Annotated in this window: 96 protein-coding genes and 9 pseudogenes; 55 read left to right on the forward strand and 50 right to left on the reverse strand. The window is 69.8% G+C overall.

What is annotated here, in order from left to right:
* A pseudogene (locus tag IEZ15_RS47670) lies at positions 1–89 on the forward strand (transglycosylase SLT domain-containing protein); the annotation flags it as partial.
* Between the two features lie 271 nt (positions 90–360).
* Here the strand turns inward: IEZ15_RS47670 and IEZ15_RS28300 are convergent.
* Positions 361–1155, reverse strand: a complete 795-nt coding sequence (locus IEZ15_RS28300) for an SDR family NAD(P)-dependent oxidoreductase (protein ID WP_189279938.1) — start codon at positions 1153–1155, stop codon at positions 361–363.
* 597 nt (positions 1156–1752) lie between these two features.
* On the opposite strand from IEZ15_RS28300, the gene IEZ15_RS28305 reads away from it, so the two are divergent.
* Together IEZ15_RS28305 and IEZ15_RS28310 are read left to right on the forward strand one after the other, a co-directional pair.
* Entirely contained in the window at positions 1753–5667 is a 3915-nt protein-coding gene (locus IEZ15_RS28305; RefSeq protein WP_189279939.1) for a metallophosphoesterase, read from the forward strand.
* 117 nt (positions 5668–5784) lie between these two features.
* Positions 5785–6981: a HupE/UreJ family protein gene (locus IEZ15_RS28310; protein WP_189279940.1), complete on the forward strand. Its 1197-nt coding sequence runs from the start codon at positions 5785–5787 to the stop codon at positions 6979–6981.
* 77 nt (positions 6982–7058) lie between these two features.
* On the opposite strand, the gene IEZ15_RS28315 is transcribed toward IEZ15_RS28310, so the two are convergent.
* Genes IEZ15_RS28315 through IEZ15_RS28340 form a run of 6 tightly spaced genes read right to left on the reverse strand, consistent with a single transcriptional unit; the run spans position 7059 to position 12711 of the window.
* Positions 7059–7823, reverse strand: coding sequence for an ABC transporter ATP-binding protein (locus tag IEZ15_RS28315; RefSeq protein ID WP_189279941.1), 765 nt, complete (start codon positions 7821–7823; stop codon positions 7059–7061).
* On the reverse strand, positions 7820–8620 hold the full coding sequence (locus tag IEZ15_RS28320) for an ATP-binding cassette domain-containing protein (protein WP_189279942.1): 801 nt from the start codon (positions 8618–8620) through the stop codon (positions 7820–7822). The genes IEZ15_RS28315 and IEZ15_RS28320 overlap by 4 nt, the downstream gene beginning before the upstream one ends.
* Positions 8617–9444, reverse strand: coding sequence for an ABC transporter permease (locus IEZ15_RS28325; RefSeq protein ID WP_189279943.1), 828 nt, complete (start codon positions 9442–9444; stop codon positions 8617–8619). The genes IEZ15_RS28320 and IEZ15_RS28325 overlap by 4 nt, the downstream gene beginning before the upstream one ends.
* Positions 9441–10406: an ABC transporter permease gene (locus IEZ15_RS28330; protein ID WP_114247940.1), complete on the reverse strand. Its 966-nt coding sequence runs from the start codon at positions 10404–10406 to the stop codon at positions 9441–9443. Before IEZ15_RS28330 ends, IEZ15_RS28325 begins: the two co-directional genes overlap by 4 nt.
* Positions 10406–11923 carry an ABC transporter substrate-binding protein gene (locus tag IEZ15_RS28335; RefSeq protein ID WP_189279944.1) on the reverse strand — a complete coding sequence of 506 codons (1518 nt, stop codon included), beginning with the start codon at positions 11921–11923 and terminating at the stop codon, positions 10406–10408. The genes IEZ15_RS28330 and IEZ15_RS28335 overlap by 1 nt, the downstream gene beginning before the upstream one ends.
* 47 nt (positions 11924–11970) lie before the next feature.
* Positions 11971–12711, reverse strand: a complete 741-nt coding sequence (locus tag IEZ15_RS28340; RefSeq protein WP_189279945.1) for a DUF1684 domain-containing protein — start codon at positions 12709–12711, stop codon at positions 11971–11973.
* A gap of 617 nt (positions 12712–13328) precedes the next feature.
* Between IEZ15_RS28340 and IEZ15_RS28345 the strand changes: the two are divergent.
* Positions 13329–14306, forward strand: a pseudogene (locus tag IEZ15_RS28345) (tyrosine-type recombinase/integrase).
* A 132-nt stretch (positions 14307–14438) separates the two neighbouring features.
* Here the strand turns inward: IEZ15_RS28345 and IEZ15_RS28350 are convergent.
* Positions 14439–15374, reverse strand: a complete 936-nt coding sequence (locus tag IEZ15_RS28350) for an alpha/beta hydrolase family protein (protein WP_229846153.1) — start codon at positions 15372–15374, stop codon at positions 14439–14441.
* 109 nt (positions 15375–15483) lie between these two features.
* Between IEZ15_RS28350 and IEZ15_RS28355 the strand changes: the two genes are divergently transcribed.
* Positions 15484–16074, forward strand: coding sequence for a helix-turn-helix domain-containing protein (locus IEZ15_RS28355; protein ID WP_189279947.1), 591 nt, complete (start codon positions 15484–15486; stop codon positions 16072–16074).
* An 89-nt stretch (positions 16075–16163) separates the two neighbouring features.
* Here the strand turns inward: IEZ15_RS28355 and IEZ15_RS28360 are convergent, their stop codons facing one another.
* Positions 16164–19220, reverse strand: a complete 3057-nt coding sequence (locus tag IEZ15_RS28360) for a Tn3 family transposase (RefSeq protein WP_189279948.1) — start codon at positions 19218–19220, stop codon at positions 16164–16166.
* Positions 19221–19520: 300 nt separating this feature from the next.
* Between IEZ15_RS28360 and IEZ15_RS47230 the strand changes: the two genes are divergently transcribed.
* The gene (locus tag IEZ15_RS47230; RefSeq protein ID WP_189279949.1) at positions 19521–20054 is read left to right on the forward strand and encodes a hypothetical protein; all 534 of its coding nucleotides are present in this window, start codon (positions 19521–19523) and stop codon (positions 20052–20054) included.
* A gap of 49 nt (positions 20055–20103) precedes the next feature.
* A complete protein-coding gene (locus IEZ15_RS28370) occupies positions 20104–20256 on the forward strand; it encodes a hypothetical protein (protein WP_189279950.1) in 153 nt (50 codons plus the stop codon).
* A gap of 104 nt (positions 20257–20360) precedes the next feature.
* On the opposite strand, the gene IEZ15_RS28375 is transcribed toward IEZ15_RS28370, so the two are convergent.
* Positions 20361–21059 carry an HAD family hydrolase gene (locus IEZ15_RS28375; protein WP_189279951.1) on the reverse strand — a complete coding sequence of 233 codons (699 nt, stop codon included), beginning with the start codon at positions 21057–21059 and terminating at the stop codon, positions 20361–20363.
* A gap of 549 nt (positions 21060–21608) precedes the next feature.
* Here IEZ15_RS28375 and IEZ15_RS28380 point away from each other — a divergent pair.
* Positions 21609–22283: a ScbR family autoregulator-binding transcription factor gene (locus IEZ15_RS28380; protein ID WP_189279952.1), complete on the forward strand. Its 675-nt coding sequence runs from the start codon at positions 21609–21611 to the stop codon at positions 22281–22283.
* Between the two features lie 256 nt (positions 22284–22539).
* On the opposite strand, the gene IEZ15_RS28385 is transcribed toward IEZ15_RS28380, so the two are convergent.
* A complete protein-coding gene (locus tag IEZ15_RS28385; protein WP_189279953.1) occupies positions 22540–23148 on the reverse strand; it encodes a CBS domain-containing protein in 609 nt (202 codons plus the stop codon).
* 196 nt (positions 23149–23344) lie between these two features.
* Positions 23345–23743 carry a hypothetical protein gene (locus IEZ15_RS28390; RefSeq protein WP_189279954.1) on the reverse strand — a complete coding sequence of 133 codons (399 nt, stop codon included), beginning with the start codon at positions 23741–23743 and terminating at the stop codon, positions 23345–23347.
* A 368-nt stretch (positions 23744–24111) separates the two neighbouring features.
* Here IEZ15_RS28390 and IEZ15_RS28395 point away from each other — a divergent pair, with 368 nt between their 5' ends.
* Together IEZ15_RS28395 and IEZ15_RS28400 are read left to right on the forward strand one after the other, a co-directional pair.
* Positions 24112–24804, forward strand: coding sequence for a response regulator (locus IEZ15_RS28395; RefSeq protein ID WP_189279955.1), 693 nt, complete (start codon positions 24112–24114; stop codon positions 24802–24804).
* Positions 24805–25125: 321 nt separating this feature from the next.
* Positions 25126–25296: pseudogene (locus IEZ15_RS28400) on the forward strand (carbamate kinase); the annotation flags it as partial.
* A 16-nt stretch (positions 25297–25312) separates the two neighbouring features.
* Here the strand turns inward: IEZ15_RS28400 and IEZ15_RS28405 are convergent.
* The gene (locus tag IEZ15_RS28405) at positions 25313–27031 is read right to left on the reverse strand and encodes a SulP family inorganic anion transporter (RefSeq protein ID WP_189279956.1); all 1719 of its coding nucleotides are present in this window, start codon (positions 27029–27031) and stop codon (positions 25313–25315) included.
* A gap of 245 nt (positions 27032–27276) precedes the next feature.
* Between IEZ15_RS28405 and IEZ15_RS28410 the strand changes: the two genes are divergently transcribed.
* From IEZ15_RS28410 to IEZ15_RS28435, 7 genes and pseudogenes are all read left to right on the forward strand, one after another.
* On the forward strand, positions 27277–27897 hold the full coding sequence (locus IEZ15_RS28410) for a hypothetical protein (protein ID WP_189279957.1): 621 nt from the start codon (positions 27277–27279) through the stop codon (positions 27895–27897).
* Between the two features lie 162 nt (positions 27898–28059).
* Positions 28060–28965: a universal stress protein gene (locus IEZ15_RS28415; protein ID WP_189279958.1), complete on the forward strand. Its 906-nt coding sequence runs from the start codon at positions 28060–28062 to the stop codon at positions 28963–28965.
* A 29-nt stretch (positions 28966–28994) separates the two neighbouring features.
* Positions 28995–30017: a zinc-dependent alcohol dehydrogenase gene (locus tag IEZ15_RS28420; protein WP_189279959.1), complete on the forward strand. Its 1023-nt coding sequence runs from the start codon at positions 28995–28997 to the stop codon at positions 30015–30017.
* 107 nt (positions 30018–30124) lie between these two features.
* Positions 30125–30352, forward strand: a pseudogene (locus IEZ15_RS45120) (CoA-binding protein); the annotation flags it as partial.
* Positions 30352–30648 (forward strand): annotated as a pseudogene (locus IEZ15_RS47235) (CBS domain-containing protein); the annotation flags it as partial. The pseudogenes IEZ15_RS45120 and IEZ15_RS47235, both read left to right, overlap by 1 nt.
* Positions 30634–31509, forward strand: a complete 876-nt coding sequence (locus tag IEZ15_RS46810) for a radical SAM protein (protein ID WP_373302630.1) — start codon at positions 30634–30636, stop codon at positions 31507–31509. The pseudogene IEZ15_RS47235 and the gene IEZ15_RS46810, both read left to right, overlap by 15 nt.
* 115 nt (positions 31510–31624) lie before the next feature.
* A complete protein-coding gene (locus IEZ15_RS28435) occupies positions 31625–32644 on the forward strand; it encodes an Acg family FMN-binding oxidoreductase (RefSeq protein WP_189279962.1) in 1020 nt (339 codons plus the stop codon).
* A 512-nt stretch (positions 32645–33156) separates the two neighbouring features.
* Here the strand turns inward: IEZ15_RS28435 and IEZ15_RS28440 are convergent.
* Positions 33157–33576 carry a pyridoxamine 5'-phosphate oxidase family protein gene (locus IEZ15_RS28440; protein ID WP_114247967.1) on the reverse strand — a complete coding sequence of 140 codons (420 nt, stop codon included), beginning with the start codon at positions 33574–33576 and terminating at the stop codon, positions 33157–33159.
* A gap of 392 nt (positions 33577–33968) precedes the next feature.
* Here IEZ15_RS28440 and IEZ15_RS45130 point away from each other — a divergent pair.
* Positions 33969–34124 (forward strand): annotated as a pseudogene (locus IEZ15_RS45130) (MFS transporter); the annotation flags it as partial.
* A gap of 242 nt (positions 34125–34366) precedes the next feature.
* Here the strand turns inward: IEZ15_RS45130 and IEZ15_RS28445 are convergent.
* Positions 34367–36055, reverse strand: a complete 1689-nt coding sequence (locus IEZ15_RS28445; RefSeq protein WP_189279963.1) for a sensor histidine kinase — start codon at positions 36053–36055, stop codon at positions 34367–34369.
* Positions 36056–36830: 775 nt separating this feature from the next.
* On the opposite strand from IEZ15_RS28445, the gene panD reads away from it, so the two are divergent.
* Genes panD through IEZ15_RS28460 form a run of 3 tightly spaced genes read left to right on the forward strand, consistent with a single transcriptional unit; the run spans position 36831 to position 38308 of the window.
* The gene (gene panD, locus IEZ15_RS28450) at positions 36831–37256 is read left to right on the forward strand and encodes an aspartate 1-decarboxylase (RefSeq protein WP_189279964.1); all 426 of its coding nucleotides are present in this window, start codon (positions 36831–36833) and stop codon (positions 37254–37256) included.
* Between the two features lie 30 nt (positions 37257–37286).
* On the forward strand, positions 37287–37646 hold the full coding sequence (locus IEZ15_RS28455) for a GNAT family N-acetyltransferase (RefSeq protein WP_114247970.1): 360 nt from the start codon (positions 37287–37289) through the stop codon (positions 37644–37646).
* Positions 37647–37681: 35 nt separating this feature from the next.
* Positions 37682–38308 carry an aspartate/glutamate racemase family protein gene (locus IEZ15_RS28460; RefSeq protein WP_114247971.1) on the forward strand — a complete coding sequence of 209 codons (627 nt, stop codon included), beginning with the start codon at positions 37682–37684 and terminating at the stop codon, positions 38306–38308.
* A gap of 708 nt (positions 38309–39016) precedes the next feature.
* Here the strand turns inward: IEZ15_RS28460 and IEZ15_RS28465 are convergent.
* Positions 39017–40432: a helix-turn-helix domain-containing protein gene (locus tag IEZ15_RS28465; protein WP_189279965.1), complete on the reverse strand. Its 1416-nt coding sequence runs from the start codon at positions 40430–40432 to the stop codon at positions 39017–39019.
* A 241-nt stretch (positions 40433–40673) separates the two neighbouring features.
* On the opposite strand from IEZ15_RS28465, the gene IEZ15_RS28470 reads away from it, so the two are divergent.
* Positions 40674–42050, forward strand: coding sequence for a M64 family metallopeptidase (locus IEZ15_RS28470; protein WP_229846154.1), 1377 nt, complete (start codon positions 40674–40676; stop codon positions 42048–42050).
* 7 nt (positions 42051–42057) lie between these two features.
* Here the strand turns inward: IEZ15_RS28470 and IEZ15_RS28475 are convergent, their stop codons facing one another.
* The 3 genes from IEZ15_RS28475 to gnd form a co-directional block, all read right to left on the reverse strand.
* Complete coding sequence (locus tag IEZ15_RS28475) at positions 42058–42855, reverse strand: family 1 encapsulin nanocompartment shell protein (RefSeq protein WP_189279967.1); 798 nt, start codon at positions 42853–42855, stop codon at positions 42058–42060.
* Positions 42852–43922 (reverse strand): Dyp-type peroxidase, encoded by a 1071-nt coding sequence (locus IEZ15_RS28480; RefSeq protein ID WP_189279968.1) that lies wholly within the window; start codon positions 43920–43922, stop codon positions 42852–42854. The genes IEZ15_RS28475 and IEZ15_RS28480 overlap by 4 nt, the downstream gene beginning before the upstream one ends.
* A 621-nt stretch (positions 43923–44543) precedes the next feature.
* Entirely contained in the window at positions 44544–45986 is a 1443-nt protein-coding gene (gene gnd / locus IEZ15_RS28485; protein ID WP_189279969.1) for an NADP-dependent phosphogluconate dehydrogenase, read from the reverse strand.
* A gap of 150 nt (positions 45987–46136) precedes the next feature.
* Here gnd and IEZ15_RS28490 point away from each other — a divergent pair, with 150 nt between their 5' ends.
* From IEZ15_RS28490 to IEZ15_RS28505, 4 genes are all read left to right on the forward strand, one after another.
* Complete coding sequence (locus IEZ15_RS28490; RefSeq protein ID WP_189279970.1) at positions 46137–46730, forward strand: TetR/AcrR family transcriptional regulator; 594 nt, start codon at positions 46137–46139, stop codon at positions 46728–46730.
* Positions 46723–47622, forward strand: a complete 900-nt coding sequence (locus IEZ15_RS28495) for an alpha/beta fold hydrolase (RefSeq protein ID WP_189279971.1) — start codon at positions 46723–46725, stop codon at positions 47620–47622. Before IEZ15_RS28490 ends, IEZ15_RS28495 begins: the two co-directional genes overlap by 8 nt.
* A gap of 462 nt (positions 47623–48084) precedes the next feature.
* Positions 48085–48405 carry a hypothetical protein gene (locus IEZ15_RS28500; RefSeq protein WP_229846155.1) on the forward strand — a complete coding sequence of 107 codons (321 nt, stop codon included), beginning with the start codon at positions 48085–48087 and terminating at the stop codon, positions 48403–48405.
* 148 nt (positions 48406–48553) lie between these two features.
* Entirely contained in the window at positions 48554–49912 is a 1359-nt protein-coding gene (locus IEZ15_RS28505; protein WP_189279972.1) for a transglycosylase family protein, read from the forward strand.
* Here IEZ15_RS28505 and IEZ15_RS28510 read toward each other — a convergent pair.
* The 4 genes from IEZ15_RS28510 to IEZ15_RS28525 form a co-directional block, all read right to left on the reverse strand.
* Complete coding sequence (locus IEZ15_RS28510) at positions 49882–51099, reverse strand: DMT family transporter (protein WP_229846156.1); 1218 nt, start codon at positions 51097–51099, stop codon at positions 49882–49884. The two genes, IEZ15_RS28505 and IEZ15_RS28510, sit on opposite strands and share 31 nt — an antisense overlap.
* A 245-nt stretch (positions 51100–51344) precedes the next feature.
* Positions 51345–51800, reverse strand: coding sequence for an ATP-binding protein (locus tag IEZ15_RS28515; RefSeq protein WP_189279974.1), 456 nt, complete (start codon positions 51798–51800; stop codon positions 51345–51347).
* Positions 51801–51899: 99 nt separating this feature from the next.
* The gene (locus IEZ15_RS28520; RefSeq protein ID WP_189279975.1) at positions 51900–53525 is read right to left on the reverse strand and encodes a sensor histidine kinase; all 1626 of its coding nucleotides are present in this window, start codon (positions 53523–53525) and stop codon (positions 51900–51902) included.
* Entirely contained in the window at positions 53525–54727 is a 1203-nt protein-coding gene (locus IEZ15_RS28525; RefSeq protein WP_229846159.1) for a PP2C family protein-serine/threonine phosphatase, read from the reverse strand. The genes IEZ15_RS28520 and IEZ15_RS28525 overlap by 1 nt, the downstream gene beginning before the upstream one ends.
* A gap of 328 nt (positions 54728–55055) precedes the next feature.
* Between IEZ15_RS28525 and IEZ15_RS28530 the strand changes: the two genes are divergently transcribed.
* The 3 genes from IEZ15_RS28530 (at position 55056) to IEZ15_RS28540 (ending at position 57532) form a co-directional block, all read left to right on the forward strand.
* Entirely contained in the window at positions 55056–56540 is a 1485-nt protein-coding gene (locus IEZ15_RS28530; RefSeq protein ID WP_114247986.1) for an SDR family NAD(P)-dependent oxidoreductase, read from the forward strand.
* A gap of 349 nt (positions 56541–56889) precedes the next feature.
* A complete protein-coding gene (locus IEZ15_RS28535) occupies positions 56890–57066 on the forward strand; it encodes a hypothetical protein (RefSeq protein WP_189279976.1) in 177 nt (58 codons plus the stop codon).
* Between the two features lie 310 nt (positions 57067–57376).
* Positions 57377–57532: a hypothetical protein gene (locus tag IEZ15_RS28540; protein WP_189279977.1), complete on the forward strand. Its 156-nt coding sequence runs from the start codon at positions 57377–57379 to the stop codon at positions 57530–57532.
* Here the strand turns inward: IEZ15_RS28540 and IEZ15_RS28545 are convergent.
* From IEZ15_RS28545 to IEZ15_RS28570, 6 genes are all read right to left on the reverse strand, one after another.
* The gene (locus tag IEZ15_RS28545; RefSeq protein WP_189279978.1) at positions 57510–58946 is read right to left on the reverse strand and encodes a lipase maturation factor family protein; all 1437 of its coding nucleotides are present in this window, start codon (positions 58944–58946) and stop codon (positions 57510–57512) included. The two genes, IEZ15_RS28540 and IEZ15_RS28545, sit on opposite strands and share 23 nt — an antisense overlap.
* Before the next feature lie 37 nt (positions 58947–58983).
* Positions 58984–59508: a DUF1990 domain-containing protein gene (locus IEZ15_RS28550; RefSeq protein ID WP_189279979.1), complete on the reverse strand. Its 525-nt coding sequence runs from the start codon at positions 59506–59508 to the stop codon at positions 58984–58986.
* Positions 59505–60359, reverse strand: a complete 855-nt coding sequence (locus IEZ15_RS28555) for a YndJ family protein (protein ID WP_189279980.1) — start codon at positions 60357–60359, stop codon at positions 59505–59507. The genes IEZ15_RS28550 and IEZ15_RS28555 overlap by 4 nt, the downstream gene beginning before the upstream one ends.
* Positions 60360–60653: 294 nt before the next feature.
* Positions 60654–61718 carry a FecCD family ABC transporter permease gene (locus IEZ15_RS28560; protein ID WP_189279981.1) on the reverse strand — a complete coding sequence of 355 codons (1065 nt, stop codon included), beginning with the start codon at positions 61716–61718 and terminating at the stop codon, positions 60654–60656.
* Positions 61715–62752, reverse strand: coding sequence for a FecCD family ABC transporter permease (locus IEZ15_RS28565; protein ID WP_189279982.1), 1038 nt, complete (start codon positions 62750–62752; stop codon positions 61715–61717). The genes IEZ15_RS28560 and IEZ15_RS28565 overlap by 4 nt, the downstream gene beginning before the upstream one ends.
* Positions 62753–62769: 17 nt before the next feature.
* On the reverse strand, positions 62770–63819 hold the full coding sequence (locus tag IEZ15_RS28570) for an iron-siderophore ABC transporter substrate-binding protein (protein WP_114247993.1): 1050 nt from the start codon (positions 63817–63819) through the stop codon (positions 62770–62772).
* 262 nt (positions 63820–64081) lie between these two features.
* On the opposite strand from IEZ15_RS28570, the pseudogene IEZ15_RS28575 reads away from it, so the two are divergent.
* Positions 64082–64672, forward strand: a pseudogene (locus IEZ15_RS28575) (glycoside hydrolase family 18 protein); the annotation flags it as partial.
* Positions 64673–64812: 140 nt separating this feature from the next.
* On the opposite strand, the gene IEZ15_RS28580 reads toward IEZ15_RS28575, so the two are convergent.
* On the reverse strand, positions 64813–66180 hold the full coding sequence (locus IEZ15_RS28580) for an FAD-dependent oxidoreductase (RefSeq protein ID WP_189279983.1): 1368 nt from the start codon (positions 66178–66180) through the stop codon (positions 64813–64815).
* 257 nt (positions 66181–66437) lie between these two features.
* On the opposite strand from IEZ15_RS28580, the gene IEZ15_RS28585 reads away from it, so the two are divergent.
* The 9 genes from IEZ15_RS28585 to IEZ15_RS28625 all read left to right on the forward strand — a co-directional run bounded on the left by IEZ15_RS28585 (position 66438) and on the right by IEZ15_RS28625 (position 76590).
* The gene (locus IEZ15_RS28585; protein WP_189279984.1) at positions 66438–68504 is read left to right on the forward strand and encodes a SpoIIE family protein phosphatase; all 2067 of its coding nucleotides are present in this window, start codon (positions 66438–66440) and stop codon (positions 68502–68504) included.
* A gap of 121 nt (positions 68505–68625) precedes the next feature.
* A complete protein-coding gene (locus IEZ15_RS28590) occupies positions 68626–70017 on the forward strand; it encodes a wax ester/triacylglycerol synthase family O-acyltransferase (protein WP_189279985.1) in 1392 nt (463 codons plus the stop codon).
* Between the two features lie 145 nt (positions 70018–70162).
* Positions 70163–71170 (forward strand): aldo/keto reductase, encoded by a 1008-nt coding sequence (locus IEZ15_RS28595; RefSeq protein WP_189280015.1) that lies wholly within the window; start codon positions 70163–70165, stop codon positions 71168–71170.
* Position 71171: 1 nt separating this feature from the next.
* A complete protein-coding gene (locus tag IEZ15_RS28600; protein ID WP_189279986.1) occupies positions 71172–71483 on the forward strand; it encodes an L-rhamnose mutarotase in 312 nt (103 codons plus the stop codon).
* Between the two features lies 1 nt (position 71484).
* Positions 71485–72339, forward strand: a complete 855-nt coding sequence (locus tag IEZ15_RS28605; RefSeq protein WP_114247998.1) for an amidohydrolase family protein — start codon at positions 71485–71487, stop codon at positions 72337–72339.
* Between the two features lie 173 nt (positions 72340–72512).
* The gene (locus IEZ15_RS28610; protein WP_189279987.1) at positions 72513–73265 is read left to right on the forward strand and encodes a LytR/AlgR family response regulator transcription factor; all 753 of its coding nucleotides are present in this window, start codon (positions 72513–72515) and stop codon (positions 73263–73265) included.
* Positions 73266–73329: 64 nt separating this feature from the next.
* Positions 73330–73692 carry a hypothetical protein gene (locus IEZ15_RS28615; RefSeq protein ID WP_189279988.1) on the forward strand — a complete coding sequence of 121 codons (363 nt, stop codon included), beginning with the start codon at positions 73330–73332 and terminating at the stop codon, positions 73690–73692.
* A complete protein-coding gene (locus IEZ15_RS28620; protein ID WP_189279989.1) occupies positions 73689–75152 on the forward strand; it encodes a sodium/solute symporter in 1464 nt (487 codons plus the stop codon). The genes IEZ15_RS28615 and IEZ15_RS28620 overlap by 4 nt, the downstream gene beginning before the upstream one ends.
* Before the next feature lie 217 nt (positions 75153–75369).
* Entirely contained in the window at positions 75370–76590 is a 1221-nt protein-coding gene (locus IEZ15_RS28625; protein ID WP_189279990.1) for a sensor histidine kinase, read from the forward strand.
* Positions 76591–76609: 19 nt separating this feature from the next.
* On the opposite strand, the gene IEZ15_RS28630 is transcribed toward IEZ15_RS28625, so the two are convergent.
* Positions 76610–77128: a hypothetical protein gene (locus IEZ15_RS28630; RefSeq protein ID WP_114248003.1), complete on the reverse strand. Its 519-nt coding sequence runs from the start codon at positions 77126–77128 to the stop codon at positions 76610–76612.
* Between the two features lie 125 nt (positions 77129–77253).
* Between IEZ15_RS28630 and IEZ15_RS28635 the strand changes: the two genes are divergently transcribed.
* Positions 77254–77451 (forward strand): zf-HC2 domain-containing protein, encoded by a 198-nt coding sequence (locus tag IEZ15_RS28635; RefSeq protein ID WP_114248004.1) that lies wholly within the window; start codon positions 77254–77256, stop codon positions 77449–77451.
* Here the strand turns inward: IEZ15_RS28635 and IEZ15_RS28640 are convergent.
* From IEZ15_RS28640 to IEZ15_RS28670, 7 genes and pseudogenes are all read right to left on the reverse strand, one after another.
* The gene (locus IEZ15_RS28640; RefSeq protein ID WP_189279991.1) at positions 77385–77954 is read right to left on the reverse strand and encodes a sigma-70 family RNA polymerase sigma factor; all 570 of its coding nucleotides are present in this window, start codon (positions 77952–77954) and stop codon (positions 77385–77387) included. The two genes, IEZ15_RS28635 and IEZ15_RS28640, sit on opposite strands and share 67 nt — an antisense overlap.
* 182 nt (positions 77955–78136) lie before the next feature.
* The gene (locus tag IEZ15_RS28645) at positions 78137–79591 is read right to left on the reverse strand and encodes an amino acid permease (RefSeq protein WP_189279992.1); all 1455 of its coding nucleotides are present in this window, start codon (positions 79589–79591) and stop codon (positions 78137–78139) included.
* A gap of 110 nt (positions 79592–79701) precedes the next feature.
* Positions 79702–80163, reverse strand: coding sequence for a universal stress protein (locus IEZ15_RS28650; protein WP_114248007.1), 462 nt, complete (start codon positions 80161–80163; stop codon positions 79702–79704).
* 76 nt (positions 80164–80239) lie between these two features.
* Positions 80240–80419 (reverse strand): annotated as a pseudogene (locus IEZ15_RS28655) (class F sortase); the annotation flags it as partial.
* Positions 80420–80578: 159 nt separating this feature from the next.
* Positions 80579–81112 (reverse strand): hypothetical protein, encoded by a 534-nt coding sequence (locus IEZ15_RS28660; RefSeq protein ID WP_189279993.1) that lies wholly within the window; start codon positions 81110–81112, stop codon positions 80579–80581.
* Between the two features lie 175 nt (positions 81113–81287).
* Positions 81288–82055 carry a bestrophin-like domain gene (locus tag IEZ15_RS28665; RefSeq protein ID WP_189279994.1) on the reverse strand — a complete coding sequence of 256 codons (768 nt, stop codon included), beginning with the start codon at positions 82053–82055 and terminating at the stop codon, positions 81288–81290.
* Positions 82056–82070: 15 nt separating this feature from the next.
* Positions 82071–82262, reverse strand: a complete 192-nt coding sequence (locus IEZ15_RS28670; RefSeq protein WP_189280016.1) for a hypothetical protein — start codon at positions 82260–82262, stop codon at positions 82071–82073.
* 552 nt (positions 82263–82814) lie between these two features.
* Here IEZ15_RS28670 and IEZ15_RS28675 point away from each other — a divergent pair.
* From IEZ15_RS28675 to IEZ15_RS28685, 3 genes and pseudogenes are all read left to right on the forward strand, one after another.
* Positions 82815–83723 (forward strand): annotated as a pseudogene (locus IEZ15_RS28675) (SCO0930 family lipoprotein); the annotation flags it as partial.
* A 204-nt stretch (positions 83724–83927) separates the two neighbouring features.
* On the forward strand, positions 83928–84746 hold the full coding sequence (locus tag IEZ15_RS28680; protein ID WP_114248011.1) for an SAM-dependent methyltransferase: 819 nt from the start codon (positions 83928–83930) through the stop codon (positions 84744–84746).
* Positions 84743–86917, forward strand: a complete 2175-nt coding sequence (locus tag IEZ15_RS28685) for a putative bifunctional diguanylate cyclase/phosphodiesterase (protein WP_189279995.1) — start codon at positions 84743–84745, stop codon at positions 86915–86917. The genes IEZ15_RS28680 and IEZ15_RS28685 overlap by 4 nt, the downstream gene beginning before the upstream one ends.
* A gap of 129 nt (positions 86918–87046) precedes the next feature.
* Here the strand turns inward: IEZ15_RS28685 and IEZ15_RS28690 are convergent, their stop codons facing one another.
* Complete coding sequence (locus IEZ15_RS28690; protein WP_114249443.1) at positions 87047–87937, reverse strand: LysR family transcriptional regulator; 891 nt, start codon at positions 87935–87937, stop codon at positions 87047–87049.
* A gap of 95 nt (positions 87938–88032) precedes the next feature.
* Here IEZ15_RS28690 and IEZ15_RS28695 point away from each other — a divergent pair, with 95 nt between their 5' ends.
* The 3 genes from IEZ15_RS28695 to IEZ15_RS28705 are packed head-to-tail and all read left to right on the forward strand — an operon-like array spanning position 88033 to position 91434.
* Complete coding sequence (locus IEZ15_RS28695) at positions 88033–88740, forward strand: succinate dehydrogenase (RefSeq protein WP_189279996.1); 708 nt, start codon at positions 88033–88035, stop codon at positions 88738–88740.
* A gap of 1 nt (position 88741) precedes the next feature.
* Positions 88742–90691: a fumarate reductase/succinate dehydrogenase flavoprotein subunit gene (locus tag IEZ15_RS28700; protein ID WP_114248014.1), complete on the forward strand. Its 1950-nt coding sequence runs from the start codon at positions 88742–88744 to the stop codon at positions 90689–90691.
* Entirely contained in the window at positions 90688–91434 is a 747-nt protein-coding gene (locus IEZ15_RS28705; RefSeq protein ID WP_189279997.1) for a succinate dehydrogenase/fumarate reductase iron-sulfur subunit, read from the forward strand. The genes IEZ15_RS28700 and IEZ15_RS28705 overlap by 4 nt, the downstream gene beginning before the upstream one ends.
* Before the next feature lie 631 nt (positions 91435–92065).
* Here the strand turns inward: IEZ15_RS28705 and IEZ15_RS28715 are convergent.
* Together IEZ15_RS28715 and IEZ15_RS28720 are read right to left on the reverse strand one after the other, a co-directional pair.
* Positions 92066–94489, reverse strand: coding sequence for an excinuclease ABC subunit UvrA (locus IEZ15_RS28715; protein ID WP_189279998.1), 2424 nt, complete (start codon positions 94487–94489; stop codon positions 92066–92068).
* Positions 94490–94896: 407 nt separating this feature from the next.
* Positions 94897–96285, reverse strand: a complete 1389-nt coding sequence (locus IEZ15_RS28720; RefSeq protein WP_229846157.1) for a polysaccharide pyruvyl transferase family protein — start codon at positions 96283–96285, stop codon at positions 94897–94899.
* Positions 96286–96533: 248 nt separating this feature from the next.
* Between IEZ15_RS28720 and IEZ15_RS28725 the strand changes: the two genes are divergently transcribed.
* Together IEZ15_RS28725 and IEZ15_RS28730 are read left to right on the forward strand one after the other, a co-directional pair.
* Positions 96534–97613, forward strand: a complete 1080-nt coding sequence (locus IEZ15_RS28725; protein WP_189279999.1) for a hypothetical protein — start codon at positions 96534–96536, stop codon at positions 97611–97613.
* A gap of 12 nt (positions 97614–97625) precedes the next feature.
* The gene (locus IEZ15_RS28730) at positions 97626–98114 is read left to right on the forward strand and encodes a phosphatase domain-containing protein (protein WP_189280000.1); all 489 of its coding nucleotides are present in this window, start codon (positions 97626–97628) and stop codon (positions 98112–98114) included.
* A gap of 49 nt (positions 98115–98163) precedes the next feature.
* Here IEZ15_RS28730 and IEZ15_RS28735 read toward each other — a convergent pair whose 3' ends face one another.
* The gene (locus tag IEZ15_RS28735; RefSeq protein ID WP_114248021.1) at positions 98164–98379 is read right to left on the reverse strand and encodes a dodecin; all 216 of its coding nucleotides are present in this window, start codon (positions 98377–98379) and stop codon (positions 98164–98166) included.
* 201 nt (positions 98380–98580) lie between these two features.
* Here IEZ15_RS28735 and IEZ15_RS28740 point away from each other — a divergent pair, with 201 nt between their 5' ends.
* The 3 genes from IEZ15_RS28740 (at position 98581) to IEZ15_RS28750 (ending at position 101659) form a co-directional block, all read left to right on the forward strand.
* A complete protein-coding gene (locus IEZ15_RS28740; RefSeq protein ID WP_189280001.1) occupies positions 98581–99837 on the forward strand; it encodes an extracellular solute-binding protein in 1257 nt (418 codons plus the stop codon).
* 173 nt (positions 99838–100010) lie between these two features.
* Complete coding sequence (locus tag IEZ15_RS28745; protein ID WP_189280002.1) at positions 100011–100826, forward strand: GNAT family N-acetyltransferase; 816 nt, start codon at positions 100011–100013, stop codon at positions 100824–100826.
* Complete coding sequence (locus tag IEZ15_RS28750; RefSeq protein ID WP_189280003.1) at positions 100823–101659, forward strand: lysophospholipid acyltransferase family protein; 837 nt, start codon at positions 100823–100825, stop codon at positions 101657–101659. The genes IEZ15_RS28745 and IEZ15_RS28750 overlap by 4 nt, the downstream gene beginning before the upstream one ends.
* Here IEZ15_RS28750 and egtD read toward each other — a convergent pair.
* The 4 genes from egtD to egtA are packed head-to-tail and all read right to left on the reverse strand — an operon-like array spanning position 101602 to position 106005.
* Positions 101602–102564 carry an L-histidine N(alpha)-methyltransferase gene (gene egtD, locus IEZ15_RS28755; protein ID WP_189280004.1) on the reverse strand — a complete coding sequence of 321 codons (963 nt, stop codon included), beginning with the start codon at positions 102562–102564 and terminating at the stop codon, positions 101602–101604. The genes IEZ15_RS28750 and egtD overlap by 58 nt on opposite strands.
* Complete coding sequence (egtC, locus tag IEZ15_RS28760; RefSeq protein WP_189280005.1) at positions 102561–103316, reverse strand: ergothioneine biosynthesis protein EgtC; 756 nt, start codon at positions 103314–103316, stop codon at positions 102561–102563. The genes egtD and egtC overlap by 4 nt, the downstream gene beginning before the upstream one ends.
* On the reverse strand, positions 103316–104689 hold the full coding sequence (egtB, locus tag IEZ15_RS28765; RefSeq protein WP_189280006.1) for an ergothioneine biosynthesis protein EgtB: 1374 nt from the start codon (positions 104687–104689) through the stop codon (positions 103316–103318). Before egtB ends, egtC begins: the two co-directional genes overlap by 1 nt.
* Complete coding sequence (gene egtA, locus IEZ15_RS28770) at positions 104686–106005, reverse strand: ergothioneine biosynthesis glutamate--cysteine ligase EgtA (protein ID WP_189280007.1); 1320 nt, start codon at positions 106003–106005, stop codon at positions 104686–104688. The genes egtB and egtA overlap by 4 nt, the downstream gene beginning before the upstream one ends.
* A 150-nt stretch (positions 106006–106155) precedes the next feature.
* On the opposite strand from egtA, the gene IEZ15_RS28775 reads away from it, so the two are divergent.
* Positions 106156–106992, forward strand: coding sequence for a TIGR02452 family protein (locus tag IEZ15_RS28775; protein ID WP_114248029.1), 837 nt, complete (start codon positions 106156–106158; stop codon positions 106990–106992).
* On the opposite strand, the gene IEZ15_RS28780 is transcribed toward IEZ15_RS28775, so the two are convergent.
* The 3 genes from IEZ15_RS28780 to IEZ15_RS28790 all read right to left on the reverse strand — a co-directional run bounded on the left by IEZ15_RS28780 (position 106977) and on the right by IEZ15_RS28790 (position 109467).
* Positions 106977–107444 carry a type II toxin-antitoxin system PemK/MazF family toxin gene (locus IEZ15_RS28780; protein WP_114248030.1) on the reverse strand — a complete coding sequence of 156 codons (468 nt, stop codon included), beginning with the start codon at positions 107442–107444 and terminating at the stop codon, positions 106977–106979. The two genes, IEZ15_RS28775 and IEZ15_RS28780, sit on opposite strands and share 16 nt — an antisense overlap.
* Positions 107445–107595: 151 nt before the next feature.
* Entirely contained in the window at positions 107596–109110 is a 1515-nt protein-coding gene (locus IEZ15_RS28785; RefSeq protein ID WP_189280008.1) for a flotillin family protein, read from the reverse strand.
* A 138-nt stretch (positions 109111–109248) separates the two neighbouring features.
* On the reverse strand, positions 109249–109467 hold the full coding sequence (locus tag IEZ15_RS28790; RefSeq protein WP_114249444.1) for an NfeD C-terminal domain-containing protein: 219 nt from the start codon (positions 109465–109467) through the stop codon (positions 109249–109251).
* A gap of 49 nt (positions 109468–109516) precedes the next feature.
* Here IEZ15_RS28790 and IEZ15_RS28795 point away from each other — a divergent pair, with 49 nt between their 5' ends.
* Both IEZ15_RS28795 and IEZ15_RS28800 read left to right on the forward strand, forming a co-directional pair.
* The gene (locus tag IEZ15_RS28795; protein WP_189280009.1) at positions 109517–110539 is read left to right on the forward strand and encodes a LacI family DNA-binding transcriptional regulator; all 1023 of its coding nucleotides are present in this window, start codon (positions 109517–109519) and stop codon (positions 110537–110539) included.
* A gap of 71 nt (positions 110540–110610) precedes the next feature.
* The gene (locus IEZ15_RS28800) at positions 110611–110892 is read left to right on the forward strand and encodes a hypothetical protein (protein ID WP_114249445.1); all 282 of its coding nucleotides are present in this window, start codon (positions 110611–110613) and stop codon (positions 110890–110892) included.
* 130 nt (positions 110893–111022) lie between these two features.
* On the opposite strand, the gene trxA is transcribed toward IEZ15_RS28800, so the two are convergent.
* Positions 111023–111394, reverse strand: a complete 372-nt coding sequence (trxA, locus tag IEZ15_RS28805) for a thioredoxin (protein WP_114248033.1) — start codon at positions 111392–111394, stop codon at positions 111023–111025.
* A 115-nt stretch (positions 111395–111509) separates the two neighbouring features.
* Between trxA and IEZ15_RS28810 the strand changes: the two genes are divergently transcribed.
* Positions 111510–112952: a dihydrolipoyl dehydrogenase family protein gene (locus tag IEZ15_RS28810; RefSeq protein ID WP_189280010.1), complete on the forward strand. Its 1443-nt coding sequence runs from the start codon at positions 111510–111512 to the stop codon at positions 112950–112952.
* Positions 112953–112973 lie beyond the last annotated feature (21 nt).

The following is a 112973-nucleotide window of genomic DNA, read 5'->3' on the forward strand; positions in this document are numbered from 1 at the left end:
TCACCAACCCCGTCGCCAACATCACCGCGGCCGCCAACTACGCCGCCCACCGCTACGGGTCGATCGACAACGTCAACTCCGCCTACTGAGCCACAGACTCAGCATCCCCCTCGCGAGCCAGGACCGGCACAGGCAGCAACACCGCTGCCCATGCCGGTCCTTCCGCAACTGGTGTGGCAGGCCGCCCGGCGGGGCTCGATGCAGCAACCCCCGGTTCCTCCGGCCGCCGACCGCCGGGCGTCGCAAGGACGGCGCTCGGGCCACCGCCGCCCGCTCGGCGACGCCTCGGCGATTCGAGGTACGTCGACGCACCGACGTCAAGGACATGGCTGATATGGAGATCCTGGCGTTCGTGACTTTTCAGGGGAGGATGGAGTCGACGTATCCACCGTCCGTGCGCACGGCCCCGCCGGTCGTGGCGGATGCGAGGTCGGAGCTGAGATATACGGCCATGTTGGCGATCTCCTCCGGCTCGATCAGCCTCTGCAGGAGCGACCGAGGCCGGTACTTGACCATGAACTCCCGCTGCGCTTCGTCCCAGGGAAGACCGGGGTCGACGAGTTCGTACACGAAATCCTCGACACCGCCGGTGTGAGTCGGCCCGGCGATAATCGAGTTGACGGTGACTCCGGTGCCGGCAGCGTCCTTGGCGAAGCCCCGCGTGACGGCGAGCAGGGCAGTTTTCGACACGCCGTAGTGGACCATCTCCACCGGGATGACCACCGCCGAATCGCTTGCGATGTTCAGGACTCGCCCCCAGGAGCGCTCCTTCATGGCCGGGAGGTAGGCGCGGATCATCCTGACGGCGGACAGGACATTCACGTCGAAGTACTGGCGCCACGCCTCGTCGCTGATCTCCAGGGCCGGGGTCGCCCCGAAGATGCCGAGATTGTTGACGAGGACGGCGACGTCCGGGGCCGCTTCGGTGACCTGACGGGCGCCGTCGTCGGTGGTGATGTCGCCGGGTGCGGCGATGAAGGCGTCACGGTCCGTCTCCTGCCGCAGCCTGTCGATGGCATCGTCCACGGACTGCCGGCGGCGTCCGTTGACGGCCACGCGAGCGCCGGCCCCGGCCAGCCCTGCGGCAATGGCAAAACCGATACCTTGCGTGGATCCGGTGACGAGTGCGGTCCTGCCGGTGAGATCGATGAGCACGGTTTCTCCTCAGTCACGTGGTCGGTGCGGATGTGGCCGTCGCCGCCGGCCGGTGCAATGGTGTTCGGACGCCGGGAGTCGGCGAGCGTGCGACGGGTGAACACACCCGACGTTCGGGGTGGGAACGGTCATGGCGTTGATCCTTCCGCGTCGAGGATCACCAGCGGCCGCACGGCGCGTACAGGGGATCGGGAAAGCCCCGAAGGGTGACGGCAGGTCTCCCGCGCGGGACGTCTCAGCGGACCCCCGCACATCGATCGCGCACGCGGTGAACAGCCCGGGCCGGGGCCGGAGATTCAGCCGGCCGAAGTCGTCCCGGCTGCGGACGGCCTCTGGACCCGCCGCGTGGGGTATGCCCTGGGACCGATGCCCGTGCAACTGCTCCGGCCGTGGCCGTGGACGGGGATCCTTCCGCTGATGGTTCACAGGTGATTCAACTCCGTTCACCTGCGCTGCCCAGGATTCGCCATGGGCATGTCGTACGTCTTCACGGCGTGCCCTTCACCTTGCAGCGATCAGGAAGGACGGCTGCTGATGCGGCCAGCAGAGCGGCGAACACGGCCGGGTGGCAGATCGGGCGGACGACGGCTCGCGGGGGTGACCCTCACCGCGCTGCTCCTCGTGAGCGGCAACCTGACGACGGCGTACGCCGATACCGGTGCGGAGCAGCGCACACCAGGGCGGAGCGGGTCGGCGGGCGGCACGAGCCTGCCGGTCCTCACCCCGGGCGACGGGGCGTATCTGGAGGGCACGGAGAAGGTCGCGGCCACGCCGACGCTCGCCGGTGACTCCGTGACGGGGCTCGCGGTCGACGGGAAGGCGATCGACGCCGAGCAGACGGTCGGGGTGTCCCGGCTCAGCTTCGACGTCGGGTCGAACTCGACGGAGGCCCGCTACCACAACTACGTGCTGGTCAACGGTGAGTACCGGGCCGACATCGGCGACCTCGTCAACGAGCGGGGCACGATCGAGATCCCGAACCAGCACCTGGTCAAGGGCGAGAACAAGATCGAGATCCTGGCCGGCGCGGTCGACAGCTCGTGCGGCGCCAACTACGACGACTTCGTGCTGTCCGACATCAGCCTGGACCTGCTCGGCGAGGTCGCGGACGGCGAGGAGAACGAATACACGTACTCCTTCGGCGACGGCAGCTGCGGTTCCAACACCTCGCTGCTGACGAAGGCCACGCTCAGCTTCTTCGTACTGGGCGACCCGCAGGGCACCACCGGACTTCAAGCCGACCTGGACACCGCGGAGTTCGCCAACGGCGAGCACGCCTTCACCGCGAGGACCGTCTCCGGCAAGACCGTCAAGAACACCGTGACGGTGAACAACGCCCCGGCGGGTGCCCCCCGGCTGCTGCCCAAGGACGGCACGCTGGTGAAGGGCCGGCAACCGGTGTTCGCGAACTTCCCGGCGGGTGCCGAGGGCGACGTCGAGTCGCTGACCGTGGACGGTGACACGCCCGTCACCGATCCGCACCTCGGCAACGGCGCGGCGACCTTCTCCTTCGACGTGGGGTCGAACTCGATCGACGACCGGAACGACAACTACCTGCTCGTCAACGGCAAGCGCGTCGACCTGGGCGGCACCTGGGTGAGTCAGCGGGTCGACATAGCCGTCCCGGCGCGCCACCTGGCGCCCGGTGACAACACCATCACGGTCGTCACGAGCTCGTACAAGGAGAGCTGTGGCAACAACCGCGACGACTTCGACATCGCGCGGCTCGCCCTCACCCTCGACGGCGCGACCGTCACGGGCCAGGACATCGCGGACTCGTACGCCATGGGCGACGGCACCTGCGGCAACAGCGACACCCGCCTGCGCGAAGTGGAACTGCACTACACGATCGACGCCCCGGCCGTGCGAGTCTCCGACACCCTCGGATCCGGCAACGCGACCCTCGGCTTCACCGTGGGCAGCAACTCGATCGAGGCCCGTTACCAGAACCACATCCTGGTGAACGGTCAGAAGCACGTGCTCGACAGCGACTTCGTCAGTCAGCACGTCGGCCTGACCTTCCCGAACGAGTGGCTGGTCCCCGGCTGGAACACGGTCGATTTCGTCACCGGTACGTTTCCGACCTCGTGCGGGGACAACCGCGACGACTTCGCCGTCTCCGACATCACCCTCACCCCGGCGAACGGCACCGCCACCGGCCGGATGGTCAAGGGCTCGTACAGCTTCGGCGACGGCAATTGCGGCGACAACGTCAACCCGCTGACCGAGATCGACCTCGAGTTCTTCGTCGAGGGTCCGGCCCAGGGCCTCCGCGCGGACCTCGACACCGCGGAGATCGACGACGGAAAGCACACCCTGGCCGCGACCTCGAAGACCGGCAGGACCGCGACCCGCGTCCTGGTCACCGACAACTCGGCGCCCCAGGTTTCTGCCAGCATCCCCGCCGCCGGCCAGAGGATCACCGCGTCGGTCGTCCTCGACGTCCGGCTGGGGGACCTCTCAGGCGTGGTGGACGGCCCGGACGTGAAGCTCGACGGCAAACCGATCCAGCTCGGCGCCTTTGTGGGTCCCGGTCTGTCCGCCGGCGAGCACACGCTGTCGGTGTCCGGAACCGACGGCGTCGGCAACAGCGGCACCCGCGAGGTGAAGTTCACTTCCGCCGGCATCCCGGACACCCCCGCCGACCTCACTCCGAAGTCCGGCACGACCGACGCGGACAGCAACGTCGAACTGTCGGCGAAGGTTGCCGAGCCCGACGGCGGCACGGTGAGCGCCACCTTCTCCGAGGCCGAGATCCTCACCCCCAACCAGGTGTACGTGGGAACGGCCACGTCCGTTCCCACGACGCTCAAGGTCAACGGCGAGAAGAAGGTGAAGGCCGACGGCCTCGCACCCGCCGACGGCAGGACGCTCGACGCGCCGGCCGCCGAGGACGTCACGTACCAGCGGTTCGACGTCCAGGTGAAGGGCCATGTCGACGCGCCGGTGCTGCGCTGGGAGGGCGTCATCGACCCCGAGCGGCTCGCCGCGCTGCGCGTGTGGAACACCGGGACGAAGCAGTGGGATGTCCTGACCAGCGCCCGCGGAGCCGCCGACGGCGACACCGTCCTGACCGCCGTCGTCGACCGGAAATACATCGACCGGCAGCAGGTCCACACCATGGTGACCGGCGAGGACCCCTTCGCCGACGACATCGACGCCGGTGACCCGAACGGGTTCGCCGACCCCGACTCGTACGACTTCTCGATCGTCCACTACACCGACACGCAGTACCTCTCCGAGGGCGCGGTTGAGCAGGAGACGCCCGAGGAACGCGCGGTCTGGGAGAAGGCGTACGGCGACGTCTCACGCTGGATCGCGGACAACAAGGACAAGCACAAGATCGCGTACGTCGCCCACACCGGCGACATCATCGAGAACAACATCCGCAAGCCCGTCGACGAAGCCATGCGGCGCCAGGTCACCGGAGAGCTGGAGGTGTCCTCGAAGCAGCAGAAGATCCTGGACGACGCGGGTGTGCCGAACGGTGTGATCGCGGGCAACCACGACAACCAGTCAGGCACCGAGAACGGTCCGGACGCGATCTACAACCAGTACTACGGGCCCGAGCGCTACCAGGCGCTCTCGAAGGGCTGGGAGCACGCCGAGTACGGAGGCCCCTGGCGCGCGGGCGACAACCAGAACCACTACGAGCTGTTCTCCGCCGGCGGCCTCGACTTCGTCGTGGTCGGCCTGTCCTACGGGGTGACGCGCGAGGAAGCCGAATGGGCCGACTCCGTCTTCAAACGCTACCCCGACCGCAACGGCATCCTGCTCTCGCACGACTACCTCGCCCCGAGCAGCAACCCCGACGGACGCGGCGCCAAGTTCTCCGCGCCGGACGGCTCGATGCTGTACAAGACGGTGGTCCAGGACAACCCCAACGTGTTCCTGATCCTCGCCGGTCATGAGCACGGCGTCGGCACCAACGTGAAGCCGAGGGTCGGCGAGGTCGGTCACGACGTCGTCGAGCTGCTCGCGGACTACCAGTTCTACACGGTGTCCGCGGACCGGCTCGGGCTCACCGAGATCGGCGGCTACCAGCCCGACGACCAGCTGCGGTTCGGCGCGAGCTTCTTCCGCATGCTCCAGTTCGACGTCGACCGGTCCGAGCTGACCGTCGACACCTACTCCCCGCTGCTCGACGAGTTCGGCGCCACCGAGTACGACACGAACCACCGTTACGACGGCACCGAGGACAACATGGTCCTCCCGATCGACCTCAGCACCCGCAAGACGACCTTCAAGACCGACTCGCTGGCGCTCTACAACCCCGTGAGCGTCATCGGGAGGACCAAGGCCGGCTCCGGTGAGGTCGCCTCGGTGAACTGGAAGGGGCTCAAGCCCGGCACGACCCACGCGTGGTTCGTCACGGCGCGCTCCACCGGCGGCGGCGTGAGCGCCTCCGAGCCGAGCGCCTTCGTGACCAAGGACGCCCATGGCCGGCCCGGCACCTGGGGACCGGACGTGCCCGCCTACCCGTGGTTCACGTCGTCCGCCGACCGGCGGTGACCGGTTGACCCGTAGGTAGCACCTGTTCGGCACCCACGCCCGACGTCCCGGATCCGAGCGGTCCGGGACGTCGGGCCCACCACTGCCCGGCCCTCGACAACGAGAACCGAGAACTCCATGCGCCCAGCCCCCTTGCCCCTGCCGGCGACCCTGCCCTCCTCCTGGCTGTCCCGGCTCCGGCAGCGCCGGCTGCCCGCCGCGCTCCTCACCACCGTCGCGGCCCTGATGGCCGTACTCGTCGCCGGCCTCGCCCACCCGGCCCCCGCCGCCGCGCACGACGCGACCTCGACCGCGTACGTCGAGGTGGAGGGCGCCGGAGCCCGTGCCGAGGCGACCCTCGACCTCGAATACGACCTGCTCATGAAGTCGGCCTGGCTGTACGCCGAGGCGTACGAGGCGAAGGACCGTGCGGAGCAGCTGCACCAGCTCGACACCCATGCCGAAGCGGTGACCGAGTACGTCACCGGACGCTTCGCCGTCACCCGCGACGGCACCTCCTGCACCCCCCGCCGCGTCGGCGACGCGGACGTCCGCACCCGCGGCACCCGGCCGTTCGCCGTCCTCACCCTGGCCTACGACTGCGCGGGTGGCGCCGATGGCACCTACACCGTCTCCAGCGCCCTGTTCCCCGACGCAGAGAGCTTCGTCCACAGCACGGAGACGATCGTCCACTACGACATCGACGGGCAGCGAGGCTCTCAGGTGCTGTCCGCCGCCGAGCCGGCCCTGGAGACCGGCGGACACCACGAGTCGCACCAGATAGTGGAGTTCTTCCTGCTCGGCACCGAACACCTGCTGTTCGGCCTGGACCACATCCTCTTCCTGCTGTCGCTGCTCATCGGCGCTCGCGGCCTGCGCGACATCGTCCTCACGGCGACCGCCTTCACGGCCGCGCACAGCGTCACGTTCCTGCTGGCGACCACGGGCGTGGTGAACGTGCCGGGATCGGTCGTGGAGCCGGTCATCGCGGCCTCCATCGCCGTTGTGGCGCTCGCGGGCGTCGTCCTTCGCGACCGGGAGGGGAGCGGACGCTGGCGGCTTCTGGCCGTCTTCCTGTTCGGCCTCGTCCACGGTCTGGGCTTCGCGGGCGCGCTCGGCATCGACGAGAGCTGGTCCTGGGAGCTGCTGCTGTCGCTGCTGAGCTTCAACGCCGGCATCGAGGCGGTGCAGTTGGGCATCATCGCCGCAGTGTTCCCGCTGCTGGCCCTCCTTCGCCGGACTCCCGCACACCGCTGGGCCCTGCCCGCCATGACCGCGCCCATCGTGATCGTCAGCCTGTACTGGGTCTGGGACCGGGTAGCAGTCGCGGCGTGACCTGGGTGTATTGATCACGGGCGTCGCTGGACCCGGGCATCGAAGAGATCCAGTCGTCGGAGGCACGCATCCACCGGTCAAGCGGGCAGTCGTGGCACGCTTTCGACGAGGCGACGCGTGTACGGGTGCGCGGGAGCGCCCAGCACCTGTGCGGTCCCACCCTGTTCGACGATGTGGCCGCTCTCCAGGACGGCGGTGCGTTCGCACAGCGAGGCGACCACCGACAGGTCGTGGGAGACCATGACGAGAGTCAGGCCCCGCTCCTGCTTCAACTCGTTGAGCAGATCGACGACCTTGACGCGAGTGGTGACATCGAGCGCACTGACGGGCTCGTCGGCGAGCAGCACTCGCGGGTCGCACACGGTCGCGCGGGCAATCGCGATGCGCTGGCGTTGGCCGCCGGAGAACTCGTGCGGATAGCGCTCAGCGGCGTCGGCCGGGAGGCCGACCCGCTCCAGGGCGTCGGCGACCTTGGGCCCGGCCGTGCTCCGGCTGTCGAGGCCGAGGGAGCGCAGTGGTTCGGACACGATGCCGCCGACGCGCTGACGCGGGTCCAGCGACGAGTACGGGTCCTGGAAGACGCACTGCACACTGCGCCTGAAACGCCGCATCTGCTCGCTGTTGCGTGGCTTCAGCTCTTCGCCGTCGAACCGGACGGTGCCGGTGGTTGCCCGGGCGAGCCCGAGGAGCAACCGCAGCAGAGTCGTCTTGCCCGCGCCCGATTCGCCGACGAGGGCGAGGCTCTGCCCGGTCTCGACGGTGAGGGAGATGTCCTCGACGACGGGCGCGGCGTGTCCTCGGTAGCTGAAGGAGGCTTCGTTCAGCTCCAGTACGGGCGTCATCGCGTGCTCCTCAGGTCCAGAGCTGATTCCAGCTGCCGTGCGCTTTCCACCAGCGCCTTGGTGTACTCCTCACGCGGGGTGCGTACGATCTCGCGGACGTCGCCCTCCTCGACGGCGCGGCCGTCCTTCATGACCAGAACGCGTTCGGTGACCCTCGCGACGACCGCGAGGTCGTGGCTGACGAAGAGGACGGCCATGTCCCGTTCCCGTACAAGGGTGTCGAGCAGGTCGAGCATGTCGGACTGCACGGTGACGTCGAGGGCGGTGGTCGGCTCGTCCGCGATGAGCAGCTTCGGCTCGCAGGCCAGTGCCATGGCGAGTGCGACGCGCTGGCGCTGTCCGCCGGAGATCTCGTGCGGGAAGGCGCGGGCGATGCGGTCGGGCTCGGGCAGCCGCACTTGCTCCAGCGCTGCTACGACAGCCCGCTTCAGCTCGGCGCCCTTCAGGCCTCGCCTTCTGCTCAGCGGTTCGGCGATCTGCCTGCCGACGCGCATCAGCGGGTCGAGCGCGGTGAGTGGCTCCTGGAAGACGATGGCGGCGTCCTGGCCGCGCACACCCGTGAGCTGCTTCTCGCTCGCGCCCACGATCTGGGTGCCGGCGAGCTCGGCGCTGCCGGTGACCGTCATCCCGTCGGGCAGCAGGCCGAGCACGGCGAGGGTGGTCAGCGACTTCCCGGAGCCCGACTCTCCGATGAGGCCCAGGCGTTCGCCGGGGGCCATGGCCAGCGAGAGGCGGTCGACGAGGATGCGCCCGTCGGCCGTACGGATCGTGAGGTCGCGTACGTCGAGGATGTTCACGCGCGCCTCCGCCGGGCCGCAGGGTCGAGGGTGTCGCGCAGTCCGTCGGCGATGAGGTTCACACCGATGACGAGCAGGACGAGAAGGATGCCGGGGGCCAGCGCGCCTGCCGGGGCCGTGGTGAAGGTGGCCTGCGCCTCCTGGAGCATGCGGCCCCACGAGGCGTTGGGCGGCGGCGCTCCCAGACCCAGGTAGGACAGGCCGGCCTCGGCCAGCACCGCGAGCCCGAACTGGAGGGCCAGGTTCACCACGAGCGTCGGCCAGATGTTGGGCAGTACGTGCCCGGCCACGATCCGCGGCCACGACGTGCCCGAGGTGCGCGCGGCCGTGATGTAGTCCTGTGCCAGGACCCGCTTGACCAGGATCCGCACCAACCGTGCCACGACCGCGCTCTGCGCGAGGCCGATCGCCAGCACGGCGGACCCCAGCGTGGCCGAGCGGGCGGCGACGATGAGCATGGCCAGCAGCAGCGTCGGGAAGGCGATCAGGATGTCGAGGAACGCGGAGAGCGTGTCGTCTATCCAGCCCTGCGCGAACGCGGCCAGCACACCCAGCGTGCCACCGAGGGCGGCCGCGATGAGGACCGATCCCAGGCCCGCTTCGAAGGCGATACGGGAGCCGGTCATCAGCTGGGTGAACAGATCGCGGCCGAGCTTGTCGGTGCCGAGGAGGTGGCCCGCACCGGGGCCCGTGAGCCGTCCGCCGGACGTGTCGTCGGCGGCGTACGGGAGCCAGAAGAGCGAGACCAGCGCAAGCACGGCGATCAGGCCGGCCAGGACGCATCCGACGGTCAACGTGTACGAGCGCTTCGTCGACCGCTTCATCGGGCACCTCCCGAAAGCCTGCCGCGCAGCCGCGGATCGATGATCCGCTGTGCGAAGTCGGCCGCGAAGCCGATGATCAGCACCGCGAGCGTGGAGACGAACAGCACGCCCTGGATGACCGGATAGTCGTGCTGCGCGATGCCGGTCGCGAGCAGGGAGCCGAGACCCGGGAGCGCATAGACGGACTCCACGACCACCGCGCCCAGCAGTGTGGACGCCAGCTCGATGCCGAGGATCGAGATCACCGGTACGGAGGCGTTGCGCAGCCCGTGCCGCCACATGGCCTGCCCGAACGACGAACCCATGGCTCGCGCGGTGCGCAGGTAGTCGCTGCCCAGTACGTCGAGTGAGGCCGACCTGACGTAGCGGATCAGCGAGGCGCTCATCACGAGCGCGATGGTGATGACGGGCAGGGCGAGTGAGCGGATCGCCTCGGCCGGCTGTGACCAGCCGTCCTGCGGGAAGCCGCCCGCGGGAAGCCAGCCGGCGTTCAGGGCGAAGACGGCTATGAGGATCATGCCGAGCCAGAACACGGGGACGGCGATGCCCAGTTGGGACACTCCGTTGAGCAGCGCGCCGTACCAGGTCCGGCGCCGGTGCGCGGCCACGAAGCCGACCGGAACGGCGATGAGCACCGCCAGGACGAACGCGGCCAGGGTGAGCGGGACGGTGACGTTCAGCCGAGAGGCGATCTCGGGCCCGACCGGCAGCGAGCTCACGAACGACGTACCGAGGTCACCGCTCGCCAACTGCCCGATCCAGTGGACGAACTGCTCGGGCAGCGGCTTGTCGGAGCCGATGGAGTGCCGGGCCGCCGCGATCTGCTCCGGGCCGGCGCCCACCGAGGTGAGCGCGTTGGCGGGGTCGCCCGGCAGCATCCGCAGCAGGGCGAACAGGACCACGCTCGCGAGCGCCAGCGACACCAGCAGGAAGGCGAGACGGCGCAGGAGATACCGGCCCATCAGCCCTTCTTGATGTCGTAGGCGAAGAACTGGGAGTTGAGGCCGTTGACCGGGTAGCCGGACAGCTTGCTGTTGGCCACGACGATCTGCGGGTACAGATACAGCCAGTCGCTGGCCGCGTCCTCGGCGGTCTTGCGGTTGACCTTCTTCAGGAGTTCGGTCTGCTCGGAGGTGCTGGACGCCTGCTCGGCCTCCTCGACCCACTGCGTGACCTGCTTGTTGTCGTAGCCCCAGTAGAAGTCGGGGTTGCCGTACCAGACCAGGTCGCGGTCATTGACGTGTTCCTGGAGCGTCGCCGTGAAGTCGTGGTTCTTGTAGACCTTCGTGTACCACTCGTCCGGCGTGATCGTGTTGATCTCGACGGTGATGCCGACCTTGGCGAGCTGCGACTTGATGAAGGTCGCGGCGGTCGGGTGCGGGTCGTAGTTCGGGGTGTCGAGGGTGAAGCTGAAGCCGTTCTCGTATCCGGCCTCGGCGAGCAGCTTCTTGGCGCGCGCGGTGTCGTACGCGTTGACCTCGGTGAGATCCTCGTACCACGGGTCGGTGGGGGGCACCATGGAGCCGATGGGCTTGCCGTAGCCGCCCCAGACCGACTCCAGCAGCTTCTTGTCGTCGATGGCGGCGGAGACGGCCTGGCGGACCTTGACGTCCGTGAAGGGCTTGGCCTTGTCGTTGAAGGCGAGCAGCAGCTTGGTCGTCGAGTTGCCGTCGTTGACCTTGTAGTTCTGGTTGCTCTTGAACTGGTCGAGGGCGTCGGGCGACTGCTCGCTCGTGACGACATCCACTGCGTTGGTCAGCAGCGCGTTGTTCAGCGCCGTGGCGTCCTTGTAGTAGTGGAAGACGACCTGCTTGTTGGCGGCCGCGTCGCCCCAGTAGCCGGCGAACCGGGCGAGGCTGAGAGCGGAGCCGCGGGTCCACTTGTCCAGCGTGTACGGGCCGGTGCCGTCCTCGTCCGTCTTGAGGCCCTTCGCGTCGGAGTTGATGATCCACACGTAGGAGAGGTTGTAGACGAAGGAGATCGACTTCTTCGACAGCTGGACCTCCACCGTGCGCGGATCAGGCGTCTCGACGGATTTGATGACCTCGAGATTGCTCTTGCGCGCGGACTGCGAGTCCTTCGCGATCACCTTTTCGAGGCTGTACTTGACGTCCTGGCTGGTGAGCTTCTTGCCACTGTGGAACTTCACACCGTCGCGCAGGGTGAAGGTGTACGTGAGTCCGTCGCCGCTGACCTTGTAGTCCTGGGCGAGCAGATTCTCGACCTTGCCGTTGTCGGTGAGCTTGAACAGCCCTTCGTACACGTTGCCGTTGAGTGCCTCGGTGACGCCCTGGCCGCCGCCTGCGGTGTTGTCGAGATTCTGCGGCTCGTAGAGCGAACCGATGTTGATTGTGGCGTTCTTGTCGTGCGCCCCTCCGGCGGCGCCGCCCGCGTTGGAGCCCCCGCCGCAGGCTGTGAGGGTCAGGGCGAGGGCGGCGGCGGTGGCCCCGCCGTACAGGGAAGTCTTCTTGATGCTCATGAGGAGTACGCGCTTTCGTGCTGCGAGGCGGGGGAGTGCGGGGTTGATCAGTGCTGCGCGGGGAAGCCGTCGCGGAAGACGGGCCGCTTCTCTCCGGCCTCTACGGGCAGGTGGAAACGGTTCTGCCGCGGCGGCATCGGACAGTTGTACTGGTCGGAGAATCCGCAGGGCGGCACGAAGGCACGGTTGAAGTCGAGCAGGACGCGGCCTGCGCCGGTGTGGGTGACGAAGAGGAAGCGCCCGGCACCGTAGGTGGTGTCGCCGTTGGTGGGGTCGCCGAAGACGAGCAGTAGGGTGCCGTCGTCGTCGAAGGCGCTCAGTGTGTACTCCCGGCCGTCCAGGGTGAGCTCGATGTCGCCCGGCACGACGAGGTCACGGGTGCCGCCGTTGTCCCGGATGTGCTCGAACCCGACCCGCCTGGCACCCGACACCGGGGTGTACGCGGCCTCCAGTACCCAGGCCGGGTCGTACGGGAAGACATCGGTGCGATCGAAGTTCTGGATCGCGGGGGACTGCGCGTCCCAGAAGCGGAGACCGTACTCGGGCTCGCCGGTGACGAAGTCGGTGCGCTCCACTGTGGTGACGGTCACAGAATCCGGCGCTCCGGCACGGGCCGCATCGAGGTCGGGGCGCTCACCGGCCGGGGCCCAGCGGGTCTCGACGAGGGCGAGATTCCCCACGGCCGAGGTGACAGAGCGCCGCCGCTCGGCGCGCCATGCCTCCCAGTCCCCGGCGGGGTCGGACGGCTGGTCGGGCACTACAGCGGCGTGGGACACGGCATTACTCATTCACGTAGACGTACGTCGGCTGTCACGCCTCGAATGTCACGCTGCGTGAACTTCAACCCAAAGGACCTTCTTTATCTTTCATAAGGCGAGCTAATGTCAAATTTGGCTGAATAGTGAGACCGGGGCGGAGTCGGTGGCCCGAGCCAGCCGCCGGTGGCCAGGCGGCAGCACTCGGCCGAGCCGTGCGAAGCCGAGCCGCGGCTTGTGCCGGAGGAGCCCGCTGGGCGCTCGCCCTCCCTCGTGTGCGGACGGAGCTCAGCTGTTGGAGCGCAGCGCACACACGAGCGACTTCGTGACCTTTTCTACCGGGCTCAGCCCCGGGTGCGCGTGGCGCGAGGTCTTCCAGGACGATGACCCGGCAGCCACTTCGGCGGCCGTGGCGCCAGGGGCAAGGCCGATTCCGACATCGTCGGGGGTCGAGGAACATCGGAACGAGAACCGGCGCTAAGGATCTGTCGGTGCTGGTGGGCGGCTGACGGAGTGTCGGGGGCCGGGCCCATCTGAAGTCGTTCCACGGATAACGCCCTATTATCTGCGGGACGGCTGATCGCGACCTGCGGGAACGGCCGCCAGGCCGTACATGAAGCGGCCCTGTTATCTGCGGCAAGGGGGAAACGGTGCCCGCCGTCATACAGCTGCCCGCCGGGAAGGCGCTGACCGTCCGCGCGGCGGCCGATGTCTTCCTCGACTCGCTCGGCAACCCGAACACGGTCCGCAACTAGGGGATCGGGGTGGGCAAGACCGCCGAGCGGCTCGGCGAGGGCCGGCCACTGGCGTCCGTGGCGGACGACGAGATCGGCGAAGCACTGGAACTGCTGTGGGGCACCTCCGCGGTGAACACCTGGAACGCCCGGCGCGCGTCGGTGCTCTCGTGGCTGGGGTGGTGCGGTGAGCGAGGGTACGACGGCCCGGCGGTCCCGGCCTGGGCGAAGCGGCTTACCCCGCCGGACTCCGAGACGCCGGCCCGCTCGAGAATGGCGATCGACCGGCTGATCGCGCGGCGGGAGGTGCACCTGCGGGAGAAGACGCTGTGGCGGATGCTTTACGAGACCACCGCCCGCGCCGAGGAGATCCTGGGCGTCAACATCGAGGAGTTGGACCTCGCCGGACGCCGGGCCCCGGTGAAGGGCAAGGGCGCCCGCCCTCGTACGCGTCGCCGCGGCGCAGTCCGCGAGGACTTCGTCCTGGAGACGGTCTACTGGGACGCCGGCGCCGCCCGGTTGTTGCCTCGCCTACTCAAGGGGCGTACGCGCGGCCCGGTGTTCGTCACTCATCGCAAGCCCGGCCCCGGCAAGGTCGTCAGCCCGCGCGATATCTGTCCGGACACCGGGCTCGCGCGTCTTTCGTACGGGCAGGCCCGGATGTTGCTGGACGAGCACACCGCCCTCGGTGGTGGGCCGGGCACGGGCTGGGATCTGCATGAGTGGCGGCACTCCGGCCTGACCCACCTCGGCGAGGGAGGGGCGAGCCTGCTGATGCTCATGGCCAAGTCGCGGCACAAGAAGCCGGAGACCGCCCGACGCTATTTCCACCCTTCCGCAGAGGCGATCGCCGAGGTCATGAGTTTGCTCGCGCCCGGCGACGGCAGGCGTTGAGTTCGGCGATACCCGGCCTGTCGGCGCTGTCGCGAGGGCGAGCGGGGCGCATCCCTCGGTGCGCGGTGTCGGCAGTGTGCTGGTGCCCCGCCTGGAGGCTGCCGACCGCTGGTTCACAGGCGGCGCGAACGCTCATCCCTGGCCGTGGCTCAGCCAGTGGGCGATGTCGGCGATGACGGCGGGGTCGACATGCTGCGGAGTTCCATATTCGGCGGGGGTGGATGGTCCTGCGCCGGGGAAGAACAGGTGGTTGTCGGCTTCGTAGACACGGATATCGGCTTCCGGGCGGCCGACCAGGCCCGTCCGCCATCGCACGAGGTCGTTGGCGACGGTGACCTGGTAGTCGCGTCCTCCTTGGAGGATGAGCATCGGCTTGCTGAGTCCGGCCGCGATCGCGACCGGGTCGTAGTCACGCAGTTCGAGCCAGTACGGCGCGGACAGGCCGAACGGCAGATCCGCTGCGGGGGTCGAGGGCGTGAGTTCCGCGCTGTCGACCAGGGCGGCCTGCCGCTGGAAGGTCTCGATGACCTCGGGTGGGACCTGGTCGGGGAGCACGGTGGCGAGGTAGCTGACGACGCGGACAGCGGCGTGGTGCATCGGCTGCGTGTCACCGGCCATGATCACGAGGCCCGCCACCGCGGGTGCGGCGACGGCGACGGCGGGGGCAACCTTGCCGCCCATACTGTGGCCGAGGACGAAGACCCGCTCGGGGTCCACCGAGCGGTGGCCACGGAGCAGGTCGACCGCGTCGACGGCATGCGGCACGTATTCCTGCGTCATCGTCAGGTCCGATGCCGCAGCCACATCGCGGTGGGCGTAGGTCGCCTTGTCGAAGCGCAGCACTGTCGTCCCGCGGCTGGCGAGCCCCCAGGCCAGGTCCTTGAGCGGTTTGTTCGGCCCGCTGGTCTCGTCGCGGTCGAACGGTCCACCACCGGCGAGCAGCACCACGCCGGGGCCGGGAGCCTGCCCGCGGGGGACGCTCACCGTGCCTGACACCGCGAGTGGGCCGGTGCCGACGGTGACCTCGTACTCGCTGAAGCGGCCGGGCTCGGCATAGGGCGGTGGCATCCAAGCGAGTTCTGAGCCGGGCATGGACTCTGTCACAGCGCCGTCAGGCATCCCATCACAACCTTTCTCAATGAATGCGAACGGTAGCATGGCGTGAGATCATTGCAGGATGGATGCTTTCGAACTCTTGGCCCACCCGGTGCGGTTGCGAGTGGTTCATGCGATGCGCGGCGGCAGGGAACTGACCACCGCCGAGCTGTGCGACCGCATCCGGGACGTCTCGAAGGCCACGGTCTACCGGCACGTCGACCTGCTCGCAGCCGGCGGGGTCCTGGAAGTCGCCCTGGAACGACGCGTGCGCGGCGCCGTCGAGCGCCGCTACCGGCTGCGCCGCGACCGCGCGGGGATCAATACGGACACGGCCAATTCACTCTCGCTCGACGACCATCGCAGCGCATTCGCCGCCGCTCTGGCGGTCCTGACTGCCGAATTCACCGCGTATCTCGACCGCGACACGGCCGACCCGGTAGCCGACCTGGTCGGCTACCGGCAGCATGCCGTCTGGCTCAGCCCTGGGGAACTGCACGGGATGATCGACGGGATGCGGGAGGCGATCGCCCCACACCTGGCCAACGAGCCATCACCCGACCGCACGCAGTACCTGATCAGCCCGATCCTCTTCCCCGTCGAAGCGCCGCCGACCGAAACCGGCACCGATAACACCGCCGCGGGCAGCCAGAGCCCGGGACCCTGTAGCTGAGCAAAGTCCACCACTGTCCCCGTGCCCGGTTTGCCCCGAGGCCCAAGCCGCACGGCCAATTCCGCCACCGAGAAGGCTGATGCACCTCCCTACGCATCATCGGTGGTATCGGGGGCCCGCAGCGGGCGCAGGCCGCCAGGCAGGTCGGGCAGCTGGAACGAGTACCGACCGAGCATGTTGACGTGATGCCGCACGAACGGGGACAGACGGGCCACGTCCTCGTCGCGGACGTCGAACCCGTCCTCTCGTAGCTGCTGTACGGCGGCGTCCATGTACCTCGTGTTGAACAGCACGAGCGCATTGAGGACCAGGCCGAGCGCCCCGATCTGGTCCTCCATGCCGTCCTGGTAGCGCTGGTAGAGCTGCCCCGCCCGCCCGTGGAAGATCTTCCGGGCGAGCGCGTGGCGGCCTTCCTGGAGGTTGGCCTGCACCTTGATCTGCCGCCGGTAGCCGGGCTCGTCGGCCAGGCGCAGGATGTGCAGGGTCTTCGCGATCCGCCCGTAGTGCGCGATCGCGTCGCCGAGCGGGGTGGGCCGGCCATCGCGGGAGAGCATCCGGATGACGTCGTAGGCGCGGACGGCTCCGGTGTGGATGGAGCCGATGATCCGCAGGATGTCCTCCCAGTGCCGCTCGATCCGGGCGAGGTCGATCCGACCGCGGGCTGCGTCCTGGAAGGCTCCGTAGTCGGCGGCACGGTCGATGCGCCACATCTTCTGATCCGGCAGGTCCGCGAGCTGCGGAGCATAGGCGAACCCGGCCAAGGTGAGGAGGCCGAAGACGATGTCGCTGTACGAGGCGGTGTCGGTGACGATCATCTCGGGGCGCTTGCCGCCGTCGCGGTCGTAGAGAACGTCCAGCACGTACAGCGAGTCGCGCGGGGTGCCGGCCACGACCTTCCCGCCGAGCCCGGCAGCCTGGTCGTTGATCATGTTGAGCCAGGTCGCGCCGCCCCGGCGCCCGAAGTACTTCGGGTTCGGCCGCGCGTACACCGACGGCACGGGCACGACGAACCGCATCCCGTCCACCGAGGCCACCAGGCCCCCGCCCCAGCTCTGCGCGAGGCCGATGGACGCCTGGTGACTGATGAGGGCGGCGTTCGCGGCCCGGTAGGTCGCCAGCCGCAGATACGTCTGGTCAACGTGGGACAGCCGCCCGTACTTCAGCGCGTCCACGCTGCCCAGAACTGGGGTGTAGCCGACGTTGCAGCCTTGGGCGACCAGCAGCGCGGCGATCGTGACGTGCAGGTCCCGCAACCGGGCCTCGCCGCCCGTGATCGACGTGAACGCCTGGTCGGCACCGGTCCAGGAGAAGACCTCCAGCAGCACTTCGGGCAGGTCCACGCGCGGCAGCATCGCGTTGACCGCAGCCCGCAGATCCAGCAGGGAGGCCGGTTTGGGCTCCGGCTCCAGGGCGGCGAAGTGCAGTCGCCCGTCATCGTCGAAGACGATCTGCGCGTTGTCCGGGGCGCGGCCGGCGACCTCCTGGTAGGTGCCGTCCAGCAACGCGGCCCGCGCCGCCAGATGCCCGCCGGCCTCCCCGGGCAGGTTCAACGAGGCCAGGACGGTCGGCCTTGCCTGCTGCCACGCCTCGCCGGCCAGCAGCTTCGCCCGCGGGTCACCCCACTTCGATGAGTTCCTGGCGAAGACCTGCTTGCTCCGCAGCATCCGGTGCAGGTGCTCCAGCACGCAGAACGTGTACGCCTTCCAGTCCACCGTCCCCGGCTCCAGATGCGGCGCCGACAGGACCAGACGACGCCATGATCCGGTCAGCAGACCGGCGTCGATCTCGGCCGGGCCGACCTTCTTGCGGCCCATCAGCTCCGGCAGCGACAGCAGCACGCACAGCACGGCCTCGCCCTCCGGGGTGGCGTCGAAGTCCACCACGGCGACCAGCAGCCGCAGGAACGGCCGGACCGTGCCGAACCGGTTGACCAGCATCGCCCGCCATGCCTCGTCGGCGTCCGAGTCCAGCGGCGGAGTCAGCTCGAACAGCGCGGCGATCGCCGCGGCCAGCTCATGCCGGGGCACCACCTGCTCGATCGCCGCCCACATCCCCTCCAGGCTCTCCACCTTCGGCGGGGCGATCTCCCCGGTGTCAGTGTCGACCTGCTCGCTCGTGGTGTCGAACACCACCTGAAACGCGGTCGCCAGCTTCGCCGACGCCCGCTCCACCCTCGGCAGGGTCTTCAGCTTCTCCTTCGCGCTCTCCCGCTCCGCCCTGGCCAGCAGCTTCGTCGCGATCAACACCTCCAGCAGGTCCAGCGCGGCGTCCACCGCCCGCGAAGTCAGATAGACCGTGGTGGCCAGCAACGTCGCGAGCCGCCGGGCGTCCGAGTGCCGGCGGAGCAGCGACGCTTTGCCGTCCACCCCGTAGCGCGACAGCTCCGCCAGCCGCCGCGGCGGTATCCCCGACACATCCAGGGCACCCATCCCGAGCCCGGCGATCTCCTCCGCCCGCTCCAGCGCCCGCCTCATCTGCGGCCCCGACACCCGCACCGGCCCGCGCCGCAACCGGTCCAGCTCCGAGACCCGCTCACCCGGCGGCACGGTCAGCAGGGAATCCAGCACAGCCCGCTGCCCCACGCTCAGCATCCCGTACAGGGTGTCCCACAGCCGCTGGTTCGCCGCCTCCCGCACCGAGGCCACCAGCCTCGTCAGCGTTGTCACCCCCGGCAGTAGCACCCGCCGCTCACGCAGCCAGCCCGACGCCGCGTCGAACAACGCCTTCGGCCCCTCGCCCGTCGTCCACGCCCGCGCGTCCACCCGCTCCCGCAGCTCCCCCTCCGCCTCGGCGAACTCCCGGTACTCCAGAACCCGCCGCAGCTCGCGCACATGCTCCAGCCGGGTGTTTTCCCACTCGCCGTACACCTTCAGCACCGACGGATCACCGATGTCGAGCTGCTCAGCGAGGTAGTCCACGACCTCCGGCGGCACAGACGTCGGGTCGTCCAGGAACACCCCGAGATAGCGCGCGGTCGTGAGCTGGGCCGCAAACCCCAAGCGGTTGTGGGCCCGCCTCTTGGACTCGATCAGCTCCCGGTCCGCGTCGTCCAGGAAGAAGAAGCGCTCCAGCTCCGTACGGGACGGCGCCCCGTGATACGCCGCGTACGCGGCAGCCTGCTCATCCGTCAAAAACTCGACCGGCACCCCGGACCTCCAAACAGTCGATCAATACGACTGCCGAAGGTTCATCCCTCGCAGAAGCCCAGGTCAAAGCCCTCAGCGAGGCCGGGCAGGCTTAGCGCCGGTTTTCGTTCCGATGTTCCTCGACCCCCTCGTCGTGAAGGAGCTGGAGCGCAGCGTGACCGGCGCGCAAGAAGGCCCGCCTCGCGGAGGGCTGGGCAGCCGCTTCCCGATGCCGTCGCGGCCTGTGGCAACGCGAGCGCGACCTGTCGCCTACGGAGTCGAGGGCGTCAGCGCCTCTTCCAGTTTCGCGAGCGTTGCCGCGTGACCGAAGAGACCGGGCACACCGCCCGAATGCAGGAAGACCGTGCGCTGCCCGGGTACCGCTTCGCCGTCCTCGACCGCCGCGATCAAGCCGCCATCGCGCGTCCGGTGCAGATCGGGTCGAGCACGATGCCTTCGGTGGGCCGTGGCGCCGGCGGCGAGCGCTGCACCGCAGGCCCACTCGAGTTTGCGTACCTTGTTTCCGCCGCCGCCCAGGCCGGTGAGGTCATCGCGTTTGACGCGCAGGTCACCCGCGCCTGGACCAATGGCCCGGGCCGGCCGTGGCATGGGCTCGAGAGCGGTCGGCCGGGTTCCGAGTACCGCTCGCTGCGAGGTACGGCTGTCCGGGGTCATCGCCACCGCTCTTCACCTGCGCTGCCGTCGTGTGTGTCCTCGGATCACGCTGCGACGGCGGTAACCGCGCGGACGCTGGAGGCGTTCGGCGTCGGGGACAGTGGCTACGGCTCATGTACTTTCAGGTCGAGCGAGGCGATGGCTTCGATCCGCTCGCCCCACCCGAAATCACTGCCGTGAGGACTCCTCGTGCCTGCGGGCCGGACAAATGGGTCCGCACGTCGCCTCGGTGCAACTCCCTCCTTGCGGGCGGGACGACATCCGCCCGTCCGGCATGCATGGCGGCGGTTGGCTCATCGGTGTGACGGAGCCTCAGCAGCCGCACACGTACGTACGGATCGCCGGTGCGCCCACGGCGCTGGGCTACCGGGTCCCCGCGTGAGCGCCAGGTCGAACCCTGTTCGCGCCGGCGCATCCACACACGTGCGGACTGCTACCGGTAGGTGGAGAGCGTGCGCGCAGATCTCGAATGAGGCGCCCGGCACCTCATTCGTGGGGTGGCCCTGCCATGGCGATCCGGGTGTTGGCCCAGGCCATCAACTCCGCGTCACCCAGGGTGCTGACCCATAAATCGACCCGGTCCGCACCCCGTCCGGCAGGGCGGGGGCCGGCCCCCAGCACGCGCAGGCCTGCGCTTCGCGCCGAGTCGATACCGGTGACGGAGTCCTCCACCGCCAGTGCGTCCTGCGGCCGCACGCCGCAAAGATCTGCCGCAGCGGCATAGACGTCCGGATGGGGCTTGGGCCGCAGCGTGTCGCCCGCGACGACGATATGGCCGAAGTGGCCCAGCAGTCCGGCCCGGTCCAGGCTGGATTCCACCATGTCCAGGGGGCAGTTGCTGGCAACCGCGAGTGGCAGATGGCGGGCGGCCAGACGGACCAGCGCCGCCGCGCCCGGCATGGTGACGGGGTCTGCGGCGACCAACGCCGTGAAGTGCTGGAGAAGCGAATGGGTCATATCGTCGGTGAGGTCAGGCTTTCCGGTCGCCTCGGCCATGAGGCTCCCGCACTCGGTGTAATGCACCCCCTTGGCTCGCTCGGCGAATCCGGCCGGGGGTTTGAGACCGAACTCTCTGAAGACTCTGTTGCGTGCGTCCTGCCAGTGGCGTTCGGTGTCCATCAGGGTTCCGTCGCAATCGAAGACGATAGCGGCCGGGGACCAGTCAAGGATGCGATGAGCTGTCATTTCTCTGCCGTTCTTGGAGAGTTTGCCGACTCCGTCCTGTCGCCGGGTTCGTGAGATGTCGGACTGCGGGAGAGATGCGCTCGACTGTTCAGCCTGGGATGCCGAACGGTCCTTCTTGACCGCGCGCGAAGGTGGTCGATCCGCCTGCGTGAGGCCCACCGCTCCGGACATCGTCCGTCTCATGGGTCGAGCCCGAAAACATCGTGGTCACTACGTTAATTTTGTCCGAAGAGGGACGCAATCACTCCTTCGAGTGTTTGACGGCAGGTCGGTCGCAGGTTAAACGCGAGGGACGGGACGGCCGGAGGGGAACTGTGGAGTGCCGTCGGGCCTATCAACTACGTTGCCAAGCAGGTCAGTTGATGCAAGCCGTGTCGTAGCGGCCGCTGAGGGTGGCCCCGTTCGTGGAGCCATCGGGATGAGGTCGCAAATTTCACCGATGTCACCCACATGCACGCACGGTCGAAGAATAATAAAAGCTCCGCGGTCGGCGGCGCAGTGCCGCCAATGCGCGGGCGCACTACCCCCTGTATCAAACTCATTGCATGAATGAACGAAGGTGGAACATACGTGCAAGACAGGGCGAGAGCGACCCGGAGATCCCTGCTGGAAGCCGCAGCGCAACTCTTTGTCGAACAGGGATACGCAGGCACCAGCATCAACGACATAAGCGGCCGCTCGGGGAAGACCAGTGGAGCCATCTACTTTCACTACTCCAGCAAGGAAAAGCTCGCCCTCGCCGTCGTCAGTGAACAGTTCGCCGCATGGCCGCAATTGGCCCAGCACTACACGGCCCCGGGCGTCCCGCCGCTTGAGAAGCTCGTCGCGCTGAGCTTTGAAATCGCCAGAGTGCTGCGCGAGGACGTCGTAGCCCGCGCCGGCGCCCGCCTGTGGGCCGAGCGCCGGGGCATCGACGCGCCCGTGCCCGCACCGTTTGCAGCCTGGACCGCTGCCGTCACGAGGCTTCTGGCCGAGGCCCGGTCCAGGGGCGAACTCGCCGAGGGGATCGAGCCGTCGGGCACCGCCACGACACTCGTGTGCGCGCTCTTCGGTCTGTACAGCCTCACCGACGAGGTGGCGAGGGAGCAGGAACTCGGGTCCCGGCTCGACCAGTGGTGGCTCCTGGTCCTGAACGCGCTGCAGGCGAGCCCTGACCCCGCTGCCCTGATCGCACGAGCGCGAGCACGGTTTCCCGTGAACGACCCGCCCGCCCGGGCCGAGTGACAGTCCGGCGCCAGGTGGCCGGACTGCTTGCTCAGCTGCCTGGCGGGCCTGCCCCCGTGCTTCGCTTCGACTCTGCCCATGCCGCTCACGTCCTCACCCTCGCCCTGCCTCGACCCACTCCCAGGTGCCGATGGTCCCTTCCGGGGGCTGACCGGTACCGCTCCGGACAGGCTGGGGGAGCCGTTCGGACAAGAGGTCGGCCACAGGGCTCTTCGCGGCGTGATCTGCGCCGCTCGGGTGGCCGGTTCAGGACGATTCAGTGCGCGGTCGGCTGCGCAGGGCGGCAGTCGTCGATGTCGAACCCGAGCCTGCTGACCACACCGACGACGCCTTCCAAACGCCAGGTCGACCGAACGGCCAGAGGGACGTCACTACGGTGGTGAAGGCGTCCCTCCAGCACGACCATGCCGTCCCGGACGGAAACGGCGACGGCGCCGGGTGGCAGGCCCAGCGCGCTGACCAGGACCTCCTCCACCACCTGCTGACGGATCTCCTCGTCCGTACGCAGGAAGACCCGCAGCAGGTCGCGGCGGGTGGCGATACCGATGAGGCGGTCCTCCTCATCCACCACGGGCAGGCGGTCGACGCCCTGACGTTCCATCAGTCGTGCGGCATCCGAGACCCGTTGCTCCGGATGGATGGTGACCGCCGGGGTCGTCATCAGCTCTCCCGCGGCCGTGGCCGCAGAGCCGTGTGCGAGATCGGCGCAGGAGACCACCCCGACCACCTTGTCATCGTGGTCGACGACCGGCAGTGCGCGGATACGGTGCCGATCCAGCAACCGCACCACGACGTCCAACGGCGTCTGCCGGCTTGCGCAGACGACCTCGCTGGTCATGACTTCGCCGACGGCGCGCGTCTTCATGGCGCTTCCCTCCTTCACGGTGCGAGCGGGAGGCGGGCAGGCCTTGCTCCCCGCCGGGTGACAGTGCCTCTGCCTCGAGGCACCTGCCGGCCGCCTCGCCGCCCCTTCAGCCTCGCAGCCACCCTGCGCCGCGGCGCAGGGCCCAGACGTACCCGGTAGGGGACCGACCCGCCTCGCACCGGAGGGCCGGGAGACTCTAATCCCGCCCGCTGATGGCCTGGCCACCACGCCACGGTGGGGGAGTGGCCGACCTGCGGGCCGCCTCCTTGCGGTGCAGGACCCGAGTCATCTGGCTGCGGAGGCGGTCCTGCAACCGGTCCGCCAGTTCATGTGCCGTCGCCTCCTGGGCGTGCACGACCACAAGAGTGTTCCCCACAACGAGCTCGGCCCCGGCAGACCAGGGCTGCTCGACGTGGTGCGCCGCCGCCTTCGCGATCCTCACCTTGCCGCTGACGTCTGGAACTCCGGGCCGGTTGAAAGCCTTGTCGACCTTGGTCCGAACGTACGCGAGCGCCTCTTCGTCCACATCGCCTTCCGCTCGCACCTGTACTGCGACGGTGGAGGTGACGTGGGTGCCGGTGTCCTTTGCAGTCATCTGCTCCGCTCCTTCGATCGTTGGGCAGCGGCTTCAGACTTCTGCGAGGACCGGCGTGGGCCCAGGGCTGTCAGGCCCCAGGAACGGGGCCATAGGGCCTCCCTCTCCAGGGCCGCCGGACTCGCCCTTCGGCAGTGTGGGTCCGACCGGCTGCCGGGAGCCGCCAGGGGGCGTGGTCCTCGACGTGGACGTGTCCGGTCCGCCAGTTCGTCCCCGCACGGCACCACTGCTTCTGGCCGGGGGAGACTCTGCGGGAACAGGGCCGACCGGCCCTGGTCCCTCGGCCCGGACCCGGAAACGATGCCGGTACGGAGACCGATACGGCCCAAGTGGACATCGACGAGTGACGCGGAACCAGGGAGCAAGTGATGGCGGACAGCAAGCAGCCCGGCCCCGACAGCCCGATCCGGGTCTTCCTGCTGGACGACCACGAGGTGGTACGACGTGGAGTGCGCGACCTGCTGAACGACGAGCCGGACATCGATGTGATCGGCGAGGCCGGCACCGTGGAGCAGGCCCTGGTGCGCGTCCCCGCACTGCGCCCGCAGGTGGCGGTCCTGGACGTCCGGCTGCCCGACGGTGACGGCGTGACCGTGTGCCGGGAGCTGCGCTCGCGCATGCCGGAGCTGGCCTGCCTGATGCTGACCTCCTTCGACGACGAGGAGGCGCTGCTGGACTCGATCATGGCGGGTGCGTCCGGATACGTTCTGAAGCAGATCCAAGGATCGGACCTGGTGTCCGCGGTACGCACCGTGGCCCGCGGCCAGTCCCTGCTGGATCCGAGCGCCACCACCAGGCTGATGGCCCGTCTTCGGAGCGGGCGGCAGCAGGAAGAAGAGCAGGACGCCCTGCTCGGTCTGACCGAGCGGGAGCGTGAGATCCTCGCCCTGATCGGCGAGGGCCTCACCAACCGCCAGATCGGCCAGCGGCTGTACCTCGCCGAGAAGACGGTGAAGAACCACATCTCCCGCCTGCTCGCCAAACTCGGCGTGGAGCGCCGTATCCAGGCCGCGGTCATAGCCACCCAGGTCCAGGACCGGCAGAGGCAGGAAGGGCGCTGAAGTCCCGGGCCGGAAGGACCTGTAATCGCCGCTGCCCGCACCGCCTGGCATGCCTTCCTCCCCTGGCAGTGAGTCCGATCTCATACCGCTCTCATACCGCCGTCTGCCGCGGGCCGACAACGTGGCCCCGACGAGGATGATCGGCCGTCGGCAGGGTGAGGGGCTTTGGAAGAATCGCCGGCGAGAGGCCCCGAGGGTGCCCGGGTCCGGCTGCCGCAGCAGCTGCTGGAGGAGTTGCAGGCCCGCCTGGACGCGGCCCGTGGCACCCGCGACCGCGTGCACAGTCTGCTGGAAGCGGTCCTCTCGGTCGGCCGTGACGACGAGATGCGCCGCGGCGGCTTTCCCGACGGCTCCATGGAGCCCAAGGCCGAGACAGCGGCCCGGTTCGTCGAGCGCACCGGAGGCCCGGCCGCGATCGGTGCTCTGGACGCGGCGTACGAGATCGTTCACGGCAGGCCGGGCACGCTGATCCGTCCGAACCCAACGGGCGGCCGACCTGCGACCGGAGTCAGCCGGACCGGGCCTCGAGCCACCGACGGTAGGCGGCAACCGCCGTCGGCAGCGTCGGGAAGATGAGATCCGTCCCGACCGAGCCCGCGAGACCGTACGCATTCAGGTCGTCCAGCAGGTCCTGCTTGACCCGGGCGAGGGCGAACACGATGCCGCGGCCGCTCAGTTCGCGGCGCAGTTCGTCGACCGCGTCGAGGGCGGTGATGTCGACCTCCACGTTCGCCTCGGTGTTGAGGACGAACCAGCGGACGGGATCGGTCTGTTGGGCGACCGCGGCCAGCGCACGGCGCCGGAAGTCCTCCGCGTTGGCGAAGAACAGCGGCGAGTCGTAGCGGTAGACCAGCAGACCGGGGATCGTACGGGCCTGGGGGTAGTCGTCCACGTCGTGCATGCCCGCCATGCCGGGCACCAGCCCCTCCACCGCGTCGTGCGGGCGGGCCACCCGGGTCAGCAACTCGGCCACCGACAGGCCCACAGCCACGACCACGCCGTACAGGATGTCCAGGGCGAGCACCCCGGCCAGGCAGCCGAGCGCGAGCAGCAGTTCGCGGCGGCGGAAGGACGCCAGGCGGCGGAAGCCCGCGAGGTCGATCATCCGCACGGCGGCGTAGACGACGAGCGCGCCCAGCACGGCGGCGGGGGTGCGGGTCAGCAGCGGACTGAGGAAGAGCAGGACGGCCAGCACCGCCGCCCCGGCGACCAGGGAGTACGCCTGGCTGCGGGCGCCCGCCGAGGAGGCGAGGGCGGTGCGGCTGGCGCTGCTGCTCACCGGGAAGCCGTGCAGGGCGGCGGCACCCAGGTTGGCCGTGCCCAGGGCGAGGAACTCCTGGTTGGCGTCGAGCCCGGGCCCATCTGCCTCGCGGTCGGTGAACGCCCGTGCGGTGAGGATGAAGTCGGTGTACGCGACCAGGAGCACGCCGAGGGCGGGCAGCACCAGGTGCGGCAGCTCGCTCAGGTCGGGCAGGGCGAGGTCCGGCAGCCCCGAGGGGACCGTGCCGATCACCTTGATGCCGTACCGGTCGTCGAGGTCGAAGGCCACCACGGCCGCCGTACCGAGGACCATGGTGAGCAGCGGCCCGGGCAGCGCACGGACGTAACGGGCCACCAGGAAGAGGAAGGCGAGCGCGGCGGCCGAGAAGACGACCGTGTTCGGGTGCGCCTCGTCCAGATGGCTGACGTACGACCACAGTTGGGGGAAGAACTCGGAACTGGTCGTCCTCACCCCGGTGAGTTTGGGCACCTGGTCCACCATCATGATCAGGGCCACGCCCGCGAGGTAGCCGATCAGGACGGGGCGGGAGAGCAGGTCCGCGAGAAAGCCCAGCCGCACCGTCCGCGCCACGAGGCACAACAGCCCGACCGTGGCCGCGAGGCCGGCCGCCAGCGAGGCGTAGCGCCCGGAGTTCCCCGCGGCGAGCGGGCCGACCACGGCGGCCGTCATGATGGCGGTCGTCGACTCGGGACCGACCGACAGCAGGCGCGAGGAACCGAACAGCGTGTACAGCGCCAGGGCCGGCAGGATCGCCCACAGCCCGGCGACCGGCGGCAGCCCGGCCACACCCGCGTACGCCATGACCTGCGGCACGAGGTAGGCCGCCACGGTCACTCCGGCCAGCAGGTCGCCCTTCAGCCACGCACGCCGATAGCCGAGAAGCTCGGCGAGGCCGGGCACCAGGCGGTGCCACCCGGGAATGTGCCCGTCCGAACCGCCGGTCATGAGCCGCCCTTCGCCTTCAGGATCCACCGGAGCGCCGCCATCCTTCCAGCTGGGGGGCGCGGTCCACGAGATGCCCACCGGGTCCCACGCGTACCGTGCACAACGAGTTCGCCCCAACAGGCCCCGTAGAAAGGGACCTTCAGCCCAACGGCCGCAGACCTTCGGCATCCGGCGGCGCGCGGCGCCCGCGACAAGAGTGAGGAGTGTCAGGACAAGGACCAGACATCCCCGAAGGGATCACCGCCATGGCCGTGCACGAGCACCCTCACCGGAGCCCAGGTTTCCACCTGTCCTACCGCAGAAACCGCACCGGCTCCGCGATCGCCGTGTCGGCACGCGCCGACACCCACGCCGTGGGGGCCCACGCCCTGGCGTCCCTGCGTCTGCTCACCGGTTTCGTCTTCCTGTGGGCGTTCCTGGACAAGACTTTCGGCTTCGGCTACGCGACCGAGTCCGGCAAGGGCTGGATCGACGGCGGGTCGCCGACGAGGGGCTTCCTCGGTTCCGTTGCCGCCGGGCCGATGGAGTCGACGTTCCACTCGTGGGCCGGTGACGCCTGGGCGGACCGGCTGTTCATGATGGGCCTGCTCAGCATCGGCGTGGCCCTCATGGCCGGCGTGGCTCTGCGGCCGGCGGCGGTGGCGGGCACGGCGATGATGGCGTTGATGTGGATCGCCGAGTGGCCGCCGGCCAAGCACCTGTCGGACGGGTCGCCGAGCATGTCGACGAATCCCTTCGCCGACTACCACGTCATCTACGCGGTGGCTCTGATCGCCGTGGCGGCCGCGGGCGCGGGTGCCACCTGGGGCCTGGGCCGGCTGTGGGCGCGGCTCCCGATCGTCCGCGACCACACCTGGCTGCGCTGAAAGCCAACGGTGCGACGGCCGCTTGTTCGGGGACCGTCGCACCAAGCACTGCACAGGACCATCGGCCGGGCTGAAGGACCAGTGGCCCCTGCCTCGAAAGACCCCCTGAACACGATGCTGGAATCGGGTCCCTTCGGGTCCCCGATCCAGGAGGTGGAGATCATGTCCCGTACCATTACCGTAGGTTTCGACGGCTCGCCCGAGAGCCGGGCCGCCGCCGAATGGGCTGCCCGCGAGGCGAAGCTGCGCGGACTACCGGTGAGGCTCGTCCAGGTCTGGGAACCGGTACCGGAGCCCATGGCCCAGGCCCCGCTCCTCGGCGTCGAGACCCGTCAGCACTGGACCGAGAGGGTGCCGCGCCAGGCCGCCGAAGGGCTGCGGCTGCGCCACCCCGGCGTCGAGGTGACCACCGAACACGTCAGCGGACGGGCCGCCGAGGCCTTGGCCCGCGCCGCGCAGGACGCCGAACTGCTCGTCCTCGGCTCTCGCGGCCTGGGCGGACTCGGCGGCTTCCTGGTCGGCTCGGTCGGCCTCGCAGCCGTGGCGTCCACCGAGCGACCCGTTGTCCTGGTCCGCGCCGGAGAGCAGGCCACCGACGAGCACGAGATGGACAAGGCCGGCATCCCGTCCACCGCCGCCCCCTTCCGCCCCGTCGTCCTCGGACTCGACGTCGGCAGCCCCGACGAGGCGCTGATCGGGTTCGCCTTCGACGCCGCCACGCGCCGGAACGTGCCGCTGCACGTCGTGCACGGCTGGAACCCGCCGCCCTACTACGCCTACGGCATGGCCCTGGAGGCCGCGGTCCAGCGGGAGCTGGCGGGGGTCGAATCCACTGTCCTGACCGAGGAACTGCGCCCCTGGCGGCAGAAGTTCCCCGACGTCGAGGTCGTGGCGGAGTCCCGCTACGGCAGCCCGTCCAACCTCCTGATCGACGCCTCTCGAGAGGCCTCTCTGGTCGTCGTCGGCCGACGCATCCGCCGCTCCTCCGTCGGCGCCCACATCGGCACCGTCACCCACGCCGTCCTGCATCACGCCACCGCCCCCGTCGCCGTCGTCGCACACGACTGACGCGCCACTGCAGAAAGAGAGAAGAGACCATGAAGGCAGCAGTCGTACGAGCCTTCGGCGAGCCCCTGGTCATCGAGGAGCGCCCCGACCCCGAGCCCGGTCCCGGCCAGGTCCGCGTCCGTGTCGAGGCCTCCGGGCTGTGCCACACCGACATTCACGCCGCGCACGGTGACTGGCCCGTCAAGCCCACCCCGCCGTTCGTCCCCGGCCACGAGGGCGTCGGCCTCGTCGAGAAGCTCGGTGAGGGCGTCACGCATCTGAGCGCCGGTCAGCGGGTTGCCGTGCCGTGGCTGGGCCGGGCGTGCGGGCGGTGCGAGCACTGCCTGTCCGGCTGGGAGACGCTGTGCGAGCAGCAGGTCAACACCGGTTTCGGCTGCGACGGAGGGTACGCCGAGAAGATGCTGGCCTGGGCCGACTTCGCCCAGCCTGTGCCCGAGGGCGTCACCGCCTTCGAGGCCGCCCCGCTGGCCTGCGCCGGCGTCACCTCCTACAAGGCTCTGAAGGTCGCCGACGTCAAGCCCGCGCAGTTGGTCGCGATCTCCGGCGTCGGTGGCCTGGGCCACCTCGCCCTGCAGTACGCCAAGATCGCAGGCGCTACGGTCGCCGCGATCGACGTCACCGACGACAAGCTCCAGCTCGCCACCGAGCTCGGCGCCGACATCGTCATTGACGCCCGCAAGCAGGATGCCGGCAAGGAGCTGAAGGAGCACGGCGGTGCCCACGCGGCGATCGCCCTCGCGGTGAACCCGGCCGCGTTCGAGGCCGTCAACTCCGGTCTGCGGCGCGGCGGCAAGCTCGTGATGGTGGCCCTGCCCGCACACGGCACCATCCAGGTCCCCATCTTCGACACCGTCCTGAACGGCACCTCGGTGATCGGCTCCATCGTCGGCACACGACAGGACCTCGCCGAGGTCTTCCAGCTCCACGCGGCCGGCCGTACGAAGGTCATCTACGAGACCCGTCCGCTCGCCTCCGTGAACGAGTCGATCGACGCGGTGTTGCGCGGCGAGATCAAGGCCCGGGTCGTCTTCGACCTCGGCGCGGGACGGTGAGGACGATGGACCTCCCGATCGTCGTCGGTGTCGACGGCTCGGAGCCCAGCACGCGGGCCGTCGGCCGGGCGGCCGACGAGCCACCCTGCGAGGCGCGTCACTACGGCTCCAGGGGCCGGGGCACCGACGTGTCCGGCCTCGAGCCGCTGCTGCGCCCGGAGGTCGTTGCCGTCGTCGGAGCTGGACGCAAACCCGGCTCGGTCGGTCGGGCGATCCTGCACCACCTGAAGGCGGGCGGATGCACGCGCCGCATTTTCGCGGTGAACCCGAACTCCAGCCACATCCTCGGCGTGCCGTCCTATCCGTCCGACAGCGCCCTGCCCAGGACCCCCGACTGCTCGCCGACCACGACATCAGCGGACTGCCGGTGGTCGACGAGGACGAGAAGGTCATCGGCGTCATCTCCGAGACCGACTTGATGGCCCGGCAAGCGGAGACACCCGACCCGTACGAGCCGAAGAATCGCATCCGGTTCGCGGCACCGACGCGAAGCGCCAGGCGGCAGGGCGTGAGGGCGACGGCTCGCACCGCCGGTCAGCTGATGACCGAACCACCCGTCACCGTGCACGCCGAGGACACCGTCGTCGAGGCCGCCCGGACCATGGTCCACAGGCGCATCGGGAGGCTCCCGCACCGCTGGCTCACCGCGCTCGTCGACGCCCTGCGCGCCGCGTCCACCCCGGCGAGCGCGGCGGCCGACGACCGCGACCCGCGGGAGCTGGACACCGCTGCCGCGCAGGACCTGTTGCGCCAGGTGGCCGGCTTCGGGCAGCCCGCCCCGCTGTTCGTGATCACTGGCGGTGACCCGTTCCAGCGCCCCGACCTGACCGACCTCATCGCGCACGGCAGGAAAGTCGGGGTCCGGGTTGCTGTCTCCCCCTCTGGCACCCCGACGCTCACCGATGAGCGATTGCGCGCCGTGCACGCTGCGGGCGCGTCCGGGCTCTCGCTCCGCCTGGACGGCTCCACCGCCGAACTGCACGACGCCTTCCGCGGGGTGCCCGGGGTGTTCCGCTGGACCCTGGACGCCTGGGACACAGCGCGTTGCCTCGGCATGAAGGTGCAGATCAACACGACGGTCGCCCGGCACAACCTGTACGACCTCCCCGACATCGTCCGCCTGGTCGCCGAGCACGGGGCGATGCTGTGGAGTGCCTTCTTCCTGGTGCCCACCGGCCGCGGCCGCACCCTCGGCGCACTGACCCCCGCCGAGGTCGAGGACGTCCTCAACTTCGTCCACGACGTCGGCCTGGCGGTGCCCGCCAAGACCACCGAAGCCCACCACTTCCGCCGCGTCGCCCTGCAGCGCCAAGTGCTCGCGAACAGCGGCGACGACCACGTGGCCGTGCTCGGACTCGGGCCGCTGTACCGGGAACTGCGCAAGCGATCGGCCGAGTTGGGCCTTGACGCCGGAACGCGCCGGGTGCGGCGTCCGCCGCCTGATGCTCGCCGCGGGCGGCCACGGCATCGCCCACGCCAAGGGCCACTTTGAACCTGCCCGGATCCTGGCGGTCGCCTCCCTCGTCGGCTCGCTCGGCGTCGTCCTGCCGGCCACCGCCCTGCCCGCCACCTGACCCGTGGCCACGACGAAGAGAAGAGGAGACATCATGCGTACCCGAGCCCCGCTGGACGCCGCCACCGTGGAGTCGCTCCTGACGGCGGCCGTGGCAGCCCCGTCGATCCACAACACACAGCCCTGGCGCTTCCGCCTGGATCCCGACAGCCAGGCATTGGAGGTCCGTTCGGCGCCGGAGCGAACACTGCCGCTGACCGACCCGATGCACCGCGCCCAGTATCTGTCCGTGGGCGCCGCGGTCTTCAACCTCCGGCTCGCCGCCGTCCACCAGGGCCGGCGGCCGGAGGTGAGACTGCTGCCGGATCCGCACGAACCAGGGCTGCTGGCCACCGTACGACTGACCGGTCGACTCGGCGCGGACGACCAGCCGTCGGACCCTGGCCTCTATGAGGCCATCGCGCGGCGGCACACCAGCCGGATGCCGTTCACCGGCCGACCGGTGCCTGAGCCGATCGTGGCGGAGATGACGGCGGCCGCGTGCGCCGCCGGCGCACGCCTGCACGTGCCGGACATCGCCGGAACACGGAAGCTGCTGCGTGTGACCGCCGCAGCCGAAGCACGCAACCACGCTCACCCGGAGCGCACCGCCGAAACCCGAACCTGGATCACCGCCCCGGGAGCAGACACCCGCTACGGGATGCCCGTCACCGCCCTCGGGCCGCCCGACGCGGCCGCGCGGATGCCGGTGCGGGACTTCACCGGTGCGCTGCCCGCCTTCCGTCTGCCCGCCCTCTGGTTCGAACGCCACGTTCAGATGGCCCTGCTGTGGATGTCCCACGACCGGCGGGAGGATTGGCTGCGGGCGGGCCAGGCCCTGCAGTACGTCCTGCTCACGGCCACCGCCCACGGGCTGCGCACGTCACTCCTGTACCAGGCCATGGAATGGCCCGACCTGCGGGCGGCGACGGCCCTCCCGGGACACAAGCGGTGCCATCCGCACATGCTGATCAGATTCGGCTACGGACCGGACGGCGGCCGCACCCCGCGAGCGCCCGGGCACTGCGCTGTTCGTCCCGCAGCACCGCCCGCAACCGCTACCGGAACGAGCTGAGGACGCGGTCTTTTCCGGCGCCGTCCAAGGAACACGGCGGACAGGGCCGCAGCTGTCCGCCGCAAGGACGGCCCGTCAGCCTGCGCCGCAGGCAGCCCCGAGCTCGCGCCGGGTGACGAGCTCCGCCTCGATCCGTAAGAACATGGTGTCCGCTGCTGTTGCCCAGGGGCGCGGACTGTCCGTGACAGCCGTTTCGCGCTCCGCCGCCAGACCGTTCAGACCGTGGCGCTACCGGTGATGATCACAGCCATGGGTCCGCGGGAAGCATCCGGGCGGACACCGGTGCGGGACTCACCGGTGCGCTACCCGCGCCACGGATGTCCGCCCTGCGCTTCGAACGCCATGCCCAGGTGGCCTGCTGCGGACGTCCCACGACCTGGTTCCCTCACAGGGCCGCAGTCGGCGGTCGGTCATATGGGTACCGGGCCGACGGAGTGACTCCGCGCCGCCGGCACCCGCCTGTGTCCGCGCGGCCGGAGTCAGCGCCCGCGGTCGCTGCGGGCTGCGCCTCACTACGTGCCAAGCGCTCCCCTGAGCTCGCGTCCGGTGACCATCTCGGACTCGATCCGTACGAACACCGCGTCCCGCAGGGGCATCCAGGAGCTGGGGCCGGTCTGCGACAGCCGCTCGTGCTCAGCGGGATCGGTCAACACGGTGGCCCGTCCGGTGACGACCACGCTCCAGCCGGACCGGGTTGCCGCGTCGAACTCGTCCGCCTCGAAGGCGACTACGACGCCGTCGATGGCGTGTACGAGGTCCGAGTCCGGCGATGTGCACAGCAGGACGGAGGCGTCCGTGTCCAGGGAGAAGTTGATGGGGAGGACCGCGGGCAGTGCCTGTCGGGTGTAGACCACACGGCCGACCGGCACCTTGGCCAGGAGGCGCAGGCACTCCTGCCGGTCGAGGGCGCGAAAGGCGTCGTTCGGGGACATCAGGTCATCCTCCCTGTGGGCGCCGGGAAGGGGGTAGGGCCGGTCGGCCCTCTTTTGTTGTGTCCCGGCAGGAGCGGGGTGCGGCCGCGCGGCCTCAGGAGTCGCGCGGGCGATCCGGAGCACGGATCCGAGGAGGTGCGGGCGGTCGGATCCGACCTTGAGGGCCCTTTGCCCGGCCGTAGGGACCCATGGCCCATGCCGCTCGGGCGTCCGGATGCGGACAGTGGCTGCGAGGCGTCCGATCTGTGGGGCAGCGAACCTGTGGTTCCCATGCGCCCCCGCGCCACCGAACCAACGGGAGAGGGAAGGGGCGGACAACATGAACCAGCCGACGACGACGGAGAGCGAGAGGCCGGCCTCGGGCGCGGCCGGTGCCCGGCCAGGCATGGCTGATGCCGGCCCTGGCCACCATCGGTTTCGCCGTCAACTTCTGGGCATGGGCGCTGCTCAGCCCGCTCGGTCCGCGCTTCAAGGACTCCCTCGACCGGTCTTCGTTCCACCAGTCGCTGCTGGTGGCGCTGCCGGTCGTGGCCGGCTCCCTGGGCCGCAGGCGGCCGGCAGGCGGACGACTTCTACCGGGACCGCTGATTGCACGGCAAGGTGGTGCGCCCGTTCGTGGTCCCCCGGGTACTGAAGTGTCGCGGGCTCTTTTCCGAACCGCAGGCTCGCGATGAGCTCCACGAACCCTGCGCTCCAAACCGGGGACATCAGTTCTCATCACCGACATTGATCACGCGGAACCGAGGCAGGTGATTCCTGAACTCACGTCGAAGCGACATCCACGGAAAAGTTACACACCCAGCGGGACGACCCACTCGATGACGGTGCCACTCGGGTCGTTCGAAGACAGGCTGAACGTGCCGCCCATCTCCTCCGCGCGCCTGCAGAGGTTGGCCAGGCCGCTGCGGCGGGTGACCGCCGGGTCGATCCCGCGGCCGTTGTCGGCCACGCGCAGCTGCAGGGCGGCGCCGGTGACATCGACGCTGACGTCGACGGTGGTGGCGTGTGCGTGCCGAGCGGCGTTGGACAGGGCCTCGCCGAGCACGGCCAGCAACTGTTCGGCCTGTTCGGCGGACACGGCCGTGTCCAGCAACCCGGTCATGCGTAGAGCCGGGGCAAAGGCAAGCGATTCGGTGGCCCATTCAGTGGCCGCCACCAGCTGGGCGCGCAGCCCGCTGCCGGGACGGGTCTGATCGTGCTCGCGCAGGCCGTAGATGGTGGAACGGATGATCTTGATGGTGTCATCCAGGTCGTTCACAACCCGCTGGATCCGCTCGCCGACCTGCGGTCGGTCGGTCACTCGGCCCAGCGTGGACTGCAACGACAGCGCGCCGGCGAACAGCCGCTGGATGACCAGGTCATGCAGGTCTCGGGCAATCCTGTCGCGGTCATTGAGCACGAGCATGCGCTCCGTGTCCCGCCGGTGCTCAGCGACGTCCAAGGCCAACGCAGCCTGGTTGCCGAACCCGGTGACCATGTCGACAACGGCGTCCGTGAAGAAAGCGCTGCCCGGTACGTTCGCCACCTGCAGCACCCCGCGGACGTGCTCCCGGGTGCCGAGCGGTACGAAGAACGCCGGCCCCAGCTCCACCACCGAGGCGCTGCCGCCCTCGGCGCGCGGGTCGGCGCTCACGGCATCACTGACGATCCTCTCCCCGGACGTGAAGACCTTCGCAGCCAGCGCCGCGGCGGGCAGCACCAGCCCGCGGACCTCCTCGGCCAACGCTCCCGAGGCGGCCTCGATGACCAACTCGCCGCGGTCACCGACCGGCACCCCCAAGGTGACCAGGTCCGCACCGGCCATCTCCCGCACGGTGGCCGTGACAGACTCCAGCACCGCGGCGGGCTCCACACCGGACAGCAGGCTACGCGTCAGCTCGTTGCTGGCCGCCAGCCACCGCTGTCGGCGGTCCGCATCCTCGTACAGCCGGGCGTTGTCGATCGCCACACCGGCCGCCGCGGCCAGGGTCCGCAGCACCGCCTCGTCGTCGGTGTCGAACTCCGCTCCGCTCTGTTTGTTGGTCAGGTACAGGTTTCCGAAGACCTGGTCGCGGACCCGGATGGGGGCGCCGAGGAAGCTGGTCATCGGCGGATGCCCGGAGGGGAAGCCGACAGACGCCGGATGCTGGGCCAGGTTCGCCAGGCGCAGTGGTTCCGGGTGACGGATGAGCTGCCCGAGGATGCCCTCGCCGCGCGGGTAGTGCCCGATCCGGGCGATGGCCTCCTCGTCGATGCCGACCGTGACGAACTGCTTGATCGTGCCTTCCTCGCCCAGGACGCCGAGTGCCCCGTATCGGGCGTCGACCAGGGTGACCGCCGACTCCACGATGCGGCGCAGCACCACCTCCAGGTCCAGGTCGGAGCCGACCGCCAGCACCGCGTCCAGCAGCGTGTGGACCCGGTCCCGGGCCCCCTGAGCCTGCGTCACCTGCTGCTGCAGGTCCTCCAGCAGTGCATCCAGCCGCAGCTGTGGAGACATCCCGGATGTCTCCACCTCACGCGAATCCTGCGCGCGCTCGTCCACCACAGCTCCCTTTACCGTCTCGCTGGCCCACCCCAAGGATGCCCGACGGGTCGAACCCGTTCGACGGCACCCTGGAGAGCAGCGAGGCAGGTCTCAGGAAGGGTGGGCAGATAGGTGATCGTCCCATGGCCGGGCCCGATGACCTCGGTTGTGACGTGGATCAGAGCCGTAGTTCAGGGTGCCCGGGCCGACGTCGTACAAGGGAGAGTCGGGTGACATCCAGTAGGCCCCCGACAGACGGGCGAATCTTGGTGGTGGCTGCGGATCCGTGTTGCTGCTGGTTTTCTCCATGAAGCGGGAGCGGCGGGAGCAGCCGGGCGGCGCCCCTGCCGACGGCCGGGGCGCCGCTCAGCTCAGGGCCGGGACCTGAACATCGTGCGCGTGCACCGCCGCTGGGGCATGGCCAACATTCCCAAGGTGGGCCGGCTCCGGTTCCGGTGGACCAAGGACCTGCCCGTGGGCAGGCACGCCAACGCGGAGAACCGGATCACCGGGGCACGGCTGGTCAAGGACGCGCTCGGCCGGCACATTGCGAAGTGGCTGTCCGAACAGACGACTGGTCGGCGGCGTCACAACAGCCTGGTTCGCACGCAAGCACAGGCAGGGAGCCTTCTCGCCGGAGTGAAGCGATGTTCCTCGAGATCTTCGAGTCTGACGCGTGCCGGTGTACAGTCAAGAACGCCCTTGACCTGCACAAAGCAGGCAGGGAGCCGTCTCCCAGGAGTCCAAAATGCTGCGTACTCTGGTCAAGTCCAAGATCCATCGTGCCACCGTGACTCAGGCCGACCTGCACTACGTCGGTTCCGTCACCGTGGATGCCGCACTCATGGAAGCCGCGGATCTTCTGCCCGGCGAGCTCGTGCACATCGTCGACATCGACAACGGTGCCCGACTGGAGACATACGTCATCGAGGGCGAACGCGGCTCCGGTGTCATCGGTATCAATGGCGCCGCCGCCCACCTCGTCCACCCCGGTGACCTGGTCATCCTGATCAGCTACGCACAGGTCGACGACGCCGAGGCCCGTGGACTGACCCCGCGCATCGTGCACGTCGACGCCGGTAACCGTATCGTCGCGCTCGGCGCCGATGCCTCCGAGCCCGTACCCGGCACCGCCACCGAACGGAGCCCGCACGCAGTCCCCGCGGCGCGCTGACCCGGCTCGACCACCGAGGGAGTACCCGCCATGGCGGAACAGACCGACCGGATCGAACTCGACATCCGCGACGACCGCGCGAGCGGCAACCTGCTCGCGTACGAGAACGGCAAGGCCGTTGGAGTCATCGCGTACTTCGTGATGGACGGCGACCCCGCCGCGCTCGTGGCCGTGCACACCGTCGTCGAACCCGGTCACGAGGGCAAGGGCATCGCCGGTGCCCTCGTCCAGGAGTTCTACGCCATGGCGGGCCTTGAGGGCGTCCCTGTCGTCCCGCTCTGCTCGTACGCCGCGAAGTGGGCGCAGCGCCACCCCGACCAGGCTCCCGAAGCCCCGGCCGAACTGGTGGAGCAGGCGAAGGTCCAGCTCACGTCCCACCCCGAACTGTAATGATCCCATCGGCCGGGAGATGTACCGTTCGGCCGATGACACTCGCCCTGCTGCACACCTCCCCGGTCCATGTCCCGGTCTTCGACGCGCTCCGGGACACGGACCATCCCGGACTCGGCCTGCGTCATCTCGTGCACGAGGACCTGCTCACCCGGGCGAGGGAATCGGGCCCGGAGGCAGTGTCGGGCAAGATCAGGGCGCTGCTCGCGGGCGCCGTCGCCGAGGGTGCCTCCGCAGTGCTCTGTACCTGTTCGACGATCGGTGGGGTCGCGGAGTCGGCCGCGGCGACGCTCGGCGTTCCCGTGCTGCGTGTCGACCGCCCGATGGCGGCCGCTGCTGCGGAACGGGAACGCGTGGTGGTACTCGCGACCGAATCCGCGACCCTGGGGCCGACCCTCGCGCTGCTCGCCGAAGAAGCGGGGGACCGGCCCGTCGAGGTCCGTACCGTGATGGTCGACGGTGCCTGGGCGTGCTTCGAAGCCGGTGACCGTGACGGCTGTCTGGACCTGGTCGCGGCCGCGGTCGATGCGGTGACGGACGCCGATGTGATCGTGCTGGCACAGGTGTCCATGGCCGATGCGGTCACCCGTACGGCCACTCGGATCCCGGTGCTCTCCAGCCCCCGGCCGGGCCTCGCCGCCGCGGCCGCCGCCGCGCGCTGACCTGCCGTTCGGGTTCCGGACCTGCGCGGATCATTCGGAACCTGTACGTATGGACTCACCAGGCGCGGGCAGCCGGTCCGAGGGACGGTGGAAGGAGATCCACCCCGAACCGCTCGGAGGCCCCCGATGACCGATCCGTACCCCGACCCCGTGCCACCGGCGCCCACCCCGGGACCGATGCCGGGGCCTCCGGCGCCGCTGCCGGAGCCACCGCCTCCGCCGCCGGGCCCCGTCCCGCCCGGTCCGTCACCGGATCCGATTCCGCAGCCGCCCACCCCCAAGCCGCCGCCGGCGCCGGAGCCGTCACCCCGGTCGGCCGGATGAGTCGGCCGGATGACCGCTGCCCGGTGCACGTCGCGGGCTCTGCTTTCTCGGACGGTAAGCCTCAGGCCCCGGCCAGGACGGCGTTCGCCCGCGCGGTGACCTCGGTGAGTACGCGGCCTGCCGCTGCCAGGTCCTCGGTCGGCAGACCCGCGTACAGCCGGGCCGTGATATCCGCGACGCCGGCCCTGTTCGCATGCAGGCGGTCACGGCCTGCGGGTGTGAGGCCGACGCGGGCTGCGCTGTGGCTGCGTGGGAATCGAGCCGCTTGCCGTGGCGGCGGCCATTACCCCTGGCTCGACGACCCCCGCCGATTCACCCGGACCGTCGGGGCGTTCCTCACTCAGGGGCGTGGCGGGCAGGCGGTCTGACTCGACCGGGCGGAACTCAGACGGTGGGCGGCCGCACCGGCGCCGGTCCCAGTGTGGTGCTGCCGGGAGCGGCCCGGTGCCCGAGCCCGGTCCGGTACGCGTCCATCGCCGCCTCGGTACGGCCCAGACGTCGTAGCAGATCGCCCAGGAGCCGGCAGATGTCCGCGAGATCACCTGCGGCGCCCGCTCGCTCCAGCAGGGCCAGCGCGGTGACGTAGTGCTCCTCTGCGGAATCGAGATCGCCCCGATCCTCGTGGATGAGGCCGAGCAGCCGGTGCGCGCCGCCGGCGTGGACCGAGCCCCGGTCGGGGTGCAGTTCGCCCAGGAGCCGATGCAGCAACTCTTGGGCCTGGGCCGCCTTGCCACGCCGGCGCAGCACATCGGCCAGCTCCACCTCGACCTGTGCCGTGTACAGGGCGGCCCGCTTCGACGCCAGCATGTCGCGGGCGGCGCGCAGCTCGGTTTCGGCACCGGACAGGTCGCCGTCCTGTGCGTGGACATAGCCGCGCATCCAGTGGCAGTGCGCCAACTCCGTACGGATCTGGAGCTGTTGATAGATCTCGGCCGCCTTGGCGAGGGAAGCGTCGGCTTCCGTGGTGCGGCCCGCTGCGATGAGCGTGCGTGCGACGCTCCGGTGCAGTCCGGCGACCAGCTCCGGATCGGACACCTTCGGTGCGAGAGCCAGTGCCAGCTCACCCGCCTGTGCGGCGCGGGCATGGGCGCCCATGTCCATGTACGGCGCGATCACGGCCGTGTACAGCAGCAGGAGTGCGCCGGGGTCCTGCAGGCCGGAGGCGTTGAGCTCGTCGATGGCACTTTCCAGCAGGTAGCAGGCGTAACGGAGTTCACCCGCCAGTAGGTGGGCGACCGCCCGGCCGCGGACGGCAGGGGCGCGCCGGGGGAGCGGTGCGTCGGCGAGCAGCCTCTCCGCGGCCTCGAAGTGGCCGCGGGCCACGGGCAGATCGCCCGTCTCCAGTGCGCACTGGCCGAGCCCGAGCAGCGCTGCGGCGCGTTCGCTGTCGAGTCCGTGCCCGTCGGCCTCGGCGAGCAGCCGGGTGTAGGTGGCGGCGGCGTCCTCGGCGGCGCCGGTGGCCAGTGTCCGTTGGGCCTCGACGAGCTTCAGTCGCAGATCTGTGGCGAGATGGGCGGGGCGTCCGGTCGCCAGTTCCTCGTACGTCACGCCGAGCCGGTCCGCGAGGTGGCGCACGGCCGCTTCCGACGGGCGGACCCGGCCCGCCTCCAGGGTGGAGACATAGGCAGGGGTGTAGGAGGGCTCGGCGAGCTGCCGCTGGGTCAGTCCGCGTTCGGCGCGAAGCCTTTGTACGCGCCGACCGACGGCTCCGGGATCGTCGTGGCCCGGGCCGTGCGCGTCGTCCGGCCCGTGGCCGGAGCCGGCTCCGGTGCCTCGTCTTGTTGTGCGCTTCTCGTTCATCGCGCCGCCCCTTCTGCCTCGCACGGCCTCGAAATGCGGCCCATGCATCGTAAATGCCCGGCTACGAGCCTCAATCACTCGGCCCCTGGGCCTTGTTCGGGGCCCCGCACCCTTCTAGGTTAAGCATCACATTAAGTCCATTTAACCAGTGAGTTATGTGCTGGTCGTGCCCCGGAAGTGCCCGGGACCAGAGGAGTTGTCCATGCGCATACGCCCCCACACGCGCCGAACAGCAGTATCGATGACGGGACTTGCTCTCATCGGCCTCCTGGCGGCGACCGCCGCCACCACCCCCGCGTCAGCCACCCCCACGGGCACCGATGGTGGCCGGCGCGTCGAGGCCGAGTATTTCCCCGACCCCGGCGGCCCGGGCAGGACCGTGGAGGTCCCCGCCGCTTCCCCCGTGCAGAGGGGAAGAAGCGCCGCCGCCCCGCTGAGCGCCGCCGAGTCCGCACTCGACGGCGCGGTGGGCGAGCAGGCCGTGACGGGTCCCACCGACGACCGCCTGGACGTCGTGATCATCGGCGACGGCTACACGGCCGGCCAGCAGGACGACTTCCACGCGGACGCCACCGCCAAGTGGGCCGACATCACCGCCCTGGAGCCGTACAAGAGCTACCAGGGTCTGTTCAATGTCTGGACCGTCGATGCCGTCTCCAACGAATCCGGCGTCAGCGGAGACCCCGGAGCGGACAGCGCCAAGGACACCGCACTCGGCAGCTATTTCTGGTGCTCGGACATCGAGCGGCTGATCTGCACCGACATCGACAAGGTGGCCGCTTACGCCGCCAAGGCCCCGGCCGCGGACCTCGTGGTCGTCATCGCCAACTCCACCAAGTACGGCGGCGCGGGCTACTCCGGACTCCAGGCCGAGGGCCACCCCTTCAACGGAGTCTCCACACTCTCGTCCGACCACGCCTCGTCCGGCCTGATCGCCGCCCATGAGATCGGGCACTCGGTGGGCCTGCTCGACGACGAGTACACATACGAGGCGTACGGCACCTGGACCGGAGGCGAGCAGGGCGGAATCAACTCCACCACCTACACGCCCGCGCAACTCACCGAGAAGCGGGCCAAGTGGTACCGCTGGCTGGGGCAGAGCGACCCGGCGGGCGGCACGGTCGGCACGTACGAGGGCAGCGCCTACTACCCGTTCGGCATCTACCGCCCGACCGCTTCATCGATCATGCGCGAGCTGAGCAACACCGAATTCAACCTGCCGGGACGCGAGGCGATGATCGCCGGGTTCTACCGCGCGGGCAACGCACTGAGCAGCACCGTCGACACGGACGCCACCATCGGACCCGGCCGCCGTATCGCGGTGACCCCGGCGGACCTCACCACTGTCGGCGCCAAGCCCCACACGCACGGGCGGCCCGATGCCGCCACCGGCCTCGCCCGGACCGATCTGCGCTGGTACGTCGACGGCGTCGAGAAGGTCGCCGCCCGGGGACGTACCTCCGTCACCCCGGCCTCGCTCGGAGTCCACGCGGACGGCCGCAGCCACAAGGTGACCGCCGAGGCCGTGGACCGTACGGACGCCATTCGCGACCCCGCCGTCCGTGCCCTGGCCACTGACACCCTCACCTGGAGCGTCAGGCCGACCGGGCACCGGTAGCAGTTCCTCAGGCGATGATCGGGACGACGGCCTCGGGCGTCAGCATCCGGAAGGTGAACGCCTGATGGAAGTAGAGCCGGATGCTGGTCGCGTCGTGGTCCTGATAGCCGATCGACAGATCCTGGCCCAGGCACAGTTCGAAGTCGCCGCCACGGGTGGACAGAAGTACACCACCCGCGACGGCGGGCGCCCAGAGGATCCGGTCGTCGAGCTGCCGGGCCAGATGGGTGGCCACCGGATATCCGTGATCGGAGGTCTCGGTCGCCTCGGTGAAGGCATCGGCACCGAGCAGCAGCCGGTACGGCCCGTCGACACCGGCCAGCCGCAGTCGGGTGAGTGCCTGGCTGACGGTGGCCGGGTAGTCGCGGGCGTCGGCCGGCAGCGGCAGCGGGGAGTGCGAGGAACCGTCCCGAAGTCCGGTGATGCCGGCCGACGCGTACCCGTCGATGATCGCCATGTCCTCGGCGAACGCACAGGTGCGGGCCGCCTCCTTGACGGGCTGCCAGTCGCTGTCGTCGGAACCGCGCTCGACGTCGTCCACGGCCGACCGGGTCACCGTGAACGGCACCCGCCAGTCGATGACGGGCACCGAGGTGCGGGCCCGGGCGAGCACGTCCGGCGTGGGGGGATCGATGTCGCGCAGATGACCGTCGCTGATGGCCGCCAGCCCGGGGCCGTCCGGGCCGGTCACGTCGACGACACGGCGGCCCGCCACATGGCGGCTGAAGGTGCGCCGGGCCTCTTCTTCGATCTGGTCCCAGGCGGCTTCCGTGACAGGGGCGAGTTCGCGGTGGAGGTTGTTCATCGCTGGGCGCTTTCTTGCAGGCTGCCGATATGCAGCGAACCGTCGTCCGAACGGACCCGGGCCTGCGCCACCGCCGGCGCGGACGCCGGCTCCGGCAGGGTCTCGGTCGCGGTCACTGCGGGCGACGGCGGCGGGGCGTCGAAGAAGTCGGCGCTGGGGACGTAGAAGAGCGTGCCGGTGACCGCCGTCGAGAAGTCGAGGATGCGGTCGTACGTGCCGGTCGGATTGCCGAGGAACATATTGCGGAGCATCTGCTCGGTCACGCCCGGGTCGGCGGCGTATCCGATGAAGTACGTGCCGAACTCGCCCTGTTCGAAGCTGCCGAACGGCATGTTGGCCCGCAGGATCTCGCGTTCCGTGCCGTCCGGGTCCGTGATCGTATTGAGGGCGACATGCGAGTCGGCGGGCTTGACGTCGTCGGAGAGCTCGATGTCGGCGAACTTCGTACGGCCGATGACCCGCTCCTGCGCCTCGGTGCTCAGCGTGTTCCAGGACGCGAGATCGTGCAGATACTTCTGCACGATCACATAACTGCCACCCGCGAACTCCGGATCCTCCTCATCGACCAGGGCCGCCGACCGCGCACCTGCCCCCACGGGGTTCTCGGTGCCGTCCACGAAGCCGAGCAGATCCCGGTGATCGAAGTAGCGGAACCCCTGCGTCTCGTCGACGACCTTCACCGCCCCGCCGAGCCGGTCGAGGAGCTGGGCCGCCCACTCGTAACACACGTCCATCCGCTCGGCCCGGATGTGGAACAGCAGGTCCCCCGGGGTGGCGGGGGCATGGTGGCGGGCACCGTGCAGTTCCTTGAACGGGTGGAGCCCCGCAGGACGCGGCCCCGTGAACAGCCGGTCCCAGGCGTCGGAGCCGAAGGCGGTGACAGCGGCCAGGTCGGCGCCCGGAAACCGGAATCCGATGGAGCGGGCGATCGCCGCCAGATCCGGCAGCACCTCGCGTACGACGGGCTCACCACCGGGCTCGATCGTGGCGACCAGGATCAGGGCGGCGCTGGTCAGCGGGGCGACGACGGGCTGTGCGGCGACAGGTTCCGGCGTGGCGTCGGGCATACGGGGGCTCCATGAGGCGTCAGCGGTACGGAACGGCAGCGGGCTCGCGGGTGCGGGGGCGACAAGTGGGCCCGCTGCTACTTACGCATACGTACGACGACGCCGCACCCCGGGTCACCCGAGCGGGCGACTGCGCGGATGGTCCTGTTCCCCGTGATCCCCGGGCGCGCTCGCGGCCGTCACGCGGGGCGACCGACCGACGATCCGGGACGCGAGTTCACCCACGTGCCCGCGGCCGAGGACCCGCAGGGGCCCGCTCATGGTTGTCGCCCGCGGCATGATCACCGGCCAGTACCCGTCCGTCCCTCTCCATACCGCCTGCGGCAGAACTGCTGAAGAAGCCGGCCTGACAAGGGGTGCGATCACCCGCCGGGGCGGACGTCGACACATCCGGGGCACGGGGACAGCCGTCCACCATGACCGGCCGGTCTTGTGGGCTGTCCGCCGGGAGCGTCGCGATCAGCCCGGGCAGCCCGGCCGGCAGCAGCAGGTCCGTCGTCGCGGCCGGTTCCGCGGCGGTCCACCAGCGGTGTCCGGGTCCGGGGTCACATGTGTCAGCCCCGTCTCCTGCAACGCCCTTCGCATTCGCCGAGGGCGTGGAGCGCCCACCGGCGTCGCGTATCAGCCGGCCTCGACCTCCGACCGGTCGCCGCCCCAGAGCGTGTGGAAGGAGCCCTCGCGGTCCGTGCGCCGGTATGTGTGCGCGCCGAAGAAGTCGCGCTGTCCCTGGGTGAGCGCCGCGGGCAGCCGGTCCGCGCGCAGTCCGTCGTAGTACGAGAGCGCGGCTGCGAACCCCGGCGTCGGCACCCCCTGCCGTACCGCCTCGGCGACCACCGTGCGCCAGTCGTCCTGCGCCGCACCGATCTCCTCGGCGAACTGCTCGTCCGAGAGCAGGCTCAGCAGGTCGGGGCGGGTGTCGTAGGCCGCCCGGATCCGGTCCAGGAACGCGGCCCTGATGATGCACCCGGCCCGCCAGATCGCTGCCACCGCGCCGAGGCCGATGTCCCAGTGGTAGGCCTCGCTGCCCGCCCGGATCTGGTGGAACCCCTGCGTGTACGAGACGATCTTGGACGCGTACAGCGCCTGCTCGACCTGGTCGGCGAAGGCCGCAGCCGCTGTCTCGTCGAGCGCCGTGGGTGACGGGCCCGCCAGGCCCTGCGCCGCCTCGCGCAGATCCGCATGGCCGGACAGCGAGCGGGCGAAGACGGCCTCCGCGATACCGGAGACGGGCACCCCCAGATCCAGTGCGATCTGCACCGTCCAGCGGCCCGTGCCCTTCTGCTCCGCCCGGTCCTGCACGATGTCGACGAAGGGCTTTCCGGTGGCCGCGTCGGTGTGGGCGAGGAACTCTGCCGTGATCTCGATCAGATACGAGTCCAGGCGGCCGGTGTTCCAGCTGCGGAATGTCTCGGCGATCTTCGCGGGGGAGTAGCCCGCCACCGTGCGCAGCAGGTCGTACGCCTCCGCGATCAGCTGCATGTCCGCGTACTCGATGCCGTTGTGGACCATCTTCACGAAGTGCCCGGCACCGTCGGGACCGATGTGGGTGGTGCAGGGGGAGCCGTCCTTCGCCTTGGCGGCGATCTTCTCCAGCAGCGGCCCCAGCGATTCGTACGACTGGGTCGAGCCGCCCGGCATGATGCTCGGCCCGTTCAGCGCGCCCTCCTCGCCGCCCGAGATGCCGACGCCCACGAAGTGAATGCCGTGCTCGCGCAGTTCCTTCTCGCGGCGGCGGGTGTCCTCGAAGTGTGCGTTGCCGCCGTCGATGATGACGTCGCCCTCTTCGAGGAGCGGGGCGAACTCCTGGATCACGGCGTCCGTCGGATCGCCCGCCTTCACCATGACGACCAGCCGGCGCGGACGTTCCAGCGCCGCGACGAACTCCTCCGGCGTGTGTGCGGCAACGAAGGAACCCTCGTCGCCGAACTCCTTGACCAGGGCGTCCGTCTTCGCGGTCGTGCGGTTGTGCAGGGCGACCGTGAAGCCGTTGCGGGCGAAGTTACGAGCGAGATTGCGGCCCATGACCGCGAGTCCTGTGACGCCGATCTGCGCAGTGCCGCTCATCTGTGTGCTCTGCAATCTGTGTGGGGGTGCCGGGATCTTCAGTATGGATACGGGGTGCGGGGACGACCTGTTCAGCATGGGCCGTATGGACCAGGCTATGTATATTAGGAAAATACCTAGGTGGTCTAGGTACTCCTGTGGAGGTGTCGGATGGTCCGTGCGGGTCTCACGACCGAACGCGTGGTGGAGGCGGCGGCCGATCTGGCCGACTCCATCGGATTCGACAAGGTCACGATCTCCGCACTGGCCCGCGGCTTCGGGGTCAAGGACGCCAGCCTGTACTCGCATGTCCGGAATCTGCACGACCTGCGGACCCGGGTCGCGCTGCTGGCCGCGGGTGAGTTCATCGACCGGATCGCAGCCGCGGTGGCGGGCCGGGCCGGAAAGGACGCCCTGGTGGCGTTCGCCGACGCCTACCGGGCGTTCGCGCTGGAGCGGCCCGGGCGGTACGAGGCGACGCAGATGCGCATCGACCCCGCCGTCGCCGCCCGGTCGTCCGCGTACCACCGCACCATCGAAACCACGGGCGCGATGCTGCGCGCCTACGGCCTGGCCGAGCCCGACCTCACGGACGCGGTACGGCTGCTGCGCAGCACCTTCCACGGCTACTGCGCCCTGGAGGCGAGCGGAGGCTTTGGCGCGCCCCGCGACGTACAGACGTCCTGGGAGCGGTCCGTCGGGGCCCTGCACTTCCTGCTGGAGCACTGGCCGTCCGCCACGAGCAAGGGGGAGAACAATGACTGACCGCACGACACCGGCCCGCACCGGCCGAATGAAGGTGCCCGGAGCGACGCTGTACTACGAGGTGCGCGGCGAGGGCCCGCTGCTGCTGATGATGCCCGGCGGGAGCGCCGACGCAGGGATCTACGACCGGATGGCGGCGCGGCTGGCCGACCGGTGGACCGTAGCCGCCTTCGATCCACGCGGATACTCGCGCAGCGTCCTCGACGGGGAGGCCGGTGACCAGCAGGTGGAGGTACAGAGCGAGGACGCGTACCGGCTGATCGACCTGCTGTCACCGGACGGCGGGCCCGCGGCCGTCTTCGGCTCCAGTTCGAGCGCCGTCGTCGCCCTGGACCTGCTCACCCGTCACCCGGAACGGCTGCACCGGGTGATCGCGCACGAGCCGCCGGTGGTGGAGCTGCTGCCCGATCCGGAACAGGGACGGAAGCTCTTCGCCGCCGTGCGCGACTCCTACCGCAGGGACGGGGTGGTCGCCGCGCTGGCCACCATGACCGAGGGCCTGACGGGTCCGGATGCGGAACGGCCGGCCGAGGGCGAACGCCGGGCGCAAGCGGACCGTCCGGCCGGGGGCGGGCACCGGGTGGCGGCCGAACCGTCCCCGTACGAGGCCGAGGTGTTCCGGCGGATGCGCGCCAACCTCCCGGTGTTCCTGGAGCACGTGCTGTGCCCGTTCAGCGGCTACGTACCGGACTTGGAGGCCCTCGGGCGCGGCGCGGAGAAGCTGACCATCGGGGTCGGGCAGGACTCCCGCACACTGCTCACGGCCATTCCGGGTGCCCGGCTGGTGGACAGGGTCGGCGGCAGGCTCGTGGAGTTCCCCGGTGGGCACACCGGTTCCACCGAGGATCCTGACGCGTTCGCCGCGCGGTTGCGAGAGGCGCTGCTCGACTGAACCGGGCAGGTCAGGAGGTGGTGACGGGCTCGTTCCCGGTTCCCATTTCACCTGCACCCTTCACCCGCTCCACCAGCGGGAACGCAGACCGCAGCCATGAGGGCGGGACAGCCATGCCTGCTTTCGACGCACCCGAACCGATCTCCGTCACCCGCGAATTCGGCATCGGGTCCGTTCAGGCCGCCGCGACGAAGCGTACGGACACGGTGGTCGAGGTGCTGCCGAGCGCCGGCGCCCCAGACGTCGACGTGCGCGCCGCACAGCAGACCAAAGTCACCTGCACGGGCGGCAAGTTGCTGGTCAAGGGCCCCAGGAAGCGATCTCTGTTCGGCATAAGCGGACCGCTCGACCTCGGCATCGTACTGCAGGCCGGTTCCTCGCCCTGCTCACACCGGCACTCACCTGGCCGGCCGCAGCGATCGGGCTGGTGGCCAAGAACCCCGAGACTGCCGGCGACAACCCATGTCGCTGACGTTCCTCCCCTTCCTCGGCAGCGCCATCGTCCCACCGGAGTCCATGCCCACCGGGCTGCGCCGGTTCGCCGAGTACCAGTCCTTCACACCGATCATCGAGACGCTGTGCGGCCTGCTGTTGGGCACCGAGATCGGCAACAGCGGGATCATCGCGCTCGCCCGGTGCGTCGGGATGAGCCTGGTCGGCTGTCCGTGGGCGCGGTCGTTCTTCAACCGCGATGCCACCCGCTGGGTAACTCTCCTGCGGAGAAGGACGGATGACCGGCACAGTCGTCAACCCTCGTACCCGATAACACGGTACGGGGGCTGACGAGTGCACCGGCCACGAACCTCGGGCGGCGGTGTCCCCTGGGCCGTCCGTGACGGGTGAGCCGCTGTCGCTCCCTTGTCATCGGCCTTTGTCTGCACATAAGTTGGGCGCTTGCGACATGTCCTAAAGCCAGTGGGGGAGCCAAGTCATGGCCGCAAACGGACGGCACCGCAGATATCAGCCCAGCCGGCTCAACCGTGCCTCGCTCACGGTCACCGTCGGCGGTGTGGGCATCGCGCTCCCGCTCATCGCAGCCGCCTCGGCAGGTGCCGCCTCGACGGATGTCTGGGAGAAGGTAGCCGCCTGCGAGTCCACCGGCAACTGGCACATCAACAGTGGCAACGGCTACTTCGGTGGCCTTCAGTTCACCCGGTCGACGTGGGCGGCCTACGGCGGCACCGTCTACGCCCCGCGCGCCGACCTGGCCACCAAGGACCAGCAGATAGCCATCGCCGAGAAGGTGCTCGAAGGACAGGGACCCGGCGCCTGGCCGGGCTGCTCGACACGGGCGGGGCTGACCAGTGGCGGGGAAGCCCCCGGCAGCAACCCGCAGTCGGAGCGGACCAGCCACTTACAGGCTCCCGGGAAGGCTGCCGCCGGTAAGCCGGAGACGAAGCGGACGTCCACGCCCGCCAAGCCGACCACTGTGCCCGGCAAGCGAGAGTCGTACACCGTGGCCGGCGGTGACTCGCTCTCCACGATCGCGGCGAGTGAGCATGTCCGGGGCGGCTGGCAGCACCTGTACGCGGCGAATCGCGCGATCGTGGGGGACGACCCGGATCTCATCTTTCCCGGACAGCGCCTGAGCCTCGATGTGGCCCGGGCACCGAAGGCGGGTTCCAAGACGGGCTCGACGCCGGCCGCGCAGCCGAAGACCGCACCGCGCCAGAAGGCGAAGCCGCGGCATCAGACCACCGAGCCGAAGCAGCAACCGGCCACGTCGCAACACCAAGCCGCGAAGCCGCGGCATCAGACCACCGAGCCGAAGCAGCAACCGGCCACGTCGCAACACCAAGCCGCGAAGCCGCGGCACCGGACCACCGAGCCGAAGCAGCACCCCAAGAAGGCCGAGAGCCACAAGCCGCAGCGGGCGGAGAAGCACTCCGACACTCTCGTCGCACCGGTTGCGGCAGGTCTCGGTACCCCCTACCACCGGGCCGGTTCCTGGGCCAGTGGCTATCACACCGGTGTCGACTTCCCCGTCCCGACCGGCACCTCGGTGAAGGCGGTCGGCTCCGGCACCGTCGTCTCGGCGGGCTGGGCGGGGGCGTACGGATACCAGATCGTCATTCGGCACAGCGACGGCAAGTACAGCCAGTACGCGCATCTGTCCGCGCTTCATGTGCGTGAGGGCCGGCATGTCTCCGCAGGCCAGCGGATTGCGCGCTCGGGCTCCACCGGGAACGTCACCGGTCCGCACCTGCACTTCGAGATCCGTACCGGCCCCGGTTACGGCTCGGACATCGACCCGCTGGCCTACCTCAGGGCGGGCGGCGTCAGCGTCTGAACGACCCCCTGGGTCCCGGCTTTGTCAGCCGGCGCGGCAGGCTCCGCGGACACGCCACCCCGTCGTGCTGCGGTGCCGCTGTGCGGCGACCGCCCGGGCCCGAACTCCACCTGCCCGAGGCGACGCTCCAGAGGCATCACAGGGGCTGCCGAGAACGTCTCCGCGATCGTCTCGACGGCTGCGGCGGGCGTCGGCGGTGCGGGCTCGGGAAGAATGACGACCTTCTGCGTCTCGGCCGGCCGGGCCGGATCCACCGCCGGTTCCACAATGCCTCCGACGCCGGGCTCCGCGTCCGCCCCGTTCCCCAGAGCGTCCGGGTACTCGCTCCCGGCCGGCTGCCCGGCGCGGTGCTCCGCGCCCAGCCGCTCCGTCGTGAGAAGTATCAGCCCGCCCGCGGCGACCACCCCGCAGGCCAGCGCGAGCATGGTGCCCGCCGTACCGTGCAGGAACTGCTCATCGAACATGGTGATGCCGACAACCGCGGCTATCACCGGGTTCACCACGGTCACCGTGGCCAGCGGCGCGGTCAGACCGGCGCCCCGGTACGCGGCCTGGGAGAGCAGCAGCCCGGTGGCCGCGAACGTGCCTATCGCCAGCAGCGCCGGCATTCCGGCCCCTGCCGCACCGGAGGTCCACTGCACGGCCACCGTCTTCGTGAACACCGAGGCGATACCGAAAGCGACGCCCGCGGCCCCGGCCAGGATCACGCTTCGTACCACCGGCCGGTGCAAGCCCTTGGAGATCAGGAACAGCGCTGCGACCGCACCGAGCGCCACGCCGGCGAGCGTCAGCTGATCGGGGCCGCTCAGGGTGTGCGACTCGGAGTTCCCGGTGAGCGCGAGCAGGCCCGCCAGACCGACGGTCGCCATGATCGCGCCGCGCCATGCGATGGCACCTGCCCGGCGGCGTACGAAGAGTGCCGCCATCGGCAGGGCGAAGACGATGGTCAGCGCACCGAGCGGCTGGACGAGACTGAGCGGACCGTAGGCCAGCGCCACGACATGCAGCACCGCGCCCACGCCGTTCAGTGCCACGGCTGCCCACCAGACACGGTTGCGCAAGGGGGCGAGCGAGCGGCCGTCTCCAGCCGTGGCCACGCGCTCCTGGACGATCGCCCCGGCCGCGTAGGCGACCGCGGAGACCAGTGACAGCAGCACGGACAGCGCAAGGGAACTCATGTACACCACGATGTCCCTTCAAGGCCGCCGCGTCGTCGTCCTTGAGGCGGCAATCCTGAGTACTGCTTTGGTAGTACGTGACTACTCCCAGTGTCCTCCTATGGGCGGTAGTCCTCTCTGCGGAGGGCCTTGGAGCGATCAACCCGAGGGGGTGTGAGCTGCTGTCGGTTTGCTGAGCTGAAGTGCGTTGTGGTGAGCAGGAGTGAGTCCTGTCGGCGGCTGTGGGGCGGGCGGCGTCCCGCCCGCCCCACAGCTCAGCTGCTCAGCTCGAACTCGGCCCGGATACGCTTGCCCACCGGCACGCGCTCGGCGGTCAGCCGGTCGCACAGCGCCACCACGATCTCCATGCCGTGGCCGCCGGGGCGTGTCGGGTCGGGTGAGTAGAAGAGCGGCAAGGCCGTGCTGCTGTCGTACACCGTGACGCTGACGCGCTCCGCGGTGCCCTCCAGTTCCAGCAGATACGGACCCTGGCTGTAGCGATCCGCATTGGTGACCAGCTCGCTCACGGCCAGCATCAGATCGCTGCGGGTGTGCTCGCCGAACACCGCGAGCCACTCCGCGGCCAGCCGGACCAGAAAACGGTCGGCCAGGTCCCGCGCCTGCGCGATGCAGCCGGGCTCGCCGTCGAACACCTCGGCGCTGTGCAGAACGTCCGTGAGCCGGTCTCCGCGGGGGCGGCCGGCCGGTCGCGAGGTGACCTGTTCGTTCATGTGCTCCAGCCAGGGCGACGCAGGGGTGTTCGATGACAACTGCTCGACGTTCGCCTACCCGCGACGAACGGTCCCACTCCGGGGAAGACCCGGCAGATCTCAGCCATGGCCGGGCCGCCCCACGACGCGTTCCGCGACGAGTGGTTCAGCAGCGGTGTGCGCGGGTACGGCGGGGGCGACCGGCAGCGTGAAGCGGACACAGGTGCCTTCGGCGGCCTCCGGATCCAGCCAGATCCGGCCCCCGTGGAACTCCACGATCTTCCGGCACAGGGCCAGACCGATGCCCGTTCCCTCGTACTGCTCCCTGCCGTGCAGACGCTGGAAGATGACGAACACCTTCTGCGAGAACTCCGGCGCGATACCTATGCCATTGTCCGCGACGGAGAAGTGCCAGTCGTCGCCGTCCCGTACACAGCCGACCGTGATCCGGCAGGGTACGTCGGGGCGGCGGAACTTCACCGCGTTGCCGATCAGGTTCTGCCAGACCATGGAGAGTGCCGTCGCGTCCCCGGTCGGTTCGGGCAGCGGGTCCTCCCGGACGACCGTGGCACCGGACTCCTCGACGACCAGCGCGAGATTGGCCAGCGCACGGTCGAGGGCGCCGTCGAGGTCGACCGGCTTCCACCTGTCGTGCACCCGCCCCATACGGGAGAAGGTGAGTAGATCGTTGATCAGCACCTGCATCCGCTTGGCGCCGTCGACCGCGTAGTCGATGTACTGCCGTGCCCGGTCGTCGAGCTCCGCGGCGTACCGCTGCTCCAGAAGCCGGCAGAACGAGGCGACCTTGCGCAGCGGTTCCTGCAGATCGTGCGAGGCGACATAGGCGAACTGCTCCAGTTCGGCATTGGACCGGCGCAGCTCCTGTGCCTGTTCCGCCAGCAGCGTCCCGCGCTCCTGGGATTCGGCGAGCTCCTCGACGATGCGGCGGCGCATGTCCTCCACAGCCGCCGCCACCGCCCGCACATCGGACGGTCCGTCGACCTCGATCCGGTTACGGAACGCCCCCGAGCTGACCGTGTCCGAGGCGGCGGTCAGCCGGCGCAGCGGCCGGCCCACCATCCGGTTCAGCAGCAGACTCAGCGAGACGATCGCCAGCAGAAAGCCCACGACCAGCGAGATGAATACCTGGTCACGGGTGATGCGGGCCGTGCTCAGATCGGCGCGGGCCCGGTCGCGCGCCACATCGAGGTGCGCCTGCTGTGTCGTGTACAGCCGCCGCAGAGTGTCGAATTCGCCCTTGCTCCGCCGGATCGGGGCCGAGGACTCGGACGCCGGGCCGTCCCGGCGTACCGCGGCGACCAGCGGCTCGGCGTGCCGGCTGCGCCACTCCCGCGCGGCTGCGGCGATCCGGTCAAGATCGCGGGCGAAGGGCTGCTCGTCCCCGACGAGGGAACGCACCCTGGCCAGCCGCAGCTTCTCGTCCCGCATTCCCGCCTCGTACGGCCGCAGGAAGGTCGAGTCACCGGTGAGCGCGTATCCGCGGACCCCGGTCTCCTGGTCCAGCAGGGCGTTCTGCAACTGGAAGGACGATGAGCGGGCGGGCTGGATGCGGTCCACCAGCTCGGTGGTGCGGTCGGATATCCGGGACAGCACCAGGCCACCGACGGTCAGCCCGCCGCAGACGACCAGCACGAAGACGGCGAGAATCAGATGGACCCAGTTCTGGACCGACAAGTGTGAAACGAGGCCGCGCGGGCGGGCCGGCGACGCGTCCCGGCCGCTCATCACGGCTCTCCCCGTCCCCAGCCCAGATGGAGCACGGCCACGTCGTCGGCGAGACCGCCGTACGGGGACGCGGCCCCGGCGGCCTCGTCGACCAGGGTGTCCACAAAGGCACGGGCCGCCAGGGCCCCATGCCTGCGGGCCATGGTGAGCAGGCCGTCCTCGCCCAGCCGGGAACCAGGCCCCGTGCGCCCCTCGAAGAGGCCGTCCGTGAAGAGGACGATCCGCCCGTCCCCGGGCAGGGACAGCTCCGAGACGCTCCACCGTCCCGCCCCCGGGAGCAGCCCCAGGGCCATCCCGGGCTCGGGCTCTACCCGGCTCACCCGGGCACCGCTGCGCAGCAGCAGCCCGGGGTGACCGGCCCGCACCACCCGCACCCGACGGCGGTCCGGCGCGAAGGACAGTGAGGTGACGGTGGCGAAGACATGCGGGTCGGATCGTTCGGCGACCAGGATCTCCTCCAGCAACCTGACGCGTTCGAGCTGGCCGGTGGCGCACAACACCGCGGTGCGCCAGGCCACCCGCAGACAGACACCCAGCGCCGCCTCCGCGGCCCCGTGCCCCGACACATCACCGATCACCGCGTGCACCGTGCCGTCGGACGTCTGCACCACGTCGTAGAAGTCACCGCTGAGCAAGGCGTGCGCCCGGCCCGGTTCGTATCGCGCCACCGCCTCGAAGGAGTCGTCGCGCAGCAGGGGCACGGGCAGCAGCCCGCGTTCGAGGCGGGCGTTCTCCTGCGCCATCAGCCGGTTGGCACGCAGCGCCGCGGCGGCCCGCTCGACCTGCTTGCGCTGGAGGGCGTACCGGACCGAGCGGCCCAGCGCCTCCGGATCCAGCCGCCCCTTGACGAGATAGTCCTGGGCGCCGGTCGCCACGGCCGACAGGCCCGTATCGGCCTCGGCCCTGCCGGTCAGCACCACAATGGCCGCATCGGGCGCCGACTCGACGATCTGGGTGACGGCGTCCAGGCCGTACACATCGGACAGGTGCAGATCGAGCAGTACGCAGCACGGGGTCCGGCAGCCGGCCAGGAACCGGCGCGCCTCCGTGAGCGTCCTGCACCAGGTCAGGGCGGAGTCCAGTTCGCTGTCGGCGAGCATCTCCTCGACGAGGAGCGCATCACCGGCGTCGTCCTCGACCAGCAGGATCACGGCATCGACGTCCCACACCGAGCCGTTGCCGAGACTGTTGCCGACCGGCACAAGTCTGTTCTGTTCGGGGACGGCGGCCGGGCGCACAGGTTGCGGCGGAGCGCCGCCCACAGGGAGTTCGGCCACTCTCCACCCCCTTGTAAGGACGGCACAGCTCAGCCCTGGCCGTATCGCAGGGAAGCATATGTGACCGATCCGTGGAGGAGCCGTCCGGCGGGGGCAGCCATGCACACGCGAGCCCGCGAACTGCGGCGAACCGCTGTGAAGTCACGCGAACGGAGCAGCATCCGGTGCATGGCAGACTTGATCGGGGCGTTCGGCCCGGCAGGACCATGTATGGCGGTCGGCGCCACGAGTGACAAGCGACAGAGGAACGGCAATGACGGTGACAGAGGACAGCCCGGAGCTCGCTCCCGGTACTGAGGAGTTCGGTCCCGGTATCGACCCGGAGCGGCTGGCCGTCTGCCTGAGCGTGCTCGACGAACTCGACAGCATCGAGGTCGACCACCCCGACGCCATCGCCGTGCGCCGCGCCACGGCCGGGATCTACCGGACCGTGAAGCAGCGCCGCCGTCAGGAGCGCCGCGCCGCCAAGACCGCGCACGACAAGGCCGTCACCGAGGCCACCGCGACCGGCTCGGCCGACCGCATCGACGACGAGACCCAGGGGGTCTTGCCGTCGTCCTCGGCCCGTGCCGAGATCGCGGGAGTCCTCCAGCGGCCCCGGTCCTGCTACATCTGCAAGACCAGGTACGTCGAGGTGGACGCCTTTTACCACCAGCTCTGCCAGCAGTGCGCCAAGGAGAACCGCTCGCGCCGCGACGCACGGACCGACCTCACCGGCCGGCGCGCGCTCCTCACCGGCGGCCGCGCGAAGATCGGCATGTACATCGGGCTGCGGCTGCTGCGCGACGGCGCGCACACCACCATCACCACCCGTTTTCCCAACGACGCGATCCGCCGTTTCAAGGCGATGCCGGACAGCGACGAGTGGATCCACCGGCTGAAGATCGTCGGAATCGATCTGCGCGACCCCGCCCAGGTCGTCGCGCTCGCCGACTCGGTCGCGGCCGAGGGCCCGCTGGACATTCTGATCAACAACGCGGCACAGACCGTGCGCCGGTCCGCGAACGCGTACAGCGAACTGGTCAACGCCGAGTCCGCCCCGCTCCCGGCGGGCGAGCTGCCCGCCGCCGAGGTCATCGGCACCTTCGGCAGCGGCACCGTCGACCGTGTCGCGGCCCTCCCGGCCGCCCGCAAGGAAGGCCTGAGCGCGCAGGACGTCACCGAGCTCGCCCTGGTCACCGGGTCCGCCTCCCTGGAGCGGATCGCCGCCGGAACGGCGATCGACGCGGGCGGTCTCGTACCCGACCTGCATGACACCAACAGCTGGATCCAGACCGTCGAAGAGGTCGAACCGATCGAGCTGCTGGAAGTCCAGCTCTGCAACTCCACCGCGCCCTTCATCCTGATCAGCCGGCTCCGCCCGGCGATGGCGGCGACCGCCGCCAAGCGCGCCTATGTGGTCAACGTGTCCGCGATGGAGGGTGTGTTCAGCCGTGGCTACAAGGGCGCGGGCCACCCGCACACCAACATGGCCAAGGCCGCGCTGAACATGCTCACCCGCACCAGCGCCCAGGAGATGTTCGAGAAGGACGGCATCCTGATGACCGCCGTCGACACCGGCTGGATCACCGACGAGCGCCCGCACCCCGACAAGATCCGGCTTGCCGAAGAGGGCTTCCATGCCCCGCTCGACCTGGTCGACGGCGCCGCCCGCGTCTACGACCCGATCGTGCGCGGCGAGGAGGGCGAGGACCTGTACGGCTGCTTCCTCAAGGACTACGCGCCCGCCAACTGGTAGTCAACCGGTGGCGCTGCGTTCGTGCGGCGCCATGGACCCGGCCCGGAACGCGTTCCTGGCCGGGTCTTTTCCGTACTCGATGGCCGAAAGTGACCTAGTGCACACATTCCATCGAGCGGGATCGCGCTCATTTGGTTACTCTGATCCGAACGGACGTCATCGAGGAGTCCACAAAACCTCCTCGACCGTCCTGGGACAGGCTTGTCAACCAAGTCGCCGTCCCGCCCCGTACCCGGCGCCACCGCGACCGAACTGTTCTTGCCCCTGCCCCTCGCGGGTGGTCGACCCCCGGATATGAGGCCGCGGCGTCGGCGACGCCCCGGGGTTACGCGACACGAAGGAGTGCGCGGTGACGACACCAGAACTGGCGAAGCGCGAGAAGCGACCGGCCGAACGGCACGGAGAACGGACCCGCAAGACCGAGAAGCTCCGGAACATCGAGGTCTGGGCCAGGTCGGCGCCGATCCGGCTGGCCGGCTACGAGGACGACCTCGCCGAGCCACACATCCTGCCCAGCGTCGACTGACCGCTTCACACCTTCACAACCCGAGCTCCGGCCCGCACCCCGCGAGGGGTGGGCTGGAGCTCGGCTGTTCGGGCGTCCCCCGGTCAGAAGGCCGCATCGGCCGCCGCTGCCCCGGCGAACGACAGCCCGATCCCCCAGCGACGCTGAGCAGCAGATGGCGGGCCGATGTGACGGCGGGCCGATGTGAGGGACAGCAGTTCGTACGAGAACGCCGACCAGGTCGACCACGCGCCGCAGAAGCCAGTGGCGAGCAGAAGCTGGAGCCTGGGCCCTGGCGCATCAGGGCGCGAACCTCACCGTCGAGGCCCCCGTGCCGATCCGCAGCGGTGACCGGGTCACCCTGCTCGGTCACGACCGGCCGCTCAGCCGGCGCGCCACGGACGGCTCGCTGGCGATCGACGCACCGGCGGCGGCCCGCAGGACCGGGAAGCACGCCCGGGTGTTCAAGATCGCCTGGTCGGGCTGACCCAGGCGGGAGCGAGCGATACGGGGGGCATGAAGTCCCGCACATAGGTGCGGTGCCACCACCGTCCGGTGGCCCGCAGTTCGCGCCAGGTCGTGTACCGGTAGTGGTACAGCCTGGCGCGGACATGTGTGGGCGGGGTCTCGGGGAACGGGTTGTGGCGCAGCAGCCGGAGCGTGTCCCGGTCGTTCTCCAGCAGCCGCTCCACGAACTGGCCGAACCAGGGGCCCGCGTACGCGGGGGAGAGGGCCGCGAACCACATCAGCCAGTCGAGCCGCAGATGGTACGGGGCGAACTGGCGGGGCAGCCGGTGCGGATCGCCCGGCTTGCCGCGGAAGCCGTACTCCTGCCAGACGGTGCCGTCGTGGAGTTCCTGCTCGTCGGTGCCCTCGACCACCACCTCCAGCCGGACCCGGCTGATGCTGCCGAACGCGCCGTAGGTATTGACCAGATGCAGTGGGTCGAACGAGCGGTTCATCACCTGGCGGCGGGAGATCAGATTGCGCGCCGGGCGGTAGCTGAGGAACACGACCAGCGCGGTGACCGCGATGACGACGATCTCGTACCAGAGCGGCGGCGCGGACTGTGCGGGCGGCGCGGTGAACAGGGACCAGTCGACGGCGGACAGGGCGAGAGTGATCGTCACCCAGTTCAGCCAGGCGAAGTTCCCCGAGACGACCAGCCACAGCTGGGTGACGATCATCAGTCCCGCGGCCGCGCTCGCCACCGGCTGCGGAGTGAAGAGGAGCACCGGCACCAGGAGTTGAGTGACATGGTTGGCCGCCACCTCGGCCCGGTGGACGGGCCTGGGCAGCCGGTGGAAGAACCAGCTCAGCGGTCCCGGCATCGGCTGGGTCTCGTGGTGGAAGTACAGACACGTCAGCTTGCGCCAGCATTCGTCGCCGCGGATCTTGATCAGCCCGGCGCCGAACTCCACCCGGAACAGCACCCAGCGCAGCAGCCACAGCACCAGCACGGGCGGCGCCGTGTCCGCGTTGCCGAGAAAGACGGCGAGGAAGCCGGTCTCCAGCAGCAGGGACTCCCAGCCGAAGCCGTACCACGTCTGGCCTACCTGGACGATCGACAGATAGAGCGCCCACGGCAGTGCCCAGAGCGCCATCGCCGCCCAGAGCGGAACATAGGCGTCCACGCCCGCGATCAGCGCGACGGCGAGCGCGCAGCCGGTCCAGCAGACGAGGGCGAAGAAGCGGTCGGAGTAGTGGAGCCGGAAGAGGCCGGGCGTGCTGCGCCAGTCCGTACGCCGCAGGAAATCCGGTACGGGCAGCATGCCGCGTTCGCCGATCAGCGCCCGGAACTGGAGCGCGGCGGTGAGAAAGGCGACCAGATAGATGCCGGCCAGAGCCCGCTGGAAGATCAGCCGGCTGAGCCAGTACCCGTCTGCGGTGAACCACTCCATTGTCTCCAGTATCGGTCCGGTGACGCGGCTCGGCCCTTCAGACCCGCGCTCCCCGGTCTTCGGTGACGATCCGGCGCAGCGTGGTGCCGAGCCGACGGGCGTACCACCGCTGGATCACCGGTACGACGGGCCCCGCGAGCCGGGCGTGCCAGGCGGCAGGGCGGCTGAACGCCATGACGGTGAACCACACCGCCCCGTCGTCCGCCAGCTCCACCACGAATGACTCCTCGCCGCACTCGGGGTGCCGGACCAGCGTCCCGTACGCGAACCCGATGCGGTTCTTCTCGTACGCGGTCCAGACGACGCGGCAGGGTGCGGTGAACCGGAACGGGCCGATGCCCAGCGACACCCGAACCGAGACCCCTGCCTCGGCGCGGGCCGCCGACGCGCGGACCCCGGCACCGCTGGTTCGATGCATGCGCCATTCGGTGACCGCCGCGCCCGCTGTCTCGAAGTCGGCCCGGCCGCGTCCGACCCGGGTCCGGTGGTGGAGGTGGTTGTAGCCGTCGGGGAGCGGGCCGAGGCGAGTGGCTCCGACCTCGGGGTAGGTGAAGGTGCTCATGAGGTCCTGCCTTCGTGATCGGTGTGATTCCGGAGCCTGCGCCAGGCAAGCACGGAGCAGAGCGCGAAGCCGAGTGCGTTGCCGAGACCGTGGGTGGCGGCCATCCACGTCAGCGTGGGGTGAGGGAGCCCGGTGGCCTCGCCCAGTGCCCAGCTCAGCGCGAGCACCATGGTGACCACGAGCACGGCGGACGAGGTGGCGAGCAGCAGCCGGGTGATGCGGTCCCGTTGCCCGCCGCGGATCGATCGCCAGGTGAGCAGGGCGACGGTCCACATGCCCGCTGTCAGAACGACTGCCCCGGCCAGCTCGGCCCGGTCCCCGATGAAATAGCCGATCAGTACGAGCAGGGTGCCCAGCGGCACGCTCAGCGCAGCGAACCTTCCTGCGGCGCTGTCGGCGATCCGGCAGACGAGTCCCGAGACCAGTGCGGCGGCGAATCCGGCGAAGTGGAAGTGCGGCACGGTCAGTGCCAGGATGCCGAGCCCGAAGCCGAAGAGTGTGTGCCCCGAGCGTTCGGCGACCAGTGCGACGGCGGCGATCGCAGGGGTGACCAGGGCGGTGAGCAGGGCGATCTCCGTGGGTGCCACGGCGGACGCTCTGGACGCTGCGAGGTTACGGAGCAGCCGCGGCGGGGCGTGCAGGGCGAGGAGCACGGCGCCGAGCGCGTAACAGGCCGCCAGGACGGCGGCGGGCCCGCCTCGCGGCAGCCAGAGTGCGACGGCGCCCGGCACGGCGAAGAGCGGCCACAGACGGCGCATCCGGTCCAGCTCGGGCGCACCGGTCAGCCGCAGCCCCATCGGAACCACCACCAGCATGCCCAGCATCACGATCAGACCGACCAGTACGGACATGACCACCCCCCGACTTGAACGTGTTCAAGTGTGCTCGGTGATGACTCTACGGCCTCTCTTGAACGCGTTCAAGAGAGGCCGTGAGGTGGGGGATGGGAGGCCGGGTCCGGTCACGGTGGCAGCATGCCCGGTACGGAGATCATTCCCGGACGCGACGTCGGCCTCGTCATGATCGGCTGTGGGCGGGTGGTCTGGATCCGGCGGCCGCAGAGGACGACGAACGGGCCGTTTGCGAGGGCGTGTCCGTGGCGCCGTACACCTGTTTCAGCGGCGAGTGACAGCCCCCGAAGGGTCTCACAGCACTCCCCGGCGCCACTCCCGTGCCAGCAGCCAGCCGAGGTACACACCCCCGATGGCCATCGTGTAGATGCCCACGGGCAGGTTCTCGAACAGCGGCAGTTGCTGGGCACAGAGATCCGCGATCACCAGCAGCAGCGCGCCGGTCAGCGCCGACAGCAACAGGTGCGGGCCGGAGACCCGGGTGATCCGCTTGGCGATCTGCGGAGCCGTCAGCGAGATGAACGCGATGGGCCCGGCGACACCGACGGCGCCCGCCGAGAGCACGATCGCCAGCACGATGGCGATCGTCTTCGTGTTGCGGGGCTCGGACCCGAGTGCGCCCGCGATGTCGTCGCCCATCTCCCCGATGTCCAGCCGCCGTGCGATCAGGGCGGTGAGCGGGGCCACGATCAGCAGCACGAGCCAGATCGTGGTGGCGTCGTCCCAGGACCGCGCCGACAGGCTGCCGTTGACGTAGGCGGTGAGGACGGCCGCCCGGTCCCGCTCCATGGCGTAGACGACGTACTGGGTGACCGCCGTGCCGATCGCGGCGACACCGATACCGGCGATGACGAGCCGTGCGGGGTTACGGAACCCGGTGCCGGTCGACACGTAGACCAGCACCATGGCGAGGACGGCACCGAGCAGTGCGCCGAGGGCCACCGGCACGGTGTCCGGGAACATCAGCGCGGTGATCGCGGCGCCCGCGCCGGCGCCGGACGCCAGCCCGATCACATCCGGGCTGCCGAGCGGATTGCGGGTGACTGACTGGAACAGTGCCCCGGAAAGACCGAGCGCTGCGCCGGTGCCCATGGCGACCACCAGACGGGGGCCGCGCAGGCGTTCCAGGACGAAAGCGTGACTGCCCTCGGCCCCGCCCGTCACCGCCCCGGTGAGATCGGCGAGCGGAATGCCCAGCCGCCCGAGCGACAGCGTGGCGACGGCGGCCACCACGAGCAGCAAGAACAGCACGAGTGCCGTCAGCACGGACACTCGCCGGAACGGCAACGCCACCGCCCTGCCGATCGTCAGAAACATCCTGGGCGAGACGGTACGGAATCCGGCCTGATGCGACGTCATGCGTTGCCCCTCATCCTGCGCACGGCAATGAGCAGTGCGGGCGCTCCGATGAACGCTGTCACGACCCCGACCATCAGTTCCTGCGGGCGCATGACCACCCGCCCCACGACATCCGCGAGGAGCAGCAGCGCGGGACCGGCCAGTGCAGAGAAAAGGATCTGCACACGGAAGTCGACACCGACCAGGGCCCGCACCACATGCGGAACGGCCAGGCCGACGAAGGCGATCGGGCCGACCGCCGCAGTTGCCGCGGCGCTCAACAGCGTGGCCGAGAGCAGCCCGCCCGCCCGGACCAGGGCCGGATTCGCCCCGAGGGACGCCGCGGTCGAGTCACCGAGTGCGAGCGTGTTGAGGCCGGGCCCCAGCACCGCGGCCATCACCAGTCCGACCACGGCGAACGGCAGAACCGACAGGAAGACGTCGAAGTCCCTGCCGCCGAGCGCGCCGACGACCCAGTACCGGTAGCTGTCGAACACCTGCGGCCGGCTCAGGGTGACTGCCTGGATGAACGCCATCAGCACGGCGGAGAGCACCGCACCGGCGAGCACGAGCCGCACCAGTCCGCTGCCCGAACCCGCTGATCCGATCGCATGGACGAGCAGACCGGCGATCAGCGCACCGGGGAGCGCCCACCACATGGTGTCCGTACTGCCCGACGCCCCCAGGAAGGCCGTCGCGGCGACGATGCTCGCCGAGGCGCCCGCGTTGATCCCGAGGAGACCGGGATCGGCCAGTGGATTACGGGTCACGCCCTGCATGAGTGTGCCCGCGACGGCCAGACAGAGACCGGCGAGTACACCGAGCGCGGTCCTCGGATAGCGGCTCTCGACGATGGTGGTGACATTCGGATCGGCGGTACCGGCCAGGACGTGCAGCACATCACTGAACGAAGTGGTCCGGCTGCCGAACATGACGCTGGCGAGCACGGCGAGAACGAGGACGACGACTGCGATGACGAGGGAATACACCCGCCGAGCGGTGCCGGCCCGTGAGGCTCCGGCACCGCTCGGCGGTGCGTGCGTGGTGGTGGCCATGTGGGTGGTGGTCGGTCTCAGCTGTTGTCGGCGGACTTGATGGCCTTGTCGATCAGCGGCAGGTAGCGGTCGATCACCCACGGCACGGTGAGCGGGTTGATGATCGAGGAGGCCGTGACGAAGGAGTTGTCCTTGCTGGAGACCACGGCGCCGCTCTTGACCGCGGGGATCGCCGCGTACAGCGGCTGAGCCTCGATCTCCTTGCGGGACTTGTCATCCATGTAGAAGGTGAAGACCAGGTCGCTGTCCTTCAGCTTCTCGGCGTTCTCCAGACCGATGAGCGCCGAGTCGGTGCCCTTGGTCTCCTTGAAGGTGTTCACCACCGGGTCGACGGTGAGGCCGAGGGAGGACACCATCTTGACGCGCTGCTCGTTGGGCTTGAACACGCCGAGGGTGCCGGGGCCGGTGTTGTAGATGTACGAGAACTTGTAGTTCTTGTAGTCCGGCCGGGTCGCCGCCGCGTCGGACAGCTGCTTCTCGATCTTCGAGACGAGGGTCTTCGCCTGGTCCGGCTGTCCCAGTGCCTTGGCGATGATGTCGATCTGCTGGTCCCAGTCCGTGCTCCACGCCAGATCGGGGTAGGCGACGGTGGGGGCGATGTCCTTGAGGATGTCGTAGTCCTTCTGCGTGATCCCGGACCACGGCGCGAGGATGACATCCGGCTCCAGCTCGGTGATGGCCTCGAAGTCGATGTCCTCACCGCCCGTGAACTGGGTCGGCAGCTTGTCGCCGGACTTCTTCACCGCCTCGTGGATCCAGGGCAGATAGCCCGTCTTGTCGCTGCCCCACTCGTACTTCTCCATGCCCACCGGGGTGTGGCCGAGCGCGATGGCGGTCTCGGCCGAGCCCTGGCCGAGGGTGACGATCCGTTCGGGCTGTTCCTTGATCTCGGCAGTGCCGAGCGCGCTCTTGATCGAGACGGGGAACGCTCCGTTGCTCTTCCCGGATGCGCCGGAGGTCTCCTTGCCGTCGTCGCTCGACGAGCAACCACCGAGGACGAGAACGAACGCTGCGGCGGTGGCAGTTGCGGCGAGCGTCCGGCGACGCACGGGGGTGAACCGGGACATGGATGTTCCTCATGGGTTGGTGAACGGAGCGGTTTGATCCCGCGCGGACTGCGAGGATTTAGGTAAGCCTAAGCTAAGCCGACTTCCGCCTACAACCGACCTCCGGTTATCGGCATCCGCCTTTGGTTCGGACCCATTGGTGAAAGGTCTGGATCAACCTGCGTTGGGCGCATCGTGGCTCGCGGTGCTTCGAGGTGAACGATTGTCAGGATATTTGTCAGGGGCATGGCAATGAAATTTCCCGAGAAGGGAACTGAACCTGATCGGTCGGACATCGCGTCTGCCGGGGCTCGGCCTCGCGGCAGCCTGTGTCGTGCAGATGCTCGTCGGCGCAACACCGGGCGTCGCGCAGAAGGGCACGTGCGGGGTCAGGGCGAAGCCCTCGGGCAAGGTGCTCCGGGGGCACTGGGAGAACTGGGACGGCGCTCCAACGGTGCGTCCAACGGTGCGCATCCGCCACTCGGTTGGATTCCGGTCACCGACAGCCGCATCACGGGCCACGGCCGTGAAGGTCCCGACGCCGGCGGAGATGTGCGAGGCGAAGGGCGCCGGACTGACCACCCTGATGTCCATCGGGGGTGCGACCGCCGGTATCGGCCTCGGCTCCAGCGCCGTCGCCGACCGGTTCGTCGATACGGTCGTGCCGATCCTGAAGGAATGCAACTTCGACGGCGTCGACATCGAGACCGGTCTGACCGGCAGCGGCGACATCAATCAGTTGTCGACCTCGCAGGTCGACCTCATCCGCATCATCGACGGGCGCCTGCCTGCCCATTGTGAAGAAGTACGCGGACAATGCCGCCTGTGGTGGCTGAACATGCAGTACCGCAACGGCAGCATGTACGGGTGCGCGCTCACTGCCCGGGAACGGTGGACGTTCGGGGACAATGTCCGGGCGCTGCAGGGCCGTTGAGTGAAATCGCGGGCCGGGCAGCTCCGCCGAGGTGGACGGAGCTGCCCTTCCGGCCGCACGTTCAGGAACGGTCCGTATCGTCAGGAGCGGGGCTCGGAGGCGTCCAGCATGGCGTCGCGCTCCACGACCTTGATCCTCTCGCGTCCCTGCTCCGCACCCAGGGCCTGCTCGTGCGCGTCCAGGCGGTACCAGCCCTCGCGGGTGGTGTAGCGGACGCCGCGCTCCTCCAGGAAGGCGGTGACGGCCTCCGGCTCGGGCTGTGCCGGGGTGGCCAGTCGGCCGGTGGCGTGGTCGTCCAGAAGGCAGGCGACCGTCTCGTTGGCATCGCCCTTGGTGTGGCCGATCAGACCGATCGGGCCGCGCTTGATCCACCCCGTGACGTACACCGACGGCATGGGCGCCTCGCCGTCGACGACACGCCCCGCGGCGTGCGGGACGGTGCCGGAGGCCACGTCGAACGGGAGCTTCGGGAGCTCCTGCGAGTAGTAGCCGACCGCGCGGTAGACGCTCTGTACGTCCCAGTCGGTGAAGCGTCCGGTGCCCTTGACGTTCCCGGTGCCGTCCAACTCTGTCCGCTCGGTGCGCAGGCCGACGACCCGGCCGTCCTCGCCGAGGATCTCGGCCGGGGACTCGAAGAAGTGCAGGAACAGCTTGTGCGGCCGGTCGCCCACGTCGCGGATGGCCCAGTTCTCCAGCGTGGAGGCGACCATGTTGGCCTGCTTGTTGCCGCGCCGGGTCTCGATCGAGCCCGCGTCGTACTCGATGTCCTCGGGGTTGACGATGACCTCGATGTTCGGTGAGTGGTCCAGCTCCCGCAGCTCCATCGGGCTGAACTTGGCCTGCGCGGGACCGCGACGCCCGAAGACATGTACTTCCAGGGCCTTGTTGGCCTTGAGCCCCTCGTAGACGTTCGCGGGTATCTCCGTCGGCAGCAGTTCGTCCGCCGTCTTGGCGAGCATGCGTGCCACGTCCAGCGCCACATTGCCCACCCCGAGCACGGCGACCTTCTCCGCATCGAGGGGCCAGGTGCGGGCTACATCGGGGTGTCCGTCGTACCAGGAGACGAAGTCGGCCGCGCCGTGCGAACCGTCCAGGGAGCCGCCGGGGATGTCGAGCGCGCGGTCCGCGTCGGCGCCGGTGGAGAAGATCACCGCGTCGTAGAAGGACCGCAGATCGTCCAGGTCGATGTCGGCGGGGTAGTCGACGTTGCCGAACAGCCGCAACTGCGGCTTGTCGAGCACCTGGTGCAGTGCCTGGACGATGCCCTTGATCCGCGGGTGGTCAGGGGCCACTCCGTAGCGGATCAGGCCGAAGGGGGCGGGCATCCGCTCGAACAGGTCGATCGAAACACCCGGGTCCTGGGCGGCCTCGGATTTCAGCAGCGCGTCCGCTGCGTAGATTCCGGCGGGGCCGGCTCCGACTATGGCGACGCGGACGGGGCGGGTCATGGAGTGCAGGTCCTTAGAACGGGCTGACGCGGGCAGTGCGGCGCAGGGTAGAAGTAAGGATGGGCTTACCGTGCTCCACGGGACACGGTATCCGCTGCTGACCTGCGGCCTCTGGGCGGGCGGCCCTCCGGGCGATCCGGGGCCCTGCAGTCCGGTGCCGGTGGGGGTGGGGAGGCGCTCCGACGGTGCGACACCGGATTCCCCACCGGTGCGGGGTTCGCTCGAAGAATCGGACAAATGGTGGCAGAGTGACCCGCATGGATGATCGGGTAGCGGGTGCCCTGTCACTCCCGGACGACTGGCCCGCCCACCCGGATCTCAGTCTCGCCCTGAACCGTATGGGCAGCTTCGACTGGGACCTCGACAGTGGCCTCATGCACATGGACCGGCCCGCACTCGATGTGTTCGACCTGCGGGCCGAGGAATACGACGACCGGCCGGAGTCGCTCGCACCGCGGGTGCCGCCGGACGAGGGTGTCCGGCTCGACGCGATGGTCGCGCAGGCCCTCAAGGGCGGGCAGAGAAATTACGGCGCGTATTTCAGGATCCTGAGGCGTGACGGCACTCTGCGCTGGACCCATACCCAGGGCTTCATCCAGCGCGACGGGACCGGCCGCCCCCGTCGCATCATCGGCATCGTCCGCGACGCCACCCAGGAGCTGGCCGACTCCACCGCCCGCCGCGAACTGGACATGGAGCGGCAGCGCCGCACCAGCCTGGTGGAGGGCACCACGGCCGCGCTGGCCCACGCCCGGACGGTCCGGGACGTCATCGACGTGCTGAAGAACTCGCAGGGTCTGGCGCATCTCGGTGCGACCAGTCTGGTCGTGGGCCTGATCGAGGCGGGGCGCATCCATCTGGTGGCGGACGGCCCGGAGGGCTCCTTCGTACCCGGTACCCGTTACACCCGGACGGACGAGCAATACCCGATGAGCGAAGTGGTGACCACGCTCTCGCCCCGCTTCATCGAGTCCGCCACGGATTTCGCCACCTCGTACCCGATTCTGTGGCCCCACATCAGCCATCTCGGCATCACGTCCGCCGCCTATCTGCCGCTGATCGCCCAGGCCCGGCCCATCGGCGCACTCGGACTGCTCTACAGCGAGAAGGACGGCTTCACCGGCGACGAACGCAACCTGCTCGTCGCGCTCGGCAGCTCCATCGCCCAGAGTCTGCAGCGGGCCATGCTGTACGAGCAGGAGCACGATCTCGCCGAGGGCCTCCAGCAGGCCATGCTGCCGCGCCGGATCCCGGACGTGCCGGGCGCGCAGGTAGCCGTGCGGTACCGGTCGGCCCGGCTGGGCCGGGACATCGGGGGCGACTGGTACGACGTCATCCCGCTGCCCGGCGGCCGGGTCGGGGTCGTCATCGGGGACGTACAGGGTCATGACACGCATGCCGCGGCTGTCATGGGGCAGCTGCGCATCGTGCTGCGCGCCTACGCGGCGGAGGGGCACAGCCCCGCCACTGTGATGGCCCGGGCTTCCGTGTTCCTCCATGAACTGGACACCGACCGCTTCGCGACCTGCTCCTACGCCGAGGCCGACCTGACGACGGGAGTCGTGCAGCTGGTCCGGGCCGGCCATGTCGATCCGCTGGTGCGCGACACCGACGGCAGCTGCCGCAGGCTGCCCGTGGAGGGCGGGCTGCCGCTGGGGCTGTCGGCCGAGTTCGGGCGGCTCGAATACCCGGTCAGCACGGTCGAGCTGGACCCCGGTCAGACGCTGGTGCTGTTCACCGACGGACTGGTGGAACTGCCCGGAGCCGACCTCGACGAGGGCATGCAGCTGCTGACGTCCATGGTGCGTAACGGTCCGCAGGACCTCCAGCGGCTGGCCGACCGGCTCTGCGAGGAGGTCGACGAGCGTGGCGGCGAGGACGACGTGGCGGTCCTGCTGCTGCGCCGACAGGCCGCTCACGCACCCCGGCCGGGCGGCCGGCTCCAGCAGCATGTCGCGCAGGGCGACCCGGAGGCGCTGAGCTCCGCGCGGCACATGATCCGTGCGGCGGTGCGGGCCTGGGGCGCCAGGACGCGGGCCGACGAGGTCGAGCTGGCCGCCGACGAGCTGATCACCAACGCGCTGATGCACACCGACGGCGGGGCGATCGTCACGATCCGGGTGCTCACCGGGCCGGAGCGGCGGCTGCGGGTCGACGTCGAGGACCGTTCCAGCGCGCTGCCCCGGCGCCGGGACGCGGGGCAGGCCGGGGTGTCCGGTCGAGGGCTGATGCTGGTGGACCGGCTGGCGGACCTGTGGGGTGTGGAGTCGCGGGGCTGCGGCAAGAGCGTGTGGTGCGAATTCGTCATTCCGGAACGCGAATGACGGCGATGTTGAGTACTACCCGACAGTAACAGAACGTAATATGTATGTGCTTGACCGTAACCGACCGCGAACGATTGACTGCGAATCCGTCAGTCTTTGTCTCCGATGACATGAGGACCCGTTGGGCACTGAGCTACTGGCACCTCTCGATCTGGCCTTCTGGCACCTCGAATCCGATGCCCACCCCATGCACCTCGGCGCGCTCGCCGTCTTCGCGCCTCCGTCCGATCCGGCGCAGGGCGCCGGCCCGGAGACCGTGCTGGAGCTGCTGGGCACCCGCGCCGCAGCGATTCCCCGGCTGCGGATGCGGGTCAGGGACGTACTGCTGCCGGTCGGCGGTGCGGCCTGGTTCGTGGACAAGGACTTCGATGTGCACCGGCACATCGAGCGGGTACAACTGACCGAGGCCGAGTCGCGGGGCGAGGACGGCGGATTCATGGCGGGCGCCACCCGGCTCGCCGGTGAACTGATGGAGCGGCCGCTCGAACGGGGTCTGCCGCCCTGGCAGATGTATGTGATCGGCGGCGCCGAGGGCGGCCCCTTCGCCGTGCTCGTCAAGCTCCACCATGCGCTCGCCGACGGAATGCGAGCGGTCGCCATCGGAGCCGGGATCTTCGACGAGATCGCCTCCGTCGCCGGACGTGCCCGCGGCGGCATGCCCGCCCGCCGGGCGCGAGCGGTTCCGCCCCGCTCCTGGATGCCGGGTCCGCGCCAGGTCGCCGGCCTCGCGCTGGGCCGGATCGAGGATCTCGGGCGGGCATTCGGGGTCGGTGCCTCCATGGTGCGGGCCAGTCGCCTCGATCTGCGTGGCGCGCCCGCACTCACCGCGAGCTCCAGCGGCACCCGGCGGCTGGTTACCGCGGACCTGGACCTCGACGCCGTCCAGCGGATCCGGCGGGCCGCCGGAGGCACGACCAACGATGTCCTGCTCGCAGTCGTCGCCGGGGCGTTGCGCCGCTGGATGCTGGAACGCGGCGAACCGCTGCCCGCCGAGGACCCGCGCGCCCTGGTGCCGGTGTCCCGCCGCAGACCGGGCCAGGCCGCCGCGAGCGGGAACAAGCTCTCCGCCTATCTGCTCGGGCTCCCCGTCTCCGAGCCCGACCCGTGGAAGCGGCTCCGTGCCGTCCGCACGGCCATGGACCGCAACAAGGCTGCGGGGCCCTTCCGCGGCGCCGGTGCGGTGGCCGTACTCGCCGATCAACTGCCCTCGCTGGCCCATCGCTTCGGCGCACCGATCGCCGGGAACGCGGCCAGGATGCTCTTCGACGTCCTGGTCACCAGCGTGCCCCTGCCGCGTTCGGCGCTCTCGCTCGGCGGCTGCCCGCTGCGCGCCGTCTACCCCATGGCGCCGCTGGCCCGCGGCCAGTCCCTGGCCATCGCCCTGTCCACATACGGCGGCCGGGTGCAGGTCGGGCTGGTGGCCGACGGCAAGGCGTTGCCCGATCTGGAGCGGCTGGCGGGCTGCGCCGACGACGAGGTGGCGCAGCTGCTCGCACTGCTGCCCGCTCGGTGAACGGCCTGCGCCCTGATCGGCCATAGATCGGACAAATTTCTGGGAATGTGCCGCGGTTCATGGCGTCTGAGGTGTTGACGTGCCCAAGTGATCCGATGAATATTCCTGTGTGCAGGAAGCGATCATCGGGGAGGGCGGCGGAAGCATGCGGCGCAACAGGGTGGGAAGCAGCGCGGTCGAGATCACCGAGCTGTCCTTCGGAGCGGCTGCCATCGGCAATCTCTTCACCGCCGTCGACCCCGCGCAGGCGGCGGCCGCCGTCGACGCCGCATGGGACGAGGGCGTCCGCTACTTCGACACCGCGCCGCACTACGGACTCGGCCTCTCCGAACGACGGCTCGGCGAGGCCCTGCGCACCAGACCCCGCGACTCGTATGTGCTGTCCACCAAGGTGGGACGGGTGCTCGACCCGCTGCCCGCCGACACCGGTACGGCCTGCGAGAACATGTCCGACGGTCTCTCCGACGGTCTCTCCGAGGGATTCGCCGTACGGGCCACGCACCGCCGCCGCTGGGACTTCAGTGCCGAAGGCGTGCGCCGCAGCATCGAGGACAGCCTGGAACGGCTCGGCCTCGACCGCCTGGACATCGCATATCTGCACGACCCGGACGACCACGCGCAGGCCGCGTTCGACGAGGCCTACCCCGAACTGGAGAAGCTGCGCGCGCAGGGCGTCATCGGCGCGATCGGCGCAGGCATGAACCAGACCGCGATGCTCACCCGCTTCGTGCGTGACACCGATGTCGACGTCGTGCTCTGCGCGGGCCGATACACCCTCCTCGACCAGTCCGCCCTGACCGAACTGCTGCCCGAGGCGGCCGCCCGCGGCCGCAGCGTCGTCGTCGGCGGGGTCTTCAACTCCGGGCTGCTCGCCGACCCGCGCCCCGGCGCCACATACGACTACACGGCCGCCCCCCTGGCCCTCCTGGACCGGGCGCTGCGCATCAAGGCCGTCACCGAGGGCCACGGCGTCCCGCTGCGGGCCGCGGCCCTCCACTACCCGCTCGCGCACCCGGCCGTCGCCGGAGTGCTCGTCGGCACCCGCTCCCCGGACGAGGTGCGCGACGCCGCCGCCCTGCTGCGCCGCGAGATCCCGGACGCCCTCTGGGAAGACCTGCGCGCCGAGGGCCTGCTGACCGAGGACGGACACTGACATGAGAATCGCCCTGCACACCAAGGTCCGCGCCGACCGCATCGAGGAGTACGAGGCCGCGCACCGTGAAGTCCCCGCGGAGCTGACCACCGCGATCCGCGCAGCAGGCGCCACGTCCTGGACGATCTGGCGCAGCGGCACCGATCTCTTCCACGTCATCGACTGCGAGGACTACGCCGCACTCCTCGCCGAACTGGAGAAACTCCCGGTCAACGTCGCCTGGCAGGCCAGGATGGACGAGCTCCTCGACGTCGCGCACGACTATTCGGCGGACGGCGCCGAAGCCGGTCTCCCGGTCGCCTGGGAGCTGTGACATGACCGGTCAGCAACGGATCGTCGACGCCCACCACCATGTGTGGGATCTGTCGGTGCGCGACCAGGAATGGATCAGCGGCGACGAACTCGCCCCGCTCCGGCGTACGTTCACCCTCGCCGACCTGGAGCCCGAGGCGCGCGCCGTCGGAGTGTGCGCCACCGTTCTCGTCCAGACCGTCACCGTCCCCGAGGAGACGCCCGAGTTCCTGGCCCTCGCCCACGACAACGACCTCGTCGCGGGCGTCGTCGGCTGGTGCGACCTCACGGCTCCGGACGTCGCCGACACCCTTGCCGCGCTGTGTGAACTCCCCGGCGGCGACCGGCTCGTCGGTATCCGCCACCAGGTCCAGGGCGAATCCGACCCCGAGTGGCTGCTGCGTCCCGACGTCCGGCGCGGACTGCGTGCCGTCGCCGACGCAGGACTCGTCTACGACCTCGTCGTCCAGGCCCACCAACTGCCCGCCACCGTCGAGGCCGCAGCCCTGCTGCCCGGGCTGACCTTCGTACTCGACCACGCCGGCAAGCCGCCCGTCGCCACCGGTGAACTGCACCCCTGGGCCGACGACCTTTGGGCCCTGGCCGCCCGCCCCAACACCGTGTGCAAACTCTCCGGCCTGGTCACCGAGGCCGATGTGCACTCCTGGACCGTGAGCGACCTGCGCCCGTACGCCGACACCGTCCTGGACGCCTTCGGCCCCGGCCGGGTGATGTTCGGCTCGGACTGGCCGGTGTGCCGGCTCGCGGCGACGTACGAGGAGGTCGTCGAAGCGGTACACACCCTGACCGACGCCCTCACCGAGGACGAGCGGGCTCGCGTCCTCGCCACCACGGCCGAGCGCGTGTACGGCCTCTGACAGGCATCCGGCCGACGGCTTCGGCAGTCGGAAGGCATCGGCGGCGCCGAGTACACCCAGCGCATGGGCGCCGACATCACGATGAGGTTCCAGGGTGCGCATGCTGTCCGGTACGGATGGAAGCGGTGAATCACCCAGCGCGGAACCCCCGTGTACGCCCTAAACTCCGCCCCATGCTGCGCGTACTCGCCGTCGACGACGAAGAACCCGCCCTGGAGGAACTCCTCTACCTCCTGCGCGCCGATCCCCGCATCCGCAGCGCCGAGGGCGCCACCGGAGCCACCGAGGCGCTGCGCCGCATCGGCGGCGCCGTCGACGCGGGCCCCGACGACCCGTCCGCCATCGACGTCGTCTTCCTCGACATCCACATGGCGGGCCTCACCGGTCTCGACGTCGCCCAGCTGCTGGCCGGATTCGCCGCGCCGCCGCTCATCGTCTTCGTCACCGCTCACGAAGGCTTCGCCGTCCACGCCTTCGACCTGAAAGCCGTCGACTACGTCCTCAAGCCGGTCCGCCGCGAACGCCTCGCCGAAGCGGTACGGCGCGTGGCCGAACAGGTCGGCGACCGCTCCGCACCCGTACTCGACACCGCGAACGACCAGATACCGGTGGAGCTCGGCGGAGTGACCCGGTTCATCCCGGTCGACGACATCGCCTACGCCGAGGCCCAGGGCGACTACGCCCGGCTGTACACCGACAACGGCAGCCACCTCGTCCGCGTCCCCCTCACGACTCTGGAGGAACGCTGGCGTTCGCGCGGCTTCGTACGCATCCACCGCCGCCACCTCGTCGCGCTGGGGCGGATCGCTGAACTCCACCTCGACGCGGGCAGCATGAGCGTGCGCATCGGCACCGCGGAGCTCGCCGTGAGCCGTCGCCACGCCCGCGCGCTGCGCGATCTGCTGATGCGCCGGACCGGCCGCTGACCAGGCCCTGCCCGGACTCGAACCCCTTCCCACGACCGTCCGGTGCTGCGTACACTCCGGGCCCATGTCCGCAGAGTCAACGCCCCGGCGTGAAGTGGTGACGGGGGTGCCCCGGCGGGTGCGCCCGCTGCCGCGCTACCGCACCCAGTCGGAGATCGACGAGCAGACCGCACTCGGCGGGGCCTACGTCCGTTCGCTGATGCGCAGCCAACTGCGGGCCGGACTCACCGCGTTCACCGTCCTCGCCGTGGTCGTCGGCACACTGCCGCTGGTCTTCGAAGCTCTGCACAGCGCCGCGCTCGTCTGGGCGGTCCTCGGGTTCGCCGCCTATCCACCACTGACCCTGGCCGCCTGGTGGTACGTGCGACGGGCCGAGCGCAACGAACGCGACTTCGCCCGGCTGGTGGAAGGCCGCCCCGCACAGTGAGCCGTACGTACGCGGTGGCGGCCGTCGCGGCCGTCGTCGTCGCGACCGTCCTCGTCGGCGGTTTCGGACTGCGCATCTCCCGCACCACCTCCGACTTCTACGTCGCCTCACGCACCGTACGGCCCCGGCTCAACGCCGCAGCGATCAGCGGCGAATACCTCTCCGCCGCCTCCTTCCTCGGCATCGCCGGCCTGGTGCTCGTGCACGGCCCGGACATGCTCTGGTACCCGGTCGGATACACCGCGGGCTATCTGGTGCTGCTGGTGTTCGTCGCCGCACCGCTGCGCCGCTCGGGGGCGTACACCCTGCCCGACTTCGCCGAGGGGCGGCTGGAATCGCGGCAGGTGCGCAGGCTGGTGAGCGTCTTCGTCGTCGCGGCGGGCTGGCTCTATCTCGTACCACAGCTCCAGGGCGCGGGGCTGACGCTCAAGATCCTGACCGGGGCGCCCGGCTGGCTCGGCGATGTGCTCGTGGCCTCCGTCGTCGTCATCGCCGTCGCCGCGGGTGGCATGCGGTCCATCACTTTCGTACAGGTCTTCCAGTACTGGCTGAAGCTGACCGCACTCCTCGTCCCCGCGATCTTCCTGGTGCTCGCCTGGCAGAGCGACGGGCAGCCCCGCGTCCACTTCGACGAGCAGCTCTCCGTGTTCCGCGCCGACCATCCGCTGTACGCCACCTACGGGCTGATCGTCGCGACGTTCCTCGGCACCATGGGCCTCCCGCACGTCGTCGTCCGCTTCTACACCAGCCCCAACGGCCGCGACGCCCGGCGTACCACGGTCGCTGTCCTCGCCCTCATCGGCCTGTTCTATCTGCTGCCGCCGGTCTACGGCGCACTGGGCAGGCTGTACGCCCCCGAGCTGATCCACGGCGGGGACGCGGACGCCGCCGTGCTGCTGCTGCCCGAACGCGTCATCGGCGGGCTCGGCGGTGACCTGCTCGGCGCGCTCATCGCGGGCGGCGCCTTCGCCGCGTTCCTGTCGACCGCCTCCGGCCTCACGATGGCCGTCGCCGGAGTCATCACCCAGGACGTGCTCCCGTCGCGCGGGGTACGGCACTTCCGGCTGGCCACCGTCCTCGCCATGTGCGTACCGCTGGCCGGTTCGCTGATGGTGAGCCGGGTGCCGGTGGCCGACTCGGTGGGGATGGCGTTCGCCGTCTCCGCGTCCTCCTTCTGCCCGCTGCTGGTCCTCGGCATCTGGTGGCGGCGGCTCACCCCGCCCGGCGCGATCGCCGGTCTGCTGCTCGGCGGCGGCTCCGCGTTCCTGTCCGTCGCCATCACCGTCAGCGGCGCCGTACGCCCGCCCGGCTGGCCGCACGCCCTGCTCGCCTGGCCCGCCGTCTGGTCGGTGCCGGTCGGCTTCCTCGCCATGGTCCTGGTGTCCCTCGCCACGCCCGGCCGCATACCTCCCGGTACGAACGCCGCCATGAGCCGCTTCCACCTGCCGGAAGCGCTGTGAGGGCCCGGCAGCGTGCTTCGCGGCGTCGCGGGGCCGGGGCACGTACCTCGCGGCGTTGTCGTCGATCACCAACGCTCCTTCCCCAAGCTCTCAGCTGCGTTCGAGCAGGGGAGACCCCGTCTGCCTCAATCCTCCGCCTCGCGATGCACGTACCCCAGCCCCGCTCCTTCACCCGCGCTGCCCACCGCCGGGCCCTCCTGGCCTCGGGGAGACACCGATGACCGGGGCCGGATACGCCGTACTCGTCCTTCTGCTGCTCGGCGCGGGCTTCCTGCTCGGCCGCCGCACCGCCCGCCCGGTCCGTACCAGCGACGTCGGAACCCCCGTCGAGCACGCCACCTTCGAGACCCTGCACACCGCCTCGCTCGCCGCGCCCCCACTGCGCGCCGGACTCACCGAGGAGAGCGCCCGCAAATCCGCCCGCAGGCTCCGCTCCCTGCTCGGCACCGACGCCCTCTGCCTCACCGACCGCGACCGGGTGCTCGTCTGGGACGGCGCGGGCGAACACCACGGCCGGCACGTGATGGACCAGGTGCGAGACCTCCTCGCCAGCGGCCGGGACACCGCCTTCCACAGCGACTGCGACGACCTCGACTGCCCGTTGCGCTGGGCCGTCGCCGTGCCGCTCACCGTCGACCACCGGGTCCTCGGTGCCCTCATCGCCTACGCCCCGCGCGAATCCGCGGTGCTGGCGAGAGCGGCCGGAGAGGTGGCCCGCTGGGTCTGCGTACAGCTGGAACTCGCCGAGCTCGATCGCTCCCGCACCCAGCTCATCGAGGCCGAGATCAGGGCGCTGCGGGCCCAGATCTCCCCGCACTTCATCTTCAACTCACTGGCCGCCATCGCCTCGTTCGTCCGCACCGACCCCGAGCAGGCCCGTGAACTCCTTCTGGAATTCGCCGATTTCACCCGCTACTCATTCCGCAGCCACGGCGACTTCACCACCCTCGCCGACGAACTCCACTCCATCGACCAGTACCTGGCACTGGTACGGGCCCGCTTCGGAGAACGGCTCGCGGTCACCCTCCAGGTCGCCCCCGAAGTACTGCCCGTCGCCCTGCCTTTCCTCTGCCTCCAGCCCCTGGTCGAGAACGCCGTCAAACACGGCCTCGAAGGAGCCGTCACCCTTCCCCGGGCTCCCGGCTCCGTTCGAGCAGGGGAGACCCCGACCCGCATCACCATCCGCGCACTCGACGCCGGTTCGGAGGCCGAGGTCGTCATCGAGGACGACGGCACCGGCATGGATCCGGAACGCCTGCGCCGCATCCTGCGCGGCGAGGGCGGCAAGTCGACCGGAATCGGGCTGCTCAACGTCGACGAGCGGCTGCGCCAGGTGTACGGGGACGACTACGGACTCGTCATCGAGACGGGCATCGGCGCCGGGATGAAGGTCACGGTACGGCTGCCGAAGTACCGTGCGGGGGTGCACGGTTCCTGACCACCCGGTGGGGCGGCGATCAGTGCAGATGGATTGCCAGATGCCCCAGCGGCAGCCCCAGCTGCCAGGCCGGCGTCCACACCTGGGCCGCCTCCTCCGCATCCGCCCCGTCGCTCATCGGTTCCCAGGGCGGCGGACCGATCGTATCGAGGTCGGCCGCGAGCAGTTCGGTCTCCTCCAGCCACCGCCAGGCCGCGCGGGCCAGCGCCAGATCCGGATCCGCGTCACCGGGCGCGAGCACCGGGGCCGCCTCAAGTGCGTCGAGCCGCTCACAGACCCAGCCGCGCCAGGCCGCCCCGTACGCCGTCAACAGCCGCAGCTCGTCCATCCGGGCCGCGGGCAGGGCATCGGGCACCCCACCGTCGGACAGGAAGACAGTGAGCGCGAGGGCGTCCCGTCCCGCGCGGTACTCCAGGGTGGACGGCTCCATCAGATCGCCGGTCCGCAGCAGCTCGTCGGCGATGTACTCGGCGTACATCCAGGCCATCGGGACCAGCAGCCCGCCACCACTGGTTCCATCCTGACGTTCCGGGCGCATCCCGTCTCGCCTCTTTCTCTTCTCGGCACCGGGCTTCACGGAGCATTGAACCGGGGGAGCGCGCCCTACGTGGCCAGAAAGACAGGATCCGTCATGACCGGATCCGTCCACGACACGAGGATGCGATGACCGCCGATCACGGAGAGGGCGCGCACGTGCGGCAGTCGCTCGGCGCCTATGTTCTCGATGCGCTCACCGCCGACGAGACCCGAATGGTCTCCCGCCATCTGCAGTCCTGCGACCGCTGCGCCGCCGACTACATGGAGGTCGCGGAGGCCGTGTCGCTGCTCGCCCTGATCACCGTGGAGGACCTGCTGGAGTAGCCCGGCAGGTTACGGGAGAGCTGACGCAGCGCGTAGTGGGACCGGGACTTGACCGTGCCCGCCGGAATACCGAGAGTCCGGGCCGTCTCGCCCACGCTCAGCCCGCGGAAATATATCTGGACGAGGACCGCACGGTGTTCCGGGCTGAGGGTGCGTACTGCATCGCGTACGTCGAGGGCCGAGACCGTGGACTCGGCGGTGTCCTCCGCGCCCGCGGCGGCCTCCAGCACGATGTCGCTGACCTCGGTCGGCCGCGCCTGCCTGGAGCGGCGCGCATCGATCGCGAGACGCCGGGCCACGGTGAAGAGCCAGGGCCGCATCGAGTCGTACGGAGCGTCGAAGGCCTCCGGGTTCTGCCAGGCCCGCACCAGCGTCTCCTGGAGCAGATCCTCGGCCCGCTGCCGGTCGCCGAAGGTCAGCCCGAGCAGGAATGTGAGAACGGCGGGGCCGTGGTCCCGCTGGAGGTCCGCTAGGGCCCGCTCATCGGTCGTCGTGGTGGTCATCGTGAACGCCCTTCCCCGCAGTGGCCACTTGCCGCTTCGCTGCCGACTGGCGTATACGAACCCATCGGGGCGCCGAGGAACAGGCGACGGGCGGCTCCGTGCGACGAGCGGTCACACAGTGCGGCGAATGGTGCGGTGAACGGTCGGGCGGCGGTCGAGCGGGTGTTCTTACAGGCGATGGATCAACCCGTACCTGTACCCGACCCCGTACCCGTCTGCGGTGTCTTCGCCATTTCCGACTTCCGGTACGAGTAACCGAAATAGATCACCAGACCGATCAGGAACCACACCGCGAACCGTACCCACGTCTGCCACTGCAGAAAGGTGATCAGCCAGATCGAGAACACCACACCCAGGGCCGGCACGAACGGCATGCCGGGGGTGCGGAACGTACGCGGCAGATCTGGCTGCTTGTAACGCAGAACGATCACTGCGACGCACACCACCACGAACGCGAGCAGAATGCCGATGTTCGTCAGCTCGGCAGCCTCGCCGATCGGCAGGAACCCGGCGATCACGGCCGAGGCCGCGCCGACGATCCAGGTCACCCGGGTCGGTACGTGCCGGGTCGGGTGGGTCTTGGCGAACCACTTCGGCAGCAGCCCGTCGCGGCTCATCGAGAACCACACCCGGGTCACGCCGAGCATGAAGGTGAACATCACCGTGAGGATGCCGATGATCGCGCCCACCGCGATCACATCGGCGAGTCCGCTGAGCCCCACCGACTTGAAGGCCGTGGAGAATCCGGACTCCGGGTCGATGTCCTTGTAGCTCTGCATTCCGGTCAGCACCAGACAAGCGGCCACATAGAGGACCATGGAGATCCCGAGGGAGTACAGGATCGCCTTCGGCATGTGCTGCTGGGCGTCCTTGGACTCCTCGGCCGCCGTCGACATGGCGTCGTACCCGAAGACCGCGAAGAACACCGTGGCCGCACCGGTGAAGGCACCGCTCACCCCGAACGGGAAGAACGGGTTGTAGTTGGCGGTGTTGATGTGGAACACGCCGACGCCGATGACCAGCAGGACGACCAGGACCTTCAGGACCACCACGACCGTTTCGAAGCGGGCCGCGTTCTTGATGCCGAGGGTCAGAAGGTACGCCACGAGCAGGCAGAGCAGCGCGGCGAACAGGTCCATGCGATGGCCCGACCCGGTGCCGGGCGCGCCCAGCATCCACTTCGGCAGTTCGAGCCCCATCTCCCCGAGCAGAAAGCTGAAGTAGCCGGAGATGCCGATCGCGACCACGGCCACGATCGCCGTGTACTCCAGCAGCAGGTCCCAGCCGATGAACCAGCCCACCAGCTCGCCGAGTACCGCGTATCCGTAGGTGTAGGCGGAGCCGGCCTTCGGGATCAGGCCGGCGAACTCCGCGTAGCTGAAGGCGGCCGCCGCGCTCGCCACACCCGCGATCAGGAAGGAGATCAGGACCGCGGGCCCGGCGGTGCCGTTCGCCACCGTGCCGGCGAGGGTGAAGATGCCCGCGCCGATGATGCCGCCCACGCCGATCGCCGTGAGCTGCCACAACCCGAGCGTTCTGGTGAGCTGAGTGGTGGCGTCCCCCGCCGGTCCTTTCTCGTCGATCTGCTCGATCGGCTTGCGGCGCAGTACACCCTCGCCCACTCGGAGCCTTGCCATGAGTCACCCTCTCCACTGACGGCTGTCCCTGACGGGCGCTCATGATGGCCCAGGTGGGTCCGGTGCGAAAGACGGCCTGCCGTCCGACCGAGGTGAGGATTCCGCGACGGTTACGGCACCACCGTGACGGGCCAACGGCCCGCCTTCACCAGCCGGATCGCCACCGATCCGATGAACCGGTGCCCGGCCGACTCCGACGCTCCCACCACGACGGCATCGGCCTTCAACTCGTCCGCCGCTGTGACGAGGCCGTTGTAGGGATCACCGCGGAAGGTGTGGAACTCCCAGCGCACATCCCATATGTCCTTCATCCGCTCCGTCGCCTCCCGGATCTCGTTCACCAGCTCCTCCGCGACCTCTCCGGTCGTATCGGCGACCGGTGCACCGAGCGCGGCCCCCGCGGGCAGCACGGGCTGGACATAGACGAGGGCGAGCATGGCCCCCTGACGACGGGCGAGCCCCGCCGCGTACGCCGCGGCACGCATGGAGGAATCGGACCCGTCGAGGCCTGCGACGATCACTCTCGGGCCGTCTGTGCCACGTTCGAACTGGTGGGGCTGTTGGTCTGTCACGGCAGCGAGGCTATCCGGTCCCGGCACCGACCCCGGCCCGGGTCCGGGCCGCGGCAACGTCCCGGCCAGGGCCGCCGCCGGGTACGTCGGGGGATGCCCGATGGAGGTCGACCGACGTGGCGGCGGCCGGCCGGGGAGGGCCCAGGGAGAAGTCCGCGCCGTTCCGCATCAATGCCAGGCCGGTGAGCAGCACCAGGGCAAGAGCGCCCCACGGCGAGTGCCTGGTCCGTTCGACGCGCCAGTTGTGCCGGCCCATGATTCTCCCTTCGTCGTGACGCTTGGAACGCTAAGCGCGAGACGGCCGGGCGGCGATCAGTGAAGGGCGAACGGGTGGTGCCGGCCCGATACGCCCGTCGCCCCGAGCCCTCTTGCAGGACTCGGGGCGACGGGCGTATCGGGCCGCACTGCCCTGCTCTCAGTGCGGGCGGCTCCCCTTGCGCTCACGTACGACATAGATGGTGCCGGTGGTCGTGACCACCGCCAGCGCCGTTCCGGCGGCGATCTGCGCGGCGTTCATCCTGTCGACGCCGCCGCCGAGTCCGCCCTGTACACCGGCCGGCGAGACCGGGGCACTCGTGGCGGGTGCGTCGGAGGCCGCGCGGACCGTGAGTCCGGCCTTCGCCGTGGAGTCGGGCGACGTATTGCAGATGAATGTCACCTCGTAGGCGGCGCCGGGTTTTGCGTCCCGGTCGACCGTGGCCGCGACGGCCGCGCCTCCGGGAATGGTGACCGTGTCGAAAACTCCGGAGCCGGCTGTGGCGGTTGTGGAGCACCCCCGGGCGGCCAGGACGACCTGGCTCCCCGGCGCGATCACCGACGGAGTGACGGTGTATCCGGTCGCGGAGGACGCGCCTCCCGACGTCGCGGCGCATGCGGTTGCAGCCGGAGCGGTCAGGGCGAGAGCGGCGGCGCCGAGCAGGGCGACGGGTGCGGCACCTATTGCGCGCATGGGTGAATCCTCCGGATCCCCGAGGAGCAGTTGCGGAACGGATTTCCACATGGCGTCAGAAATGCACCTCGACGCGCCAAACGCTAGAAGTTGCGCATATTGCTCGCGATCGGAGTGCGCCGCCCGGGGCACCTGTTTCCCCCGAGCGGCGCACCGCCGGCATTTCGGCGGACCGCTATCCGCCCGCCGCGCCGGGCAACAGATCGAGGAACGGTGCCGCGGTGGCCGAGATTCCCCGGCCGAAGGGGGAGTCGAAGTCCCAGATCAGGAAGAGGAGAAAGGCGATCAGGACGCTGAAGAGGCCGGCCAGCAGCAGTTCACGGAAGGTTCTGCGGATCTGCAGTGTGAAGATCAGCCCGACGGTCACCAGCGCCCCGGTGATCAGGCCGAACCAGACCACGCCCGGCATGGTCGCGCCGGCACTCTGTCCGCGTGCGTTGCGTGCGTCGTCGGCCGCGGCGACCTGATCGACCAGTGGCTGATATGCCTGGCCCTCGTGATCGTTCCTCGGCCGGTAGCCGGTGACATCGGTGCGCACCTTGCCGAGGAGCCGGGCCCCCTCGTCGGTGAGAGAGCCGTGTTCGGTCATCGACCGCCACTCGTCGTGGACGACGTGGCGGACGTAGGTGTCGACATCGGCGCGGATGCGCGTACGCACCTCGGCCGGGTAGACGGCGGAGCGGACGTTCACCTCGTGCAGTGCCTGGGCCTCCTGGCGTACGTACTCCTGGGCGGCGCTGCGGCCCTCCCAGACGCCCGCGATGGCGAGGCCCAGCACGATCGCGTAGACCACGCCGATCATCATCGTCATGTACTCGATGACGTCAGGGGTCTCGGACGGGTCGTCATCGTCTTTGATCCGGCGGTTGTTGAGCACGGCGATGGTCAGGACGACGGCGCTCGCCGCGACCATGGCGAGGGTGAGAACAAGCCATTCCGACATGAGTTCCTCCGGAGGTCATCGGGAGCGGGGACGCAGCACGGCGACGGCGAACACCGCGGGGGCCGTGATCAGCAGGGTGAGGGTGACCAGGGAGGTGCCGCGCCGCGGGACCTTGCGCGGCGGCTTGCGGTAGGCGGGGAGCGCCACGGGCCGGGGCGCGGGATGCGTGGGGCGTACGGAGGGCGAGGGCGAAGGAGGCGGTGGCACGGGCTCCGGTTCCGGTCGTGGTGGCGCGGGGGGCGGTGGTGCGGGAAGGGGCGGCGGGGGTGGAGGCGGAGGCGAGGGTGGAGGCGAGGGTGGCGGGGGTGGCGGGGGTGGCAGGGGAGGAGGTGCGGGCGGTGGAGTCGGCTCGGGTGCCGGGCCCGCGTGGCAGTGACCGTTGCCCGACACGGCGACCGCTGAACTCCCGCCGCCCTCCCCGATGGAGGCGTACGCGCAGTTGTCCGCCACCGCGGGTGCCGGGGCGGTCAGCAGCCAGAGAAGTGCGACGGCTGCCGTGAGCCGTCCTATGAGTGATCCGTACACGACGGGGAGCATGTTCCGGCCGGTCGCAGCGCACGCCGGGTGCGGACCGGATTCCCCTGAAGGTGGGGACATGTGGCGCCGGGTGTTTGCGGCTCAGGGAAATTCTGTGAACGCGTTGAACAAAGAGGGGGCCGCCGTCCGTACCCGAGGCCATGGATGACGCGAAGGCACGTCACAACTCGCTTTGCATGGACGTGAGTTGCCATGAGCACCTAGCACAACGCCTCGCTCGTAGTGACGGTGGCGGCCCTGTTGGCGCTGACGGCGGCGTGCGGTCAGCAAAAGGGAACCGAGACCCCGACGGGCGGAACGTGGGCAACGCCGACCCGGCCGGACAGCAGACAGGAAGCGGCTACGGATCGGACAACGGTTACGGCTCCGACAGCGGTTACGGCTCCGACGGCGCGGAGCGGGGCGGCACGGGCAAGCAGGCCGGCAAAGTCCTCACGGACAGTGAGGGTTTCACGCTCTACCGCTTCGACAAGGACACCGCGAGTCCGCCCAAGTCGAATTGCGAAGGCGAGTACGCAAGTTCTGGGCTGTGGTCCCCGGGGGATGTCACGGCGGCGGCCGGTGCCGATCCCGCACTGATCGGCAAGGCCACCCGCTCCGACGGTACCCGGCAACTCGCCATTGCGGGCCGGCCGATGTACCACTATGCCAAGGACACCGCGCCCGGCGACGCCAATGGGCAGGGCGTGGGCGGCACCTGGTTCGCGTCCCCACCGGACGGCAGGAGGGCCGCGGTGAACGCCGGCAGCCCGGCCGGTGCCGAACCGGCCGAACGCGCGGGGCTTTCGGTCCGCAGGGATCCGAAACTCGGGGACATCGTCGTGGACAAGAGCGGCATGACGGTCTATCGGTTCAAGAAGGACGTCGCATGGCCGATGAAGCCGGCTTGCACAGGTGCCTGCCTCTCGAAGTGGCCGGTCGTTGTCCCTTGGCAAAGAAAGACGTCAAAGGCGTCACGACCAAGGGTTTTGTCACCTTCAATCGGCCTGACGGAATCAAGCGACAAGCCATCGGCTGTTGGTCGGTCCATACCTTCTCCGGCGATGTGAAGCCCGGGAACACCAACGGCCAAGGCGTCGAGAGTACATGGTACGCGGTGCCCCCGACGCCAAACCGGCGGGCGCCCCGAGTAGCCCGACAGTGCCTCTTCGGGGCCGGTATGTCGTCGAATGTCACACGCAGCGACGGGCCGGTTGCACATGCCACTGGTGTGTGACCAATAACGGACGGGTAATTTCCGTTTCCGCTCGCTCTCCTGGCGGTCGATCAGTAGCCTCTGGTCAACACTGACCATGAACATGGCCGGATCGCCGTGGCGACTTGTTGGAGACATCGATGGAGCGTCCCGCCTGGGCACCGCGAGGCATAGACATTTCGGTGCCGAGCGTGTCCCGCATGTACGACTTCTATCTGGGCGGATCGCACAATTTCGAGGTGGACCGGGAAGCGGCTCGCAAGGCCATGGAGTTCATGCCGGGACTCCCCAAGATCATGCAGGCGAATCGCGCCTTTATGCGCAGGGCCGTGCGTTATGCGGTGAGCCAGGGCATCACCCAGTTTCTGGACATCGGTTCCGGAATACCGACTTTCGGGAATGTGCACGAAGTCGCTCAGGCGGCCGACCCCGAGGCCCGGGTGGCGTATGTCGATCACGACCCTGTTGCGGTCGCGCACAGCCGGGCCGTACTCGAAGGAAACGACCGGGCGGTGATCGCCGCCGCGGATCTGCGCCGCCCGCAGGAGATCGTGAAGAACCCGGCGATCTCCGAACTGCTCGACCTGGACCGACCGGTGGCTCTGCTGCTCGTCGCCGTACTCCACTTCATCGAGGACTCCGACGACCCGCACGCCGCGGTCGCCGAACTGTGCGAGGGACTCGCCCCCGGCAGCCTCATCGTCATCACCCACGCCTCGTACGAGGGGATTCCGCTCACCCAGGAGGAGGCGGGCGGCGCGGTCGGCGTCTACAAGGACATCCGCAACCCCCTGGTCATGCGGTCGCGCGAAGAGATCGCCCGCTTCTTCGAGGGACACGAGATGGTCGAGCCCGGACTTGTGTCGATGCCGAACTGGCGCCCCGACGCCCCCCATGCGGTGGAGCACGAGGACCCATTTGCCTTCTCGGGCTTCGCAGGGGTGGGACGCAAGGCGTGAGCATTCCCGCCCAGTCGTCCGGAGCGCCCGACACGGAGCCCGACGGGCCCGAGGACCGGCTCCGGAGATTCGCCACCATCTGGAGCCGGGCCATCTTCCCGTCGACGGCCACCTCCATGACGCGCACGGAGTTCGAACAGCATCTGCTGCCGCTGGCCCGCGGGCTCAGCGACATCCTGCACGCGCGGCCCTTCGACGCGGCGCCCGCGAGCGAGGTGGGCGTCGCCCTCGTGGCCGCGCACTGCACGGATCCGGACACACTCAGCAGCACGCTAGGCGTCATCGACTCGTACCTCGTGCTCTACTGCGGAAGCAACGGCGCGACGGCGCTGTCGACCGAGGACAGCAGAGCCCGCTGCGCCCGGATACAGCACGCCCTCGCCGGCGGCTTCACGCAGGCGCTGCGCGAGCGGACCCTCGCCGAACAGGAAGCCATCGCCCGCTCGGCGCTCACCGCCCGCTCGGACGCCGAGCAGGCTCTGCACGCCACCGAGGCACGCTTCCGCGCCGTCTTCAAGGACGCGGCCATCGGCATCGGCATCGCCGACCTGGACGGCAATGTGCTGGAGGTCAACGACACGCTCACCCGGATGTTCGGCGGGCTCGAACACCATGTGCGCAGCCACAAGATCAACGAGTGGGTCCACCCCGAGGACTCGCCCCAGGTATGGAAGTACTACAACGAGCTGGTACGTGGCGAACGCGAGCACTACCGGGTCGAAAAGCCGTACTACCGCAACGACGGCACCGTGCTGTGGACCAATCTGACGGTGTCGCTGCTGCGCGACTCCGAGGGCAGGCCGGAGTATCAGCTGGCGCTGTTGGAGGACACCACGGAGCGCCGGCTGCTCAACCTGCGGCTGCGGTACGAGGCCACGCATGACGCGCTCACCGGTCTGCCCAACCGGACGCTGTTCTTCGAACGGCTGGAGAAGGCACTCTCCGCCGACGACGGCAGCCGCTTCGGCCTGTGCTACCTGGACCTCGACGGCTTCAAGGCGATCAACGACAGCCTCGGCCACGCGTCGGGGGACCGGCTGCTGGTCGAGGTGGCCGACCGGCTGCAGAGCTGTGCGACCGCGCCCGGCGAGATGGTGGCTCGGCTCGGCGGCGACGAGTTCGTGGCCCTGACCACCGGCCCCGACACCCGGACGGAGGTCGACGAGCTGGCCTGCCGCATCCTCGGCGTGCTCGGAACCCCGGTCCGGCTGGAGGGCCGTGAGCTGACCGTGCGCGGATCCATCGGGATCGTCGAAGGGCCGGCCGGTGAACGCAGCGCCGCCGAGGTGCTGCGCAGCGCCGACATCACGATGTACCGGGCCAAGTCGGCGGGCGGCAACCGCTTCGAGCTCGCCGACGCCGAGGCGGACGCCCGTGCCATCACCCGGCACGGGCTGACCACCGCGCTGCCCGCCGCACTGGAGCGCGGTGAGTTCTTCATCGAGTACCAGCCCCTCGTACACCTCGGAGACGGCACGGTGCACGGTGCGGAGGCACTGGTGCGCTGGTGCCACCCGCAGCACGGGGTGCTCGGTCCCGACCGGTTCATCCCGCTCGCCGAGCACACCGGGCTGATCGTGCCGCTCGGCCGCTGGGTGCTGGAGGAGTCCGTGCGACAGGCCCACTTCTGGCAGGAGCGGCACAGCGACGGCGGTCCGCTGCGGATAAATGTCAACCTCTCGCCGACCCAGTTGCACCATCCGCTGCTGGTCGCCGAGACGGTCGACGTGCTGGAGCGGTCGGGGCTCGAACCAGGGGCCCTGTGCCTGGAGGTCACCGAGTCCGCGCTCATCGGCGCGGACGACGATCTGCTGAAGCCGCTGCGGCAACTGGCGGAAATGGGCGTCGACATAGCTCTCGACGACTTCGGTACCGGGTACTCGAACCTGGCGAACCTGCGCAGGCTTCCGGTGAGTGTCCTCAAACTGGACCGTTCCTTCACGCAGGGCATGCAGCAGCATCCGGCGGATCCGGTCGATCTGAAGATCGTCGAGGGAATCGTCTCGCTGGCCCACAGCCTGGACCTCGCGGTCACGGTGGAGGGTGTGGAGACCGGGGCCCAGGCGGAGCAGCTGCGGGAGCTGGGGTGCGACACGGCCCAGGGGTGGTACTACGCCCGCCCCGGTGCGCCCGACCGGATCCACTCACTGCTGCTGGCCGACGCGGTGTGAGGGGACGGGGAGCGAAGGCACCGAGGCCGTCCGGTCGACGTCTCGTCCTCGATCGCGACAATCGAGCCCGTCCGGCGATTGCGAACGAAGCGCGGCCGGAGGCCGCGTAACCGGCGGCCCGGGGCCGGCTCAGGCCCGTCCGGCCGCGAGTACCACCTTCTGCAGTTCGCGCGCCGCGCGCGGTGGTGCCACATCGCTGCGGTGCGCGAGCGCGATCGTGCGCCGCAGGCCCGGGCGGGCCAGCGGTGTGGTCCGCAGGTCGTGGCCGGCCCGGCCGGCGACCATGCTGGGCACCACAGCGATCCCGAGCCCCGCCCGGACGAAGCCGAGCACCGCGTCCATCTCCCCGCCCTCCACCGTGAACGACGGCTCGAAGCCCTCCGCCCGGCAGGCGGCGACCGTCAGCTCGCGCAGGTCGTAGCCGTGCCGGAACATCACCAGGGATTCCCCCTGCAGGTCGGCGATCCTCACGTTCCCGCCCCGGCCGGGCCGCGGCGCCTGTACCGACGACACCACGACCAGATCCTCCTGGAGCAGCTCGACCGTGGTGAGCGCGGGGGACGTCGCGGGCAGCGGCAGCACGATCAGGGCCAGATCGAGTGCTCCGCGCGCCAGCTCGCGTACGAGGTCGAGCGAGCCGCCCTCCTCCAGCAGCAGCTGGATTCCCGGATGCCGGTCGTGGAAGGCGCGCAGTACGTCGGGGAGCAGGCCCGTGCAGAGGCTGGGCGTGGCGCCGAGCCGGACCCGGCCCCGGCGCAGCTGAGCCAGCTCCTGCACCTCGTGGCGTGCGGTGTCGGCGTCCGCGAGGATGCGCCGGGCGAGCGGCAGCAGGGCCTCGCCCGCATCGGTCAGGGTGATGTTGCCGCGGGCCCGGCTGAACAGCTCCGCCCCCAGCTCGTTCTCCAGCGCTCTGATCTGCTGGGAGAGCGAGGGCTGTGAAACATGCACCTCCTCAGCGGCACGGGTGAAGTGACGGGCCTCGGCCACGGCCACGAAGTACGTCAGCTGCTGGAATTGCATACACTCAGCATAGCTGCCGCGATAGTCCATGCCTATGAAGATGAGCTGCTCCATGTCTTGGACTGATGGGGTCTTTCGGCCCTAGCGTCGTGTCCATGGCATTGGCAACACGGACGGACCGACGGCCGTCCATGACGCGTACGCTCTGGGACTCGTCCGTCGGCAAGAAGACGATCATGGCCGTGAGTGGCCTGATCATGCTCCTCTACTTGGTTGTCCATATGATCGGCAACCTGAAGATCTTCTTCGGGTCCGGCGAGTTCAACCATTACGCGCACTGGCTGCGGACCATGGGCGAGCCCTTCCTGCACTACGAGTGGGCCCTGTGGATCGTCCGCGTCGTGCTCGTCGCCGCCGTGGTGCTGCACGCCACCTCCGCGTACCAGCTGAGCCGCCGCGACATCAAGGCACGGCCCAGCAAGTACGTCCACAAGAAGCCCCGGGCGAGCTATGCCACGCGGACCATGCGCTGGGGCGGGATCATCCTCGCCCTGTTCATCGTCTGGCACATCCTCGACCTGACGACGGGCACCGTGCACTCCGGCGGATTCCAGTCCGGGCACCCGTACCAGAACGTCATCGACACCTTCTCCACCTGGTACGGCAACACCATCTACATCGTCGCCATGCTTGCCCTCGGACTCCACGTCCAGCACGGCTTCTGGAGTGCCGCCCAGACCCTCGGCGCGGGTAACGCGACCCGTGACCGTGCCCTCAAGACCATCGCCAACGTCCTCGCACTGGTGCTGACGGTGGGCTTCATCTCCATACCCGTCGCCGTCATGACCGGAGTCGTGAGCTGACATGACCGACTACTCGCACTACGAGACGGGCGCGCCCGTCGTCGACGCCAAAGCCCCCGAAGGTCCCGTCGCCGAACGCTGGGACACCCGCCGTTTTCAGGCGAAGCTGGTCAACCCGGCCAACCGCCGCAAGCACACCGTCATCGTCGTCGGCACCGGCCTCGCCGGCGGCTCGGCCGGGGCGACGCTGGCCGAACAGGGCTACCACGTCGTCCAGTTCTGCTTCCAGGACTCGCCCCGCCGCGCCCACTCCGTCGCCGCCCAGGGCGGCATCAACGCCGCGAAGAACTACCGCAACGACGGCGACTCGATCCACCGGCTCTTCTACGACACGGTCAAGGGCGGCGACTTCCGGGCCCGCGAGTCCAATGTCCACCGGCTCGCCCAGATCTCCGTGGAGATCATCGACCAGTGCGTCGCCCAGGGCGTTCCCTTCGCCCGCGAGTACGGCGGCCTCCTCGACAACCGCTCCTTCGGCGGTGTCCAGGTCTCCCGCACCTTCTACGCCCGCGGCCAGACCGGGCAGCAGCTCCTCCTCGGCGCCTACCAGGCACTGTCCCGGCAGATCGCCGCCGGCAACGTCGAACTGCACGCCCGCACCGAGATGCTCGACCTGATCGTCGTCGACGGCAAGGCCCGTGGCATCGTCGCCCGCGACCTGGTCACCGGAAAGATCGACACCTACTTCGCGGACGCGGTCGTGCTGGCCAGCGGCGGCTACGGCAATGTCTTCTACCTGTCGACGAACGCCATGAACTCCAACGCCACCGCCATCTGGCGCGCCCACCGCCGCGGCGCGTACTTCGCCAACCCGTGCTTCACCCAGATCCATCCCACCTGCATCCCGCGCACCGGCGACCACCAGTCCAAGCTGACGCTGATGAGCGAGTCGCTGCGCAACGACGGCCGGATCTGGGTCCCGAAAGCCAAGGGCGACGACCGTCCCGCCAACGAGATCCCCGAGGACGAGCGCGACTACTACCTGGAGCGCATCTACCCCGCCTTCGGCAACCTCGTCCCCAGGGACATCGCCTCCCGCGCCGCGAAGAACGTCTGCGACGAGGGGCGCGGCGTCGGCCCCGGCGGCCAGGGCGTCTACCTGGACTTCGCCGAGGCCATCCAGCGGATGGGCCGTGACAAGGTCGAGGAGAAGTACGGCAACCTCTTCGACATGTACGCACGGATCACGGCGGAGAACCCGTACGAGACCCCGATGCGGATCTACCCCGCCGTGCACTACACGATGGGCGGCCTCTGGGTCGACTACGACCTCCAGACCACCATCCCTGGCCTCTTCGCCATCGGCGAGGCCAACTTCTCCGACCACGGTGCCAACCGGCTCGGCGCGTCCGCGCTGATGCAGGGCCTCGCCGACGGCTACTTCGTCCTCCCGTCGACGATCAACGACTACCTGGCCCGCAATCCGCACCACGAGGCGGTCGACGCCTCGCACCCCGCGGTCGAGGAGGCCGTCGCCGACACCGAGGACCGGCTCAACCTGCTGCTCTCCGTCGACGGCGACCGCACCCCCGACTCCTTCCACCGCGAGATCGGTGAACTCATGTGGGAGTACTGCGGAATGGCCCGCACCGAGGACGGGCTGCGCACCGCGCTCGAACGCATCCCGCAGATCCGCGAGGAGTTCTGGCGCCGCATCAAGGTCCCCGGCACCGGCGAGGAGTTCAACCAGTCGCTGGAGAAGGCCAACCGCATCGTCGACTACCTGGAGCTCGCCGAGCTCATGTGCCTCGACGCACTGCACCGCGCCGAATCCTGCGGAGGCCACTTCCGCGAGGAGTCGCAGACCCCGGACGGCGAAGCCGCCCGCCGGGACGAGGAGTTCTCCTACGCCGCCGCCTGGGAGTTCTCCGGCACCGGCGAGGCCCCCGTCCTGCACAAGGAAGACCTCGTCTTCGAGTACGTCCACCCCACTCAGCGGAGCTACGCATGAAGCTCACCCTGCGCGTCTGGCGCCAGAAGAACGCCGACGCCCCCGGCGCCATGTCCACCTACGAGGTGGACGGCATTTCGCAGGACATGTCGTTCCTGGAAATGCTCGACACCCTCAACGAGGAACTCATCCTCGTCGGCGACGACCCCGTCGCCTTCGACCACGACTGCCGCGAAGGCATCTGCGGCGCCTGCAGCCTCGTCATCAACGGCGATGCCCACGGCCCCGAGCGCACCACCACCTGCCAGCTCCACATGCGGTCCTTCCAGGACGGCGACACGATCGACATCGAACCGTGGCGCGCCTCCGCTTTCCCGGTCGTCAAGGACCTGGTCGTGGACCGCTCGGCCTTCGACCGGATCATCCAGGCGGGCGGCTACATCTCCGCCCCGACCGGCACCGCCCCCGAGGCGCACGCCACACCGGTGCCCAAGCCGGACGCCGACTTCGCCTTCGAACACGCCGAGTGCATCGGCTGCGGTGCCTGTGTCGCGGCCTGCCCCAACGGCTCGGCGATGCTCTTCACGTCGGCGAAGATCAACCACCTCAATGTCCTGCCGCAGGGTGCCCCCGAGCGCGAGACCCGGGTGCTCGACATGGTCGGACAGATGGACAGCGAGGGCTTCGGCGGCTGCACACTCACCGGCGAGTGCGCCACGGCCTGCCCGAAGGGCATTCCGCTGCCGTCGATCTCGGCCATGAACAAGGAGTGGCTGCGGGCGACCCGGAAGGTGCACCGCTGAGGCCACCGCCGAGTTCCTGGCCCCGGAGGCCGCCCACCACAGGGGCCAGGAAGTCTCGGATTCTCAAGTCAGGTCACGACATCACCGAGATGTCGTCGCCGTGGACCGTGCCCTGCCCGTACCAGCCGTGCAGACAGACGGTCACCGTGCCGGTCGAGCCGGTGGTGAAGGCCACCGACTGGCGCCGGACTGCTCCGAGAGAGCGGCCGGGCTGTCTCCGTCGTACGCCTCGAAGTACGGGGCGAAGACATGCGTGGGCAGGGGCGTCGCGGCGGTCGTGGCGGCCTGCGCGCCGGTGCCCGGTCCGAGGATCAGGCCGGCGGACGCGACGGTCGTTGCCAGGACACTCAGGACTGCGCGCCGAGTGTTCTCGGACGTCTCATGGGGTGCTCCCAGCGGGTTGAGGCAACGGGCGGATCGCACGGTTGGGCCGCGCCCGGTCGGGGGCGCGGCCCGTTCCTGTGAGTCCCGGCCGGGGGTCACACGCCGCACGGCATGGAGCGGCCGTGAGGCATGCCCATGATTGGTCTGGGCCAATCTGTGGTCACTGTTCTTTGCCTTTTCATTTCCCATTGCTTGCCTGATGCGGCAACTCTCAGTGGAAAAAGGGGAGTTGAACTCGATTGAATCGTCATGCGAGACGGAGGGACGCCCTGAGGTACGCCGCCGTACGGCTGCCCTCCGCACGTGCGACCTCGGCGGGTGGTCCCGCCGCCACGATCCGGCCGCCCCGGTCGCCGCCGCCGGGACCGAGGTCGATCACCCGGTCGGCGCCCGCCACCACCGCCATGTCGTGCTCCACGACCACCACCGTGTTGCCCGCGTCGACAAGACCGTGCAACTGCCGCATCAGCACCTCTACATCGGCAGGGTGCAGCCCGGTCGTCGGCTCGTCGAGCAGATACATGGTGTGGCCCCGGCGGGTACGCTGGAGCTCGGCGGCGAGCTTGATCCGCTGGGCCTCACCGCCCGACAGCTCCGTGGCGGGCTGACCGAGCCGCAGATAGCCGAGCCCGACGTCGAGCAGTGTCCGCAGACTGCGCTCGGCTGCGGGCGTACCGGCGAAGAAGCCGGCCGCCGACTCCACCGTCAGGTCCAGCACCTGCGCGATGTCGAGACCGCGCAGGGTGACCTCCAGGGTCTGAGGGTTGTACCGCGCACCGTGACAGTCGGGGCAGGGCGCGTACGTACTGGGCAGGAAGAGCAGTTCGACGGAGATGAACCCCTCGCCCTGGCAGGTCTCGCACCGCCCGCCCGCCACGTTGAACGAGAACCGTCCGGCCTTGTAGCCGCGCTCGCGCGCCGTGTCCGTCTCGGTGAACAGCTTCCGTACGACATCGAAGAGCCCGGTGTACGTGGCCAGATTGGACCGAGGGGTACGGCCGATCGGCCTCTGGTCGACCTGCACCAGACGGTCCACCGCCTCCAGTCCCTCCGCCGAAGCGCACCCGGGCGTGGGGCGTTCGGCGGGAAGGCCGGCGGTGGCGGAGGCCTGCCGGTCGGCGAGGACACCGGCCAGCACCTGACCGACCAGGGTCGACTTCCCCGACCCCGAGACACCGGTGACGGCCGTGAAAACCCCGAGCGGAAACTCCGCGTCCACCCCTCGCACATTGTGGCGGTCCACCCCGTTCAGCTTCAGCCACCCCGACGGCGTACGCACCTCCCGCACCGGAGCGGGCCCGTCGTCGAAGAGGAAGCGCCGGGTCGCCGACTCCGCCACCTCCGCAAGTCCGGCCGGGGGACCGCTGTGCAGCACCCGGCCCCCGTGCTCACCGGCCAGCGGTCCCACATCGACCAGCCAGTCCGCCCGGCGCACCACATCCATCTGATGCTCCACGACGAAGACCGAGTTCCCGGCCTCCTTCAGTCGGCCGAGCACCCCCAGCAGCGACTCGGTGTCCGCCGGGTGCAGACCGGCCGAAGGCTCGTCCAGCACATAGACGACACCGAACAGGCCGGCGCGCAACTGGGTGGCGAGCCGCAGCCGTTGCAGCTCGCCGGAGGACAGTGTCGGAGCCGTACGGTCGAGGCTGAGATAGCCGAGTCCGAGCTCGGTGACCGTCTCGATCCGGGCGAGCAGATCCGCCGTCAGCACCCGCGCCGTGTCACCGCCGCCCGCACCCCGCAGTACCTCGGCGAGCGAGGTGAGCGCAAGCGCGGCGAGTTCGGCGATCGAATGGCCGGCGAAGGTGACGGCCATCGCCTCCGGACGCAGCCGGCTGCCGCCGCAGACCGGGCAGGGGGCACTGGTCAGGAAGCGCTCGGCCTTCGCCCGCAGAGTGCGGCTCTTGGAGTCCGCGAAGGTGTGCATCACATAGCGGCGGGCACTCATGTACGTACCCTGGTAAGGACGTTGGATGCGCCCCGCGTCACGCACCGGATGTACCGTCACCACCGGCTGCTCATCGGTGAACAGGATCCACTCCCGGTCCGCGGCGTCGAACTCGCGCCACGGACGGTCGATGTCGTAGCCCAGCGCGTCCAGCACATCGCGCAGGTTCTTGCCCTGCCACGCCCCCGGCCAGGCGGCGATCGCACCGTCCCGGATCGACAGCGAGGGGTCGGGGACGAGCAACTCCTCGGCTGTGCGGTGGACACGGCCGAGACCGTGGCATTCAGGACACGCCCCGGCGGCGGTGTTCGGTGAGAAGGAGTCGGAGTCCAGCCGCTCGGCACCGGCCGGGTAGTCCCCGGCGCGCGAGAACAGCATGCGCAGGGAATTCGAGAGCGTGGTGACCGTCCCGACGGACGAACGGGCACCGGGCGCCGAGCGCCGCTGCTCCAGCGAGACGGCGGGCGGCAGCCCGGTGATCTCGCCGACCGCGGGCGCACCGACCTGATGGATCAGCCGACGGGCGTACGGGGCGACGGACTCGAAGTAGCGGCGCTGCGCCTCGGCGTAGATCGTCCCGAACGCGAGGGAGGACTTTCCGGAGCCCGAGACGCCGGTGAACACGGTGAGTGTGTCGCGCGGGATGTCGACCGAGACGTCCTGGAGATTGTGTTCACGGGCGCCGCGCACCCGGACGTACGGATCGTGGGGGGTGGACATGTGCGCGGGGACTCCGTACGGATCGGGGCAGGGCCGACGGCCTGTGGACAAACACTCCGATTCTAGGCGTCAGAAATGGCTCAGGAGCGGCGAGGCCCGTAGGTACGGGACCGGTCGGCGTAGGACTGCCGGATCGTGTCCCGGGCCCCGGACGACCGGAGGCCGGTCCTGCCGGACCGGCCTCGGATCAGGCTGGACAGGTCCTGGAGGAGGGTGCTGAAGATCTTGGCCGGGCTCGCGACGCCCGGCACGTACATCTGCGGCGTTGCCGGAGCGTCCTCATAGCTCCTTCCCCAAGCTCTCAACTTCGTTCGAGCAGGGGAGACCCCATTCAAGGACGCTCCGGCGCCTTGCAGCTGCACCCACCGAACGCCGCTCCCTGAACCGGCCAAGATCTTCAGCACCCTCTAGCGCGACGGACGCAGGGCGCGCTTTATGGGCCTTCCCACGACACTGCGGGCCCGCTGGTACGTGGAGCGCTGGACGGGCAGCGTGCTCTTCGCGAGTTTCCGCTGGAGCTGGGTGTTCTGGTCGGTGAGGTCCGTCAGCTGGGACTGGAGCCAGTTGAGTCGCGCACCCATCGTGGAGGCGTCGGCTCCGACCCAGGGGCGGACACCCGGAGGATAGGCCAGCGTGCTGATCCGTGCCTCGAAGGCCGCACCGCTGTCGCCGTGGGTGAAGGTGTTCTCCAGGCCGTTCTTGTCGAGGAAGTTCATGAACCGGTCGAACCGCTCCCGGTGACCGCGCATCAGCGGCCCGAAGTCCGCCTCGGCGCAGAGGTCGGCGGGGTCGAGGTCGAAGGGGGCCTTGGCGAGCATCCGGTGCGGGATGTCGAAGTAGCGGCACAGCTCCAGCGTCCGGGAGTCGCCACAGAGCACGGTGGCGGGCGTTCCGGCCAGCAGCGCTGCGATGTTGCCGTGGATCCTGGAGCCGAAGGAGAAGTCGAAGCCTCGCAGGTCGTCCATCCAGGTGACCGGGTCGATGTAGACCCGGACCTTGTCCTCCCCGTACATGGGGTGGTCGGGGTGGGTGGGGATGTCGGTCAGCGAGGCGTTCTGATGGGACAGGTCGCGCCAGTGCAGCTGACGTGCTTCGGAGATGTTCTGGCCGATGAACCGGAGGTGGGGGTAGCGCGCGTGGGTGCGGTTGATGATCTTCCCGAGCTTGTGCTTCCGCACGGCGTCGTGCGATCCGTTGACGGCGATCCGCGACGCGGGCCCGAGTGCCCGGCCGCTCTCCCGGATGTCGATCCTGCTGCCGTTGAGGAACATCGAGGGACAGCCGATGACGTCCACGTCACGGAAACCCATGTCCCGCAGATACCGCTCGGTGAATTCCCCGCGCACGCCGATGGAGGCGCTGTGGTCGAGCACGGCCGAGACGAACGCGTGGACCGTCGGCTGCATGGGCTTCAGCCGGTCCGCGGAGTAGTTGACGCCGGTCTGGGCACCCACACCCGGGACTACGACCGGGATCTTCAGTTTCGAGATCAGCTGCGTCAGGCGCTCCAGCTGGCGCTCGAAGGACGGCCGGAAGGCGTTGGCGAGCGGGATGACGAAGACGTCGTACTCGCTGTTGATCCGGTCGGCATCGGCGACCCTGGTGGCGATGCCGTTCGACACCACCTCTGAACGTGGCGTCTCCAGGATCTTGTGAGCGGCGTCGCTGAAGATCAGGTTGCCTGAGTTGGTGGCGAACACGTCCTCATGGAGAGCTCGTTCGACAGGGACGACGTCGTAGGGGCTCTTCCCTGAACGCAGGAGTATTCGCTTCACATGGTTAACGTTGGATGCCACAAACCTGAATATAGCTTTACGAACGCTTTTCGTTCCATGCGCATCCTGTACAGCTTTTTACGGTCCGTGCGGAACGTAGGGGCATGATCACACATCCGCGCGCGTGAGCGAGCGCGGGGGTTGTGTAACGGACGTCTCGGGGCGGTCCTCGTGAGGTCCTCGCCACGCACTCTTGAGTGCCGGACGGCCCCGCCCGTACGCTGCGTCCTGCGCACGGGCGCGCCTACCGGGGAGGCGGAAGCGCCGTCATGGCCGATTCACTGTCCGAGGACGACATCCTCGAAGCGATCGCCCGGCACACCGGCCGGCCCGGACAGGGGCCGCAGCTGCGGCGGACCGGCGCCGACATCGCTCAACTGCCGATGCTCGACCTGCGAATCGTCCGGTCCGTGGAGACCCGTACCACGCGGCCGGAGACCAGGCCCGGCACCTACGACACGTCGGGGCGGCCCACGTACGAAGGCGATCTGCGTGACCATCCGGTCGAGCCGCCGAAGGACCCGGCGGTTTCGCGGACGGTGGAGTTCGTGCTCCGTGGCTCGGTGCGAACGGCGCCCTGCGGCTGCGACGAGGGACGGCAGCCGTGCTCGCGGTGCCGGGCCAAGGGAAAGCTGCGCTGTGACACCGGCCCGATGTGCCCGGCCTGCAGGGGTGTCGCGCCGTGCACCTGGTGCGACGGCACGGGGGAACGCCGCAAGGACCGCACGGCGGCCGAGCCGGCGCGGGAGAAGCCCGCTGCCGGGCGGACCACCTGCGTGAAGTGCCGCAAACCCCGCACCGCGTGTCCGGAATGTCGGGGATGGGGCACCAAGAAGTGTCCGCAGTGCGACGACACGGGCTTCAGGGTCTGCCCGGTCTGCTCGGGCGAGAGATCGACGGAGCACGCCCCGTGCGACGGTACGGGCCTGGTCACCCTGTGGACCGGGGGTTCGGTCGGACACGCACCCGAGCGGACCGTGCTGAAACTGCCGGAGCCGGCACCGCCGCTGCGCGTCCGGCAGCAGACGGGACGCGTCGGTGTGTGGGAACGCGTCACTCTGACCTCGGCCGGCGACCCGCTCCCCGACGGTCTGGACCCGGCCCACATCGAGGCCGTCGAGTCGGCCCTCGTGCCGCTCCAGGGCGAAGTGGCCCGACGCGTGGACCTCGGCCGGCTGCAGCTGGCCGCGGTCTCGATTCCCGACGATCCCGACCACGTCTTCTATGTCTTCCCCGGACGCGATGGTCCCGAGGTCCTTCCGATCTGGTCGCGGCGCCGGTCCCTGAGGGTCGCCGCAGTGGCGGCCGGTGTGGTCGTGCTGGTGCTCCTGGTGGTTGCACTGGTCTGATTTGCTGGGGGTGTGAGAAGCGACCACCGGCCCCTGGCCGTATTCGACTTGGACGGCACGCTCGCGCACACCGGCCACCGGCAGCACTATCTGGAGGGGCGACGGCGCGACTGGAACAGCTTCTTCTCCGCGGCCGTCGACGACCCGCCGCTTCCCGAAGGAGTGCGGCTGGTGCTGAGCAGCGCCGAGGAATGTGAGGTCAGGTATCTCACCGGCCGGCCCGAGCGCTGCCGCCGGGACACCGTGGCCTGGCTGGCGGGACAGGGACTGCCCGAGGGGCGGTTGTACATGCGCCGCAATGACGACCGCAGGCCGGCCCGGCACGCCAAGCTGGAGATCTTGAAGAGGCTGGGCCGAGAGTATGAGGTGCGGATGCTGGTCGATGACGACGAACTCGTCTGCGATGCGGCGGAGCGGGCCGGGTTCGCCGTGGTGCGGGCCCGCTGGACGAAGGTGTCGCCCGCGCTCGAGGATGCGCAGGAGCGTGAGGGCCGTACGTGATTCCGACGTCGGAACCGGCTGGACGCGGCCCTGATCCGGTCGCGCCGGATCAGCTCGTCTCATCGAGCCGGAAGCCCACCTTCAGGCCCACCTGATAGTGCTCGACCCGGCCATCCGTGATCTCTCCGCGAACCTGTGTGATCTCGAACCAATCGAGATTGTGCAACGTTTCCGAAGCTCTCGCGATGCCTCTGCGGATGGCGTCGTCGACGCCTTCATGAGAGGTTCCCACGATTTCCGTGACCCGATAGATGTGATTCGACATCTTATGTCTCCTCTCGTCCCTACCACGGTGCCCTACCCGGCCCGGGTGCGCGAGAGGTCGGTGTGCGGAATGCGTGATGAACGGGACTTGACCAGAGCAATGGTCCATACCAAAATCCAGCCACGCCCGTGCGAGCGCCGCCCGCAGTCCCCCACACCGGGTTCTGAATTTCGTCGTGCCGTTTCGCAGAAGGTGAACCTGGTGAAGAACCGCATACTCGTCGGAGCCGTTGCGCTCGTTTCCACCTTTGCGCTGGGCGGATGCGGCTTTGTCCCGGGCTCGGAAGCGTCCAGCAGCAAAAAGGTCACGATCTGGCTGATGAAGGACAGCGTCTCCGCCGATTTCCTGAAGCGCTTCACGAAGACGTACGAGGACGAACACCCCTCCATCGAGCTCGAGTTCAAGATTCAGAGCTGGAGCGGCATCGGCCCGAAGGTCACCGACGCGCTCAAGGGCAAGGACACCCCGGACGTCATCGAGGTCGGAAACACCCAGGTCCCCCAGTACGCGGAGAGCGGCGGGCTGCGCGACCTCACCCTGGAGTCCGTGCGCGACCTCGGCAGCGAGGACTGGCTGCCCGGTCTCGCCGACCCGGGCAGCATCGACGGCGTCCAGTACGGCATCCCCTGGTACGCAGCCAATCGAGTGGTGATCTACAACAAGGACCTCTTCGAGCAGGCCGGTATCAAGACCCCGCCGAAGACCCGGGACGAGTGGATCGCGGACAGCGAACAGCTGAACCGGAACGGCAATCAGGGCATCTATCTCGCGGGCCAGAACTGGTATGTCCTCGCCGGATTCATCTGGGACGAGGGCGGCGAACTGGCCGAGGAGAGGGGCGGTGACTGGGAAGGCGCCCTGGACAGCCCCGGCGCAATCAGGGGCATGAACTTCTACAAAGAACTCCAGGCGCTCGGTGACGGCCCCAAGGACGCGGACGAGGAAAGGCCCCCGCAGGCCAAGGTCTTTGCCAAGGGCGATGTCGCGCAGATCATCTCGGTGCCCGGCGCCGCCGCGCAGATCGAGCAGCTGAACCCCGAACTCAAGGGAAAGCTGGGCTACTTCCCGATCCCGGGCAAGACCGCGAAGGCTCCCGGGTCCGTTTTCACCGGCGGGTCCGACCTGATCGTTCCGGAGAAGGCGGGCCGGCGCTCCGCGGGGATCGATGTGATCAAGGCGCTGGCGGGCCGGAAGTGGCAGGAGGAACTCGCCAGGACCATGAGCTATGTGCCCAACAAGCCCGGTCTCGCGCGTGTCATCGTGGGACAGGAGGGCACCGCGGCGATGGCCCACGGCGCCACGAAGGGGCGTGCGACGCCCAACTCGCCGCAGTGGGCGAATGTCGAGGCCGTCAACCCGATCAAGCCGTACATGACGGCCGTTCTCCAGGGCGGCGACCCGCAGGAAGAGGCGAAGGCCGCCTCGAAGAAGATCACCGACCGGCTCACGGGCGGCTGACACACTCAGCACCGATCCGCTCGGTCACACTCGGGATTCAGCCTTCGCACATCCCGGCTCTCCCATGCGGTCATGTCGAATCCAGCCGGTCACGGAAGAAGTAAGGGGCCGGGCTTTCACAGCAGTGCGAAGGCCCGGCGGCCGCCCTTGCCGATCCGTCCCCGGAGACCGTCATGAACGCGCTGCCCGTCGCCTCTCTCCCCGCCGCCCCCGTCGTTCCGGCGCAGCCCGCCCCTCCCGCCCCGTCGCGCTACCGGGTGTCCCTCGCCGTCGACCAGGAAGACGTGCGTGCCGCCCAGCGCCTGCGTCATCAGGTTTTCGCCGGTGAGCTCGGCGCCAGGCTGGAGGGAGCCGAACCCGGTCTGGACAGCGACGCGTTCGATGCCTACTGCGACCATCTGCTGGTACGGGAGGAGACCACCGGCGACGTCGTCGCCACCTACCGCCTGCTGCCGCCCGACCGGGCACGGATCGCCGGGCGCCTCTACGCGGAGAGCGAGTTCGACCTCGGGCGGCTCGGACCGATCCGCGACGACCTGGTCGAGGTCGGCCGGTCCTGCGTCCACCCGGCCCACCGGGACGGCGCCGTCATCGCGCTGATCTGGGCCGGACTCGCCCGTTACATGGAACGCACCGGGCACAACTGGCTGGCCGGCTGCTGCTCGATACCCCTCGCCGACGGTGGCGTCGCCGCGGCCGGGGCCTGGGAAACCGTACGGACGAAGCACCTGGCACCCGAGGACCACTGGGTCACCCCCCACCGCCTCTGGCAGCCCGCCGCTGGATCCGCAGGCCGCGGAGACGTGCCCACCGGACTCTCCACGCTCCCTCCCCTTCTCCGCGGCTATCTGCGACTGGGCGCCCGGGTCTGCGGGGCGCCCGCGTACGACCCCGACTTCAACGTTGCCGATCTGTACGTACTGCTGTCGCTGCGGCGCACCGACCCGCGCTATCTGCGGCACTTCCTCGCACTCGCCCCACTGCGGTGAATCCCTGGCTGCCCGCCTCACCCTGCACCCCGCTCGCCTGCGCAGGTCACGACGGACGCACGCGGGGCCGCGCGGCGGCCGTGGTCCGGCTGCTCGCCGGGTGCGCGTTCATCCTGGCCGGGGTGCTGGGTGCCCCGTTCGTGCTGCTGCTCGGCGCGGTACGGCGGGAGTGGTTGATCCGGCTCTGGGCGTACGGGGTCGTGCGGGCCTTCGGGGTACGTGTGCGGGTCATCGGCCGACGTGGGGCAGGCGCACCGGGCACGCTCGTCGTCGCGAACCACATCTCATGGCTGGACATCCCGCTCGTCGCGGCCGTGTTCCCCGGCCGGATGCTGGCCAAGAGCGAAATTCGGAACTGGCCGCTGCTCGGCCGGCTCGCCGTCGTCGGCGGCACGCTTTTCGTCGAACGTGAACGGTTTCGCGCACTGCCCACGACCGTGCGCGACATCGCGGCGGCACTGCGCGGCGGTTCACGGGTGGTCGCCTTTCCGGAGGGCACCACCTGGTGCGGGCGCGGCGGCGGGCGGTTCGGGCCTGCCGTGTTCCAGGCCGCGATCGACGCGAACGCCACCGTTCAACCGGTACGCATCACCTACCGCGCCGCTCCGGCGGAGCACACGGCCCCGGCCGGTGCGGCCGCGTTCGTCGGAGACGATCCGCTCATCGCGTCACTGTGGCGGGTGGTGACGGCGGCCGGGCTGACCGCGGAGATCCGCGTCCTGCCGCAGATTCCGGCGGGCGACTGCCCGGACCGCCGTGCCCTGGCCCGTCTTGCTCAGACCGCCGTCGCCAATGACAGCGCGAACCGGTCCCCGGAGTCCGTCCACCACTGATCCATGCTCAGGCCGGCCGCGGCGAGTTCGGCCCGGATGCCCTCCTTTCGGAATTTGGCCGACACTTCGGTACGCAACTCCTCGCCGGTCCCGAAGGCCACCACCAGATCCAGGTCCGGGACCTTCACCGTGAGTGCCTCGCGGGCCCGCAGCCGCATTTCGATCCACTCCCGCTCCGGGTCCCAGAGCGCCACGTGATCGAAGTCGGCCGGGTCGAAGTCCGCGCCCAGCTCCCGGTTCACGACCCTGAGGACGTTCTTGTTGAACTCCGCCGTCACCCCGGCCGCATCGTCGTAGGCGGCGACCAGCACCTTCTCGTCCTTCACCAGGTCCGTGCCGAGCAGCAGCGCGTCGCCGGGGGAGAGCAGCGAGCGAACCGACTTCAGGAACACCGACCGCTCGTCGGGCAGCAGATTGCCGATCGTGCCGCCCAGGAACGCGATCAGCCGCGGCCCCGGGGTACCGGGCAGTGCGAGACCGCCCGTGAAGTCGGCGATCAGGGCGTGCACGGAGAGGTCGGGCCGCTGCGCGAGCAGGGCCTCGGCGGCGCCGCGCAGCGCGCTCTCGCTCACATCGACCGGCACATAACTGTGCAGTGCGGGCAGCGCGTCCAGCAGGTGCCGGGTCTTCTCCGACGAACCCGATCCCAGCTCGATCAGGGTCTGCGCTCCGGACGCCGCGGCGATCTCCTCGGCGCGGTCGATCAGGATCTCGCGCTCGGCGCGGGTCGGGTAGTACTCGGGAAGCCGGGTGATCTCCTCGAACAGTTCACTGCCGTGCGCGTCGTAGAACCACTTGGGCGGCAGTGTCTTCGGGTGCCGGGTCAGGCCGTGCAGCACATCGGCGCGCAGCACCGCGTCCGTCGCGTCCGCCGGCAGAGTGCGGGTCAGCAGAAAGGGACTCACTCAGTGGGCTCCTTGAGCGGGGTCAGCAGAACTTCGGCGCGGGTCGCCGTCAGCAACGTCCGGTCGGGGACCGTGCGCCAGTGCGGATCGTCGTCGTACGGCTCCGAGGCCACGACCGTGCGCAGGCCGGGCTCGGCGAGATACCACAGGGTGTCTCCCCAGGCCGTCGCCACGATCGTGGTGCCGTCGGTGAGCAGCAGATTCAGCCTCGATTCCGGCGCCGCGGCCGCCACGTCGAGCACGGTGTCGGCGACGGCCTGCGGCAGTTCGTCGCCGTCGGCGAGGCGGTGTCGTACGAGAGCCCAGACCAGGGCCGAGTCGCAGCGGGCGGTGAGGGTCAGCAGTTCGGCCGGGGGCAGCGCGGCAGCGAGCGGTGCCAGGGACTCAGGCCAGTCCTTCACCGCGCCGTTGTGACTGAACAGCAGACGTCCGGCGGCGAACGGCGCGGCCGCTGCCTCGCCGTCGGCGCCCGCCTCGGTGGCGTCACGTACCGCGGCGAGCAGCGCCGGACTGCGCACCACTCTGGCCAGATCGGCGAACGTCTGGTCGCCCCAGACCGGGCCCTGGCGCCGGTAGCGTCCGGGCACCGGATCGCCGTCCGCGTACCAGCCGACGCCGAAACCGTCGGCGTTGACGGTCCCATGTCGCTGGTGTCTCGGCGCCCAGGACTGCCGCACAAGGCTGTGGGGCGGTCGTGTCAGCACCTCGCCGAGAGCCACCGTTGGTCCCAGATAAGCGATATGACGACACATCAGATATCCCTCGCGGTACGGAATCCGGAGAAGATCTGACGCCGCACCGGCAGGTCCCAGTTGCGGAACGTCCCCCGGCACGCCACCGGGTCCACGGCGAAGGAGCCGCCGCGCAGCACCTTGTGCGCCGGTCCGAAGAACACCTCGGAGTACTCGCGGTACGGGAACGCCGCGAAGCCGGGATACGGGAGGAAGTCGCTCGATGTCCACTCCCATACGTCACCGATCAACTGCCGTACGCCGAGCGGCGACCCGCCCGCGGCGTACGCCCCCGCCGGTGCCGGCCGCAGATGGCGCTGGCCCAGGTTGGCCCGCTCGGGAGTCGGGTCCTCGTCGCCCCACGGATAGCGCAGCGAACGGCCCGACGCCGGGTCGTGGCGTGCCGCCTTCTCCCATTCCGCTTCCGAGGGCAGCCGACGCCCGGCCCAGCGGGCGTATGCGTCCGCCTCGTACCAGCTGACATGGAGCACCGGCTCGGTCTCGGGGACCGTCTCGGTCACTCCGAAGCGGCGGCGCAGCCACTGACCGGCGTCCTGGTGCCAGAACAGCGGGGCGGCCAGTTCGTGCTCGCGGACCATGGCCCAGCCCTCGGGGGCCCACCAGCGCCGCTCGGTGTAGCCGCCGTCCTCGATGAACCCCTGGTACGCGCCGCAGGTGACCGGGGTCGTGTCGATGAAGAAGTCGGGCACGTCGCGCAGATGGGCGGGGCGTTCGTTGTCCAGAGCCCACGGCTCGGTGGACGTGCCCATGGTGAAGGGGCCGCCCGGGACCAGTACTTCGCCAGGGAGACCCGCCGAGTCGGCGGGTGCGGGCGGAGGAACCGGCGCGGTCAGAACGGCAGGTCCCGATCTGAGTTGATGGGTGATCAGCATCGTTTCGTCGTGCTGCTGTTCATGCTGGGCGATCATGCCGAAGGCGAACCCGGCCCGCACCAGCGGGCGGGCGCCGTGCAGTGCCGTGCCGTCGAGCACGTCCAGCGCGCGACCACGTACCTCCGCGGCGTAGACACGGGCCTCGGCGGGCGCCAACAGCGGCAGCGAGGGGCGGGTCGCCCGGGGGTGCTCGAAGGCGTCGTACAGCCCGTCGATCTCCGGGCGCATCGCCTCCTGCCCGGCCACCCCGCGCAGCAGCCACAGCTCCTCCTGATTGCCGATGTGCGCGAGGTCCCAGACCAGGGGGGACATCAACAGCGAGTGTTGGGCGGTCAGTTCATGGTCGTCCACGCTGTCGGTGAGAAGTGCGGTGCGTTCGCGGGCGCTGAGCAGCGCGGCGAGGGCGCGCTGCCGGAGCGCCTCGGTGTCCGCCTCGTCCGGTCCGGCCGGACCGTGCGGACCGTGCGGACCGGATGCGGCGGGCGTGGGGGAGTCGGTCATGAGCGGGACCCCTCGAAGTGATGGCCCGAATCACCCGCTGAACCCGGCGCGAGCAGTTCGGGAAGATCGTCGGCCGGACATCGGCCCCGGGCGACGAAACGGTCGTTGAAGTCCGCCACCGTCTCCTGCACGGCCGTGGTCGCTCCCACCCGGGGCAACGCCTCCAGCGCGAGTTCGAAGCAGGTGACGGCCGCCGACCGCAGTTCGGGATCGGTCAGGCCGTCGCGGGCGGCGCCCACCCAGAGCGGATTGCGCGGTGCGGGCCGTGACCCGGCCGTCTCGGCCAGTGGTTTGACGGTGCGGTACACGGTCTCGGCGGCCTCCGGGTCGTCGAACAGGGCAGTGGTGACGGCGAGCGGCACCAGCCACCCGTCCGCGCCGTACTGGGCGTCGATCATGCGCAGCTCAAGGTGTCCACGCGGGCGCACGGGCGGAAAGAGGGTGCTGATGTGGTAGTCGAGGTCGGCGCGCACCGGTGGTCTCGGCGTGCCGGTGCGGATCCAGTTGCGAAAGGTCAGACCGTCCGGCACCACCCATGGCCCCTCGTCGTCCCGGATGCACATCACCGGGGCGTCCAGGACATGCGTGGCCCAGGCGTCGCGCGGCGGCAGACAGCCGGGCGGTGCCAGGGACCGCCATGGGTCGAGGTCGGCCCAGAGCGACTGCCGGGTGGACCGCCACGGTGTCGGGCGGCCGAACTGGAACGGCGAGTTGGCGAACGCCGCCACCAGCACCGCGCCCAGCAGATGGGACAGCTGCCAGCGCCGCCCGTAGCCGAGCGGACCCGGTTCCTCCTCTCCTGCGTCCAGACATACCTGGACGGACGCGGTGCTGCACATCATGGCGCGGCCGGCCGGTCCCGACCGGTCGAACGTGATCTCCATGGCGTCGTAGCGGGGCTCGTGCAGCAGACGGCGTGGTGGATGCCACGGATCGACGCCGAGACCCACCGGTGCCAGATCCACCCGGCCCAGGGCGTCTCGTACCGCGGTGAGATCGGCGGCGGTGGCATCGATGCAGGCCATCAGGGAGCCGGCGGGGCGCGAGCTGAGCTCCAGCTGGCCGCCGGGTTCGAAGGTGAGCGCCGCACTCAGGGGCAGGGCCCGGAGGATGTCGGCGGCCGCGTCGAGACGGTGGTGGGGGACGGGGACGCGGGGCTGATCCCGGTGGTGAATGAGCCATTCGAGTTCAACGCCGACCGTTCGGGGCGGTCCGGTCTTGAAACAGATGCAGCGCAGTAAATCCTCCGCCTCGCCCTCGCCGAGGGGCGGGGCCTGGCCGGGCGGACCGTGGTCTCCGGGTGTGTCGGATGACATGCCGGGGCCTCCTTCTGCTCGGTTCGTCCGTACCAGCCAAACCCCTATGGGGAGATCGCACAAGAGTGCCCCTGTGCGTCGGAAATTCGGTTGCATCCATGCCGCTGGAGCGCCGAGCATGCCCCATATGCACCACACGGGGGAGTACCGATGAGCGCACGGCTGCGCGGCATCGCGCGAGAGACCGAAGCCATTGTCGAAGCCGGCCGCTACCGCACGCAGGAAGGGCGGGAGGTGAGCATCGAGCGTGCGCTGACCACCGCACTGTCGGGTACCAGGCTGTACGGCCCCGAGCCGGTACCGGTCGCGGCACTCGACTCCGACCGCACGCCGGTCGTCGAGGTCACCGACGAGAGCAGTCTGCAGGCGGCGCGCCGGATGGCCGGCGAAGGGCCCGGCAAGGTCGCTGTCCTGAACTACGCCTCCGCCCGCAATCCCGGAGGTGGCTATCTCAACGGCGCACAGGCCCAGGAGGAAGCCCTGTGCCGCGGCTCCGCCCTGTACGCCACGCTGCTGCGCGCCCCCGACTACTACGCCCACCACCGCACAGAACGCAGCGCCTTCTACACCGACCGGGTGATTCACTCACCGGGCGTACCGGTGTTCCGTGACGACCGGGGACGGCTGCTCGACACCCCGTACACCGCGGGCTTCCTCACCTCCCCGGCACCCAACGCCGGAGTCATCCGCAGCCGCACCCCCGAGGACGCGCACCGCATCCCCGCCGCGCTCGCGTCCCGGGCCGAGCGGGTGCTGGAGGTCGCGGCGGTGCGCGGGTACCGCAGGCTGGTGCTGGGCGCCTGGGGCTGCGGTGTGTTCCGCAACGATCCGGCCCAGGTGGCCGGTGCGTTCCGGGCACTGCTCCTCGACGACGGCAGGTTCGCCGGGCACTTCGAGCAGATCGTCTTCGGCATCCTCGACCGCAGCCCCGAATCCGCCACCCGGTCCGCCTTCGCCCGGACGTTCAGCGGTCAGTTCCAGCCGTAGCGCTCCCGCAGCCGGCCGACGACAGAATCGAACCGGTCCCGGTCCAGAGCGCTCGCCTCACGCCGCATCCCGTTCTCGTGCACCCGCAGTACCCGGTCCAGATCGACCCACGACGGGCGGCCCGAGCTGTCCCACGGCCCGGCCCCGAGCGCCACCCACTCACGGTCCCGGTCGTGCTGCTTGCTGGAGAGCTGGACGGCGAGCAGCGTGCCCGCCGCCTCGCGGGCCACGACCAGAACCGGACGGTCCTTGCCGCGCCCGCCGTTCTCCTCGAACGGCACCCACGTCCAGACGATCTCACCGGGGTCGGGGTCGCCGTCCCGGTCGGGGGCGTACGAGGTGCGGACCGGGCCCACGTCGCGCGGGTCGGCCTCGGACGTGGCGGACGGGCCGGTGCGGCCGGGGAAGGCGGCCGCGCTGTCGGTGCTGTCGTCACGGTGCTGGATAGCCATCCCCACACCGTAGGACCTTCTACGGTCCGCTCCACGGAGCGGGGCCGGTGAACGGGCAGCAGGCCGCACACCCGACTTCGAGGGCCCGCAGCCGCGGCCGGCGCTCGCCCGAGGCCGAGGGGCGCGCGCCGGCCACAGCCGGCCGGACCGGTCAGGAAGGCGTGCCGCCCTCCTGATCACCCGTCACCGGAATGCGGTGCTTGCGCGGCGAGGGCGGGGCGGCCGGCGTGACCCCGTTGACGTTGGACGCCGGTTCCGCCGGGCTGTCCTGACTCATCGTCGCCAGCAGTTGCCGGGCCAGTCCCAGGCCCGTGCCGCCCATCGTCAGCGCCTTCGCGAACATGTCCGACATGCCGTCGGCCCCGTTCAGCAGCACCATGTGGTCCACGCTGCTGAAGGCGCCCGCGCCCGCCTCGACGATCTCCGGCCACTTCTCGGCCAGCTGCTGGGCGACCACCGCCTCCTGGTTCTCCGCCAGGGCCGCAGCCCTGGCCTTGATCGCCTCCGCCTCGGCGAGGCCCTTGGCACGGGTCGCCTCGGCCAGTGCCAGCCCCTTGGCCTGGGCCGCGGCGGCCTCCGCCTCACCCGTTGCCCTGGTCGCCGTCGCGGCGGCGGCGCCGCGTGCCTTCGTCGCCTCGGCCTCCGCGAGCGCCGCCGTCTTGACCCGGTTGGCCTCGGCGACCGCGGCGAGCTCCGTCTCCCGTGCCTTGGCCTCGGCCGCCGAGATCCGGGCGTCGCGCTCGCCCTCCGCCAGGGTGCGCTTCTCGTACGCCTGGGCGTCCGCGGGCTTGCGCACATCGGCCTGCAGCTGCTGCTCGCGCCGCTGGGCCTCCAGTTCGGCAACCCTGGTCTCCTGGACCACGACCTCCTGGCGCGCCGCCGCGTCGGCCAGTGGGCCCGCCTGCCGGGAGCTGGCCGCGGCCTTGTCGCGCTCGGCCTGATACCCGGCCTGCAGGATCTCGCTGTCGCGGGTCGCCTCCGACATCCGGGCGGCGGCCTGCTGCTCCGCCTCGGTGGCCCGCCGGTTGGCCTCGGCCTGCGCTATCCGGGCATCCCGCTGCACCGCCGCCGCGTGCGGCATCGCCAGGTTCTTGATGTAGCCCGTCGGGTCCTCGATCTCATGGATCTGCAGCGAGTCGACGATCAGCCCGAGCTTCTCCATCTCGGTCCCGCACGCCGCCCGGGTCTGCCCGGTGAGTTTCTCCCGGTCCCGGATCATGTCCTCGACCGTCAACCCGCCCACGATGGAACGCAGATGACCGGCGAACACGTTGTGCACCCGCTCCGACATCATCTTCTGCTGGTCGAGGAAGCGGCGGGCCGCATTGGCGATCGACACGAAGTCGTCGCCCACCTTGAAGATGACAACGCCCCGCACCCGCAGCGGAATCCCCTGATGCGTGACGCAATCGACCGACAGTTCGGTCTCGTTGAGGTCCAGGGACATCTTCCGCACCGCCTGGACCCCGGGCAGGACGAGCGTGCCGTGACCGGTGACGATCCGGAATCCCATGCCCTGCCCGAGGCCCTCGGTCTTGTGCTTGGAACCGGAGATGACGAGTGCTTCGTTCGGCTCGGCCACTCGCCACATCAGCTTGAACAGGCCGATCAACACAATGATGGCGGCGAGTACGAGACCCGCCGTGACGCCGATGACCATCGGCATGCGCCCCCTTATCGCGGTGCCCCGTCGGCACCGCTGAACAGGGGGAGTCTTCTCCTGCTAGCGGCGGTGGAGAAGACGCGTGCGCAACCTTGCCGAATTCTTGACGACGAAAGGTGTGAAGACCCTCGCGCCCGGGGCTCAACTACCGTATGCGCGAGCCACATACACCGTCCGCGGCGGCAGATACTCGATCACCGTCACCACCGTGCCCGGCTCGATGCGTTCCTTCGCGGAGGCCGGATGCGCGAGGAAGTGCTCGGCGCCGCCCCGGATCCGTACGATCACCTCGCCGACCATTCCCGGCCCCACCGTCCCGGTCACCCTGCCGATCAGTCCCACCATCGAGGAGTCATCCATGCCCCGGAGCGTACCCATGACGCAGGGGTCTGGAAGACTGCCCGACGCCATGAGCCAGTTACCGAACCAGCCCACCGAAGGCCCCGTCCCGACCAGTGCCGATGTGGCACGGCTCGCCGGAGTCTCCCGGGCCACTGTGTCCTACGTACTGAACAACAACGCGTCCGTGCGGATCAGCGAACCCACCCGTCGCCGGGTCAGGGAAGCGGCCACCGAACTGGGCTACGTACCGCACGCGGCGGCTCGCAGCCTGCGTGCCGGACACACCCGCATGGTGCTGCTCCCCACCATGAACTTCCCGGCCGGCCCGCTCCACCACCGCTTCTTCCACCAACTGGAATCCGGACTGCGCCGCCTCGACTACACCGTGGTCCAGTACGGCAGCACCGGTCTGGACGCCGACGACGCGCCCCGCGCCTGGGCCGAACTCCGTCCCGTCGCCGTCATCGCACCCGGCACGATCGCCCTCACCCCGCAGGGCATATCCGTACTCAGGCGATCCGGAGCCAAGGCCGTGATCACCCTCGGGCCTCGGCCGGTGGACGGTGCCCATGCGCTGGTCATGGACCAGCGGGAGGTCGGCAGCTGTGCGACCGGACATCTGCTGGAGCGCGGCCGGCGCCGTATCGGCGTCGTCATGCCCGAGGAAAGCGGCCTCGGTCTGTTCGCCGAACCCCGGCTGGCCGGAGCCCGGCAGGCCGCACTGAGCCACGGGGCCCGCATCGAACCGCTGCCGCTGCGGTACGAGGAGGAATCGGCCGCCCGGCTGGCCGCCCGCTGGCGCACCATGGGCCTCGACGCCGTGTTCGCGTACAACGACGAATACGCGATGCTCCTGATGCGGGCCCTTCAGGACGCGGGCATCGAGGTGCCCCGCGAGACTGCCGTGGTCGGCGCCGACGACCTGATGCTCGGCCGACTGCTGCGGCCCCGGCTCAGCAGCGTGCGGATGGAACTGGCCACGCCACAGCCGCTGGCGGACCTCGTCGACCGGCTGGTGCAGCACCCCGGCGGTGCCCCCGAGTGCCACGACCTGCTGCGGGCCCGGGCGGTCCACCGCGAGTCCAGCTGAGCCGCCGACTGCGCACGGTGCAGCGGCGCGACAACGTGCGCACCGCGCGCCGCTTGCCTAGCGTCATGACCATGAGTCATCCGCAGAGTTACGAGATCCTGCTGGTCCCCGGATTCGCCGAGGACACCACCGACGCCGCCGAGCCCGGCGGCGCCATCCGTTCGGCGGTCGTGGCGGCGACCGGTGAGACGGGGGCATCGGGCTACCCCCGGTATTCGGGCGAAGGCATCGTGGCGGACATCGACCCGGCGACGCGCACGGTAGAGGCCCTGCTGGTCGACGGCGCCGAGCTGGACTACGGCCTCTCGGTCCGGATCAAGGAGAAGAACGCCGAGGGCAAGGCCGACAGCTGAGGCCGGGCCGCCCGTTTCCGGCCGCGGAAGGCCGCGGAAGGCCGCGGAAGCCGCGGAAGGCCACCGGAGGCCACGGAAAGAGGCCCGACCGGAGTGGTCGGGCCCCTCACCCTGCTCATGCGCGCGGTGCCTACTTCTGTTCCTTCTGCTGGTCCTCGATGGACTTGCGGACCTCGTCCATGTCCAGCTTCCTGGCCTGCCCGATGATGTCCTCCAGCGCCGCCTCCGGCAGCGCGCCGGGCTGGGCGAACACCGCCACATTTTCCCGGACGATCATCAGCGTGGGGATGGAACGGATCTCGAAGGCCGCTGCCAGTTCCTGCTGCGCCTCCGTGTCGACCTTGGCGAAGACCAGGTCGTCGTGGCGCTTCGACGCCGCGTCGTAGACCGGCGCGAACTGCCGGCACGGGCCGCACCAGGAAGCCCAGAAGTCGATCAGGACGAAGTCGTTGTCACTGACGACCTCATCGAAGTTTTCCTTGGTGAGCTCAACGGTGCTCATGCTCTGTTACCTCTTCCTGTGCCCGTTCGGACCTGTCCGGCACAACCGTGCCTGTACTTGCGCTATTCCGCCTGCCCATGTGGCCGTCGCGGACACGCACGACCAGACTGTCCCCATGACAGATGCTTCCCTGAACACCGAGTACGACGTCGTGGTGATCGGAGCGGGTCCGGTGGGTGAGAACGTCGCCGACCGGGCCCGTGCCGCCGGGCTGAGCACGGCGGTCGTCGAGGCGGAACTCATCGGCGGCGAATGCTCGTACTGGGCCTGCATGCCCAGCAAGGCCCTGCTGCGCCCGGTCGTCGCCCGTGCCGATGCCCGCCGGGTCCCCGGCCTCAGCGACGCCGTGCAGGGACCGCTGGACACGGCAGCGGTCCTCGCCCACCGTGACGAATACGCCTCGCACTGGAAGGACGACGGACAGGCCGCCTGGCTGGAGGGCGTCGGAGCGGACATCTACCGTGGCCAGGGTCGGCTCACCGGTGAGAAAACGGTCTCCGTCACCACCCCCGACGGCACGGAACACCGGCTCACCGCCCGGCAGGCCGTCGCCGTCTGCACCGGCAGCCGCGCCGTCGTACCCGCCCTGCCCGGCATCGAGGGGGCTCGCCCCTGGACCAGCCGGGAGGCGACGAGCGCCAAAAAGGTACCCGGACGCCTCGTGATCGTCGGCGGAGGCGTGGTCGGGACGGAGATGGCCACCGTCTGGCAGGCCCTCGGCGCCCGGGTGACGATGCTGATCCGCGGCAAGGGACTCCTGCCGAAGATGGAACCTTTCGCGGGCGAGCTGGTCGCCCAGGCACTGACGGAGGCGGGCGCCGACATCCGTACGGGAGTCTCCGCGACCTCCGTACGGCGCGCGGTCCCGGACGGCCCGGTCACCGTGGAGCTGAACAACGGAGAGCGCGTCGAGGCCGACGAGATCCTCTTCGCCACCGGCCGCGCCCCGCGCACCGACGACCTCGGCCTGGAAACGGTGGGCCTGAAGCCCGGCTCCTGGCTCGTCGTCGACGACAGCTGCCGCGTCGACGGCACCACCTGGCTCTACGCGGTCGGCGACGTCAACCACCGGGCACTCCTCACGCACCAGGGCAAGTACCAAGCACGCATCGCGGGCGCCGCGATCGCCGCCCGCGCCGCGGGTGTGCCGCTGCTGGAGACCGACCGTTGGGGCGCCCACGCGGCGACCGCCGACCACGCGGCCGTCCCCCAGGTCGTCTTCACCGACCCCGAGGCCGCATCGGTCGGCCTCACCCTCGCCGAGGCCGAGGAGGCCGGCCACCGCGTACGCGCCGTCGACCACGACCTCGCCGCGGTGGCGGGCTCCGGCCTGTACGCGGACGGCTACCGAGGCCGCGCCCGCATGATTGTCGACCTCGACCGGGAGATCCTGCTCGGTGTCACGTTCGTCGGGCCGGGCATCGGCGAACTGCTGCACTCGGCGACGATCGCGGTCGCGGGCGAGGTCCCCATCGACCGGCTGTGGCACGCGGTCCCCGCGTATCCGACGATCAGCGAGGTCTGGCTGCGCCTGCTGGAGGCGTACCGGGACGCATAGGTCCCGGCCCGCCCGTCCTCC

The sequence above is a fragment of the Streptomyces atratus genome, from assembly GCF_014648655.1.
Taxonomy (GTDB): Bacteria; Actinomycetota; Actinomycetes; order Streptomycetales; family Streptomycetaceae; genus Streptomyces; species Streptomyces atratus.

What these genes read in the sequence shown, in the direction of transcription:
- IEZ15_RS28310 (WP_189279940.1), top strand. Translation starts at nt 5,785, where the DNA reads ATGCGCCCAGCCCCCTTGCCCCTGCCGGCGACCCTGCCCTCCTCCTGG.
- IEZ15_RS28315 (WP_189279941.1), bottom strand. Translation starts at nt 7,823, where the DNA reads ATGACGCCCGTACTGGAGCTGAACGAAGCCTCCTTCAGCTACCGAGGA.
- IEZ15_RS28325 (WP_189279943.1), bottom strand. Translation starts at nt 9,444, where the DNA reads ATGAAGCGGTCGACGAAGCGCTCGTACACGTTGACCGTCGGATGCGTC.
- IEZ15_RS28330 (WP_114247940.1), bottom strand. Translation starts at nt 10,406, where the DNA reads ATGGGCCGGTATCTCCTGCGCCGTCTCGCCTTCCTGCTGGTGTCGCTG.
- IEZ15_RS28335 (WP_189279944.1), bottom strand. Translation starts at nt 11,923, where the DNA reads ATGAGCATCAAGAAGACTTCCCTGTACGGCGGGGCCACCGCCGCCGCC.
- IEZ15_RS28340 (WP_189279945.1), bottom strand. Translation starts at nt 12,711, where the DNA reads ATGAGTAATGCCGTGTCCCACGCCGCTGTAGTGCCCGACCAGCCGTCC.
- IEZ15_RS28350 (WP_229846153.1), bottom strand. Translation starts at nt 15,374, where the DNA reads ATGCCACCGCCCTATGCCGAGCCCGGCCGCTTCAGCGAGTACGAGGTC.
- IEZ15_RS28355 (WP_189279947.1), top strand. Translation starts at nt 15,484, where the DNA reads ATGGATGCTTTCGAACTCTTGGCCCACCCGGTGCGGTTGCGAGTGGTT.
- IEZ15_RS28375 (WP_189279951.1), bottom strand. Translation starts at nt 21,059, where the DNA reads ATGACAGCTCATCGCATCCTTGACTGGTCCCCGGCCGCTATCGTCTTC.
- IEZ15_RS28380 (WP_189279952.1), top strand. Translation starts at nt 21,609, where the DNA reads ATGAACGAAGGTGGAACATACGTGCAAGACAGGGCGAGAGCGACCCGG.
- IEZ15_RS28385 (WP_189279953.1), bottom strand. Translation starts at nt 23,148, where the DNA reads ATGAAGACGCGCGCCGTCGGCGAAGTCATGACCAGCGAGGTCGTCTGC.
- IEZ15_RS28390 (WP_189279954.1), bottom strand. Translation starts at nt 23,743, where the DNA reads ATGACTGCAAAGGACACCGGCACCCACGTCACCTCCACCGTCGCAGTA.
- IEZ15_RS28395 (WP_189279955.1), top strand. Translation starts at nt 24,112, where the DNA reads ATGGCGGACAGCAAGCAGCCCGGCCCCGACAGCCCGATCCGGGTCTTC.
- IEZ15_RS28405 (WP_189279956.1), bottom strand. Translation starts at nt 27,031, where the DNA reads ATGACCGGCGGTTCGGACGGGCACATTCCCGGGTGGCACCGCCTGGTG.
- IEZ15_RS28410 (WP_189279957.1), top strand. Translation starts at nt 27,277, where the DNA reads ATGGCCGTGCACGAGCACCCTCACCGGAGCCCAGGTTTCCACCTGTCC.
- IEZ15_RS28415 (WP_189279958.1), top strand. Translation starts at nt 28,060, where the DNA reads ATGTCCCGTACCATTACCGTAGGTTTCGACGGCTCGCCCGAGAGCCGG.
- IEZ15_RS28420 (WP_189279959.1), top strand. Translation starts at nt 28,995, where the DNA reads ATGAAGGCAGCAGTCGTACGAGCCTTCGGCGAGCCCCTGGTCATCGAG.
- IEZ15_RS28435 (WP_189279962.1), top strand. Translation starts at nt 31,625, where the DNA reads ATGCGTACCCGAGCCCCGCTGGACGCCGCCACCGTGGAGTCGCTCCTG.
- IEZ15_RS28440 (WP_114247967.1), bottom strand. Translation starts at nt 33,576, where the DNA reads ATGTCCCCGAACGACGCCTTTCGCGCCCTCGACCGGCAGGAGTGCCTG.
- IEZ15_RS28445 (WP_189279963.1), bottom strand. Translation starts at nt 36,055, where the DNA reads ATGTCTCCACAGCTGCGGCTGGATGCACTGCTGGAGGACCTGCAGCAG.
- panD (WP_189279964.1), top strand. Translation starts at nt 36,831, where the DNA reads ATGCTGCGTACTCTGGTCAAGTCCAAGATCCATCGTGCCACCGTGACT.
- IEZ15_RS28455 (WP_114247970.1), top strand. Translation starts at nt 37,287, where the DNA reads ATGGCGGAACAGACCGACCGGATCGAACTCGACATCCGCGACGACCGC.
- IEZ15_RS28460 (WP_114247971.1), top strand. Translation starts at nt 37,682, where the DNA reads ATGACACTCGCCCTGCTGCACACCTCCCCGGTCCATGTCCCGGTCTTC.
- IEZ15_RS28465 (WP_189279965.1), bottom strand. Translation starts at nt 40,432, where the DNA reads ATGAACGAGAAGCGCACAACAAGACGAGGCACCGGAGCCGGCTCCGGC.
- IEZ15_RS28470 (WP_229846154.1), top strand. Translation starts at nt 40,674, where the DNA reads ATGACGGGACTTGCTCTCATCGGCCTCCTGGCGGCGACCGCCGCCACC.
- IEZ15_RS28475 (WP_189279967.1), bottom strand. Translation starts at nt 42,855, where the DNA reads ATGAACAACCTCCACCGCGAACTCGCCCCTGTCACGGAAGCCGCCTGG.
- IEZ15_RS28480 (WP_189279968.1), bottom strand. Translation starts at nt 43,922, where the DNA reads ATGCCCGACGCCACGCCGGAACCTGTCGCCGCACAGCCCGTCGTCGCC.
- gnd (WP_189279969.1), bottom strand. Translation starts at nt 45,986, where the DNA reads ATGAGCGGCACTGCGCAGATCGGCGTCACAGGACTCGCGGTCATGGGC.
- IEZ15_RS28490 (WP_189279970.1), top strand. Translation starts at nt 46,137, where the DNA reads ATGGTCCGTGCGGGTCTCACGACCGAACGCGTGGTGGAGGCGGCGGCC.
- IEZ15_RS28495 (WP_189279971.1), top strand. Translation starts at nt 46,723, where the DNA reads ATGACTGACCGCACGACACCGGCCCGCACCGGCCGAATGAAGGTGCCC.
- IEZ15_RS28500 (WP_229846155.1), top strand. Translation starts at nt 48,085, where the DNA reads ATGTCGCTGACGTTCCTCCCCTTCCTCGGCAGCGCCATCGTCCCACCG.
- IEZ15_RS28505 (WP_189279972.1), top strand. Translation starts at nt 48,554, where the DNA reads ATGGCCGCAAACGGACGGCACCGCAGATATCAGCCCAGCCGGCTCAAC.
- IEZ15_RS28515 (WP_189279974.1), bottom strand. Translation starts at nt 51,800, where the DNA reads ATGAACGAACAGGTCACCTCGCGACCGGCCGGCCGCCCCCGCGGAGAC.
- IEZ15_RS28520 (WP_189279975.1), bottom strand. Translation starts at nt 53,525, where the DNA reads ATGAGCGGCCGGGACGCGTCGCCGGCCCGCCCGCGCGGCCTCGTTTCA.
- IEZ15_RS28530 (WP_114247986.1), top strand. Translation starts at nt 55,056, where the DNA reads ATGACGGTGACAGAGGACAGCCCGGAGCTCGCTCCCGGTACTGAGGAG.
- IEZ15_RS28545 (WP_189279978.1), bottom strand. Translation starts at nt 58,946, where the DNA reads ATGGAGTGGTTCACCGCAGACGGGTACTGGCTCAGCCGGCTGATCTTC.
- IEZ15_RS28550 (WP_189279979.1), bottom strand. Translation starts at nt 59,508, where the DNA reads ATGAGCACCTTCACCTACCCCGAGGTCGGAGCCACTCGCCTCGGCCCG.
- IEZ15_RS28555 (WP_189279980.1), bottom strand. Translation starts at nt 60,359, where the DNA reads ATGTCCGTACTGGTCGGTCTGATCGTGATGCTGGGCATGCTGGTGGTG.
- IEZ15_RS28560 (WP_189279981.1), bottom strand. Translation starts at nt 61,718, where the DNA reads ATGACGTCGCATCAGGCCGGATTCCGTACCGTCTCGCCCAGGATGTTT.
- IEZ15_RS28565 (WP_189279982.1), bottom strand. Translation starts at nt 62,752, where the DNA reads ATGGCCACCACCACGCACGCACCGCCGAGCGGTGCCGGAGCCTCACGG.
- IEZ15_RS28570 (WP_114247993.1), bottom strand. Translation starts at nt 63,819, where the DNA reads ATGTCCCGGTTCACCCCCGTGCGTCGCCGGACGCTCGCCGCAACTGCC.
- IEZ15_RS28580 (WP_189279983.1), bottom strand. Translation starts at nt 66,180, where the DNA reads ATGACCCGCCCCGTCCGCGTCGCCATAGTCGGAGCCGGCCCCGCCGGA.
- IEZ15_RS28585 (WP_189279984.1), top strand. Translation starts at nt 66,438, where the DNA reads ATGGATGATCGGGTAGCGGGTGCCCTGTCACTCCCGGACGACTGGCCC.
- IEZ15_RS28595 (WP_189280015.1), top strand. Translation starts at nt 70,163, where the DNA reads ATGCGGCGCAACAGGGTGGGAAGCAGCGCGGTCGAGATCACCGAGCTG.
- IEZ15_RS28600 (WP_189279986.1), top strand. Translation starts at nt 71,172, where the DNA reads ATGAGAATCGCCCTGCACACCAAGGTCCGCGCCGACCGCATCGAGGAG.
- IEZ15_RS28605 (WP_114247998.1), top strand. Translation starts at nt 71,485, where the DNA reads ATGACCGGTCAGCAACGGATCGTCGACGCCCACCACCATGTGTGGGAT.
- IEZ15_RS28610 (WP_189279987.1), top strand. Translation starts at nt 72,513, where the DNA reads ATGCTGCGCGTACTCGCCGTCGACGACGAAGAACCCGCCCTGGAGGAA.
- IEZ15_RS28615 (WP_189279988.1), top strand. Translation starts at nt 73,330, where the DNA reads ATGTCCGCAGAGTCAACGCCCCGGCGTGAAGTGGTGACGGGGGTGCCC.
- IEZ15_RS28625 (WP_189279990.1), top strand. Translation starts at nt 75,370, where the DNA reads ATGACCGGGGCCGGATACGCCGTACTCGTCCTTCTGCTGCTCGGCGCG.
- IEZ15_RS28630 (WP_114248003.1), bottom strand. Translation starts at nt 77,128, where the DNA reads ATGCGCCCGGAACGTCAGGATGGAACCAGTGGTGGCGGGCTGCTGGTC.
- IEZ15_RS28635 (WP_114248004.1), top strand. Translation starts at nt 77,254, where the DNA reads ATGACCGCCGATCACGGAGAGGGCGCGCACGTGCGGCAGTCGCTCGGC.
- IEZ15_RS28640 (WP_189279991.1), bottom strand. Translation starts at nt 77,954, where the DNA reads ATGACCACCACGACGACCGATGAGCGGGCCCTAGCGGACCTCCAGCGG.
- IEZ15_RS28645 (WP_189279992.1), bottom strand. Translation starts at nt 79,591, where the DNA reads ATGGCAAGGCTCCGAGTGGGCGAGGGTGTACTGCGCCGCAAGCCGATC.
- IEZ15_RS28660 (WP_189279993.1), bottom strand. Translation starts at nt 81,112, where the DNA reads ATGCGCGCAATAGGTGCCGCACCCGTCGCCCTGCTCGGCGCCGCCGCT.
- IEZ15_RS28665 (WP_189279994.1), bottom strand. Translation starts at nt 82,055, where the DNA reads ATGTCGGAATGGCTTGTTCTCACCCTCGCCATGGTCGCGGCGAGCGCC.
- IEZ15_RS28680 (WP_114248011.1), top strand. Translation starts at nt 83,928, where the DNA reads ATGGAGCGTCCCGCCTGGGCACCGCGAGGCATAGACATTTCGGTGCCG.
- IEZ15_RS28690 (WP_114249443.1), bottom strand. Translation starts at nt 87,937, where the DNA reads ATGCAATTCCAGCAGCTGACGTACTTCGTGGCCGTGGCCGAGGCCCGT.
- IEZ15_RS28695 (WP_189279996.1), top strand. Translation starts at nt 88,033, where the DNA reads ATGGCATTGGCAACACGGACGGACCGACGGCCGTCCATGACGCGTACG.
- IEZ15_RS28700 (WP_114248014.1), top strand. Translation starts at nt 88,742, where the DNA reads ATGACCGACTACTCGCACTACGAGACGGGCGCGCCCGTCGTCGACGCC.
- IEZ15_RS28705 (WP_189279997.1), top strand. Translation starts at nt 90,688, where the DNA reads ATGAAGCTCACCCTGCGCGTCTGGCGCCAGAAGAACGCCGACGCCCCC.
- IEZ15_RS28715 (WP_189279998.1), bottom strand. Translation starts at nt 94,489, where the DNA reads ATGTCCACCCCCCACGATCCGTACGTCCGGGTGCGCGGCGCCCGTGAA.
- IEZ15_RS28725 (WP_189279999.1), top strand. Translation starts at nt 96,534, where the DNA reads ATGGCCGATTCACTGTCCGAGGACGACATCCTCGAAGCGATCGCCCGG.
- IEZ15_RS28735 (WP_114248021.1), bottom strand. Translation starts at nt 98,379, where the DNA reads ATGTCGAATCACATCTATCGGGTCACGGAAATCGTGGGAACCTCTCAT.
- IEZ15_RS28745 (WP_189280002.1), top strand. Translation starts at nt 100,011, where the DNA reads ATGAACGCGCTGCCCGTCGCCTCTCTCCCCGCCGCCCCCGTCGTTCCG.
- egtC (WP_189280005.1), bottom strand. Translation starts at nt 103,316, where the DNA reads ATGTGTCGTCATATCGCTTATCTGGGACCAACGGTGGCTCTCGGCGAG.
- egtB (WP_189280006.1), bottom strand. Translation starts at nt 104,689, where the DNA reads ATGACCGACTCCCCCACGCCCGCCGCATCCGGTCCGCACGGTCCGCAC.
- egtA (WP_189280007.1), bottom strand. Translation starts at nt 106,005, where the DNA reads ATGTCATCCGACACACCCGGAGACCACGGTCCGCCCGGCCAGGCCCCG.
- IEZ15_RS28775 (WP_114248029.1), top strand. Translation starts at nt 106,156, where the DNA reads ATGAGCGCACGGCTGCGCGGCATCGCGCGAGAGACCGAAGCCATTGTC.
- IEZ15_RS28780 (WP_114248030.1), bottom strand. Translation starts at nt 107,444, where the DNA reads ATGGCTATCCAGCACCGTGACGACAGCACCGACAGCGCGGCCGCCTTC.
- IEZ15_RS28785 (WP_189280008.1), bottom strand. Translation starts at nt 109,110, where the DNA reads ATGCCGATGGTCATCGGCGTCACGGCGGGTCTCGTACTCGCCGCCATC.
- IEZ15_RS28790 (WP_114249444.1), bottom strand. Translation starts at nt 109,467, where the DNA reads ATGGATGACTCCTCGATGGTGGGACTGATCGGCAGGGTGACCGGGACG.
- IEZ15_RS28795 (WP_189280009.1), top strand. Translation starts at nt 109,517, where the DNA reads ATGAGCCAGTTACCGAACCAGCCCACCGAAGGCCCCGTCCCGACCAGT.
- IEZ15_RS28800 (WP_114249445.1), top strand. Translation starts at nt 110,611, where the DNA reads ATGAGTCATCCGCAGAGTTACGAGATCCTGCTGGTCCCCGGATTCGCC.
- trxA (WP_114248033.1), bottom strand. Translation starts at nt 111,394, where the DNA reads ATGAGCACCGTTGAGCTCACCAAGGAAAACTTCGATGAGGTCGTCAGT.
- IEZ15_RS28810 (WP_189280010.1), top strand. Translation starts at nt 111,510, where the DNA reads ATGACAGATGCTTCCCTGAACACCGAGTACGACGTCGTGGTGATCGGA.